39 protein-coding genes and 3 pseudogenes are annotated in these 82650 nt (G+C 74.8%); 5 read left to right on the top strand and 37 right to left on the bottom strand.

What is annotated here, in order from left to right:
* Together ACWGH1_RS24095 and ACWGH1_RS24090 are read left to right on the top strand one after the other, a co-directional pair.
* Nucleotides 1-197, top strand: a 197-nt coding sequence (locus ACWGH1_RS24095; protein ID WP_453408992.1) for an FG-GAP repeat domain-containing protein, incomplete at its 5' end; no start/stop codon positions are given.
* A 147-nt stretch (nucleotides 198-344) separates the two neighbouring features.
* Entirely contained in the window at nucleotides 345-698 is a 354-nt protein-coding gene (locus tag ACWGH1_RS24090) for a hypothetical protein (protein WP_453351755.1), read from the top strand.
* A 71-nt stretch (nucleotides 699-769) separates the two neighbouring features.
* On the opposite strand, the gene ACWGH1_RS24085 is transcribed toward ACWGH1_RS24090, so the two are convergent.
* From ACWGH1_RS24085 to ACWGH1_RS24065, 5 genes are all read right to left on the bottom strand, one after another.
* Nucleotides 770-1381: a phosphatase PAP2 family protein gene (locus ACWGH1_RS24085; protein WP_453351754.1), complete on the bottom strand. Its 612-nt coding sequence runs from the start codon at nucleotides 1379-1381 to the stop codon at nucleotides 770-772.
* Nucleotides 1378-2547 (bottom strand): MAB_1171c family putative transporter, encoded by a 1170-nt coding sequence (locus tag ACWGH1_RS24080; protein WP_453351753.1) that lies wholly within the window; start codon nucleotides 2545-2547, stop codon nucleotides 1378-1380. Before ACWGH1_RS24080 ends, ACWGH1_RS24085 begins: the two co-directional genes overlap by 4 nt.
* On the bottom strand, nucleotides 2544-3236 hold the full coding sequence (locus ACWGH1_RS24075; protein ID WP_453351752.1) for a hypothetical protein: 693 nt from the start codon (nucleotides 3234-3236) through the stop codon (nucleotides 2544-2546). The genes ACWGH1_RS24080 and ACWGH1_RS24075 overlap by 4 nt, the downstream gene beginning before the upstream one ends.
* 128 nt (nucleotides 3237-3364) lie before the next feature.
* Nucleotides 3365-3904: an XRE family transcriptional regulator gene (locus ACWGH1_RS24070; protein WP_453351751.1), complete on the bottom strand. Its 540-nt coding sequence runs from the start codon at nucleotides 3902-3904 to the stop codon at nucleotides 3365-3367.
* A gap of 371 nt (nucleotides 3905-4275) precedes the next feature.
* Entirely contained in the window at nucleotides 4276-5466 is a 1191-nt protein-coding gene (locus tag ACWGH1_RS24065; protein ID WP_453351759.1) for an MFS transporter, read from the bottom strand.
* Nucleotides 5467-5575: 109 nt separating this feature from the next.
* Between ACWGH1_RS24065 and ACWGH1_RS24060 the strand changes: the two genes are divergently transcribed.
* Entirely contained in the window at nucleotides 5576-6562 is a 987-nt protein-coding gene (locus ACWGH1_RS24060) for an ArsR/SmtB family transcription factor (protein WP_453351750.1), read from the top strand.
* Nucleotides 6563-6616: 54 nt separating this feature from the next.
* On the opposite strand, the gene ACWGH1_RS24055 is transcribed toward ACWGH1_RS24060, so the two are convergent.
* The 20 genes from ACWGH1_RS24055 to ACWGH1_RS23960 form a co-directional block, all read right to left on the bottom strand.
* Nucleotides 6617-7336 carry a 4'-phosphopantetheinyl transferase family protein gene (locus ACWGH1_RS24055; RefSeq protein ID WP_453351749.1) on the bottom strand — a complete coding sequence of 240 codons (720 nt, stop codon included), beginning with the start codon at nucleotides 7334-7336 and terminating at the stop codon, nucleotides 6617-6619.
* Between the two features lie 18 nt (nucleotides 7337-7354).
* Nucleotides 7355-8368, bottom strand: a complete 1014-nt coding sequence (locus ACWGH1_RS24050; RefSeq protein WP_453351748.1) for a C45 family autoproteolytic acyltransferase/hydolase — start codon at nucleotides 8366-8368, stop codon at nucleotides 7355-7357.
* The gene (locus ACWGH1_RS24045) at nucleotides 8365-8976 is read right to left on the bottom strand and encodes a GNAT family N-acetyltransferase (RefSeq protein WP_453351747.1); all 612 of its coding nucleotides are present in this window, start codon (nucleotides 8974-8976) and stop codon (nucleotides 8365-8367) included. The genes ACWGH1_RS24050 and ACWGH1_RS24045 overlap by 4 nt, the downstream gene beginning before the upstream one ends.
* Before the next feature lie 3 nt (nucleotides 8977-8979).
* On the bottom strand, nucleotides 8980-9258 hold the full coding sequence (locus ACWGH1_RS24040; protein ID WP_453351746.1) for an acyl carrier protein: 279 nt from the start codon (nucleotides 9256-9258) through the stop codon (nucleotides 8980-8982).
* Nucleotides 9251-10840: an AMP-binding protein gene (locus ACWGH1_RS24035; protein WP_453351745.1), complete on the bottom strand. Its 1590-nt coding sequence runs from the start codon at nucleotides 10838-10840 to the stop codon at nucleotides 9251-9253. Before ACWGH1_RS24035 ends, ACWGH1_RS24040 begins: the two co-directional genes overlap by 8 nt.
* Nucleotides 10837-14175 carry a non-ribosomal peptide synthetase gene (locus ACWGH1_RS24030; protein WP_453351744.1) on the bottom strand — a complete coding sequence of 1113 codons (3339 nt, stop codon included), beginning with the start codon at nucleotides 14173-14175 and terminating at the stop codon, nucleotides 10837-10839. The genes ACWGH1_RS24035 and ACWGH1_RS24030 overlap by 4 nt, the downstream gene beginning before the upstream one ends.
* Nucleotides 14172-16436: a class I tRNA ligase family protein gene (locus tag ACWGH1_RS24025; RefSeq protein ID WP_453351743.1), complete on the bottom strand. Its 2265-nt coding sequence runs from the start codon at nucleotides 16434-16436 to the stop codon at nucleotides 14172-14174. The genes ACWGH1_RS24030 and ACWGH1_RS24025 overlap by 4 nt, the downstream gene beginning before the upstream one ends.
* A complete protein-coding gene (locus ACWGH1_RS24020; protein ID WP_453351742.1) occupies nucleotides 16433-17521 on the bottom strand; it encodes an NAD(P)/FAD-dependent oxidoreductase in 1089 nt (362 codons plus the stop codon). Before ACWGH1_RS24020 ends, ACWGH1_RS24025 begins: the two co-directional genes overlap by 4 nt.
* Nucleotides 17521-18849, bottom strand: a complete 1329-nt coding sequence (locus ACWGH1_RS24015) for a lysine N(6)-hydroxylase/L-ornithine N(5)-oxygenase family protein (protein ID WP_453351741.1) — start codon at nucleotides 18847-18849, stop codon at nucleotides 17521-17523. Before ACWGH1_RS24015 ends, ACWGH1_RS24020 begins: the two co-directional genes overlap by 1 nt.
* Before the next feature lie 95 nt (nucleotides 18850-18944).
* Nucleotides 18945-20219, bottom strand: a complete 1275-nt coding sequence (locus ACWGH1_RS24010; RefSeq protein ID WP_453351740.1) for an MFS transporter — start codon at nucleotides 20217-20219, stop codon at nucleotides 18945-18947.
* On the bottom strand, nucleotides 20209-21540 hold the full coding sequence (locus ACWGH1_RS24005; RefSeq protein WP_453351739.1) for an ATP-grasp domain-containing protein: 1332 nt from the start codon (nucleotides 21538-21540) through the stop codon (nucleotides 20209-20211). The genes ACWGH1_RS24010 and ACWGH1_RS24005 overlap by 11 nt, the downstream gene beginning before the upstream one ends.
* On the bottom strand, nucleotides 21537-22757 hold the full coding sequence (locus ACWGH1_RS24000) for a saccharopine dehydrogenase C-terminal domain-containing protein (RefSeq protein WP_453351738.1): 1221 nt from the start codon (nucleotides 22755-22757) through the stop codon (nucleotides 21537-21539). The genes ACWGH1_RS24005 and ACWGH1_RS24000 overlap by 4 nt, the downstream gene beginning before the upstream one ends.
* Nucleotides 22747-23808 carry a saccharopine dehydrogenase gene (locus ACWGH1_RS23995; protein ID WP_453351737.1) on the bottom strand — a complete coding sequence of 354 codons (1062 nt, stop codon included), beginning with the start codon at nucleotides 23806-23808 and terminating at the stop codon, nucleotides 22747-22749. Before ACWGH1_RS23995 ends, ACWGH1_RS24000 begins: the two co-directional genes overlap by 11 nt.
* Nucleotides 23809-23898: 90 nt before the next feature.
* The gene (locus tag ACWGH1_RS23990) at nucleotides 23899-25035 is read right to left on the bottom strand and encodes a cytochrome P450 (protein WP_453351736.1); all 1137 of its coding nucleotides are present in this window, start codon (nucleotides 25033-25035) and stop codon (nucleotides 23899-23901) included.
* A 33-nt stretch (nucleotides 25036-25068) separates the two neighbouring features.
* Nucleotides 25069-26256, bottom strand: a complete 1188-nt coding sequence (locus ACWGH1_RS23985; RefSeq protein WP_453351758.1) for an acyl-CoA dehydrogenase family protein — start codon at nucleotides 26254-26256, stop codon at nucleotides 25069-25071.
* Between the two features lie 17 nt (nucleotides 26257-26273).
* Nucleotides 26274-28571, bottom strand: a complete 2298-nt coding sequence (locus ACWGH1_RS23980) for an iron-containing redox enzyme family protein (protein WP_453351735.1) — start codon at nucleotides 28569-28571, stop codon at nucleotides 26274-26276.
* 1 nt (nucleotide 28572) lies between these two features.
* Nucleotides 28573-29538, bottom strand: a complete 966-nt coding sequence (locus ACWGH1_RS23975; RefSeq protein ID WP_453351734.1) for a 3-oxoacyl-ACP synthase — start codon at nucleotides 29536-29538, stop codon at nucleotides 28573-28575.
* Nucleotides 29535-30479 (bottom strand): isocitrate lyase/PEP mutase family protein, encoded by a 945-nt coding sequence (locus ACWGH1_RS23970; RefSeq protein WP_453351733.1) that lies wholly within the window; start codon nucleotides 30477-30479, stop codon nucleotides 29535-29537. Before ACWGH1_RS23970 ends, ACWGH1_RS23975 begins: the two co-directional genes overlap by 4 nt.
* 29 nt (nucleotides 30480-30508) lie before the next feature.
* On the bottom strand, nucleotides 30509-31321 hold the full coding sequence (locus ACWGH1_RS23965; RefSeq protein ID WP_453351732.1) for a thioesterase II family protein: 813 nt from the start codon (nucleotides 31319-31321) through the stop codon (nucleotides 30509-30511).
* Between the two features lie 75 nt (nucleotides 31322-31396).
* The gene (locus tag ACWGH1_RS23960; RefSeq protein ID WP_453351731.1) at nucleotides 31397-31633 is read right to left on the bottom strand and encodes a hypothetical protein; all 237 of its coding nucleotides are present in this window, start codon (nucleotides 31631-31633) and stop codon (nucleotides 31397-31399) included.
* 365 nt (nucleotides 31634-31998) lie between these two features.
* Here ACWGH1_RS23960 and ACWGH1_RS23955 point away from each other — a divergent pair, with 365 nt between their 5' ends.
* Nucleotides 31999-32793, top strand: coding sequence for a LuxR C-terminal-related transcriptional regulator (locus ACWGH1_RS23955; RefSeq protein WP_453351730.1), 795 nt, complete (start codon nucleotides 31999-32001; stop codon nucleotides 32791-32793).
* Nucleotides 32794-33077: 284 nt separating this feature from the next.
* On the opposite strand, the gene ACWGH1_RS23950 is transcribed toward ACWGH1_RS23955, so the two are convergent.
* From ACWGH1_RS23950 to ACWGH1_RS23940, 3 genes and pseudogenes are all read right to left on the bottom strand, one after another.
* Nucleotides 33078-33260 carry a DUF5302 domain-containing protein gene (locus ACWGH1_RS23950; protein ID WP_453352892.1) on the bottom strand — a complete coding sequence of 61 codons (183 nt, stop codon included), beginning with the start codon at nucleotides 33258-33260 and terminating at the stop codon, nucleotides 33078-33080.
* A 204-nt stretch (nucleotides 33261-33464) separates the two neighbouring features.
* A pseudogene (hflX, locus tag ACWGH1_RS23945) lies at nucleotides 33465-34796 on the bottom strand (GTPase HflX); the annotation flags it as partial.
* 109 nt (nucleotides 34797-34905) lie between these two features.
* Entirely contained in the window at nucleotides 34906-37428 is a 2523-nt protein-coding gene (locus ACWGH1_RS23940; protein WP_453352891.1) for a glycoside hydrolase family 3 protein, read from the bottom strand.
* 416 nt (nucleotides 37429-37844) lie between these two features.
* Here ACWGH1_RS23940 and ACWGH1_RS23935 point away from each other — a divergent pair.
* Nucleotides 37845-38960: pseudogene (locus ACWGH1_RS23935) on the top strand (IS701 family transposase); the annotation flags it as partial.
* A gap of 67 nt (nucleotides 38961-39027) precedes the next feature.
* Here the strand turns inward: ACWGH1_RS23935 and ACWGH1_RS23930 are convergent.
* From ACWGH1_RS23930 to ACWGH1_RS23890, 9 genes and pseudogenes are all read right to left on the bottom strand, one after another.
* Entirely contained in the window at nucleotides 39028-40965 is a 1938-nt protein-coding gene (locus tag ACWGH1_RS23930; protein ID WP_453408991.1) for a helix-turn-helix domain-containing protein, read from the bottom strand.
* 406 nt (nucleotides 40966-41371) lie between these two features.
* Complete coding sequence (locus ACWGH1_RS23925) at nucleotides 41372-42118, bottom strand: class I SAM-dependent methyltransferase (protein WP_453352889.1); 747 nt, start codon at nucleotides 42116-42118, stop codon at nucleotides 41372-41374.
* Nucleotides 42115-43416: an activator-dependent family glycosyltransferase gene (locus ACWGH1_RS23920; protein ID WP_453352888.1), complete on the bottom strand. Its 1302-nt coding sequence runs from the start codon at nucleotides 43414-43416 to the stop codon at nucleotides 42115-42117. Before ACWGH1_RS23920 ends, ACWGH1_RS23925 begins: the two co-directional genes overlap by 4 nt.
* A 72-nt stretch (nucleotides 43417-43488) precedes the next feature.
* A complete protein-coding gene (locus ACWGH1_RS23915) occupies nucleotides 43489-44694 on the bottom strand; it encodes a cytochrome P450 family protein (RefSeq protein ID WP_453352887.1) in 1206 nt (401 codons plus the stop codon).
* Between the two features lie 11 nt (nucleotides 44695-44705).
* Nucleotides 44706-50162 carry an SDR family NAD(P)-dependent oxidoreductase gene (locus tag ACWGH1_RS23910; RefSeq protein WP_453408990.1) on the bottom strand — a complete coding sequence of 1819 codons (5457 nt, stop codon included), beginning with the start codon at nucleotides 50160-50162 and terminating at the stop codon, nucleotides 44706-44708.
* Nucleotides 50163-50229: 67 nt separating this feature from the next.
* Nucleotides 50230-54906: pseudogene (locus ACWGH1_RS23905) on the bottom strand (type I polyketide synthase); the annotation flags it as partial.
* A gap of 59 nt (nucleotides 54907-54965) precedes the next feature.
* A complete protein-coding gene (locus ACWGH1_RS23900) occupies nucleotides 54966-66107 on the bottom strand; it encodes an SDR family NAD(P)-dependent oxidoreductase (protein WP_453408989.1) in 11142 nt (3713 codons plus the stop codon).
* Nucleotides 66108-66139: 32 nt separating this feature from the next.
* Nucleotides 66140-71959, bottom strand: coding sequence for an SDR family NAD(P)-dependent oxidoreductase (locus ACWGH1_RS23895; protein ID WP_453408988.1), 5820 nt, complete (start codon nucleotides 71957-71959; stop codon nucleotides 66140-66142).
* Nucleotides 71956-82650: SDR family NAD(P)-dependent oxidoreductase (locus ACWGH1_RS23890; RefSeq protein WP_453408987.1), on the bottom strand; the 10695-nt coding region annotated here is incomplete at its 5' end. The genes ACWGH1_RS23895 and ACWGH1_RS23890, both read right to left, overlap by 4 nt.

The following is an 82650-nucleotide window of genomic DNA, read 5'->3' as shown; positions in this document are numbered from 1 at the left end:
CTTCGCTCCCCGGGCCGGGGGTTTCGCGTTCCCTGACTCCGCGCGAGCGTGTGGGTGACTTCAACGGTGACGGCAGGCAGGACATCGCCGGCATCGATGCGAACAACAACATGAAGCTCTACACCGGCAACGGCGCCGGCACCGTCAGCGGCGGAACCGACATGCTCGGCAGCACCGGCCTCTGGTCCGGCTTCTGATCGAGCCGGTCGAACCGCCCGGGGCGGGGTCGGTAGGCCTAACGGGTGGGGGAGAAACCTTTCGGGCCGGTGTCCGCAGGTGGGTGGGGGGGTGGGCGGGATAGGGGTGGGGAGATGTCAGCGTCCATCCACGAAGCGAGAACTTCCGTGCGTCTTCGACACACCCTTGTCGCCGCCTGCGGCGCCCTTGCCCTCACCACCGTCCTGGCCGCGCCCGCCCACGCGGCCACCGGGGACTTCGGCTACAAGTTCGCGGGCCTGAACGGCGAACCGCAGACGGCCACCCTCCACGACCCCGCGAGCGAGGTCTGCGTCACCATCCCGGAGGTGGCCGACCCGGCCTCGTCCGAGCCCGCTTTCGCCCCGTACAACGACACCGACGAGTCGGCGCTGGTGTTCACCGGGGCCGACTGCACGGGTGACTCCTTCCGGCTGCGCCCCCACGGCCGGCCGGCCTCGGACCGTCTGAAGCTGCGTTCGGTCGTCTTCACGAAGGCCTAGGACGCCGCCGGCGGACGCCGGAAGGCCCCGGTCTCCTTGGGGAGGCCGGGGCCTTGGGCGTGCCGGGGGGGTCAGCGGATGAGGGTGAAGACCGGGGCCGCGGTGGCGGCGCCGAGGAGGGTGCCGACGAGGACCTGGGCGAGGGTGTGGTCGCGCAGTTCCACGCGGGACCAGCCGACCAGGGCGACCAGGGGGTAGCCGGCGAGCGCCCAGGGGCCGTAGGCGAGGGCGAGCATGGCGAGGGCGCCGGAGGAGACCGCGGTGTGGACGGAGACCTTCCATATGGTGGTGACGGCCAGGATGGCGACCAGGGTGACGAGCATCGCGGCGATGAGGGCGATCATCTCGCGGGGTGCGCCGAGGGTGGCCATGAGGGTGATGCAGGCGGCGACGGACGCCATGATGCCGGGGATGACCAGCAGGCGGTCCTGGCGGCGGCGGACGTGGCGGTCGCCCCAGTGGCCGCGACGTTCGCCCCACTTGATGAAGAGGATCGGGACGACGCCGCAGAACAGGGCGGCGAGCAGGCCCCAGCCGATGCCGGCGAGGCGGTCGGCGTGCCAGCCCGTCAGGAGGGTGACGGCGATGATCCAGTTCTTCGGTTCGAGGCCGTCGGTGATCAGGCGGGCGGCGCGGGACTCGGCGGCCGCGCCCTGCGGCGGGGCGGGTGCGGTGTGGGTCATGCGGACTCCGGGGCGGGCGCGTCGACGAAGGCCGCTGCGGTCGGGGAGTGGTAGGCGGCGCTGATCAGCAGGAGCCGGTGGACTTCGGCGGGGAAGTCGACGTCCTCCAGTGCCGAGCCGTGGCCGCGGGCGGGGTCGGCTACCGGTGCGGCGCCGCGCAGTTTCGCGGCGCGGGCGGCGCGCAGCCATAGTGCTTCGGCCATGGCCTCGCGTTCCTCGCCGTGCAGGCCGGCTTCTCGGGCGGCGCGGTCGGCGCCGTCCCGGACGCCGGCGGAGACGTACGGCATGAGGCCCAGGCTGGCGTCGCGTATCTCGATGACGGTGCGGTGCAGGTGGACGCGGATGCCGTGGCGGTGCGGGGTGGGCAGGGTGATGTCGGGGACCGCCTCGGTCAGCGAGGTCCACAGGGGGCGCAGCCGGCGGCCGGCCCGCCAGTGTCCGGCCGTGCGGGCGAGGACGCCCGCCGCGGGGAGGGAGTTCCCGATGATGATCAGCCCGATGGCGAGGTATTCGACGAGGTCGGCGGTGCGCTGGATCGTTTCCTCGTCGGCGAGGGGACCGTCGCTGATCTGCCGGGCCAGCAGGGCGGCGATGCGGATGACGGCGTAGACGACGCCGACGGCGGTGCCGGTGCCGAGGATGCGCAGCCCGTTGCGCAGGGAACGGGCGCCGGCGTGCCGGGCGTAGGCGAGGAACAGCCAGGTGGACAGGCCCATGGCCAGGCCCAGGTAGGCGGTGAAGGTGAGCAGGTAGGCGGTGGCCGCGGGGGTTCCGGCGTAGGCCTCGTAGAAGTTCTCCACGCGGGTGGGCTGGTCGACCTGGGCGAAGAGGACGCCCATGAGGAGCATGACGGCGAGCGCGAGGATCACGTGGGGCAGCCGGGTGCGCCGGACCAGCTGGGGGCGGGCCATGGAGAAGACGAAGTCGAGGATGGCGCCGCAGGCGACGATGCCGACCGCGTGCTTGGCCGGTACGGAGATGTTGTTGATCCCGGTGGAGGTGTCCAGGAGGCCGGTGACGGGCGGCATGGCGAGGGTGGTCGCCAGCGCGAGGCCGGTGAAGGCCAGCCACAGCGAGCGCTGCCGCGGGACGCGGATCGCGGAGGGCAGGCGCCACAGCGCCACCGCCCACAGCATGACCATGATGGTGATCTTGAGGATGCTCATCGGTTCCGGTGGGTGCGTGCGGGATGGGCGAAGGCGTCGTGCAGACGGTGGATGACGTCGGCCGCTCCGTCGGAGGTCGAGCGGTCCTCGTCGCGGCTGATGCGTTCCAGGACGAGGGTGGCCAGGGTCTCGGCGTCCTTCTCCTGGTCGGAGTCGAATTTGGTGCGGCCGAGGAGGCTGAGGATGCGGCTGCCGGACAGTTCGAGTTCGTCGTCGCCGGGCCGGGGGGCGGCCGCGGTGGCCCTGAGCCGTTCGGCCTCGGCCCGCATGAGCCGGGCGACCATGGTGTGCTCGTCGAGGCCTTCGACCGCGGGGGCGGTCATGTCCAGGAGCCGTTCGAAATGGGCTGCCGCCGCGGCGAGTTCGTCGGCGGTGGCGTCGTGGGGGACGTCGAACTGCGGGGCGACGTGCCCGAGGAGCATGTGGGAGATCTCGTGCAGGATGATCTGTACGCGCAGCAGGTCGGAGGCACTCTGGTCGTAGAAGACCAGGTCGGCTGTGTCGAGTCCGATCCAGATGCCGCAGGGGAGGTCCGGCTGGGGCGGCCCTTCGAGGGGCAGCAGGAGCAGGGGGCGGCCGCGCTCTTCGGCGATGTGCGCGCAGAAGGACGGCAGGTCGAAGGGGTGCGGTATGTGCAGTCGGTCCGCTATCGCGACACAGGGATCGGCCGGTCGCCTGCGCCATCTCATATCGCGTTCCATTCCGGCCCGGTTGTCGTCCGGGCTGACTTCGTGCGGTGTGCGCCACCGGAGTGGCATCCGGTCACAACGGTCGTATGCATGGTCGGACTCTGCGCTGCTCACGGTGCGGCGGCCGGCTAGGGGCGGGAGGGCTGGTCGTGGCCGGCGGCGGGTGTCCGGTCCGGCGTCCGGTCGACCCGGGGCAGGCCCTCGGCCTGGCGGGCGCCGTCGACGATGGAGGTGATGCCGCGCAGGGCGGCGGCCGACAGGCCCTTCAGCCGGAAGGCGACGGCCTTGACCTGCTTGTCCTCCAGGGCGTCGGCGAGTTCGCGGCCGGCTTCGGCCCGGTCGGCGCCTTCGCGCAGTTGCCTGATGCGGGCGTCGGTGCGGGCGGCGACCTCGTCGTCGAGGAAGTACTTGGCACCGACGCCGAAGAACTTGCCGAGGGCGCGCAGGGTGTCCACGCTGGGGTTGGTGACCTTGCCCTTGTGGAGGCTGTGGATGGTGCCGTGGGAGACGGTCGGATCGTCGGGGCCGGCCTGCTCGCGGATGGAGTCGGCGATCTCCTGGTACGTGTAGGGGCCGCGGTCCTTGGGATGCAGGGTGCGGATCAGGTGATCGAGCCGGTGGGCGATGGGGCCCTGGCCCTGCTCGCCCGCGCTGTTGTTCTCACCCATCGCGGCACTCCTCGGTACTCACCGATTCAGCGGTCACTGTTGCGGTGTCGTGTGTCATCTCTACTCGGCTGGATGCCGGCTGGGGCCGGCCCGTCAACAATCTAACCGACTTGACAGGGGCGGTCGGCCGCCGCGTATGTTTCAACGGGGTCATCTAGTCAACTGGAGACGGGCCGTCGGGCGCGGGCATCTACTTGACTGGACAACACCATGGGGCCGGAGCGGCCGCAATGGGGCACGGGGGTGTCCGTTGCGGCCGGCTCCCCCTCAAGGCCGCGCCGGAGGCCGACGCGGCCACCGCCTTTTCGCCCCCGCCGTCTGCCGCCCCGTCAGCCGCCCCGTCAGCCGCCGCCCGTTCTATCGCCGCCCCGTCAGCCGCCGCTCCTTCTGCCGCCCGTTCCGCGGGGGGTGAGGTGGTGGATGAGGGCGGCTGCCGCGAGGAGGGCCGTGAGGGCGCTGACCGCCGGCCAGCCGAAGGCGGTGAAAATGCGGACGCCGAGCCAGGATCCCGCGGTGCCGCCCAGATAAGCGCAGGTCATGTAGGCGGTGTTGAGCCTGCTGCGGGCGTCGGGGCGCAGGGCGTACACCCGCGACACGTTGGCCAGCATGCCGGACTGCATGGCGATGTCCAGCAGCAGGGTGCCCGCGGTGAGCGCGGTCAGGCCGGCCGGACCGCCCAGGCCGCCGCCCGCGAGGACCCCGGCCGCGACGACCACCCCGAGCAGGGAGACCAGGTTGACGCGGCCGGGGCCGTGCCGGTCCACCAGACGCCCGGCGAACGGCGTGCACAGCATGGTGGCCGCGCCGACCAGCGCGAGCAGGCCGACGGCCTCGGCGCCGAAACCGTAGACCGGGCCGGTCAGCAGCAGCGCCAGGGAGGTCCAGACCGCGGAGAAGCCGCCGAAGACAGCGGCCTGGTAGCAGCAGGAGCGGCGCAGTTCCGGCTCGGCGCGCAGCAGGCGCGCCGGTTCGGCGAGGAGCGCGAGGTACGGGCGCCGGGCGGCGGGGGCGGCCGGGGTGGTGGACGGTACGGCGTACGCCAGCGCGGCCGCGAGGACCAGCGCCGTGGCGGCGGCCACCAGGTAGGGGGCCCGCCAGCCCAGCCGTTCGCCGAGCGTTCCGCTGAAGGTACGGGCGAGCAGCATGCCGGCGGTCGAGCCGCTGAGCAGGGTGCCGAGCACCTCGCCCTGCCGACCGGGTGCCACCAGGCCGGCCGCCAGCGGGCTGATGATCTGCGCGGCCACGGTGGTGAGCCCGACCAGGGCGCTCGCCGCGGCGAGCGGTGGCAGGCCGGGGGCGCAGCCGGCGGCCAGCAGGGCGAGGGCGCTGAGCGTGAGCACGGCGACGAGGAGCGGCCGGTGGCGGAACCGGTCGCCGAGCGGTACCAGGAGGACCATCCCGGCGGTGTAGCCGAGTTGGGTGGCGGTGACGACCAGTGCGGCCCGGTCGGCCGGGATGTCCAGTCCGGCGGCGATCAGCGGGCCGATGGCCTGCGGGAAGTAGAGGTTGCCCACGGCCACGGCGCAGGTCAGGGCCAGGAGGGCGACGAGTCGGCGGCTCATGCCGGCGCCGCCTTCGGCGGTGGCCGGGCGCGGCGCGGGGGTGGGGGAGGTCATGGGGGAAGTCCACGGCACGGACGGTGGGCCGCCAATCGATGTAGCGTACGGCTTAATGATCAGCTTCGAGCTCGGGGTCGAGGACCTCGCCGACACCCGGTTCGCCGTGTCGCCGCTCAGCGAGACGGTGCTGAGCCTGCGGGTGCTGCACGATCCGGGCCTGTCCGCCGTTCACCTGCCGTGGCGCCGGTCCGTGCTCGGCGCGCTCGGCGCCCTGGACACGGCCCTGTTGCTGTCCCTGGTGGCGGTGCGGCTCACGCTGCCCGACTTCCTGACCCCCCGGCCGACGGCCTTCGCCCCGTCCTTCGAGGAGGAGCTCGCGCTCGCCCGCCGGACCTCGCCCGCGCTGGTCCGCCGCGACCTGCTGGCCGCGCACGCGCCGGGCCGGCTGCCGCAGCCGCTGGCCGCGGCGGAAACCGGCGACGACGCGGCCGTGGCCGCCCTGCGCGATCGCGTCTGCGCGCTCCTCATGCGGTACTGGGAGATCGCCGTCGAGCCGCTGTGGCCGCAGGTGCGGCTCGTGGTGGAGGCCGACATGACCTACCGCGCGCGGCGGTTGGCGATGGGCGGGGCGCGGCTGCTGTTCGCCGACATGCATCCGGGCATGCGCTGGCGGGACGGTGTCCTGCACGTCGACACGGTGACGGGCGGTCACCGGGTCAGGGCCTGCGGCCGGGGGCTGCTCCTGGTGCCCTCGGTGTTCGCGCACAAGCCCGCGCCTCCGGTCAGCGCGCAGGAGGCACCGTCGCTGATCTACCCGAGCCGCGGGGTGGCGACGCTGTGGGGCCCCGCGCCGGACCGGGCCGAGGCCGCGGCGGCCCTCGTACCGCTGCTCGGTGCGCCGAGGGCGCGGCTGCTGTGTCTGCTGGGCGAGCCGCTGGCCACGGTGGAACTGGCCCGCCGGCTACGTGTGACCCCGAGCGCCGTGTCCCAGCACCTGCGGGTGCTGCACGCGGCCGGGCTGGTCACGCGGGCCCGGCAGGGGCGGCAGGTGCTGTACCGGCGCAGCGCGCTCGGGGACGGGCTCGCGGCGGCGGGGTGAGGCGGGATCAGCGGGCTGTCCCGCCCCCGCCTGCCGGGCGGCCGGGTGGGGGGCTCAGGCCGCCGGGTGGGCGTCGGGTTGCCCGGTGGGGGGTGCGGGGGGCCAGGGGTGGACGTGGAACGGGGGGAGGTCGTGGGAGACGAAGGCGGTCATGGCCGAAGGGGCGTCCGGGTGGGTGGGGTGCAGGGAGGTGTGGCCGTGCCAGGGGCGGTGGCCGTGGCCGGTGATGCCGCGCAGGGCGACCGTGCCGCCCGGGCCGAAGTCGAGGTCGACCTCCTTCGCGCCGCGCGCCAGGCCCCGGCCGGTGGCCTTGACCGCGGCTTCGAGCAGGGTCCAGGCGTGGAAGAACGTGCGGGGCGTGGCGGTCGCGGGAACCGCCGGATAGACGAACGACAGGACCTCCATGCTGGTGGCGGCCGGGCGGACGAGTTCCACGTCCACCCCGACCGGCCCGGTCTCCGTCGCGCCCAGCAGCAGCAGGCCGTCGGAGCGGGACCAGCTGACGTGGGTGCCGGGCCGGTCGGGGAGGTAGGGCTTGCCCGCCGGGTCGTAGTGGATGCGCAGGTCGCGCGGGTCGAGGCCGAGCCGGTCGGCCAGCAGCCTGCGGACGGTGAGCCGGGCGCGGAAGAAGCGGTGGGCGGCCCGGGCGTGGACGAACTCGGCTCCGCGCCGCAGTTCGTCCTGCGTGAGACCGGCCAACGCGCCCGACGGGCCGGCCGGGCCGCTGATGTCGGTGGGGACGACCTGGTCGAGGTCGACCAGCCATGCGTCCATCCTCCTCGTCCTTCCCGTTCAGAGGGTGAAGGTCTGGGTCGTACTGAGCGAGGGGTCGCCCGGCCGCAGGTGCAGCTCACCGGCGTCGGGGAAGAGCACCACCGCCGCGACGGTGCGTTCGGCGCGGATGTCCCCGCGGTCGGGGACGCAGAGCGGCGGGCGGGCCAGCAGGTCGAAGTGGTCCTCCGCCGAGGCGGTGGGGGCGAGATCCGCGAGGCCCTGCGTCGCCGCGCGCAGCCGGCGCACCGAGGAGTTGCGGGCGAAGACGTTCAGCTCGTCCGCCGGGGCGAAGTCGGGGTGCAGGAAGTGGTTGGTGTGCACCGCCTCGGGCCCCTCCCCCACCCGTAGCCGCCCGCCCAGGTGTTCCACGTACACCGCGCGCTCGCGGTCGCACAGCGTCAGGGAGCGGGAGCTGGCCAGCGGCAGGTCCGCGAGCAGCTTGAGGGCCTCCCCCACGCTGTCCGCGTGGTCCAGGAGATGACGGATCGCCAGGTACGGCGGCACCCCCGGGCCCCACGCACCGCCGAGCACCAGGTTCAGCCCGACGGCCAGGCCGGCGCGGTTGGTGCCGAGGTAGCCGAGCAGTCCCGCGAAGCTGAGGACCAGGGAGCGCGGGGTGCGCAGGACGGTGATGTGGGTGTCGAGGTTGCCGTTCAGGTCCACCGTCTGCGCCAGGACGGGGCGGGACCCGGTGCGGGCGTACGTGGTGCAGTCCCCGCCGGTCCGGACCTTGGAGTAGCCCATGAGCTCACGGCGCAGCTGGAGCAGCCAGGCCTCGTCCCCGGTGATCCGGGCGCCTTCCGCCAGCCCGGCCACCTCCTCGGCGAGGTCCGGCAGGGCGGCCGTGACCGCCGCCCGGTAGGCGGCGATCGACGGCCGGAGCCCGTCCAGCGACAGGGGGGCCGCGGTGAGGTGGCCGAGCCGGGCCAGGCCGTCGTCGAGGAAGGCCCGCAGCGGCGCGGCGAGGGCCGCGCCGTGCGTACGGCCCGTCTCGCGCGGGGGGCCCGGCGCGTCGACGTGGGTGACGCTCATGCGGGCACGGCCGTCTTCGGGCCCCGGGCGAGGGCGGCGCGCACCTCGGGCCATTCGGCCCGCAGGACGCTGTAGAAGACGGCGTCACGGCGCCGGCCCCCGGGCATGTAGTTGAAGCTGCGCAGGGTGCCTTCCTCGGTGGCGCCGATGTTGCGCAGTCCGCGCCGGGCCTGGACGTTGAGGACGTCGGTCTTGAACTCGACGCGCTCGGCCTCCAGCACGTCGAACGCGTGCGCCAGCAGCAGCGCCTTCGCCCAGTGGTTGATGCCCTTGCCGCGGAAGTCGCGGCCGAGCCAGGACCAGCCGATCTCCAGGCGCCGGTCGGCTTCGGCCATGTTGCCGAAGCTCATGCTGCCCGCGGTCCGGCCGGTGGCCTTGTCGGTGATGACGTAGACGGCGCGGCGGCCTGCGGCGTGGTCCGCGAGACTGGTGTCGAAGAAGGCCTCGAAGTCGGCGTCGTCCTCGACGGCGGAGACGAAGTAACGCCAGATGTCGGGGTCCATGGCGACGGCGCGGACGCCCTCGCGGTCGGCCTCGGTGACCGGGGTCAGCCGGACCCGGTCGTTCTCCAGGGTCGCGGCGGCGTGTTCGGCCCAGTTGGTGGTCATGGTTCAGGCTCCGGGGGTCGCGTCGTGGTGGCGGGCGAGGGCGGCGGTGACGTCGCGCAGGGTACGCATGGCGGCGAGGTCGTGCTCGGTGAAGTGGGCGAGGTCGACGCCGGTGTCCTCGCACAGTTCGGTGAGGAAGAGGACCTTGTTCAGGGAGGTCAGGCCGTAGGCGGCGGCCAGGTCGGCGTCCGGGTCGAGGGACTCGGCGGCGACCTCGGGGATCAGGACGAGGGAGAGCTGTTCGCGGGCCGCCGACTCGATGGGGGTGAGGGTGTCAGGCATGGATTCCGGCCTCCTGGGTGTGCAGCTGGTGCGCGTAAGCGCGCTGGATGGCGGGGCGTTTGGGCTTGTACTGGGAGGTCAGCAGGCCGTTGGCGATGCTGAACGGCTCGTCGGCGACGATGACCCGGCTGATCCGCTCGTCCGGGGTGCCGGCGGCGTTCGCGGCGGCGAGCCGGGCGGTGACGGCGTCGAGGTCGGCGGGCAGGGCGGCCGGGGAGACGACGGCGACCAGGTCGGTCTGGGCCGGGCTGAACAGCACGCATTCGGCTATCGCCGGGTCGGCCTTCATCAGCTCTTCGACGGGCCGCACCACGATCTTCTTGCCGTTGTCGAGGACGATGACGTCGTCGGCGCGGCCGTGGACGAAGAGGAAGCCGTCCTCGTCGAGGTGGCCGATGTCGCCGGTGCGGACGGTGCCGTCGGGCAGGAAGACCTTCTCGGAGTCACCGGGGGCGGCGTACGCGTAGTGGTCGTTGACCGGGTGCGCGCTGCGGACGCTGATCGCCCCGTCCGCGCCGATCAGCACCTCCTTGCCGCGCACCACCTGCCCGACGCTGCCCGCGCGGTGGGCGCCGGGGTGGTTCTTGGTGACGATGCAGGTCTCGTTGAGGCCGTAGCCCTCGAAGAGGGGCAGCCCGGCTTCCTCGGTGAAGAAGCGGACCGTCGCGGGCGCGGCGGGTGCGGAGCCGGTCCACAGGTAGCGGACGCGGTCGCCGAACAGGGCCTCGGCCACCTGCCGGGTGGTGCCCCCGCCGGGGCGTTCGCGTTTGGCCTCGATCCGGCGTCGGGCCGTCTCGTAGAAGGCGGGGACGCCCATGACCACGGTGGGGCGCACCCGGCGCAGGGTCGCGAAGGCGGCTTCGTAGGTGGTGAGGGTGATGTCGTGGCCGTGCAGCAGGGCCGAGTAGACCCAGTAGCGCTGCTGGAGCAGGGAGAGCGGCAGGAAGACGAACAGGTGGTCGTCCGGCTCGTGCCGGAACATCTCCTGGACGGCGTCCAGGGAGCTTTCGATGCTGCCCGCGGTGGCGCCGAGGCCCTTGGGGACGCCGGTGCTGCCGGAGGTGAACTTGATGGTGGTGACGTCCCGCGGCGCCCAGGTGACCGGCGGCAGGGGTGCGTCGGGCCCCTCACCCGGTTCGGTCAGCGCCCAGACGTCACCGGTCCGCACGGTGCCGGGCGGACCGGTCGGCTGGTCCGTGCACAGGAGGGTGATGCCGTAGCGGTCCATGAGTTCCCGGGACGGCGTGAACTTGCCGGGTTCCAGGCCGGCCGTCTGGGCCTTCAGCCGCAGCGCGGCCAGGTCGAGCAGCACCCACTCCAGGCTGTTGGCGGCGAGGATGCCGATGCGGTCGCCCGGGCCGATGCCGAGGCCGCGCAGGTGGTGGGCGAGCCGGCCGGCCCGCGCGTACAGCTCGGGCAGGGATACGGAGCGGGTGCCGTCGAGGCGGGCCGCGTGGAGGTGGCCGCCGGCGCTCGGGGCCGACCGGACGAGCCGGTTGAGCGGTGAGAGGCCGGGACGGGCGCCGGCGGCCGCGTCGGAAGGGGCGCCCGCGGCGGGCGGGGCCGCCGTGCGCGCGGTCATCGGGTCTCCTGCGGGGTGAGTACGGCGGCCATGGCGCGGACGGTGTCGATCTCGGCGAACTGGTCGAGGGTGAGGGTGACCCCGAAGCGTTTGCGGGCCGCGGTGAGGATGCGGGCGGCGGCGATGGAGTCGCCGCCGAGGGAGGCGAGGGTGTCCAGGGCACCGACGTCGGTGCGGCGCAGGACGGTGGCCCAGATGTCGGCCAGCAGCTTCTCCGTCTCGCCGGCCGGGGCGCTGTCGCCGAAGGCCGTCGCGGGCGCGGCCGGGCCGGGGTCCTCGGCGCCGATCGCCGCGAGCTTCGTACGGTCCACCTTGGCGTTCTTGGTCAGGGGCAGGCTCTCGTGCCAGACCAGCGCCGCGGGGAGCATGTAGTCGGGCAGGTCGGCGCGCAGCGCCCGGCGGACCTCGGCGAGTTCGGGGCGGTGTGCGCCCTCGGCGACCAGGTGGGCGACGAGGGAGCCGCCGCGGGCGGCGACGACGGCCTGGGCGACGGACTCCAGGGCGGCGAGGCGGGTCTCGACCTCGCCGGCCTCGATCCGGTAGCCGTTGACCTTGATCTGGAAGTCGGAGCGGCCGAGGATCTGGATGTCCCCGTCCGGCAGGTACCGGCCCAGGTCGCCGGTGCGGTAGAGGCGTTCGCCGCGCACCGGGTCGGCGTAGAACCGCTCGGCGGTGCGTTCCTCGTCGCCCCAGTAGCCGCGGGCCAGACCGGTGCCGGCGGCGACGATCTCGCCGGTGACCCAGTCGGGTGCGTCGAGGCCGTCGCGGTCCAGGACGTAGGCGCGGTTGTTGGCGTTGGGGCGGCCGTACGGGATGGACTCGGTGCCGTCCTCGTCCTCCCGGACGGGGTGCAGGATGTTCCAGATGGTGGTCTCGGTGGGGCCGCCGAGGGAGACCACCTCCAGACCGGGCTTGAGGGTGCGCAGCGCGGCGGGCAGGGCCGGCGGGAGCCGGTCTCCGCTCATCATGACCAGGCGCAGGGCGGGCGGTACGTCGCCGTCGGCGGCGGCCTGGTCGTGCATGAGGCCGACGATGGCGGGGACGGAGTTCCACACGCTGATCCGGTGCCTGCGGCACAGGTCGAGCCAGTGGGCGGGGTCGACGGCCTTGTCCCGGTCGGGCATGACCAGGGCGGCGCCGGCCGAGAGGGCGCCGAAGACGTCCCAGACGGAGAGGTCGAAGTTGAAGGCGCTGATGGCGAAGAAGCGGTCCCGGGGGCCGATCCGGAAGCGGGTGTGGCAGTCGGCGACGACGTTGGCGACGTTGCGGTGGGTGACCATGACGCCCTTGGGGGCGCCGGTGGTGCCGGAGGTGTAGAGGACGTACGCGAGGTCGTCGGGGTGGGAGCCGGGCAGCCGGGCGGGGACCTCGGCGGGCCCGTCGCTCTCGTCGGGCCCGGCGGGAGGCGCGCTCAGGTTGAGGACGGCGAACTCCCCGGCCGCGCAGGCCGCCACGGGTTCGCCGTCGGTCAGGACGCACCGCACCCGGCCGTCCCGCAGCATGTACCGCTGCCGGGCGGTGGGCAGCGCGGCGTCCACGGGCAGGTAGGCGGCGCCGGCCAGCACGGTGGCGAGGATGCCGATGATCTGCTCGGGTCCGCGCCGCATGACGAGGGCGACGAGCTCGCCCCGGCCCACGCCGTGTCCGCGCAGCCAGGCCGCGCCGGCGGCGGCCCGGCGCAGCAGCTCGCCGTAGCCGATCTCCCGGTCGGTGGTGAGGATCGCGGGGGCGTCCGGGGTGCGGGCGGCGACGGCGGCGACGGCGTCGCCGAGCATCTCGTCGGGCAGGGCGACGGCCGTGTCGTTGGCGGCGCGCCGGCGTTCGCGCTGGGCGGGCGGCAGCAGGTCGAAGCTGTGGCGCTGCCAGGCCGCCTCGTCGGCGAGTTCGCCGAGCAGCGTCCGGTAGCCGTGCGCGAGGTCGTCCAGCAGGCCTTCGGGGAAGAGTTCGTCGAGCCCGTCGAGCTGGATGACGGCGGCTCCGTGCTGCTCCATGGCGAAGGCGTTCAGCCACACCTGGGGGGTCTGGCTGACCGAGTACACCTCTGGTCCGAACAGTTCCAGCGCCGAGCCGTCGACCTCGCTGCTGACGTGTCCGATGGCGCTGTTGAAGGTGAACGGCATCCGCGCACCGGCCACCCCGCCGCGGCGGCGGGCCAGTTCCTGCATGACCTCGATGCCGGAGAAGTGGCGGTGGTCGATGTCGGCGTGCAGCCGGGCCTGCAGGGCCCGCGCCCGTTCGGCGAAGGGCCGGGACCGGTCGACCTCCGCCTCGACCAGGAGGGTGTCGGAGAACTGGCCGATGGCTTCGAAGACCCGGGGGTGGACGGGCGGCCGGTTGGCGATGGTGGTGGTGAGGGTGAACCGCTCCCCCGCGCCCCAGGTGGCGAGGGTCTCGGCGTAGGCGGCGAGCAGCAGCGCGGAGGGGGTCAGTCCGGCGGCTGCGGCCCGCTCCTTGACCGCCGTCCACCGCTCGCGCTCGACGCGGACCCGGCGCTGGGTGAAGCGGGAGCGGGTCAGGGCGCCGGGGCTGGTGCGCAGCGGCAGGTCCGGGTGGGGGGCGAGGTCGTCCACCCGGTCCATCCAGTACTCCCGGGAGCGGCGGGCGGGGGCCTTGTCGCGGGCGGCCTCCAGGGCGGCGAGGTAGTCGTCGTAGGCGAACTCCCCGGGGCCGTCCGCGCCTTCGGCCGGGCAGTTCTGGTAGGCCCGCCACCAGGCCCGGAAGAACAGGAACATGCTGATCCCGTCCATCACGAGCCCGTCGTGGCCGACGTGGAGCACCATCTTGTCGTCCGCGAGGACGAGCACGTCGACGCTCAGCAGCGGGGCCCGGTCGGCGGGCAGCACCTGGTGGGAGCGCGACTCGCGCAGTTGGGCGCGCAGGGCCTCCTGCTGCTGCGGGGTGCGGTCGCGCAGGTCGAGGCGGCCGATGGGCAGGTGGCGGTGGTGTCCGTACTCGGTGACCTGGCGGTCGTCGGCGAGGAAGCGGGAGCGCAGGGCGCTGTGCGCGCCGATGACGGTGTCCAGGGCGGCTTGCAGCCGGTCGAGGTCCCAGGCGCCCTCGATCTCGTGGAAGACGTGGCTGGCCACGTCGCCGATCTCGAAGACGCCGCCGCGGCCGATGTAGTAGCTGCGCTGGAGGGGGGTGAGGGGGAAGCCGGGGCCGTGCTGGGCTTCCCGGGTCAGGTGGGCGACGAGTTCGGCCTTGGCGGCCTTGACGCGGGTGATGAAGTCGGGGTCCATCCGGTCGCGGTTGCCCTGGAGGCGCAGGTCGCCGTCGGCGAGGGCGACGGACAGGCCGCGTTCGGCTATCTCGCGCAGGATCTGGCGGTGGTTCATCGGGGCTCTCCCGCGGTGAGGGCGGCGACGGCCGCGTCGTCGGCGCGTTCGGCGATGACGGCGGCGAGTTCGTCGAGGGTGCCGCCGTGCAGGAGTTCGTCCATGGAGAGGTCCACGTCGAGGGCGTCGAGGATCTGGTACTGGACGGTGACGGCCTGGAGGGAGCCGGCGGCGAGCTGGGTGAGGGTGCGGCCGGCGATCTGCTCGTCCTCCTCCAGGCGCAGTGCGGTGCGGACGATGCCGGTCAGCCAGGGGGTGAGGGCGCTGTGCGCGGGCGGGGCGCCGGCGGGCCGGAAGAACACCGCGTCGGCGAGGGTGACGGCGGTCCCGGGGGCCAGGAGTTCGACCGTACGGGGCCACGTGCGCGGGGCTTCGAGGCCGAGCGCGGCGGCCAGCTTGTCGGCGAAGCGGGGCATGACGGGGGCCGCGGCGTGGGCCAGGAGCCGGGCGGCGGCCAGTTCGAGGGCGATGGCGGTGCGGTTCTCGTTCGACCACGCCTCGGTGTCGGCGAGCAGGCCTTCGCCGCGGGCGAAGCGGACGGTGTCGCGGACGATGCCGTCGAGTTCGGCGGCGGCCTGGTTGAGGGAGAACGCGTCGTTGCCGAGGGCGCCGGTGACGGCGGCGAGGCGGGTGCCGAGCCGGGCCAGGAACGCGGAGTGCTCGGGGGTCCAGTTCCCGGCGTCGGGGGCGTGGCCGGCGTGGTGCTTTCGGACGCGGGCGCCGAGGTCGTTCAGCCACTGCTGCCAGGTGCCGATGAGGGTCTCGTCGAGGGTGGTCTCGTAGGCGGCGCGCCGGAAGTCGGTGCGCAGGCCCTCGGGGCGGGTGGCGGCGAGGAAGTAGCGCACGGAGTCGACGGTGTCGGGGGTGAGGATCTCCTTGCCCCAGATGGCGTGCCGGCGGCTGGTGGAGAACTTGCTGCCCTCCAGCAGGTAGAACTCGTTGACGTGGTAGTCGATGTCCGGGGTCCAGCCGGGGAAGGCCAGCTGGTAGAGCACGGGGTAGAGGACCGCGTGGTAGAAGCTGTTGTCGTAGCCGAAGAAGTGGACGATCTTCCAGTCCTCGCCGGGGTCGGCGGCGTGCCAGTCGCGGCCGAGGCGCGAGCCCAGTGACTGGATGCCGTGCAGGAAGCCGTAGCTCATCTCCGGCCAGACCCAGATGACCTGGCCCTCGGTGGCGTTCTCCTGCGGTTCGACGCCCCAGGCGGAGGGGTGGGTGACGGGGACGTCGAGGGCGGGGCGGCGGAAGAGCCGGTCGGCGAGTTCGCGCAGCCGGGCGGGGACCCGGCCGAGCCGGTGGTGCGCGCGCACGTCGTCGGCGAAGGCGTGCAGCGGGAGGGTCCAGCGGGCGGCGGGGGCGCGGCGGGGGGCGGCGGCGGAGACGGTGGAGACGGGGTCGGTGAGGTCGGCGACGGTGTTGGGTTCGCCGCACTCCTCGCAGATGTTGCCGGAGGTGGTGGTGCCGCAGCCGGGGCAGCCGCCCTTGACGTCGGCTTCGTAGAGGTACCGGCCGCTCTCGGCGTCGTAGAGGGCGTCGTGGGCGGTGACGGCGATCTGGCCGGAGTCCACGACGCGGCTGAAGAAGTCCTGGAGGCCTTCGCGGTAGCCGGGGTCCTGGTCGGTGACCGTGTACTGGTCGAGCGGGATGTCCATCAGCCGCAGGGTCTCGGCGATCTCGGCGCTGTAGTGGGCGGCGGTCTCGGCGGGGGTGCGGCCGTCCTTGCGGGCGGCGCCGACGACGTAGCTCTGGTAGTCGTCGCTTCCGGTGAGGTGGTAGGCCTCGGCGCCGGTCATGCGCTGGAAGCGGGTGAAGGCGTCGGCGCCGAGGTAGGGGCCGGAGAGGTGGCCCAGGTGCAGGTCGCCGTTGGGCGTGGGCGGGGTGGAGAAGACGAAGACGGGCCGCTCGCCGAAGCTCTTGCGGGCGGGGTTCGCGGCGGAGGCCGCGGCCCGTTCGCCGTCGCGCCAGTACTGGGTGAAGAAGACGAGGTCCGCTTCGCCGGTGTTGGCCAGGACGTGCGTCTCGAACGGTTCGAAGAGGACGACGGTGCCCGGTTCGGCCCGGTGGCGCGCGCCGCTGTCGAGGACGAACTCCCCGCGCCCGGCGACGATGACGAACAGCTCGGTCTCGTCGTGCTGGTGGCGGTCGGCGGAGCGGCCCGGAGCGACCCGGCCCCAGCCGGCTCCGGTGCCCAGGCCGTCGACCGCGCTCATGTCGATGCCGAAGGCCTGTTCCAGGACGTCGGCGTCGTAGCTGGCGATGATCATGTCGTGGCCTTCCGGGGTGAGGCGGGCAGGGAGAGCAGGTCTGCGGTGCGGGCGGCGAGGGCGGGGGCGAGGCGGTAGCCGGAGCCGCCGGCCGCGCCGGCGAAGACGACGCGGCCGTCTTCGGTGAGCGGCGTGGCCAGCGGGTGGCCGTCCGGCCCGTACGCGTCGCAGAAGACGCGGCCCGAGTGGCAGTGCCGGGCGAGCTCGGGGGCGTAGCGGGTGAGCAGGGCGCGGGCCTCGGCCAGGTGGCCGGCGGTGAGGGCGGGGTCGACGGCGGCGGGGTCGACGTCCCACTCCCGGCAGGTGTAGCTGAACAGCCAGTGGCCGCGGTGGTGGAAGGGCAGCAGGAAGGCGTCCTCGTCCTGGAAGACGACCGCCCCGTCCCCGGGCCGCGGGGGGACGTCGATGTGCAGGGCGACGATCTTCTTGACGCGGGCGCCGAGCGGGGCGACGAGTTCGCGCCAGGCCGGTTCGGCGAGCCAGGGTCCGGGGGCGAGGACCACCCGGCCGGCGGTCAGGGTGGTACCGCCGGTCAGGGTGAGGCGGACGCCGCCGGGGCCGGAGTCGAGGGCGGTGACGGCGACGCCCTCGTGGAAGCGGACCCGGGGGCGCAGCCCGGCGGCGAGCAGCTGGGTGAGGGTGTGGACGTCCGCGTACTGGCAGCCGTCGCCCTCCCAGGCCCCGAAGCCCTCGGGCACGGATGTCACGGCGGGCGGGAGTCCGGCGGCCGGGCGCAGTTTCGCCTCGGGCAGGTACACCTCGTACAGCCGCTCCTCGGCGGCCTCGGGGGCGAGGACGGTCATCGGCAGCGGGTGGAGGGGCAGGTCGGGGCGGGCGGCGTGCAGGTCGGCGTAGCAGCGCTGGCTCTCGGCGGCCAGGGTGCGCACGGTCTCGGTGGCGCCGCGCGGGAAGTGCAGTCCGGCGGAGCGGCGGGTGGCGCCGGAGCCGATCATGTCGCGGTCGAGGACGGTGACGGTGGCGGCCGGGTCGCGGGCGAGGACCTCGCGGGCGATGAGGACGCCGAGTATCCCGGCGCCGACGACGGCGACGTCGCTGCGGGCCCCGGCGGGGGCGGGGGTGCTCATCAGGCGCTCCACCGTTCCTGCGGCGCGGGCTTGGTGGACCACTCGATGAAGGAGGCCAGCTGCTCGTCGCCGCGTACGCCGCTCAGCCGGTCGGCGATGCGCCGGCTGCGCCAGGCGTTGAGGCTGAGATTGGGGTCGGCGAGGCCGCGCTGGCCGCGCACGCCGTTCTGGACGAAGATGCGGCGGTCCTCGGGTCCGTCCCAGCGGACGGCGTAGTCCTCGTCGACGCGCAGTTCGTCGCCCTCGCGCTCCAGCCGGTGGGCGACGGGGGCGAGGAAGTCCATGGCGGCGGGCCGGTAACCGGTGGCCCAGACGACGACGTCGGCGTCGAACTTCTCGACCGATTCGGGTTCGCCGGTGTGGCGGGCGCCGACCTCCCAGCCCGCGACGGGGGCGGGGCTGACCTCGAACACCTCGCGGCCGGGGTGGAGGGCCACCAGGTCCTCGTTGCCCTCCACGAAGCGGTGGACGTAGATGCGCTGGTAGATCTCGCGCAGGGTGGATTCGGAGATGCCGTCGCTGGTCAGGATGTTGCGGGAGTTCAGCGACTGGCGGCGCTCGCGGGGCAGTCCGTAGAAGTAGTCGGCGTGGCTGGGCATGTAGTAGTCGTTGGTGAACGGCGAGTCGTCGATCGGGAAGTAGTTCTGGCGGCGGGAGATCCAGGAGACCCGGCGGGGCAGTTGCCGGCCGGTGCGGGAGATCAGGTCGAGGAAGGCCTCCGCGCCGGACTGGCCACCGCCGATGACGACGACGCGCTTTCCGCCGAGGTCGCGGGCGGCGTTCAGGTAGTCGGCGACGTGGAACTGGGTGGGGCCGAGCCGGCCGGCGCCCTGCGGCGGGACCCAGGGGCGGCTGCCGACGCCGGCCACGACGTTGTCGGCGGTGACGGTGCGGCGGTCGGTGCGGACGGTGTAGGTGCCCAGCCGGTCGTCGAAGGCGACTTCCCGGACGTCCTCGCCGAAGGCGATGTTCTCGTTGCGGCGGCTGGCCCAGGCCAGGTAGTTGCGGAACTCCAGCCGGGGCACGTCGTCGAACTGGGCGTTGAGGAAGTGGTAGACCCGGCCCTTCTCGTGGAGGTAGGCGAGGAAGGAGAAGGGGCTCGCGGGGTCGGCGAGGCTGACCAGGTCCTTGAACTGGGAGACCTGGAGGGTGGTGCCGGGTATCTGCTGGCCGTCGTGCCAGCTGAAGGACCTCTTGCGGTCGAGGAAGAGGTTGGGTACGTCGGGCCGGGCGTGCAGGAGTGACGCCAGGCTGAGGTTGGCCGGGCCCACGCCCACTCCTACGCAGCGGAAGTGCGCGGCGCCGGGCCGGAAGCTCTCGTGCCCCATGATCGGAACCTTTCGTTCGAAATCGTCAAGGGTGGTAGGGGGGAAGGGGGTCAGGCGGTCGGGCGGTCGGGCGGTCGGGATCACGCGGGAGGGATTCAGGCGGCCGGGCCGCGGCGGCCGCGTACGGCGATGAGGGCGCAGCCGGTGGCGAGCAGGGAGCAGGCGCCGACCAGCGGCCATACGAGGGACCCGAACCGGAGGAAGAGCCAGGTGCCGGCCATCGGGCCGAGGGCGGAGCCCAGGCCGAACACGAACTGGAAGCTGCCGATGTAGCGCGAGCGCAGCGGCTCGGGGCCGGCGCCCGCCGGGTAGGCGAAGACGGCGGGGCCGCCGAGGATCTCGCCCAGCGACCAGACGAGCGTGCCGATGACGACGGCGGCCGGCCCGACGGGCAGTCCGTAGCAGGCGACTCCGGCGCCGACGAGGGCGAAGCCGAGACCGATCGTGAGCTTGAGCGGCCAGCGCTGGGAGACCTTGGTGACCAGCAGTTCGAAGGCGATGACGATGAGGCCGTTGAGCGCGACGGCGAACGTGTACCAGAAGAGCGCCATCCCGGCGTCCTTCATGTACAGCGGGAGGGTGGAGAGGTACTGGGTGTAGACGGCGGCGTGGCAGAAGGCGGCGGCCAGGTAGAGGAGGTAGCGGCGGTCGCGCAGGACGGCCGCGTAGCCGGTGCGGGCGCCGGCCGGGACGGGGGCGGCCGCGGGGTGCCGTGCGGCCCTGGCGGGCAGGGTGGCCCGGGCGACGAGGGCGTAGCCGAGCGCGATGACGGCCTCGCCCCAGAAGAGGAGGGTGTACGAGTGGCCGCCCGCGTTGTAGAGCGCGTAGCCGACCAGCGGGGCGGCGGTCGCGCCGACGTTGAGGCCGAAGCGGTACATCGCGAAGATCATGATCTGCCGGTCGCCGCCGGTCTGGTCGGCCAGCAGGGTGGCCGAGGCCGGCCGGAACAGCTGGGCGCCCAGACTGACCAGGGCGATCGCGCCCAGCAGCAGGGTGAAGTCGGGCAGGTAGAGCAGGGCGGCGGTCAGCACCGCCGTGCTGCTCATGGACAGCACGGTGGCGTGCCGGATGCCGAGCCGGTCGGCGAGCGTGCCGCCGACGAGGGAGCCGGCGACGGCGCCCGCGCCGTAGACGCCGAGCGCGATGACGGTGCGGCCCGCGGAGTGGCCGGCGTCGGTGAGGAAGAGGACGAGGAAGAGCTGGAGGAAGCCGCTGAGCCGGTTGACGAGCACCCCGGCCAGTACGGTTTTGACGGCGGGCGGGGCCTCCTTGAAGGTGGCCCACACGGTGGCCGGTGCGGCGCCCGCCGGGGCCGGCGGCTGCGTCGGCGTCTCCTCGGCCGGCCCGGCGGCCGTGGTGTCAGTGCTCATCGCCGGCCTCCGGGTCGGTGGTGACGGTGACGGCGCCGCGGACCCGCTGCTCCAGCTCGTCCAGCCCCTGCGGGGTCGGCGCGTCGATCAGGAAGGTCACCGCCCGGTCGTCGGAGCTGGCGAGCGGGCCGAGCCGCGCCCCGGCCTCCTTGAGGACGAACAGGGCGCGCAGCGCGGCCGGGTCGTCCGCCCCGCCGGGGGCGAGCTCGGGCCACATGCCGGACTCGCCGACCCACAGGGGCCGTACGCCCGGCCAGTCGAGGGTGACGTCGGCGAGGGGGCCGGTGCCGTGCTCCAGGTAGACCTGGCGGGCGAAGCGGGTCGGGGCCGGGTAGGAGGCGGGTTCGCCGAGGGCGATCCGGATGATCTCCGGCTCCAGCGGCTGCCCGGTGGCCAGGTGGTAGAGGGCCATCAGGCCGTCGCCGGGGGTGCGGGCGGCGACCTCCATCAGGTAGGGGCGCCCGTCCTCGCCGGTGCGCCACTCGGCGTGCGCGATGCCGTCGCGGAAGCCCAGCGCGTCGAGCATCCGGCGGTTGGCGTCCAGCAGGGCCGCGTCGGCCTCCGTGCGGGCGTTGGGGACGGAGTGGGCGAGTTCCACGAAGGTCTGCGCGCCGGACTCGGTGGTCTCCTTGCGGGTCACCGAGGTGAAGACGGGCCGGCCGTGCTGGACCAGGGACTCCACCGAGTACTCCTGGCCGGTGACCTTCTGCTCGACCAGCACCGTCTCGTGGGCCGGGTACGACCTCAGCAGCTCGCGCAGTGCTGCCGCGCCGTCGACCGCCACCACCCCCGAACTGGAGTGGCGGGTGGCCGGCTTGACGACGACCGGGTAGCCGAGGGCGGCCAGGTCGGCGTCCTCGCGGCCGCCGGGCGGCACGACCAGGGAGGCCGGGCTGAACTCCTCCAGGTACCAGCGCTGGAGGTACTTGCTGCGGCAGACCCGGGTGGCGCGCAGCCCGGGGCCCGGCAGGCCCAGCGCGTCGCACAGCAGCCCGGTCTGCTCGACGAGGGTCTCGCCGACCGCGTAGGCGCCGCGTACGGTGTAGCGGCCGCGCCAGCCGCGCGCCTGGGCGACGAACCCCGGGGTGAACGAGCCCTCCTGGTCCAGGGAGCCGTCGACGTAGGCGATGTCGTGGATGAGGAACGCCGGGTGGTCGGGGTCCTTGCGGGCCGTCTCGGCGCTCTCCCGGTAGGCCTCGGAGGTGATGAGCAGGATCTTCAGGCCGCGGGCGGCGAGCTCCTCCAGGTAGCGGGGGTTGCGGCAGACGACCCGGAAGGCGCCGGTGAGGACGAAGGCTTCGGGCGCGGTGGCGGTGGTCATGCCGTGGCTCCTGACGGGGCGGTGGAGGGGATCGCCGCGGGGGCCGGGGCGGAGGATTCGGTGTACGTGCCGCCGAGGCCCCGGGCGCCGAGGAAGGCGAGCCAGCGGTCGGTCTCGGCGGGCTCCTCGGCGGCCCGGCCCAGGCCGGCGGGCAGGGCGCCGGCCAGGATGCGGGTCACGCCGTGGGCCAGGGGCAGGGAGACGCAGCGGGCCATCGCGGACTCGGCCGGGTCCCCGGTGACGTCGAGGAGGTGGGAGCCGTGCCAGTGGGCGCCGTCGGCGGTGCGCACGTCCAGGGCGACGGAGAGGACCACGCGGTCGCGGTCGTCGGCGGTGGTGGGGTGACGGGCGGCGAGTTCGGCGGCCAGGGCGCGGACGGCGGCGGGGTCTTCGGCGGCGACGGTCTCGAAGACCTCCTTCCAGGCGGTGCGCCAGCCCGCGTTGCGCAGGGTGCCGCGGACGAAGGTGTCGAGCCTCCAGTGGCCCGGGACGCCGTACTGGGCGACGAAGGGGACGCTGTCGCGGTTGGGGTAGACCTCGAAGTCCTCCCCGGCCAGGGCCAGGGTCCGGGTGGCCTCCCAGGGGTGCGGGACGGTCACCTCGGCGCCGTCCTCGATGTGCCGGGCCGGGGAGCCGAGGGCGGCGAGCACCCCGTAGGGGGCCCAGCTGAAGCGGTAGCGGAAGGCGTTGGGTACCGCCGGGACACCGCCGCAGTAGGAGGTGAACGCGGCGGTCGCGGGTATCTCGCCGAGGGCCCGGCGGGCCCGCGCGACCAGGTGGTGGGCCATCAGGTGGTCGATGCCGGGGTCGAGTCCGGCCTCGGTGAGGACGACCGTACGGGCCGTGCTCCCGGCCTCGGCGGCAAGCGCGGCGAGCTCCGGCGAGACGTAGCTGGTGCACGCGAAGTGGGCGCCGCGGTCGATCGCCAGGCGCAGCAGCGGGGCGTGTTCGGCGGCCGGGAGCATGGAGACGATGACGTCGCCCGGGCCCGCCTCGGCCGCGAGGGCGGCCGGGGCGGAGGGGGTCAGGGCGCGGACTTCGGCGCGGCCGGTGAGGCCGAGCGCGGCCAGCCGGGCGGCGGCGCGCTCGGTGGTGCGGTCCCACAGGACGACGCGGGCGGCGCTTTCGCAGACGAGGGAGAGGCCGGAGCGGCCGGTGGACAGGCCGGTGCCTATCCAGTGGACGGTGCCGGAGGCGGCTGTCGCGTCAGTGGGCATGGTGGGTCTCCTGGGCCTGGACGGCCGTCTCGAAGGTGTGCAGGGCGCGGGACCAGACGCCGTCCCACTCGGCCAGGCGGGCCAGGTGCGGGGCGAGTTCGGCGGAGAAGGCGGTGCTGGCCTCGACGGGCAGGAGGGAGGGGAGGTTGTCGATGGCGATGAGGTCGAGGCGGGGGGCGTCCTCGCGCAGGGCGCGGACGGGCTCGTCCCAGGTGGTGGTCTCGTCGTAGACGGGCAGCACGTTGCACTCGGAGGTGACGTCGCAGGTCACGTCGGAGACCAGGGCCAGGCGCCGGGCGGGGTCGTCGAGGTCGGCCTTGGTGACGAACGGCGGGACGGGGTCGGTGGTGAGCACGGTGTTGACCAGGAGGTCGTGGCCGAGGAGGTCGGCGCGGTCGAGCTCGCGGGTCTCGGCCACATCCCAGCGGGTGGGGGCGAGGCCGGCCGTGGTGAGGGCGTCGCAGGCGCCGCGGCCGCTGCGGCCGAGGGCGCCGATGACCAGGGCGGCGGTCGCGTCCTCGGGCGCGGGGGCGGCGAGGAGGGCGTCCAGGGCGGGGCGGTCCGTGGGGCGCAGGGGGGTGGTGAGCCGTCCCCGGCGGTGCAGGACGGCGAGCGCGGCGCCGACGTATCCGGCCCAGTAGCCGAAGGCGGCGACGCGGCGGCCGGAGCCGTCGGTGAGGTACTCCATGTCCAGGAGGGCGCCGCCGCCGGCGGTGAAGCGGGAGAGCAGGCCGGCCGCGCCGGCCTGGCCCTTGTAGGCGTGGCCGAAGTAAACGTGGCGGTGGCGCAGCGGGGTGCGGGCGTCGGGGAGTTCCTTGAGGCCGAGGACGTAGGCGTCGTCGGGGGCCTGTTCGTGCCAGGACGCGGTCGGGGCGCTCGCGCAGCCCGCGGCGGTGTAGTCGGCGAGGGGGAACACGCGCTGGTCGCTGGCTTCGACGGTGATGCGCAGGCCTTGGGCGACGAGGTGGGCGGCGTCGGCGGGGGTGAGGGGCGCGCGGCGTTCGGTGGGGCGGGCCTCGTGCCGCATCCAGAGGTGAATGGTGTCCGACATCGTACGATTTGTCCTATCAGGAGGCATGGGGGTGGCGGGCCCCCGGCCAGCTCGGTGTGACGGGGGTGCGGTGTGAGGGGGTACTGGTGCTCAGACCAGCGGGATGCGGGCGTTCGCCAGGGGGCGGTAGGCCGGGGTCGAGGGGAAGGTGGACGGGGGCCAGCCTGCCGCGAGGAGTTCGGTGACGACGGCGGTGGCGAGGGCCACGGCGAGCGCTTCGCCCGGGCAGCGGTGGGCCGATGCGCCGAAGGTGAAGACCGCGGGATTCACCCGGCCGGGGTGCAGCGCGTGCGGGTCCGGGTTGACGGCGGGGTCGCGGTTGGCGGCAGCGAGCAGGACCAGCACCTGCTGACCGGGCTGCACCTTGGAGTCGGCGTGGACGAAGGGCCCGGCGGCGAAGCGGCGGGTGTTCTGGATCGGGGCGTCGTACCGGACCACCTCGCGGACCAGTGCCTCGGTACCGGCCGGGTCCGCCGGGGCCGCCCCCCGGGCGAGGGCGACCAGGGTGTTGCCGATCAGGCCGGCGGTGGCGTCGTAGGTCTGGGACAGGAACCCGACGGCGTTGGAGAGCAGCGGCCCGTGATGCGGCCACGACGCCCGGTCGGCGGCGCGGACCAGCTCGGCGAGGAGCCCGCCGCCCCGCGCCGTGAGTCGGGGCGCCAGCAGTTCGCGCAGCCGGGCCGCCGCCGTGGCCGCGGCCTCCTGCTGGGCGGGGGTCGCGGTGGCGGGGATGCACTGGACGAAGTCGCCGATGGCGCGGGCGGCCTCCCGGCCGGCCCCGTCCGTCAGGCCGCTGAGCGCGGCGACGACCCGGGCGGGGACGGCGAACATCAGTTCCTCGTAGGGGACGTCGCCGCCCGCCGCGAGGACCCCCCGGGTGAACTCCCGGGCCAAGCGGGCCGCGTGGCCGGTGTCGGCGCGGGCCAGGGCGTCAACCACCACGGCCTTGAGCCGGCCCTGCGTCGTACCGTCGGTCATGCGCACCAGGTCACCGAAGACCTCGCCCGCCGGGGTCCCGTCGATCCCGGCCGGGACCGGCTCGGCCGGCGGCCGCACCCGTAGCGCGTCGCTGCCCAGCACCGCCCGCACGGCGGCCGCGTCGGCGGCCACCCAGGCCCCGAGCGCCTCGTCGTAGCCGAAGGGGCGCTCGGCCACCAGGCTCGCGTAGAAGGGGTAGGGGTCCGGGAGGCGGACCGCCTCGATCGGTGTGGTGGTGGTGCTGGTCACGTCCTGCTCCTTGCCGGGGTGAACACGTACGGGTCAGGCTGCCGCTCGGTGTGCGCGGCGCATGTCGAGCGAGCCCGCGATGGCCAACCGCAGCACCTCCGAGGTGCCCTCGTAGATGCGCAGCGACCGGATCTGCCGGTACAGCCGCTCGGTGACGCCGCCGTGGACGATGCCCGCCGCGCCGAGCAGCTGCACGGCGGAGTCCACCACGCCCTGGGCGGCCTCGGTGGCGTGCACCTTGGCGATGTTGGAGTGCCGGGCGAACCGGCGGCTGCCCCGGTCGGTCTCCCAGGCGGCGCGCGCCACCAGCAGGGCGGAGGCGTTCAGTTGCACCTCCATGTCGGCCAGGGCGGCCTTGACGAGCTGGAGGTCGAACAGGGTCTGCCCGTAGGCCGCCCGCTCCCGGGTGTGCGCGAGGGCGGTGTCGAAGGCGCGGCGGGCGAAGCCGAGGGCGGCCGCGCCGACGGTGGTGCGGAAGCGCTCCAGCAGGTCCACGGCGACCACGAACCCCCGGCCGGGCCGCCCGAGTACGGCGTCGGCGGGCAGCCGGCAGTCCTCGAAGGCCAGGTGGGCGAAGGAGCGCGGGGCGATCGCGTCGATCGTCTCGGCCCGCAGGCCCGGGGTGCCGGCCGGGACGAGGAACGCGGTGAGCCCGAGCGCTCCGGGGCCCTGGCCGGTGCGGGCGATGACGACGAACAGGTCGGCGATGGTGCCGTTGGCGATCCAGGCCTTGCGCCCGTTCAGGACGTACGAACCGTCCGCCGCGTCCCGGACGGCCTCGAGGCCCACGGAGGCCACGTCGGAGCCGGCCTCCCGCTCGGAAACGGCGAACGCGCCGATCGTCGTGCCGGCGGCCATCCCCGGCAGGTGGCGGCGCTGTTGTGCCTCGCTGCCGAACCGCAGCAGCGGCGTCGCGGCCAGCGCCTGGATGGAGTACGCGAAGTCGGCCAGGTCCTCGGCGTAGGCGAGGGCCTCGCGGCGCAGGCACACGGCGCGCAGGTCCTCCGCGGGGCCGGCGACGGGGTCGAGCGCGGCCAGCCAGCCCGCGTCGCCGAGGGTGCGCACCAGCCGGCGGCCGGCGGCGGCGGGGTCGGTGCCCCGCACCTCCTCCCACAGGACGCGGTTGCTGTCGCACCAGGTCCCGGCGGTCTCGGCGAGGCGGCGGTGGCCGTCGTCGTAGAAGGGGAGGTCGAGGACCTCGGGGTCGAAACTCGTCGTCAGTTCCACGGCGGGGCTCCTCAGATGACCAGGTCGGCGGCGGTGGCCTGCGCGGTGACGGGACCGGCCTGCGCCGAGCGCACCCGCTTGACCAGGGCGTGTTCGACGAAGTAGGCGAAGGAGGCGTAGCCGCGCCAGACCCGGCGCCAGGCGCGCTGGACGGCTTCGCCGCCGGAGGCCCGGCGGACGTCGTCGAGGTGGGCGACGACGATCTCGGCCGACTGGCGGGCGTGGCCCGCCGAGAAGTTGTCGATCGACAGGTGCGCTTCCTCGTAGGAGACGTCGAGGCCGTGGCGGCGCAGTTTCTGGATCTCGTGCAGGCGCATGGCGCCGAGGCCGAACATCTCGATGCCCAGGTTGTAGCCGAGGATCTCGTCGTAGAGGGTGTCCGGGAAGAGCGACAGGCAGACCTGGTGGACGGAGAAGCCGTACAGGTGGTCGGGCAGGTCGCCCTGGTCGAGGAAGGCGTCCTGCCGGATGTGGGGCAGGTCCATGTCCATGCTGGCGAGGACCTTGTGGATGATCGTGATGTGGTTCTTCGCCATGTCGCCGCGGCCCATCTCGTCGGCGTAGATGGAGAAGAGCAGGTCGTCGCTGCGCCGGCCGCGGCGGCCGAGGTTGGCGACCCGGTGGGCCCAGGTGCCGTCGATGAGGCTGCCGAGCGCGTACGTCGACTGCTCGAAGACGACCTCGTCGCGGTCGGGGATCTCGGTGAGCGGCTCGTAGGGGTCCACGAGCTTGTCCCAGTAGATCCGCTCGACGCGTTCCAGCAGGGCCTCGGGCGTGTAGTCGAAGTACTCGGCGTTGGTCAGCAGGCCCCCGGCGCCGTGCGTGAAGAGCAGCTCGGCGTCGGCGAGGCCGGCCTCGGCGCGGGCCCGGGCGAGCGGCAGGACGTTCGGGTAGCGCTCGAAGTTGACGAGCCGGTGGAAGAAGGCCCGCTCGTCCGGGGCCGGGCCGCCTTCGCTTGCCACCAGTGCCGCGGGGCGCGCGGCGGCGAGGCGGGCGCTCCAGTGGCGGGCGGCGTCGTCCCCGGCCGTGGCGGGGCCGGAGAAGGGTCCGGCGGGCTCCCCGGCGGCGATGGAGCGGGTCCAGGCGGTGAAGACGGCCGCCTCGCGTTCGTCGAAGATGCCGAACATGGGGCCGCCGAACTTGATGGACCTCAGGAAGCGGCAGGGGCCGCCGTCGCGGGCGGGCCTGACCTGGCGGGCGGTGCGGAACTCCGCGGTGAAGGCGGCCGCGTCGAGGTGTTCGTCGTCCAGCCAGTCGGTGAGCTTGCGGGTGCCGAGGCGGACGGCGCGGTGCTGGCGGCCGGCGTGCGGGGCGTGCCGGGCGACGATCGCGGCGACCTTGTCGTCCAGCGAGAGCCCCTCCTGCCAGCGGGCCAGCCCGGTCAGGGCGGCGGTGTGTTCGCGCTCCAGGCGGACGAGGAGGCGTACGGCCGCCAGGGCGCGGCGGCGGTCCTCGGGCCCGGTCGGGGACTGCGCGGTGAAGGCGAGGTACTCGGCCAGCAGGGGCCGTACGTCGCTCTCCGCGAGCATCGGCTCGCCGCCGAGCAGGAGTTCGTCGATGCCCAGGGCGTGGGCGGCGTAGTGGACGCCGACCACCTCGGGCAGGAAGGACGCGGGCAGCCGGGAGAGGGCCACGCGGAAGGCGGCGTGCAGGGCGGTGAGCGGGCGGGCGCCGGCGTCGGTCAGGAAGCCGGCGGCCTCCACCTCGGGCAGGTACACGTCCTGCGCGGCCAGGGCCCGGCGGCGGCGGGCGGGCTGGCCGGCCTCGGCGGTGCCCTGGCCCTGGAGCAGCCAGTGCTGGCCGAAGAGGCGGCCGACGATCTCGGCGGGCTGGGTGGCGGCCTGCGAGACGGTGTCCAGCCAGCAGCCGCCGGTCAGCGCGAGGGGGGCGCGCTGGCGCAGCACGGCGGCGCGGATCTCGGGGTCGGCGTGGTCGCGCAGCGGGGTGAGGGCGGCGGCGAGTTCGGCGCGGGCGGCCAGGACGTGGGCGGCGACGGCGTCGGCATCGGCATCGGCATCGGCATCGGCATCGGCATCGGCATCGGCCGAGTCGTCTTCGCCGTCCGGGGCCGGGGTCAGGAAGGCGGTGAGGACCCGGCGGGCGGCGAGGAGAGCGCTCTCACTCTCCTGGTCGGCGAGCAGCCGGCGGAAGAGCTCGGCGGGTGCGGCGGCGGTGATCCGCTCGGCCTCGGCGAGGGCGGCCGGGCTCGCCTCGACGGGCCCCGCGGGCAGCGAGGTGGTCAGGTCGGGCAGCGGGAAGGCGGGCGCGGGGCGGGCGCGGGCGCTGTCGAACGAGGGCGCGGTGGTCATCTCAGCTCTCCCCCCGGTCCGGGGTGACGGGTGCGGTCTTGCGCAGCAGGACGCCGACGCGGGAGCCGGGGACGCTGGAGGCCAGCAGGTAGTTGCCGCCAGGGCGCAGCTGTCCGGCGGTGGCCCGGTCCACGAGGTTGATCAGCGGGTCGGCGGCGAAGCAGTGGCCGAAGCGGGTGATGTTGTCGAGGTGGAGCTGCTGCCGGCTGAAGCCGGCCTGGCGTTCCTTGAGGGCGATGAGGGGCTTGAAGAGGTTGGGGTGGAGCAGGCCGTCGATCTCGTCGATCTTCATCCCGGCGGCGTCGAGGATGCGCCGGTTGACGGTGCGGGCGAGCTCGGAGCTGATCTCGTTGGACCAGTCGAGTGAGGCGGGGTCCTGGGCGGCGGCGCCGGCGATGAACTCGTAGGCGTCCGGGCCGAGGGGTTCGGCGGAGACCAGGCAGGCGGCGGACCCGTCGCTGAACAGGGCGAAGTTCTCCATGCGGACGGATTCGTCGGTGACCCGGTCGGTGGTGACGACCAGGACCCGTCGGTGCGTTCCGGCGGCGACGAGGGCGTGCGCGGTGCGGATGCCCGTCAGGAGGTTGGTGCAGCGGTTCAGCGTGAGGCCGGTGACGGCGGCGTCGACCAGGCCGATGCCGCTCATCACCTTCTCTACGAAACCGCCGTGGGTGCGCGGGCCGCCGGGGAAGCGGGTGGAGCACAGGATCAGGCCGTCGATGCCGGCCGGGTCGGCGCCCGCGGCCGCCACGGTCGCGCGGGCGCTCTCGACGGCGAGGGCCTCCAGGCTCTTGGCGGTCCTGCGGATGCTGCCCCAGCCCCACAGTTCGGCGCGTGGCGCCATCTTGAACCGGCGGGCGCGTTCGGTGAGGTTGGCGATGCTCGTGTGGTCGGCCACCTGTTCGCCGAGCACGTAGCGCGGCGCGGACAGGTGGACCGCGGGTAAGGCTGCGGAAGGAAGGCTCACGGTGCCGGATCGCTCTCTCGGTCGTCGGTCGGGGCGGTCGGGGCGGGGGCGGCCAGCAGGGCGTTGGCCTCGGCGTAGGGGAGGGCGTCGGCGCCGAAGCCGAAGGTGCCGTACTCGACGATCTCGCGGGCGGCCCGGGTGAGGGCGCCGAGCGCGGCGCGGGACAGTGCGGAGCCGGTGCTGATCCGGCGTACGCCGAGGGCTCCGAGGTCGGCGACGGACAGCTTCAGCGCTCCGCCCATCAGGACGTTGACGGGGCGGGAGACGGCGGAGCAGACGGCGCGGATCGCCTCGGCGTCGGGCAGGGCGGGTGCGTAGAGCACGTCGGCGCCGGCGGCCTCGTAGGCCTGGAGGCGGCGGATGGTGTCGTCGAGGTCGGGCCGGCCCTGGAAGAAGTTCTCGGCGCGGGCGGTGACGGTGAAGGGGAAGTCGAGCCCCTTTGCCGCCTCGACGGCCGCTTCGACGCGCTCCACCGCTTCGCCGAGGGGGCGTACGGGGTCCTCGTCGCGGCCGGTGGAGTCCTCGATGGAGCCGCCGACCAGTCCGGCGGCGGCTGCCAGCCTGATGGTCTCGGCGATGTCCTCGGGGCGCTCGCCGAAGCCGCTCTCCAGGTCGGCGGTGACGGGCAGGCCGGTGGCGTCGACGATCGCGGCGGCGTTGGCGAGGAGTTCGGCGCGGCCGACCTGGTTGGCCCCGTCGGGGCGGCCGAGGCTGTGGGCGAGGCCGGCGCCGGTGGTGGCGAGGGCGGCGAAGCCGAAGGAGGCGAGGATGCGGGCGGTTCCGGCGTCCCAGGGGTTGGGGACGACGAAGGGGGCGGGTCCGGTGTGCAGGTCGCGGAAGGCGACGCCGCGGCCGTACTGGGATTCCGGGGTCCGGGACGCCGGGGTCTGGGACCGCGGCTGCCGGGCGTCGGGCTGCTGGGCGTCGGTGCTGTGGTTCACGGTGTCCTCGCTGGTGCGTCGGCCTGCGGTCAGATCAGCTCAACGTACTCATCGCGGGCGGGCGTTGCGGCCTCCCGGCGGGCGGCGCGGGCCAGCGGGCGCAGTACGTCGGTGACGGTGTGGGGCCGGCCCTCGAAGTAGAAGTGGCCTCCGTCGGCCCAGTGGCGGGCCGGCTCTCCCGGGCATTCGCGGGCCCAGGGGGCGAGTGAGGCGGTGGTGACGTGCGGGTCGTCGATGCCGTTGAGCAGCGTGATCGGCACGCCCAGCGGCCGGGCGGGGCGGTACTCGTACCCGGCGACCATCGCGAAGTCCGCCTTGAGGTGCGGCAGGAGCAGTTCCTGCACGGCCTCGTCGTGCAGGACCTCGGGCGGCAGTCCGCCGAAGAAGCCGACGGCCTCGGTGAACCGCCGGCCCTCCAGCCGGGCCGCCTCGACCACGCGGGGGGTGGGCAGCAGGGAGGGTGCGGAGCAGCCTGAGGCGACGAGGGCCGCGAGGCCGGGGACGCCGTCGAGGCGCCGGGCGACCTCGAAGGCGAGGGCCGCGCCCAGGCTGTGGCCGAAGAGGACGAAGGGCCGGTCGGGGGCCGCGTCGAGGGCGATGGCCAGGGCCGCGCCGTCGGCGAGTTCCGCGACGGTGGCGGGGGCGGGTTCGCGGAAGCGGTGGCCCCTGCCGGGCGGGCACACGGCGAGGATCCGGGCGTCGTCGCCCAGGCCGTCCTGCCAGTCCAGGAAGGTGCGGGGGTTGCCGCCGGCGTGCGGGAAACAGTAGACGCGGGTGCGGTCGTCGGCGCGGGGATCGGCGGGGGCGGTCTCGGAGGTCAGGAACCAGGGGGACGCAGCCACGAAGATCAGCCATTCCTTTGCCGGTCGGACGGTGGCGGGAGGGGAAGAAGTGCAGGACGGGTTGGTGGCGAGGGGTCAGTTCCAGCCAACGTCGCTCGGGTTGGCGGGCTGGGGGGCGGGGGTGGTGCCGGGTTGCGGGTTGTTCCAGCCGACGTCACCGGCGCCATCTGCGAGGACGTGGGGGTTCGTGTGGTTCCAGCCGACGTCGCCGAGGCGCAGGTGGGTGGCGGATCCGTCGGACAGGGCGCCCTGGGCGATGCCGGTGGCCGCCGTTCCGAGGGCCAGGGCGAGTCCGGCGGCGGCCAGAACCACTCGTCCGCGGATTCCGGTAACGCGGCCGGCCTCACGAGTAACCGTCTGGTTCTCCGTCATTTTCCCCAGTCCCCTCAGTCGTTTTCATCTTTGGCCATTCGAGAAACGGAAGTCCGAATCCGGTGTGCCGCTGCGGTGATCCGCCCGGCGCCTTCTCGGTGTTCGTTCCTGCGGCGAGACCAAATCTCCTCTGCCGGGAGATCCCGAGGTAGACCTACGATGGCTCCGGTTTCCGCATTGCGGGAACCCACGGGGTCTCAACAGCCTGAAACACCGACATACCGGACAGACAGGGGTGGCGTGTGGACGTAGTCAAATACGTAAAATCCGCACAAAGCGGGGCACCTGAGGAGCCGCGTGCGCCCGTGGAGGGGGAACCGCAGGCATTCTTGCGGGAACTCGCAGCGCACCTCGGCCTGCTGGCCCAGGAAGCCGCCCAGCAGGCCACGCGCACGGCCGCCCTCCCGGAGCTCGGGGCCGGCCCGGACGAGCAGGTGGTCGGCCCGGGAGTGCGCTACCTGCATGGCCTGAGCAGCATCTCCACCGCGATCAACGAGGCGCTGGGCGCGGTGCGCAGGGAAATCCTGACCGCCCAGCCGGACGGGGCCCGGCCGAGCGCGGTACTGAAGGAAGCGCTGGAATCCGTGCGCCGGCACATCGCGGCGGGCATTTCGATGCGCACGCTCTATCAGCACACCACACGTTTTGACGAGGCGACGAAGGACTACGTGCGCACGGTCACCGAATACGGGGCCCAGGTGCGGACCCTGGAGGAATTCTTCGACCGGCTCATCATCGTCGACGATGTCGCCTTCATTTCGGCGAACGAGGAACGCACGACGGCCATATCCATTACCGAACCCACCATCATCCGCTTCCTGCGCGACACGTTCGACAAGGCCTGGGACCGGGCCAAGCCCTTTCCCTTCGTTCCGCTGCACGCGGCCAAGGCGGCCGACGAGGTGGTCCCCGCCATCCGGGAGTCCATCAGCAGACTGCTCGTGGAGGGCTACTCGGACAAGGCGATCGCGCGCCGGATCGGTATCAGTGAGCGCTCTCTCCAGGCGCACATCGCGGCCATCAAGCAGGAACTGGGCGCGCTCAACCGATTACAGCTCGGCTATCTGCTCGGCCGTAACGAGGCCACTTACGTTCTGTGACGCGGGCCGGGGGCGACGCGTACCCGCCGGCCTGCCCGAAGGGGGTCCTGGCCAGAGGAAACCGAGGGAACGGTTTTGTTCGCGGCGCTTTACCGGGGACCGGCGAAAGGCGGGAAAGTCCGGATGACGCCCACCGGCCGGGCGCCCCGGCGATCCGCTCAAGCGGTACTCCGGCGATGCTCCGGTGATGCGCGAGCGGGCTTATGGCGCACACGAAGCAGGGGCTGCCGCGATCCGAACGGGAATCGGATCGCGGCAGCCCCTTCGGGTGTGCCGGGCGGCCCTCAGCCCGCCTTGCGGCGGAAGCTGCGGTTCTGCCCGTTGGGTCCGTTGTACCCCTTGAGCTTCAGCCGGCCCTCGTGATTGGCCTGCTGCGACCTGGCGGTGCGTGCCTTGCGCTCCAGAGCCTCACGGAACTTGCGCTTGCCATCGGTCTCGGCGGCGTTGTTTTCCGGCGTATCAGTCATGCGTTACCTCCTGAGCACTTTCCAGAGCTGCTTTAGTCTGACACCCGAGCGAGGTTGTGGTGAACCTCTTTTCCGGCTGGGGAACGAATCCCGCCACCGGCCCGGGCCCTTGCTCCGGCCATTTCGGCCGGCGCCCCGCCGCCTTTCGGGAAAACCGGCCTCCGGGCCGTTTTTCCCGGCGAATACGGGGAGTCATGGGGGCGCTCAGGCCACGTAGTCCGCGAGCTCCGCGGCCAGGGCCGCATCCACGTTGGCGCGCAGGTGGGTGCCGGTCTCGCCGTGGCTCTCGGCGAGGATCTCGCCGTCCGCGTGGATCCGGGCGACCAGGTGGCCCTCGGTGTACGGGATGACCACCTCCACCTGCGTCTCGGGGTGCGGGAGTTCCGCCTCGATGCGGGCCAGCAGCTCGGGGATGCCCTGCCCGGTGCGGGCGGAGACGGCCACCGCGCCCGGTTCGGCCGCCAGCAGCCGCTCCAGGGCTTCGGGGCTCGCGGTGTCGGCCTTGTTGACCACGATGACCTCGGGCACGCCCGCGCCGCCGACTTCGCCGACGACCGCGCGCACGGCCTCGATCTGGGACTCGGGGTCCGGGTGGGAGCCGTCGACCACGTGCAGGATGAGGTCCGCCTCGGCGACCTCTTCCAGGGTGGAGCGGAACGCGTCGACGAGCTGGTGCGGAAGGTGCCGCACGAACCCCACGGTGTCGGCGAGGGTGTAGGTGCGCCCGGCCGGGGTCTCGGAGCGGCGCACCGTGGGGTCGAGCGTGGCGAACAGGGCGTTCTGCACGTGGACTTCGGCGCCGGTGAGGCGGTTGAGCAGCGAGGACTTGCCGGCGTTGGTGTATCCGGCGATGGCCACCGACGGGACCTTGTTGCGCCTGCGCTCCTGGCGCTTGAGGTCGCGGGCGGTCTTCATCTCGTCGATCTCGCGCCGCATCCTGGCCATCTTGTCGCGCAGCCGGCGCCGGTCCGTCTCGATCTTGGTCTCGCCGGGGCCGCGGGTGGCCATGCCGCCCCCGCCGGCGCCGCCGCCGCCCATCTGCCGGGACAACGAGGCGCCCCAGCCGCGCAGCCGCGGCAGCATGTACTGCATCTGCGCGAGCGCGACCTGGGCCTTGCCCTCGCGGGAGGTGGCGCGCTGGGCGAAGATGTCGAGGATCAGGGCGGTCCGGTCGACCACCTTGACCTTGACGAACTCCTCCAGCCGCACGAGCTGGGCCGGGCTCAGCTCGCCGTCGCACACGACCGTGTCGGCACCGCTCGCGGCGACGATGTCGCGCAGCTCCCTCGCCTTGCCCGAGCCGATGTAGGTGGCCGGGTCGGGCTTGTCGCGGCGCTGGATCACTCCGTCGAGCACCAGGGCGCCCGCGGTCTCGGCGAGGGCGGCGAGCTCGGCGAGCGAGCTCTCGGCCTCCGCGACCGTGCCAGAGGTCCACACGCCGACCAGCACCACGCGCTCCAGCCGGACCTGGCGCTGCTCGACCTCGACGACGTCCCGCAGTTCGGTGGACAGGGCGGCGACGTGGCGCAGCCCGGTGTCCTCCCCGGCGTTGATCGCGGCGGCGGTCCCGACCGGGTTGCCGGTGGTCCTGGGCTGCTCTGTTGCGGTCATGCGCTTCCTCTCAGAAGGGGTGGGTGGGTACGGGTCACTGGGTGAGGCGGCCCGTGAGGCGGATGTCCGCCGAGGAGGAGCCGACGGAGACCGTGCGGGGGCCGGGCGCGTTCTGCCAGGCGTGCCGCTGGGTGTTCCAGTACTGGAGCTGCCGTGCGTCGACGGGGACGGTGACGCGCTTCTCCTCGCCGGGTTCCAGGGCCACCTTCGTGTAGCCGGCCAGCTTCTTGACCGCCTGCGGGGCGCTGACGGGGCCGCTGGGGCCGAGGTAGACCTGGACGGCTTCCTTGCCCGCGACCGGACCGGTGTTGCGCACCGTCACGTGGACCGCGGCGCCGGTGGCGGTGCGTTCCACGGCGAGGTCGCGGTAGTCGAAGGCGGTGTAGGACAGGCCGTGGCCGAACGGGAACAGCGGGGTGACGCCCTGCTGGTCGTACCAGCGGTAGCCCACGTGGATGCCTTCGCCGTACTGCTGCTTGCCGTCGACTCCGGGGAACCGCTCGGGGTGGCCGGCCATCGGGTGGGCGTCCTCGGCGGCGGGGAAGGTCTGGGTGAGCTTGCCGCTGGGGTTGGCGTCCCCGTACAGCAGGGCGGCGGTGGCCTGGGCGCCTTCCTGGCCGGGGTACCACATGTCGAGGACGGCGGCGGTGCGCGGGAGCCACGGCATCAGCACCGAGGAGCCGGTGTTGAGGACGACGACGGTGTTCGGGTTGGCCTCGGCCACGGCGGCGATCAGCGCGTCCTGCCCGTCCGGCAGGGACAGGGAGGGCCGGTCGTACCCCTCGGATCCCTCGTCCTGGGCGAAGACGACGGCGGTCTTCGCGGCGGACGCGGCGGCGACGGCGCGCTGGATGTCGCGGGCGGCCTGCTCGGGGGTGACCCAGGTGAGGTCCACGGACAGCGGGCGGTCGGGCCAGGCCCAGCCGCTCATGGAGAGCTTGTGGGCGCCCCGGGTGAGCCGCAGCACGACGCTGGTGGTCTCGCTGAACGAGTCGGCGGCGTAGACGGGGTCCTGGCCCTCGATCTGCAGGACGGCCAGGCCGCCGTCGACGCGCAGGCCGAGGCGGTAGTCGCCGTCGGCGGGAACGGTCAGGGTGCCGTCGTAGAAGGCGCGGTCGCCGCCGGCGTCGAGCTGCTTGCCGTTGGTGAAGGCGGGGCTGAGCTGCTCGGCGGGCAGCGGGCTGCCCAGCCGGTCGACGCCCGGTTCGTACCGTACGGAGGCTCCGGAGCCGGCGCGTTCGCGCAGGGCCTCCAGGGGTGCCCGGGCCGCGTCGGGTACGACGTGGGCGCTGCCGAGGCCGGAGACCTTGGGGCGCAGGGCGCTGTCCCCGATGACGGCGAGGTCGGTGCCGGCGGCCCCGGTGAGCGGCAGGGCGGGGCGGCCGCCGACGGCGGTGTTGCGCAGCAGGACGGCGCCGTTCTCGGCGATCCGGCGGGCGGTGTCCCGGCCGGCCTGCGCGTCGCGCACGGGCCGCTGGGGAGCGGGGGCGTCGAGGAGGCCGAACCGTTCCATCTGGGTGACGACGCGGGTGACGGAGCGGTCGAGGGCGGCCTCGGGGACGGTGCCGTTGCGCAGTGCGGTGCGCAGGGAGGCGCCGAAGTACTTGGAGTCGGGTACGGGGTCGGTGGGCTTGCCCATCTCCAGGCCGAGTTCCTGGTCGAGGCCCTTGGTGAGGTCGGTGGTGGCGTGGGTGGCCAGCCAGTCGGACATCACCCAGCCCCGGAAGCCCCACTGTTCGCGCAGGACCTTCTGGAGCAGCTGGTCGTTGCTGCAGGAGTGGGCGCCGTTGACGCCGTTGTAGGAGCACATGACGGCGGCGGCGCCGGCGTCGACGGCGCTCTGGAAGCCGGGGAGCTCGATCTCCTGGAGGGTCTGTTCGTCGATGGAGGCGTCGACGGTGAAGCGGTCGCTCTCCTGGTTGTTTCCCGCGAAGTGCTTGACCGTGGACATCAGGCCCTGGCTCTGGGTGCCCTTGATCTCGGCCGCGGCGGTGCGGGCGGTGACGAGCGGATCCTCGCTGAAGGTCTCGAAGTTGCGGCCGCCGTACGGCACCCGGATGGTGTTGACCATCGGGCCGAGTACGACGTCCTGGCCGAGCGCGCGGCCCTCGTGGCCCAGGACCTTGCCGTAGGCGGTGGCGAGGGAGTCGTCGAAGGTGGCGGCGAGCGCCGTGGGGGTGGGCAGCGCGGTGGAGCGGGCGCCGTTGATGCGCACGCCGGTCGGGCCGTCGGAGACCTGGAGCGGGGGGACGCCCAGGCGCGGCACGCCGGGGAGGTAGCCGACGCCCTTGGCGAGGGGGCCGCCTTCGGGGCCTGCCGTCCAGTGGACGAAGGACAGTTTCTCGTCCAGGGTCATCCGCGCGACCAGGGACCGGACCCGGGCGGTGCCTTCGGGCGCGGGCGTCGCGGCCTCGGCGGTGCCCGCGGTGAGCAGGCCGCCGGTGCACAGCAGTACGACGCCGACGGCGAGCAGGCGCGAGGTGCGGACGGGGCGCCCGCCGGTCCGGAATCTGGTGCGGAGGCGGGGTATTCGCCTCCCTGGCCTGCGGGACAGCATGCGTCTCTCCTGGGGTTCGTGCGACAAAACGGGCGCCACCTGCGCGCCTCTCCACGCTTCCCGAGATCCGGCCCGGGGACGAGGTCCGCCCGTCACACTCTTCGCGGCGGGCCCGCGCGGGGGCCGGATGCCCTGCGGGGAGCGGGATCCACCGGTCGCGGCGGCGTGCCGGGCGGCCCGCGGAGCGCCGGGAACGGGTCCGCAGCGGCCCGCCGGGGGCGGCGGGTGGTGGCGCGGTCACCACCCGCGGGCGCTCCCGGGACGGCGGCGGGGCGGTCCGGTGCGGGAGCGGCGAGCGGGCGGGAAGTGTGTTTCCGGCCGACCTGGCCGGTGGCTGCCGGTGCCGGGACGGTGGAGGGGATCCAGTGAACCGCCCCCGGCCAGCGCGTTTCGGGGCGCCGACCCCGAGGAGCGTCATGAGGGCCATCCGCCCGGCGGAGGAAGCCGAAGCCCTGCCGCGTGATCCAGCCGCCGAGGCCCGGGCGCTCCGTGCGTCCGTACTGGGTTCGCTGCGCCGCCGGGACCAGCGGCACAAGGGCGAGCTGTACGTCGACGGGCTGCTGACCGCGCCCGGCCGCAAGACGATGCGCAACCTGGCCGCCAGCACGGACGAGCGGGCCGCGGAGCAGAGTCTGCACCACTTCATCAGCTGTTCGACCTGGGACTGGTCGCCGCTGCGCGCACGCCTCGCCTGCGGGCTGGACCGGCTGCTGGCGCCCCGGGCGTGGGTGGTGCGGCCGCTGGTGATCCCGAAGACGGGACGGCATTCGGTGGGTGTGGGCCGCAGGTTCGTTCCACAGCTGGGCCAGGTCGTCAACAGCCAGCACGGGTACGGGCTGTGGCTGGCTTCGGGCGCGGCGGCGGTGCCGGTGAACTGGCGGCTGTCGCTGAGCGGCGACTGGCTCGACGACGCGGAGATGCGCCGGCGCGCGGCGATACCCGACTCGGTGGACGAGGGTGTGGCGCGGACGCCGGCCGTGGACATGGCACTGGAGACGGCCGGGTGGGGCGTGTCGGCGGCGCCCGTGGTGGCCGACGCCCGGGAGGAAGCGGTGCCGGCGCTGCTGGAGGCCCTCTCGGGGGCCGGGCTGTCGTTCCTGCTGCGGATCGGCGGCGGTACGGGGCTGCTCGCCCCGAACCTGTCGGCGGGGCGGAGCCGGGTCGCGGCCGGTTCGGCGGCCCTGCTCGCGGAGCTGGCCCGCTCCCAGCGGCGGCCGGTGGAGTGGTTCGAGCCGGCCGGGCCGGCGCTGCCGCAGACCTCGATGGTGGCGCTGCTGCCGGTGCGGCTGCCGGGCGGGCCGGTGGCCCCGGCGCCGCTGACGCTGGTCGGGGTGTGGTCGCCGGACAGCCGGGAGGTGTCGGAGCTGTGGCTGACGAACATGGCGGGGGCCGGCCGCGGGACGCTGCTGGGACTGGGCAGGCTGGTCGGGCGCGCGGACGCCGACTTCCGCCGCACCGCGCTGGCGGTGGGGGCGCTGGACTTCGAGGGGCGTTCGTACCACGGCTGGCACCGGCACGCCACGCTGGTGTCGCTGGCGCACGCCGAGCGGATGCTGGCCTCGGGGGCCCACCGCGGCGCCGCCGCGCCGGAGGCGGTCCCTATGGTGACGGGGGGCCGGCGGGCTCGGGGCCGAGGGAGGTTCGGGCCCGTCGCAGTCGCAGGGCGAGCTGGAGTTCCAGTGCCCGGTCGGGGTGTTGCCAGTCCCGGCCGAGCAGCTGGGTGATGCGCTCCAGGCGGCGCGAGACCGTGTTGGGGTGGACGTAGAGCAGCTCGGCGGCGCGGGTGGGGCTGCCGGCGGCCATGAACCAGCCCTGGAGGGTCTCCACGAGGTTGCCGAACCGTTCGGCGTCGTGGTCGAGCAGGGGTCCCAGGGTCCGCTCGACGAATCCGGTGACATCGTTTTCCTCGGCGAGCAGCATGCCGAGGAAGCCGAGTTCGGCGGCGTCGGCGGAGCGGCCGGAGCCGCCGAGGGCGGTGAGGGCCTCCAGGCAGCGCACCGCTTCCCGGTAGGCGGGGTGGACGCCGTCGGCGCCCCGGGTGGGCCCGCAGGAACCGGCGGTGACCTGGGCGCCGGTGGCGCGGGCGAGTTCGGTGCGCACTTCGCGGGCGCGGGCGGCGGCGTCCTCGCCGGGCAGCAGCAGGACCAGCCGGTCGCCCTGCACGGTCTTCATGCCGCGGTGGCGGCGGGCGTAGCCGGTGGCCCAGCTCTCGACGAGTTCGGCGGCGCCGGTCCGGGCGTGGGCGACGACCACCACGTGCGGGCGGTGCAGTTCGGCGGCGAACCGGCCGGCCCGTTCCACGACCCGGTCGGCGGGACCGTCCCAGGTGGTCAGGTCGGCCAGCAGGTCGTCGCGGACCTGGCCCTCCAGGGCGGTGGAGCGCTGCGTGACCAGGAGCAGGGAGACCGTGCGGGCGTAGGACAGCAGGATCTGTTCGCCCGGTACGGCGGTGGCGTCCTCGGGATGGAAGAGCAGGCAGCCGACGTCTTCGGAGCGGACGGACAGCGGCAGTACCCAGGTGCCGTCGGCCAGGGGGCAGGCGATGCCGGTGGCGGCGGCGTCCAGCCGTACGCGGGCCAGTTCCGCGGGGTCGGGGCGGGGGGTGCGGCCGTGTTCGGCGAGGCGCTCGCCGCCCTGGCCCTGCACGGCGAGGCCGCCGCCGAGTTCGGTGGCGGCGCGGGCGAGCAGCTCGTCGAGTCCGGCGCCGTCGAGGACGAGCCGGACCAGCTCGTCCTGGACCCTGTTGGCGTGCAGGGCGGCGCCGAGCGAGGCGCGGACGCGGGCTGCGGACTCCGCCAGTTCGGTGTTGGCGGTGTGGACGTCCGCCAGGTGCCGGGCGGTGCCGATGGCGACGGCGGCGAGGTCGGCGAGGGAGCACATGAGCGCGACCTCGTCGGGGGTGAAGTGGCGGATGCCGCGGGCGGCGACGTACAGGTGGCCCAGGTGGCGGTCGTCGGCGCGCAGCGGCACCCCGAGCACGGCGTGCAGGGACTCGGCGTGCAGCACCTCCTCGAGCGCGCCGGCGGGGGTGGGCGGGCCGTCGCCGAGGTGGTCGGCGGTCCAGAACGGGGCGGGCTGTTCGCCGGGGGCGGCGGCCGGCCCGGCGTCGGCGGGGACGCGGTAGCCGACGGTGAGGGCGCTGACCGCGCCGTCGGCGGTGCTGACGACGCCGTCTCCGCTGTCCTCGTCCAGCAGGACGGTGCAGGCGAGGTCGGTGTTCAGCATGAGCCGGGCCCGGCGGGTGATCAGGCGCAGGGTCGCGTCCGGGCTGTCGGGCCGGGTGAGGTCGCGGGCGGCGTCCACGAGGGAGGCCAGTTCGGCCTCGCGGCGGCTGCGGCGTTCGAAGAGCCCGCTGACCTCCAGGGCCAGGCTCCTGGCGCGTTCCAGCCGTTCGGCCCGGGGGGCGTCGCCCGATCTGCGGGCACGGGCGACGAGTTCGTCGTAGGAGCGGGCGGGTGCCTCGCTCGCGAGGAGTTCCAGGACGCGCAGGACGTCCTCTTCTGTGTGGCTCAGGAGGGTCGCAGACTCCCCCGTCATTGCTGCCCCCAACGGTCAAATAGGACGGAACCTCAGGTGCCGGGGAACGTAACTTCCGTGCTGAACGTGCGTCAACCGGACACGGGGGCGCCCGGACGGCGTCCGGAGGGGGTGGTGAGCTGGCCACCGCGGGCGGTGCGGAGCAGGGCTCCGGGCAGTGGCCGCGCCACCTTGGACCGGACCTGCCCCCGGTTCCAGCCGGGCTCGTGTGCCCCCCGAGGCGGTGGTGCGGGGCCCGTCCCACGGGCCGCCGGGTCCCCGTGGGGTGCTCCCGGCGGCCCGGATCCTCCGGCGGCACCCGAGCGGTCCTGGACCGGGGCCCAGGCGTTCCAGGACCGGGTTCCCGCCGGTCCGCGACCCGGGCGCCGGTCGCAGCCCGGTGCGGGCGGTGCGGGCGCGGGCGGGGTCAGCCGCGGAGCCCGATGAACAGGCCGCGGCCGGACGGGCCGCCCTCCCGGAACTCCACGTCCAGGCCGGCCCGCTCGAAGGCCCGCTCGTAGGCGGAGCGCTCGAAGAGCGTGATCAGGTGGGTTTCGGACAGGTGCGTGATGTCCCGGCCCGGTTCGGCGACGAGGTAGTGGACGTCGATGCGGGTGGCGTCGCCCTCCAGGCGCGAGTGCGAGACCCGCGAGATGGTCTTGCCCTCCGCCTCGACGATGGACGCGCCGACGAATCCGGGGGTGAACGTCCGGGGGAACCACCACGGCTCGACCACGACGACCCCGCCCGCGGGGTCGAGGTGGGCGGCGAAGCGGGAGAGCGCCGCGTCGAGTTCGCCCTGGTCGCGCATGTGACCGATGGAGCTGAACATGCAGGTGACGGCGGAGTAGGTGCGGTCGAGCGCGAAGTCGCGCATGTCGCCGGGGTGGACGGTCGCGGCCGGGTTGCGGCGCCGGGCGATCTCCCGCATGTCGGGGGAGAGCTCCAGGCCTTCGGCGGTGTCGAAGGCTCCGCCGAGGTGCTCCAGGTGGAGTCCGGTGCCGCAGGCCACGTCGAGCAGGCTGCGGGCGCCGGGCACCTTGGCGGTGACCAGGGCCGCGAGGTCGGCGGCCTCTCGGGCGTAGTCCTTGCCCTTGCCCTGGTGCACGAGGTCGTAGAGGCGGGCGGCGCCGCCCGTGTAGCCCTGGTCGGGGCGCAGGTCGGTGGTGGTCACTTCGGGTCTCCTTGGCTGGGGTGGGGGGCGTGGCCGTGGCGCGCCGCCAGGCGTTCCAGGGCGGGGACGAGGGCCGCGGGGGACGGGGCCGCGAGCATCTCCTCGCGCAGGCGGCGGGCGCCCGCGGCGAGCGAGGGGTCCGTGAGGGCCCGGACGACCGCGGCGCGCAGCGAGGCCGCGTCGAGCTTCTCGGGCGGCAGGTCGATGCCGGCGCCCTGCTCGGCGTGGAGTTCGGCCTTGAGCGGGGCGTCCCACAGCGAGCCGACGATGACCTGCGGCACGCCGTGCAGGGTCGCGGTGTAGCCGGTGCCCGCGCCGCCGTGGTGGACGATCGCGTCGCAGGTCGGCAGCAGCACGTCCATGGGTACGAAGTCGACGGCCCGGATGTTGGCGGGCAGGCCCTCGCGGTCCCGCAGCTGGCCGGCGTCGAGGGTGGCGACGATCTCGGCGTCCACGTCGCCGAGGGCGTGCAGCAGTTCCTCGAAGGGGACGGCGTCGCGGCCGTACGTCTCGCGCGCGGAGACGCCGAGGGTGATGCAGACCCGGCGCCGGGCGGGCGGCGCGTGCAGCCAGTCGGGCACGACCGAGGGGCCGTTGTAGGGGACGTAGCGCATCGGCAGCACCTCGCCCGGTACGGGCACGCGCAGGCCCGCGGGCGCCGGGTCGATGCTCGCGTGAGCGGCGATGACCTCCTCGACCGCGGCGGCGCCGGGGGTGGCCCCGTACCGCTCCAGGGTCCAGGTCAGCCATTCGGCCATCGGGTCCTCGCGCCGCTCCTCGGGCTGGAGGCCGCGCAGTGCGAGGAACTGGCGGCGGGCGGCGAGGATGACGTCCGGGCCCCACAGGACGCGGGCGTGGGCGGCGCCCACGACGTGCGCGGCGATCGGTCCCGCGTAGGTGAACGGCTCCCACAGCACCAGGTCGGGCCGCCAGGCGCGGGCGAAGTCCACCAGGTCGTCGATGGTCGTGTCGCCGTTGAGCGGCGCGAACGACATGGCCGTCATCATCGTCTGCTGCCCCAGGGCGTGTTCCCAGCCGAGCGGGCCGCCGCGGGTCTGCGCGAAGTCCAGGCCCTGCTGGTAGGGGGTGGGGTCGCCGCCGATCCGGGTCATCAGCTCGGCGATGGAGTCCAGGTCGCCGACGGGTACGGCGGTCAGCCCGGAGCCGTTGATCACCTCGGTGAGCGCGGGCTGGCTGGCGACCCGGACCTCGTGTCCCGCGGCGCGCAGCGCCCAGGCGAGCGGCACCAGGTTGTAGTAGTGGGTGTTGTGCGCGAAGCACGTGATCAGGACGCGCATGACGTCGTCTCCCCCTCGGGGCCCTCGTGACGGTGGGCGGGCGGGCGGTCGGACCGGTTCGGCCGGGCCGGTTCAGCCGGTCGTGGCGACCGGGAAGCGGGCGGGGGCGCGCAGCACCGGTGAGCGCGGGCGGGTCACTTCGTCGCCGGCGGTGCGCAGGTCGGGCAGGGTCTCGGCGAGGACCCGCAGCGCGCCGCGGGCGTTCGCCCTGACGAGGTGGGCGGACAGCCCGAAGTGCAGGTCGCGGGGCAGGGCGAGGGGTCCGGCGTCCCCGGGTGCCCGCGGGTCGCGGCCCGCGGCGGCGACGAGGACGGTCACCCGGGCCCCGGCCGGTAGCGGGGTGCCGGCGAGGGTGACGCCGGTGCGGGCCTCCCGGGTCTCCAGCCGTACGGGCGGTGCGACGCGCAGGGCGTGCTCGACGGCCGCCCGGGCCGCGGCCGGGGCGTGCGCGGCCCGCTGCCAGCCGCCCGGCTCCACGAGCAGGGCGCGGACGGCGTTGACGAGGAGGACGGTGGCGGCTTCGGCGGCGCCGACGGCCACCACCTGGCAGGCCCGCGCCGCATCGGCGTCCGTCCCGCCGAGGGCGCGAACGAGCAGGGCGTGCACGGCCTGTTCGGCGGCTTCGGCGGCCCGTGCGGTGGCGTGGGTCTGCGGGCAGAGCAGGCCGTCGAGGGCGGACCGGCAGCCGGGCAGGAGGCGGGCGAACTCCGCGTGCTCGGACTCGGGCAGGCCGAGCTGTCCGGCGAGTACGGGGCCCATCAGGGGGCGCGCGAAGTCCTCGGCGAGGTCGAAGCGTCCGCCGAGTCCGGCCAGGAGCGCCCGGGCGTGCGCCGCGGCCCGCTCCTCGGCGCCCCGGGCGTCCGGGACGCGCAGCAGCGGGCCGCCGAAGGCGGTGAGCGGGGCCAGCCGGGCGGCGGTCGCCCGGTCGAGGGCCAAGGCGGTGCTGCGGTACGGGAGCGGGTCGTCGCCGGGGCTGCCGGCGGCGGGTGCGGGCCCGTCGAAGGCCGGGTTCCGCAGGACCTCCCGGGCGACGGCGTGGTCGGCCGTCACCCAGGTGTCCAGCGGGAGGCTGTGGTGCAGCGGGCCCAGGGCCCGCACGCGCTCTTCGAAGGCGCGCGGGTCGTCGGTTCCGGCGCGCAGGATCAGCCCGTACGGGTCGCCCGTGATGCCCGCGAACCATTGGGCGGCGCGGGCGAACTGGTTGGCACGGGCCCGGCGGGCCGTGTCCCGGCCGGACTCGGCGGCCACCGGCGGTGAGGTCGGCACGGGTGGGGTCATGGGGCTCCTCGTCATCGGTCGCCGCCGGGCAGCGCGTCCAGCCAGGCGTCGACGGCGCGGGCGGTGGCCGGGGCGTGCTCGGTCATCATGGTGAAGTGGTTGCCGGGGACGTCCGCGACGGTGTGCGCGAAGTCCCAGACGGAGCGCCAGTCCTGGTGCGGGTCGCTCCAGGCGGCCATCGGGTCGGTGGCCCGCAGGTGCAGGACGGGGGCGCGGGTGGGCCGCGGGGTCCAGTCGAGCAGCAGCCGGTGGTAGGCGCCCATCGCGGTCAGCCGGGTGTCGTCGAGCGGTACGGGCGTACGGTCCATCGCCCAGCGGAGCATGACGTCCCGCCAGACGCCCATGGCTCCGGGCGCGCTCGGGGTGTAGACGTCGGCCAGCACGAGGGCGGCGGGTCCGGGGCCGGTGTGCTCCAGGTGCCGGGCGAGCGCGTGGGCGGCGTTGGCGCCGGCGGAGTGGCCGATCAGCGCGTACGGGCGGCCCGCGGCGAGCCGGGTGACGGCCGCGGCGTGGGCCGCGCACAGGGCGTCGAGGGAGTCGGGGAGCGGTTCCCCGGGCCGGAACCCGGGCTGGGGAAGGGCGACGACGGGGCGGTGTCCGGCCAGGGCGGCGGCGAAGGCGGCGAACTCCATGGGGCCGGAGACCGCGGCGGTGCCGCTGACCGCGATGAGCAGCGGCCGGCCGGGGGCCCCGGCGTCGGGTGCGGGGGCGAGCGGGACCGGTGTGAGCGGGTGGGGCCGGTCCCGGGTGAAGACGGGGCGCAGCGCGGCGACGGCGCCGAGCGCGTCGACCGCCTCGGCCACCCTGCCGCCGGCGAGGGCGTCCCGGTACAGCGTGACGAGCGTGCCCGCGCCGGTACCGCTCCGTTCCCCGGCCTCCCGTCCGTCGCCGCCCGGGCCTTCGCCGTCTTGCAGGAGTTCCAGCAGGCGGGCGGCGAGCTTGGCAGGGGTGTCGTGGGTGAAGAGGGTCTCGGCGTCCAGGTCGAGTCCGGTGACGGAGTTCAGGGCGCGCCGGAAGTGGGTGACGGCCAGCGAGTCGAAGCCGAGGAGCAGGAACGGCGTATCGGTCTCGACCTCTTCGGGGGTGTCGTGGCCGAGGACGGTGGCGGCCTCGGTGCGCACCAGGGCCAGGACGGCGCCGGGGCGCTCCGCCGGGGGCAGGGCGGCCACTTCGCGGCGCGGGTCGCGGGCGGCGGGGGCAGGGGCGGCGGACGGCGTGTGGTCCCCGACGGGGCGCGCCGCGGGCACGAGGTCCGAGATCAGCGGGCTGGGCCGGTAGGCGGTGAAGCCGTCCGCGAAGGCTTCCCAGTCGGTGTCGGTGACCGTCAGGTTGGCCTCGCCCGCCGCGACGGCGTGCAGCAGCCCGGTCAGCGCGTCCTGCGGGTCCATGGGCCGTACGCCCCTGCGCCGCAGGTAGCCGCCCCCTGCGCCGTCGCCCATGCCGCCGCCGCCCCACAGGCCCCAGGCGACGGAGGTCGCGGGCAGGCCCTCGGCGCGGCGGCGCAGGGCGAGCGCGTCGAGGTCGGCGTTGGCCGCGGCGTACGCGCACTGTCCGGCGCTGCCCCAGACGCCCGCCCCCGAGGAGTACAGGACGAAGGCGTCCAGGGCGAGGGGCCGGGTCAGCTCGTCGAGGTGGCGGGCGCCCGCCACCTTGCCCGCGTAGACGTCGGCGAAGACCTCGGCGCCGGCTTCGGTCAGGGGGCTGACCTGCGGGACGCCCGCGGCGTGGAAGACGGCCGTCAGCGGGGCGTCGGCGGGTACCTGCTCCAGCAGGGCGGCGAGCGCGTCCCGGTCCGCGAGGTCGGCGGCCGCGAAGGTCACCTTGGCGCCGAGGGCGAGGAGTTCGGCTTCCAGTTCGGCGGCGCCCGGGGCCCGGCGGCCGCGCCGGCCGACGAGGAGCAGGTGGGCGGCGCCCTCGGCGGCGAGCCGGCGGGCCAGGTGTCCGCCGAGCGCCCCGGTGCCGCCGGTCACCAGGACGGTGCCGTGCGGGCGGTACGGGCCCTGCCCGGCGCGGGGTGCGGGGGCGGGGGTGAGCCGGCGGCCGTGGGCGCGGCCGGAGCGGACGGCCACCTGGTCCTCGGGGCCGCCGAGCGCGTCTACGAGCAGCCGCCAGTCGGCTTCGTCCGCGGGGTCCGCCCCGGGCAGGTCGACCAGGCCGCCCCAGTGCGCGGGGAGTTCGAGGGCCGCCACCCGGCCGAGGCCCCACAGCTGGGCGCCGGCGGCCCGGGGCCGGTCGCCGTCGGCCACGGCGACGGCGCCCCGGGTCGCGCACCAGAGGCGGGCGGTGGGGGCCTTGTCCGCCATGGCCTGCACCAGGTGCAGGGTGGCCCGGACTGCGGCCGGGACCAGCTCGGACCCCTCGTCCTCGGTGGTTCCCAGCAGGGACAGGACGCCGGCCGGGCCGTCGCCGTACGCGTCGGGGAAGGCGGCCGCGTCGAACAGCGCGGCCACGGCGGCCCGGTCGGCCCGGTCGGCGTCCAGGGGCAGCCGGCGGACGGAGGCGCCGCGGGCGGTCAGGGCCCGCTCGGCGGCCTCGGCGGCCGGCGCGGCGCCCCCGGCGGGTTCCACGATCAGCCACGTCCCGTCGAGGCGGGCGGGCGGCGCGGCCGGCGCGGGCAGCGGCCGCCAGGTGACCCCGTAGCGGCGGGCGCCGGTGCGGGCCCTGCCGCGCCCGGCGGGGGCGATCCAGTACCGGCGGTGCTGCCAGGCGTACACCGGCAGCGGGGCCGGGCGGGCGCCGGTGCCCTCGAAGAGGCGGGCGCGGTCGAGGGCGGCGCCCCGGGCCGAGGCGACGGCCACGGCGCGCAGCAGGGTCTCGCCCTCGGGGCGGCCGCGGCGCAGTACGGGCACCAGAACGGGTGCCCCGTCGGCGCCGGCCGCGGAGGCGGCCGGCTCGGCGAGCACGTCCTCGGCCATGGCGCACAGCACGCCGTCGGGCCCGAGTTCGACGAAGGTCTCGGCGCCCAGGCCGCGGGCGGCGCGCACCCCGTCGGCGAAGCGGACGGCCGCGCGGACGTGCCGGGCCCAGTAGGCGCCGGTGCGCAGGTCCTGCCCGGCGGCGCGGCGGCCGGTGACGTTGGAGATCACGGGGATGCGGGGGGCGTGGTAGGCCAGCCGGTCCGCGATGTCGCGGAACTCCGCCAGGACCGGTTCCATGAGCGGCGAGTGGAAGGCGTGGCTGACGGTGAGCCGCTTGGTCTTCCTCCCCCGCTCCTCCAGCCGGGCCCGGACGGACTCGACGGCCTGCTCGGCGCCCGAGACGACCACCGACCGGGGGCCGTTGACGGCGGCGACGTCCACAGCGCCCGGGTGCGCGGCCAGCAGTTCCCGTACCTCTTCCTCGGCGGCCCGCACGGACAGCATGGCGCCGCCCGGCGGCAGTGCGTCCATCAGCCGGCCGCGGGCGGCGACGAGGGCGCAGGCGTCGTCGAGTCCGAGTACGCCGGCGACGTGCGCGGCGGCGATCTCGCCGACGGAGTGCCCGAGCAGGACGTCGGGCCGCATGCCCCAGTGTTCCAGCAGCCGGAACAGGGCCACCTCGACGGCGAACAGCGCGGCCTGCGCGTACTTCGTGCGGTGCAGCAGCGCCGCGTCGGGGGTGCCGGGTCCGGCGTCGAGCACGGCGGCGAGCGGGCGTTCCAGGTGGGCGTCGAGGCGTTCGGCGACGGCGTCCCAGGCGGCGGCGAACACCGGGTGCGCGGAGTGCAGTTCGCGGGTCATGCCGGGGCGCTGGCTGCCCTGCCCGGTGAACAGGAAGGCGGTCTTCGCCTCGCGGTGGCGTACGCCGTGCACGACGGAGGGGGAGGCAGTGCCGTCGGCGAGGGCGTCCAGGCCGCGGGCGAGGTCGCTGTAGGAGGCGCCGAGGACGACGGCGCGGTGGGCGAAGGCGGTACGGGTGGCGGCGAGGGAGAGGCCGGTGTCGAGGGCACTGGGGCGGGCGTCGGCGAGGTGCTCGCGCAGCCGGGCCGCCTGGGCGCGCAGCGCGGGTTCGGAGTGGCCGGAGACGAACCACGGCACGAGCGGCAGGGCCACGGCCGGTGCCGCTTCGGGGCCGGCGGGGGCCGGGGCGGGGGCCGGCGCGGGGGGTGCCTCCTCCAGGATGACGTGCGCGTTGGTGCCGCCCACTCCGAAGGCCGAGACGCCGGCCCGGCGCGGCCGGGCGCCGGCCGGCCAGGGGACGGGCTCCGTCAGCAGCCGTACGCCGCCCGCCGTCCAGTCGACGTGCGGGGTGGGTTCGTCGGCGTGCAGGGTCCGGGGCAGCAGCCCGTGGCGCAGGGCCTGGACGGTCTTGATGACGCCGCCCACCCCGGCGGCTGCCTGCGCGTGACCGATGTTCGACTTGAGCGAGCCGAGCCGCAGCGGCCTGCCCTCGGGCCGGCCCTGCCCGTACACCGCCAGCAGTGCCTGCGCCTCGATGGGGTCGCCGAGGCGGGTGCCGGTGCCGTGCGCCTCGACGGCGTCCACGTCCTGCGGTTCCAGGCCCGCGTCGGCGAGGGCCTGGCGGATGACCCGCTGCTGGGAAGGGCCGTTGGGGGCGGTCAGGCCGTTGCTGGCGCCGTCCTGGTTGACGGCGGAGCCGCGGATGACGGCGAGGACGGTGCGGCCCGCCCTGCGGGCGTCGGAGAGCCGCTCCAGGACGAGGACGCCGACGCCCTCCGCCCACCCGGTGCCGTCGGCGTCGGCCGAGAAGGCCTTGCAGCGGCCGTCGGCGGCCAGGCCCCGCTGCCGGGAGAACTCCACGAACGCGGCGGCGTCCGGCATGACCGCGACGCCCCCGGCCAGCGCCAGGCGGCATTCGCCGCGCCGCAGCGCCGTCACCGCGAGGTGCAGGGCGACCAGCGAGGACGAACAGGCCGTCTCCACCGTCATGGCGGGCCCTTCGAGACCGAGGGCGTACGAGATCCGGCCGGACAGCACGGCGTCCGCACTGCCCGTGAGCAGGTAGCCGTGCGACCCCTCCGGCACCCGGTCCGGGTCGCTCGCGTAGGAGGCGTGGGCGGCGCCGACGTACACGCCCGTGCCGGTGCCGGCCAGGGAGCGCGGATCCAGGCCGGTACGCTCCAGCGCCTCCCACGAGGTCTCCAGCAGCAGCCGCTGCTGGGGGTCCATGACGACGGCCTCGCGGGGCGGGATCCCGAAGAACGCGGCGTCGAAGTCGGCGGCGCCGGAGAGGAACCCGCCCCGGTCGCAGTAGGTGGTGCCGGGGTTTTCGGGGTCCGGGTCGTAGAGCCCCTCCAGGTCCCAGCCCCGGTCCCGCGGGAAGGGCGCCACGGCGTCCCGCCCGGCGGCGACCAGGTCCCAGAGCCCCTCCGGCGAGTCCACCCCGCCGGGGTAGCGGCAGGCCATCCCGACGACGGCGACGGGTTCGTGCGCGGCCGCGGCGAGCTCCCGGTTGCGCCTGCGCAGGCGTTCGGTCTCCTTGAGCGAGGTGCGCAGCGCCTCCATGAGCTTCTCGGAGGACATGGCCATCGGTGGGGTCCCTCTCTGGACGGGGGCGGGGCCGGGGGCGGCGGGGCGGGGGACGCGGGCCCGTGCGTCAGGCGGCCGCGTCGCGCAGGGCGAGCTCGATGAGTGCGTCACCGTCGAGGTCGTCGATGTGCGCGATCCCGTCCGAGTCGTCGGCGCCGGCGTTGCCGTCATCGAACGCGTCGGCGCCGGAGTGCTGCTGGAGCGTGGGCCTGGGCCCGCCGTACGCCGGCGCATCTCCGGGGACGAGCTCGAGGAGGGCCGGCAGCAGGCCGGACTCGCGCAGCGCGGACAGCGGCAGCGCCGCCAGGGCGGCTCGGATCCGGGTCTCCTCCGGGTCTCCCCCGGCGCCCGCCGGCACGAGCAGTTCGACCAGGTGGGCGGCGACGGCGGAGGCCGTCGGGTAGTCGAAGACCAGGGTGGGGGGCAGCTTGCGCCCGGTGGCGGCGGTGAGCCGCCCGGCGAACTCCCCGGCGGTGAGGGAACTGAACCCGATGTCCTTGAAGGAGCCTTCGGGGTCGACGTCCTCGGGTCCGGCGTGGCCCAGTACGGCCGCGACGGCGCGGCGCACCGCGTCGAGCGCGATCTCGTACCGTTCGGCGGGTCCGGCGGCCGCGAGGCGCGCGGTCAGGCCGTCGTCGGCCGGTCCGGCCGGCTCGTCGGCGCCCGTCGCCCCGCGCACGCCGGGCAGTTCGCCGATGAGCGGGCTGGGCCGGAAGGCGGTGAAGCCCTTCGCGAAGAGCGGCCAGTCCATGTCGGCGAGGGCCACGCAGACGTCGTCGCGGTCGAGGGCCCGGCCGAGTGCCCGGACCGCGAGGGCCGGGTCCATGGCGCGCAGACCCCGGCTGCTGAGGAACTCCTCGCCGGCGCCTTCGCCCATGCCGCCGCCGCCCCACAGGCCCCAGGCGACGGAGGTCGCGGCGAGGCCCTCGGCACGGCGCCGCTCGGCGAGCGCGTCCAGGGCGGCGTTGGCGGCGCCGTAGGCGCTCTGGCCGCCGCTGCCCCATACGCCGGCGCCGGAGGAGTACAGCACGAACGCGTCGAGTACGAGCCCCCGCGCGCGGGTCAGTTCGTCCAGGTGGCGGGCGCCCGCGACCTTGCCCGCGTACACCTCGGCGAACGACGCGGCGCCGGTGTCCAGGAAGGCCGCGGAGTGCGGGACGCCGGCGGTGTGGAAGACGGCGGTCGGCGGGTGGGCCTCCAGGAGGGCGTCGAGCGCGTCCCGGTCGGAGACGTCACAGGCGGCGACGGTCACCTCGGCCGCGCCCAGGGCGCGCAGCTCGGCGGCGAGTTCGCCCGCTCCCGGCGCGTCGGGGCCGCGCCGGCCGGTCAGCACCAGGTGGGTGGCCCCGGCTGCGGCGAGCCAGCGCGCGACGTGGCCGCCGAGGGCGCCGGTGCCGCCCGTGACCAGGACGGTGCCGCGCGGCGCGTACGTCCGGCGGGCGGGCGTGGTACCGGTGGGGACGAGCCGGCGCCCGTACGTTCCGGAGGCCCGGACGGCGACTTGGTCCTCGCCGTCGGTACGGGCGAGGGCCGCGGCCAGCCGGTCCCAGTCCCGGTGCCCGGGGTCCACGGGCAGGTCCACGAGGCCGCCCCACAGCCGGGGCTGCTCCAGCGCGATGCCCCGCCCCAGGCCCCAGGCCTGGGCGCCGGCGGGCCGGGGCGGCTCGCCGGGCGACACGGCGACCGCTCCCCGGGTGACGGTCCACGACCGGGCGGTGAGGTCCGCGTCGGCCGCCGCCTGGGCGAGCAGGGTGGTGCCGACGACGGCGAGGGGCAGGTCGGGGTGGCCGGGGTGCGGCCGCTCGTCGGCGCCGAGGAGGGAGAGGATTCCGGTGAGGGTGTTCCCGTACGCGGCCAGTTGCGCGGACAGTCCGGCGCGGGTGGCGGTGGCCGGGTCGGTGGTGAGCCGCTCGGCGTGGGCGCCGTGCCGGGTCAGGGCGGCCTCGGCCGCGTCGGCGAGCACGGGATCCAGACCGGCGGGCAGCACCACGAGCCAGCGGCCGTCCAACCGGGGGACGGAACCAGCCACGAGGCCCTTCCAGGAGGACCGGTAGCGCCAGGCATCGACACCGGAGACCGCAGCCGGAGCGGAAGCAGCGGCGGAGGGCGCGGAGGGCTCCAGCCAGTAGTGCGAACGCTGGAACGGATACGTCGGCAGGTCCACCCGGCGGGCGCCGGTGCCCTCGAAGAGGGCGGCCCAGTCGATGTCCACACCACGCACGAAGAGTTCGGCGGCCGAGACCAGGAAGCGCTCCAGGCCGCCCTCGTCGCGGCGCAGCGAACCGCCCGCCAGGACATCGGCGGTCTCCTGGATCCCCATGGTCAGGACCGGGTGCGCACTGGACTCCACGAAGGTGCCGAACCCCTTGGCGACCAGTGCCCGAACAGTCTCCTCGAAGCGCACGGGCTGACGCAGGTTGCGGTACCAGTAGGTGGCGTCCAGCACCGGCTCAGACAGCAGCCCACCGGTGACGGTCGAGTAGAAGGGGACCGCCGGCCGCTGCGGCATGATCGGGCCCAGTACGTCCAGCAGCTCGGCTTCAATCCGTTCCACGTGCGCGGAATGCGAGGCGTAGTCCACGGGCACCTGGCGGGCCCGGATGTCCTGCGCCTGCGCCGCGGCAACGAACTCCGCGATGGCATCGGCGTCACCGGCCACCACCGTGCTCGACGGACCATTCACCGCCGCCACACCCAGCCGGCCCGCCCAGCCATCCAGCCGGGCCTCGACCTCCGCCAACGGCAACGGAACCGACGCCATACCCCCCAGCCCCGCCAGCTCACGCCCGATCACCGCAGCACGGAGCGCCACCACCCGCGCCGCATCGTCCAGAGAGAGCGCGCCGCAGACGGCGGCTGCGGCGATCTCGCCCTGGGAGTGGCCGACGACCGCATCCGGCACCACACCCAGCGACCGCCACAGCTCCGCGAGGGACACCATCACCGCCCACGTCACCGGCTGGACCACATCCACCCGGTCCATCGAACGCCCCTCCCGCACCACCTCCACCACATCGAAATCCACGAACGGCGCCAACGCCTGCGCACACTCCCGCAACCGATCCGCAAACACCGGCGAAGCCTCCAGCAGCCCCGCACCCATCCCCACCCACTGCGTCCCCTGCCCCGGGAAGACCAGTACGCGACGGCCGGTGGGGGCTGCTACGCCCTCCACGACCGTCGAGCCGACCGTGACCTCGCGGTGTTCGAACACGGCGCGCGCGCAGGCCAGGGCATAGCCGACGTCCAGCGGCCGCAGCCCGGGGGCGCGGTCCGGCAGGGCCGCCAGCTGGTCCTGCCGGGCGCGCAGCGCCGTCTTGGTGCGGGCGGTGACGACCTGCGGTACGACCGGCAGCTCGCGCGCCGCCGCTGCGGCCACCGGTTCGGCGGCCGGCGCCTGCTCCAGGATCACGTGCGCGTTCGTCCCGCTCACCCCGAACGAGGAGACGCCCGCGCGCCGGGGCCGCCCCGTCTCGGGCCACGCCCGGTCCTCCGTCAGGAGGGAGACGGCTCCGCCGTCCCAGAGGATCTGGGAGGACGGTGCGTCGATGTGCAGGGTCCTCGGCAGGGTCCCGTGTTCCAGCGCCATCACCATCTTGATGACGCCGGCCACCCCGGCCGCCGCCTGCGTGTGGCCGATGTTCGACTTCAACGAGCCCAGCCACAGCGGCCGTTCCGGGCCGTGCGCGCTGCCGTAGGTGTCCATGAGGGCGTGGACCTCGATCGGGTCGCCCAGCTTGGTGCCGGTGCCGTGCGCCTCGACGGCGTCGACGTCGGCGGCGGTGACCTGCGCGTCGGCGAGGGCCTGGCGGATGACGCGCTGCTGCGCCGCGCCGCTGGGGGCGGTCAGGCCGTTGCTGGCGCCGTCCTGGTTCACCGCCGAGCCGCGCAGGACGGCGAGCACGCGGTGCCCCTTGCGTACGGCGTCGGAGAGGCGTTCCACGAGGACGATGCCCGCGCCCTCCCCGGGGCCGAAGCCGTCGGCGGCGTCCGCGAAGGCCTTGCAGCGTCCGTCGGCGGCCACGCCCCGCTGGCGGGAGAACTGGACGAAGACGGCGGGGGTGGACATGACGGTGACACCGCCGGCCAGCGCGAGGTCGCATTCGCCCCGGCGCAGCGACTGGGCCGCCTGGTGGAGGGCGACGAGGGAGGAGGAGCAGGCGGTGTCGACGGTCACCGCCGGGCCTTCGAGGCCCAGGGTGTAGGCGATGCGGCCGGAGGTGAAGCTGACGACGCTGCCGGTGAGCAGGTCTCCTTCGAGCTGCGCGGACGGTTCGTGGACGTGGGCGGTGTAGCCGCCGTCCCAGGCGCCGACGAAGACGCCGGTGCGGCTGCCGTGCAGGGAGCGGGGGTCGATCCCGGCGCGTTCGAGGGCTTCCCAGGAGGTTTCCAGCAGCAGCCGCTGCTGGGGGTCCATCGCCACCGCCTCGCGCGGGGAGATGCCGAAGAAGGCGGGGTCGAAGGCTCCGGCGGCGTCCAGGAAGCCGCCTTCGCGGCAGTAGGAGCGGCCGGCGGCGTCGGGGTCGGGGTCGTAGAGGCCGTCGACGTCCCAGCCCCGGTCGCCCGGGAAGGGGCCCACGGCGTCGGTGCCGGAGGACACCAGCTCCCAGAGGGCTTCGGGGGTGTCGACGCCGCCGGGGAACCGGCAGGCCATGCCGACGATCGCGACGGGCTCGTGGGCCCGCGCCTCCAGTTCCTTGAGGCGTTCGCTGGTGCGGTGCAGTTCGGTCGTCGTCCGCTTGAGGTACTCGCGGAGCTTGTCTTCGTTCGCCATGTCTCGTCACCCCGTACGTGCTGTGCGGTTCAGAACCGCTCGTCGATGAATGCGAAGATCTCGTCGTCGTCGGCGTCTTCGATGGAGTGGGCCACGCTGGACGCTCCGGCGTCCGCGGAGTCCGTGCCGGTCTTGCCTTCCTTGCCGGTCTGGCCGCCGATGCCGTGCCACAGGCCGGTGAGGGCCGCCAGCCGGTTGGCGATCTCCCGGTGCGCCGTCTCGTCGGGACCGGCCGTGCCGTCGGCCCGGCCGGACATGGTCCCGAAGAGGGCTTCCAGCCGGTCGAGTTCGGCCATGACGGTGTCGGCCCGGGGAGCGGAGGCCGGCTCGCCGGACGGGGTCTCGTCCGGGGCGAGTGCGCGGCGCAGGTGTCCGGCGAGGGCGGCGGGCGTCGGGTGGTCGAAGACGAGCGTGGCGGCGAGCCGCAGTCCGGTGGCGGCGGCGAGCCGGTTGCGCATCTCGACGGCGGTGAGGGAGTCGAAGCCGAGTTCCTTGAAGGCGCGGTCGACGACGATCCCCTCGGGGCCGCCGTGGCCGAGTACGGCCGCCGCGTGTGTGCGTACGGCGTCGAGGACCAGTTCCTCCTGCTCTTCGGCGGGCAGGCCGGTGATCCGGTCCGCGAGGGTTTCCGCGGGGGCGGCCGGCCGGTGGGCCGCGCCGCGGGACTGGCTGTCGTCGCCGATCAGGCCGCGCAGGAAGGCGGGTACGGGTGCGCTGGCCCGCAGGGCCGCGTGGTTGAGCCTGATGGGCACTTGGAGCGGGGTCCCGGCGGCTTGCGCGGCGTCGAAGAGCGCGAGCCCTTCGGCGTCGGTGAGCGGCATGACGCCACCGCGGGCGAGGCGCCGGTGCATGCCGCTCTGGTCGAGATGACCGGCCATCCGGCTGTTGCTGGACCACAGGCCCCAGGCGAGGGACACGCCGGGCAGGCCGAGCGAGCGCCGGTAGCCGGCGAACGCGTCGAGGAAGGCGTTGGCCGCCGCGTATCCGCCCTGGCCGGGGCTGCCGAACAGGGCGGAGGAGGACGAGTAGAGGACGAAGGCGGACAGGTCGAGGTCGCGGGTCAGTTCGTGCAGGTTGAGGACGGCGTCGACCTTGGGGTGCAGGACGGTGTCCAGGGCGTCCGGGGTGAGGGTGGGCAGGGTGCCGTCCGAGAGGACGCCGGCGGTGTGGACGACGCCGGTCAGCGGGTGGGCTGCCGGGATGCCTGCGAGCAGTGCGGCGAGCTGCTCGCGGTCGCCCGCGTCGCAGGCCCGTACGGTGACCTGCGCGCCGAGGCCGGTCAGTTCGGCGGCGAGGGCGGGTGCGCCGTCCGCGCCGAGGCCCTGGCGGCCGGCGAGCACGAGGTGGCGTACGCCGTGTTCGGTGACGAGGTGGCGGGCGACGGCGCTGCCCAGGGAGCCGGTGCCGCCGGTGACGAGGACCGTGCCGTGCGGCCCGAAGGCGGGCGGCATGCTCAGGACGAGCTTTCCGGTGTGGCGGGCCTGGCTGAGGGTGCGGAACGCCTCGCGGGCGTGCCGGATCTCGTGGACGGTCAGCGGCAGCGGGGTGAGGACGCCCGTGTCGAAGAGGGCGAGGAGTTCGCGCAGCATCTCGCCGACGGTGTCGGGGCCGGCCTGGACGAGGTCGAACGCCTGGTAGCGGGTGCCGGGGTGGTCGGCGGCGACGGTGTCGGGGTCGCGGACGTCGGCCTTGCCGAGTTCGAGGAAGTGGCCGCCGCGGGGCAGCAGCCGGAGGGACGCGTCGACGTACTCCCCGGCGAGGGAGTTGAGGACGATGTCGACGCCGCGGCCGCCGGTGGCGGCGAGGAACTCGTCGGCGAAGGCGGTGGTGCGGGAGTTGGCGATGGCCGGTTCGGTGAGGCCGAGGCCGCGCAGGGTGTCCCACTTGCCCGGGGAGGCGGTGGCGTAGACGGTGAGGCCGAGGTGGCGGGCCAGTTGCAGGGCGGCCATGCCGACGCCGCCGGCGGCCGCGTGCACGAGCAGGGACTGGCCGGGGGTGGCCCGGGCGAGGCGGGTCAGCGCGTACTGGGCGGTGAGGAACACGGCGGGGACGGAGGCCGCTTCGGCGTAGGTCCAGCCGGCCGGTATCGGGGCGACCATGCGGTGGTCGGCGACGGCGTACGGGCCGAAGCCGCCGGTCCACATGCCCAGGACCCGGTCGCCGGGGGCGAGTGAGGTCACGCCGGGGCCGGTCTCGGTGACGACGCCCGCGCCCTCGGCGCCCATGACGGCTTCGCCGGGGTACATGCCGAGCGCGATGAGGGTGTCGCGGAAGTTGACGCCGGCCGCGCGGACGGCGATGCGGACCTGGCCTTCCTCCAGGGGGGCCCGGGTGTCGGGGGCGGGGGCCAGGCGCAGGCCTTCCAGGGTGCCGGTGCCGCTGGTGGCGAGGCGCCAGGCGGGGGTGCCGGCGGGCGGTTCGAGGAGGTCGGCGCGCCGGCCGGGGTCGGTGGCGCGGGCCAGGCGGGGGACGCGGACGGCGCCGCCCCGGACGGCGAGCTGCGGTTCGCCGGAGGCGAGGGCGGCGGTGAGGGCGGCGGCGTCCCAGGTGCCGGGGTCGAGGTCGAGGAGGGTGAAGCGGCCGGGCTCCTCCGACTGGGCGGAGCGGATCAGGCCCCAGACGGTCGCGGCGGCCGGGTCGGTGGTGTCCTCGTCGGGGCTGGTGGAGACGGCGCCCCGGGTGAGGAGGGTGAGGGTGGTGCCGGCGAGCCGGTCCCCGGCGGCGAGCCAGGCCTGGGCGAGGTCCAGGGCCCGGTGGGCGACGGTGTGGGCGGTGTGCGCGTCGGGGCGGGGGTGGTGCGGGAAGGACACGGCGACGGTGTCGGGAGCCTGCCCGGCGGTGGTCGCGTCGAGCAGTGCGCCCAGGTCGGGGTACCAGTCGCAGGCACCGCCGGCGGCTTCGAGGGCGGCGACGACCTTGGCGTGGTCCTCGCCGACCACGGCGGTGCGGCGTACGGGCAGGGTGTCGGCGGCGGGCAGCTGCGGCCAGCCGACCTCGTACAGGGCGCCGTGGCGGCGGGCGCCGTCGCCGGTGGCGGCGAGCTGCTCGGGGGAGACGGTGCGCACGAGGAGTTCGGCGATGTCGAGGACGGGCCGGCCGGCCTCGTCGGTGCAGCTGAGCCGGACGGCTTCGGCGCTGACGGGGTGGATGGCGACGCGCAGCCGGCCGGCGCCTTCGGCGTGCAGGCGGACGCCGCGCACGGCGAACGGCATGCGGGCCAGGCCGTCGTCGGGGAAGAACGCGCCGAGGCTCATGGCCTGGAGGGCGGCGTCGAGGAGCGCGGGGTGGATGCCGTAGCCGGCGGACGTGTCGGCGGTCCGTTCGGGGAGGGCGACTTCGGCGTGGACGGCGGCCCCGTCGAGCCAGCCGTCGCGGTAGCCCCGGAAGTGCGGCCCGTAGTCGTAGCCCCGGGCGGTGAACTCCGCGTAGAAGGCGTCGGGTGTGCGGCGTTCGGCGGGCCGGGCACCGGCAGGGGGCCAGGGTGCGGCGGGTGCGGCGGGCGGGTCTTCTCCGGCGGGGGCGAGTACCGCTTCGGCGTGGCGGTGCCAGGGCGCGCCGGGGGCGGCGTCCGCTTGGCGGGAGTGGACGGTGAGGGTGCGCCGGCCGTCCTCGGCGGCGGCGCCGACGAGCAGCCGCAGTTCGACGGCGCCCTCGTCGGGCAGGACGACGGGTGCCTGGAGGATCAGCTCGTCCAGGCGGCCGCAGCCGGACTGCCGGCCCGCCCACAGGGCGAGGTCGACGAGGGCCGCGCCCGGCAGCAGGACCGTGCCGAGCAGGGCGTGGTCGGCGAGCCAGGGCTGGGTGTCGGCGCCGATCCGGGCGGTGTAGACGACGGAGCCGGATTCGGGCAGTTCCACTCCCCCGCCGAGCAGCGGGTGGCCGGCTTCGCGCAGGCCGATGGAGGCGGCGTCGCCGCGGCGGGCGGGCGCGTTGTACCAGTAGCGCTCGCGCTGGAAGGGGTAGGTGGGCAGCTCGACGCGGCGGGAGCCGGCGCCGAACAGGGCGTCGGCGTCGATCGCGACGCCGTTGACGTGGGCGGCGGCGAGGGCCGCGCCGAACCAGCGGGCACCGCCCTTGTCGCGGCGCAGGGTGCCGAGGACGGCGGCGCGGGCGCCGGTGTCGGCGATGGTTTCCTGGAGGGAGGTGGCGAGCATGGGGTGCGGGCTGGGTTCGAGGAAGACCTCGTGGCCGTCGGCGAGGAGCGCCCGGGTGGCCTGCTCGAACTCGACGGGTTCGCGCATGTTGCGGTACCAGTACGCGCGGTCGAGGGCGGCGGTGTCGAGGAGGCCGCCGGTGACGGTGGAGTAGAAGGGGATGTCGCCGGTGCGCGGGGAGACCGGCGCCAGGACCTCCAGCAGGTGTTCCTTGAGGGCGTCGACCTGCGCGGAGTGCCCGGCGGTGTCGACGCCGGGGATGGCCCGGGCGTGGACGCCTTCGGCGGTCAGCTCCGCCAGGAGCTCGCGCAGGGCCTCGGGTTCGCCGGCGACGGCGGCGGTGCCGGGGCTGTTGACGGCGGCGACGGACAGCCGGTCGCCGAACCGCTCCAGGCGGGGGCGCAGGGCGTCGGGGCCCTGGGAGACGGCGATCATGCCGCCCTTGCCGGCCAGCGTGAGCCAGGCCTGGCTGCGCAGGGCCACGATGCGCGCGGCGTCGTCGAGGGTCAGTCCTCCGGCGACGTGGGCGGCGGCGATCTCGCCCTGGGAGTGGCCGACGACGGCCGACGGGTGGACGCCGATGGCCCGCCAGGCGGCGGCCAGCGACACCATCATGGTGAACAGGACGGGCTGGACGACGTCGACCCGGCTGAGCGAGGGCGCGCCGGGGACCTGGCGCAGGACGTCCAGGACGGACCAGTCGAGGTGGGCGGAGAGCGCCGCGTCGCAGGCGAGCGCGGTCTCGCGGAACGCCGGCGACCGGTCGAGGAGTCCTTCGGCCATGGCGGGCCACTGGGAACCCTGGCCGGGGAAGACGAACACGATGCGGTCGCCGGGTCCGGCGGTGCCGCGCAGCACGTCGAGGTGCGGCCGGTCCTGGGCGAGGGAGCCCAGGGCGTCGAGGAGTTCCTCGCGGCTCTCCCCGATGACGGCGGCCCGGTGGTCGAACCGGGAGCGGGCGGTCATCAGGGTGTATCCGGCGTCGGCCGGGTGCATCGCGGGGTTGTCGACGAGTCCCGCGCGCAGGCGGGCCGCCTGGGCGCGCAGCGCGGGTTCGGAGCGGGCGGACAGCAGCAGGGGGACGGTGACCTCGGCCCAGGGGTCGGCGTCCGCGTCGGGGGCCGGCGCGGCGGGCGCGGCCGGTCGGGGGGCCTCCTCCAGGATGACGTGGGCGTTGGTGCCGCTGATGCCGAACGCGGACACGGCGGCGCGGCGGGGGGTTTCGCGCTGCGGCCAGTCGAGGTCGTCGGTGAGCAGGGCCACCGCGCCGGAGGACCAGTCGACGCGGGGGGTGGGCGCGTCGACGTGCAGGGTGCGGGGCAGGGTGTTGCCGCGCAGGGCGAGCACCATCTTGATGACGCCCGCGACCCCGGCCGCGGCCTGGGTGTGGCCGATGTTGGACTTCACGGAGCCGAGCCACAGCGGGGCGTCGGCGGGGCGCCCTTCGCCGTAGGTGGCGAGGACGGCCTGGGCTTCGATGGGGTCGCCGAGTTCGGTGCCGGTGCCGTGCGCCTCGACGGCGTCCACGTCCTGCGGTTCCAGGCCCGCGTCGGCGAGGGCCTGGCGGATGACCCGCTGCTGGGAAGGGCCGTTGGGGGCGGTCAGGCCGTTGCTGGCGCCGTCCTGGTTGACGGCGGAGCCGCGGATGACGGCGAGGACGGGGTGTCCGTTGGCCTCGGCGTCGGCGAGCCGCTCGACGACCAGCATGCCGGCGCCTTCGCCGAGGGCCACACCGTCGGCGGACGCCGCGAAGGCGCGGGAGCGGCCGGTGGGCGACATGACGCGCTGGCGGGAGAACTCGACCAGCATCTCGGGGGTGGACATGACGGTGGCGCCGCCGACGAGGGCCATCGCGCACTCGCCGCGCCGCAGCGACTGGACGGCCAGGTGCAGGGCGACCAGGGACGCCGAGCAGGCGGTGTCGACGGTCACGGCGGGGCCTTCGAGGCCGAAGACGTACGAGAGCCGGCCGGACATGACGCTGGCCGAGTTGCCGGTGCCGAGGTAGCCGTCGAAGTCCTCGTCGCCGTTCTGCAGCAGCGGCATGTAGTGCTGGCCGTTGGTGCCGACGAACACGCCGGTGCGGCTGCCGCGCAGCACGTCCGGGTCGAGTCCGGCCCGTTCCAGCGCCTCCCAGGAGGTTTCCAGGAGCAGCCGCTGCTGCGGGTCCATGGCGAGGGCCTCGCGCGGGGAGATCCCGAAGAACTCCGGGTCGAAGTCGGGTGCGTCGTGGAGGAATCCGCCTTCGCGGACGTACGTACGTCCCTTCGCTTCCGGGTCGGGGTCGTAGAGGCCGTCGAGGTCCCAGCCGCGGTTGGCGGGGAAGGGGGTGATGGCGTCGCCGCCGTCCCGCACCAGCCGCCACAGCTCGTCGGGAGAGTTGATGCCGCCGGGGAAACGGCAGGCCATGGCGACGATCGCGACGGGTTCGCCGTCCCCGCCGGAGGGGGCGGCGGGGAACGGGCCGGCCGGGTCGGGGTCCGTTCCGGAAGCCAGCTCGTGGAGGTGGCGGGCGAGCGCGGCGCTGGTCGGGTGGTCGAAGACGAGGGACGCCGGCAGGCTCAGCCCGGTGGCCTCGCGGAGCCGGTTGCGCAGCTCCACGGCGGTCACCGAGTTCAGGCCGAGGTCCTTGAACGCCCGGTCGGGGGCGATGTCCCCGGGCGAGGAGTGGCCCAGCGCGGCGGCCACCTGCGAGCGCACCAGCCGCAGCAGTTCCCGCCGCTGTTCCTCGGCGGTCCTGCCGCGCAGGCTCGCGGCGATCCCGGTGTCGTCGGCGGCCCGGGCCGCGGCGGCCTCCCGCTCGGCCGCGCGCAGCGCCCGTACGGCGGGCAGTTCGTCCAGGAGCGCGGAGGGCCGGGCGGCGGTGTAGGCGGGGGCGAACCGCTCCCAGTCGACGTCGGCGACTGCGAGGCCGCTCTCGCCGCGTGCGACGAGCGTGTCCAGGACGTCCAGGGCCCGCTCGGGGTCGAGGAACGACAGCCCGGCGCCGCGGATCCGGTCGGCGGCGGGACCGTCGACGGCGCCCTGCCAGGGGGTCCAGGCGATGGAAGTGGCGGGCAGGCCGCGGTCGCGGAGCACCTCGGCGAGGGCGTCGAGGTGGGCGGTGCCGGCCGCGTAGCCGCCCTGGCCCGCGCCGCCCCACACCCCGGCGACGGAGGAGAAGAGGACGAAGGCGTCCAGTGCGGTGCCGGCGTCGGTGCCGGCTCCGCTTTCGGCTCCGGCTCCGGCTCCGGCGAGCAGCGCGTCGAGCCGGGTGGCCAGGTCGGTCTTGGCGGCGACGGCGGCCGCGAAGCCCTCCGTCGTGGTCGCGGAGAGCGTGGTGGGCACGGCCGGGGGCGGGACGACGTACAGGGCCGACGGCGCGTGCCGGACGAGCAGTTCGCGCAGGTCCCGGTCCGAGCCGAGGTCACAGGGCGCGAGGGTGACGCGCTCGGCGGGAGCGCCGTCGACCTGCGGCAGACCGTCGGCCGGTCCGGCCAGGACGACCCGCCCGGCGCCGGCGTCGAGCAGCCGGCGGGCCAGGGGTGCGGCGACGGCCGTGAGGTCACCGATGACGAGGACGGTGCCGCGCGCGGTGGCGGGAGCGGAGGGGCCGCCCGCGGCGGCCTGGACGAGGCGGCGGCCGTACGTGCCGGAGGGCCGGACGGCGACCTGGTCGTCGGCGCGCGGGTCGTCGGCTCCCCGGGCGTGCGCTCCCGGGGCGGCGGCGAGGACGGCGGCGAGCCGCTGCCAGGCGCGCGCGTCGGGCCGGGCGGGCAGGTCGACCAGACCGCCCCAGAGGGCGGGCAGTTCGAGGGCGGCGACCCGTCCGAAGCCCCAGAGCTGGGCCTGCTCGGGGGCCGGGGTCTCGGCGGGCGACACGGCGACCGCACCGGAGGTGGCGGCCCAGAGCCGGGCCCCGGTGCCCGCGTCGGCGGCGGCCTGGGTGAGGGCGAGGGTGGCGGCGAGGCCGAGGGACAGGACCGGGTGCTCGGGGTGCGGGCCGTCGGTGAGGGCGAGCAGCGAGAGGATCCCGGCGAGCGGTGTGCCGTCCGGGCGGTCGGCGGCCTCGGCGATGCGGGTGCGCAGGAGGGACCGGTCGGCGTGGGCCGGGTCGACCGTGAGCGTCTCCACGGTGGCGCCGAGCGCGGCGAGGGCCTGGCGGGCGGCTTCGGCGGGGCCGGCGGCGGCCGAGGAACCGGGGGCCACGAGCAGCCAGCGCCCGGACAGGCGGGCAGCGGGGTCGTCGGTGCGCAGGCTCTTCCACTGGACGCGGTATGCGAGGGAGTCCCGCGGGGCGAGGGCCGCCGCCTCGGTGGCGGGGGCCGCGGGCAGCCAGTAGTGGGCGCGCTGGAAGGCGTACGTGGGCAGGTCGACCCGGCGGGCACCGGTGTCTTCGAAGAGGGCGGCCCAGTCGATGTCGACACCGCGTACGAACAGTTCGGCGGCGGAGACCAGGAAGCGCTCCAGGCCGCCCTCGTCGCGGCGCAGGGACCCGGCGACGAGGACCTCGGCTCCGGCGGCCTCGGCGGTTTCCTGGATGCCCATGGTCAGGACGGGGTGGGCGCTGGACTCGACGAAGGTGGTGAAGCCCTTGGCGACGAGGGAGCGGATCGTCTCCTCGAAGCGGACGGGGTTGCGCAGGTTGCGGTACCAGTAGGTGGCGTCCAGCACCGGCTCCGACAGCAGGCCGCCCGTCACCGTTGAGTAGAAGGGGACCGCCGGCCGCTGCGGCGTGATCGGGCCCAGTACGTCCAGCAGCTCGGCTTCGATCCGCTCCACGTGCGCGGAGTGCGAGGCGTAGTCCACCGGCACCTGGCGGGCCCGGATGTCCTCCGCTTGCGCTGCGGCGACGAACTCCGCGATGGCATCGGCGTCACCGGCCACCACCGTGCTCGACGGACCATTCACCGCCGCCACACCCAGCCGGCCCGCCCAGCCATCCAGCCGGGCCTCGACCTCCGCCAACGGCAGCGGAATCGACGCCATACCGCCGAGCCCGGCCAGCTCCCGGCCGATCACCGCGGCACGAAGAGCCACCACCCGGGCCGCATCCTCCAACGAGAGTGCCCCGGAGACAGCAGCGGCGGCTATCTCGCCCTGCGAGTGACCGACGACCGCATCCGGCACCACACCCAGCGACCGCCACAGCTCCGCCAGGGACACCATCACCGCCCACGTCACCGGCTGGACCACATCCACCCGATCCAGCGAACGCCCCTCCCGCACCACCTCCACCACATCGAAGTCCACGAACGGCGCCAACGCCTGCGCACACTCACGCAACCGATCCGCAAACACCGGGGACGACTCCAGCAACCCCGCACCCATCCCCACCCACTGCGTCCCCTGCCCGGGGAAGACCAGTACGCGACGGCCCGGAGTGCCGGCGACGCCCTCCACGACTGCCGAGCCCAGCGTTACCGAGCGGTGCTCCAGCACCGAGCGGCCGGTCGCGAGGCTCAGCGCCACATCGAGCGGGCGCAGGCCGGGGTTCCGGTCCAGGTGCGCGCTCAGCCGGGCGTGCTGGGCGCGCAGTGCGGTCTGCGACTTGGCGGTGAGGACGAGGGGAACGACCGGCAGCTCCCGCTCCACTGCCCCGGTCACCGCAGCCGTCTCAGGAGCCTGCTCCAGGATCACGTGCGCGTTCGTCCCGCTCACCCCGAACGACGACACACCCGCACGACGCGCCCGACCCACCTCCGGCCAGACCCGCTCCTGCGTCAACAACTCAACGGCACCCGACTCCCAGTCCACCTGAGACGACGGCCGACCCACATGCAAAGACCTCGGCAGCACACCATGCCCGAGCGCCATCACCATCTTGATGACACCACCCACACCCGCAGCCGCCTGCGCATGCCCGATGTTCGACTTCAACGACCCCAGCCACAACGGCTCACCACCCTTGGGCCGCTGCCCATACGTCGCAAGCAACGCCTGCGCCTCGATCGGATCCCCCAACCGGGTCCCCGTCCCATGCGCCTCCACCACATCCACATCAGACACACCCAGACCAGCACTCTCCAACGCCGCCCGGATCACCCGCTGCTGCGACGGACCGTTCGGCGCCGTCAACCCATTGCTCGCACCGTCCTGGTTCACCGCCGAACCCCGCACCACCGCCAGCACCCGATGACCCCGAGCCACCGCATCCGACAGCCGCTCCACCAGCAGCATCCCCACACCCTCGGCCCAGCCCGTACCATCCGCCGCGTCCGAGAACGCCTTCACCCGGCCATCACCCGCCAGCCCCCGCTGCTGCGAGAACTCCACGAAGGTGGAGGGCGTCGCCATGACGGTGACGCCACCGGCGAGCGCGAGGTCGCACTCCCCCGCCCGCAGCGACTGGGCGGCGAGGTGCAGGGCGACCAGGGAGGACGAGCAGGCGGTGTCGACCGTCACCGCCGGACCCTCCAGCCCCAGGGCGAAGGAGATGCGGCCGGAGATCACGCTGCCGGAGGTGCCGGTGCCGCCGTAGCCGCCGGCGTCGTCGAGAACGCTCGGGCGGTCGGCCCCGTAGTCGTGGTACATGGCTCCGACGAAGACGCCGGTGCGGGACCCGCGCAGCGAGGAAGCCGGGACGCCCGCCCGCTCCAACGCCTCCCACGACGTCTCCAACAGCAACCGCTGCTGCGGATCCATCGCCACCGCCTCACGCGGCGAGATACCGAAGAAGTCCGCATCGAACTCCCCCGCCTCATGCAGGAACCCGCCCTCACGCACATACGTACGCCCCGGAACACCAGGCTCCGCATCAAACAAGGACTCCACGTCCCACCCACGGTCACCCGGGAACGGCGACACCGCATCCACCCCCGACGACACCAACTCCCACAAACCCTCCGGCGAACTCACCCCACCCGGAAAACGGCACGCCATCCCCACGATCGCCAGGGGTTCGGTGTTCCGCTCCTGCACCTCGCGGAGGCGTGCTTGCGTCTCGTGCAGCTCGGTCATGGCCCGGCGGAGGTACTCGCGGAGCCTGGTCTCGTTGCCCGTGCTGGAGTCCTGGTTGGTGGCGTCGTGAGCGGACACGGCTCTCCCCTGGAGGTGTTCGGTGCAGGGCTTCAGATGGCGCGGAAGCCGCTGTCGAGCAGCTGGAACAGTTCGTCGTCGGAGGCGGAATGGAGCAGTTCGGTGACGGTGCCGGTACCGGTGCCGGTGCCGTTGTCGTTGTCGTCGGAAGCGCCGGAGGGAACGGCCTCCGCCGGGGCGGGGGCCGTGCCGAGTCCGGCCAGGAGGGCGGACAACCGGTCGGCGACCTTCCTGCGGGCGCCTTCGTCCAGGTCGGCCAGGGCCGTCGCTTCGCCGAGCCGGCCGATGAGGTCGAGGACGGCGGCTTCCGCGCCGGGGAGTTCGCCGTCGATGTGTTCGGCGAGGGCCAGCGGGGTCGGGTGGTCGAAGACGAGGGTCGCCGTCAGCCGCAGGCCGGTCCCGGCGCTGAGCCGGTTGCGCAGTTCGACGGCGGTGAGCGAGTCGAAGCCGGCTTCCCGGAAGCTGCGGTTCACGCCGACCTCGGCCGGGCCCGCGTAGCCCAGTACGGCCGCGACCTCGGTCCGTACGAGGTCCAGGACGAGCGCGGAGCGTTCGGCCCGGGGCAGACCGGCGACCCGGTCGGCGAGCGTGGGCCGGGGCTCCCCGGCACCGCCGTCCCCGCCCGGGGACCCGGCTCGGGCCGCCCCTGCCGCGCGCCGGGTTTCCGGGCGGTCGGCGAGCGGGCGCAGCACGGGCGGCAGGGCCTCGCGGGCAGCGGCGGGATCGATGCGCAGGGGCAGCAGGACGGCGTCCGCACGGGCGCAGGCGGCGTCGAAGAGGTCGAGCGCCTCCGCTCGGGGGAGCGCGACGATGCCGCTGCGGCGCAGCCGGGCCGCATCCGCGTCGCCGAGGGCGCCGGCCATGCCGGCGCCGGCCCAGGGTCCCCAGGCGAGGGAGACGGCGGGCAGGCCCTGGCCGTGGCGCCAGGAGGCGAAGGCGTCGAGGTAGGCGTTGGCGGCGGCGTAACCGGACTGTCCGGCGCTGCCGAGGAGTCCGGCGGCGGAGGAGAACAGGACGAACGCGTCGAGTTCCAGGTCCCGGGTCAGGTCGTGGAGGGCGCGGACCGCGTCGGCCTTGGGCCGCAGGACGGCTTCGAGGCGCGCCGGGTCCTGCGCGGTGAGCAGGCCGTCGTCGAGGACGCCGGCCGTGTGGACGACCGCGCTGAGGGGCCGGTCGGCGGGTATCCGTTCGAGGAGCGCCGCGAGGGCGGTGCGGTCGGCGGTGTCGCAGGCGGCGAGCTCGACGGTCTCGGCGCCGGCTTCGGTGAGTGCGGCGGCGAGTGCGGGCGCGCCGACGGCGTCCGGGCCGCGCCGGCTCGTCAGCACCAGGTGGCGCACGCCGTGTTCGGTGATGAGCCGGTGGGCCACGGCCGAGCCGAGGCCGCCGGTGCCGCCGGTGACGAGGACCGTGCCGCCGGTGTCCCAGGCGGGTGCCCCGGGAGCCGCGGGGGCGCGGACGACGCCCGGCGTGTGCGCGGTGCCGGCCCGGACGGCGAGCTGGTCGGCGCCGTCCGCCCGGGTCAGGGCGGCGGGCAGGGCCGCGTACGAGGCGGCCTGCTCATCGGTGTCGACGAGGGCGAACCGGCCGGGGTGTTCGGTCTGGGCGGAGCGGATCAGGCCCCAGGCGACGGCGGCCGCCGGGTCGGTGACGGGCTGCCCGGGGCCGGTGGTGACCGCCCGGTGGGTGAGGACGGTCAGCCGGGACCCGGCCGGGCGGTCGGCGGCGAGCCACTGCTGGGCCAGGGCGAGGGCGCGGCGGCCCACGGTCTGCGGGCCGTCTTCGCCGCGCAGGTCGGCCACGGCCTGGACGGGCCCGGCCGGTACGTCGGCGAACGGCGCCCCGGCGTCGGGCCGGATCCGGACGGACGCTCCGGCGGCGGCGAGGGCGCGGACCAGCTCCGGGGCGGCGTCGCCGAGCAGCAGCCACTCGGTCCCGGCGGGCTGTCCCGCGTCGGCGGGCAGCGGGGTCCAGACGGGCCGCAGCAGCGGCGCGGGGCCGGTGGTGGCGGCGGCGATCCGGTCGGTCCGGACCGGGCGCAGGGCCAGCGAGGCCGCGGCGAAGACGGGCCGGCCCTCGGTGTCCGCGGCGCTCACGGCGTAGGCGTCGGGCCCGGCCGGGGTGATCCGTACCCGCAGGGCGTCGGCGCCGGGCGCGTACAGGGCGGCTGCGGTCCAGGAGAACGGCACGAGCCCGTGGGCGTCGGGCCGGGTGGCGGTGACTGCGTGCAGGGCGGCGTCCAGGAGGGCGGGGTGCACGCCGTAGCCGGCGGCGTCGGCGCTCTCCTCGGGGCGCAGGGCGGCGTACGCGAAGACTTCGTCGCCCCTGCGCCAGGCGGCCCGCAGGCCCTGGAACGCGGGCCCGTACCCGATTCCGGCGGTGGCGAACCGCTCGTACTCGGCCTCGACGGCGACGGGTTCGGCGCCCTCGGGCGGCCAGACGCCGGTGAGCCCGGCGAAGGCGTCCTGCGGTGCGGCCGGGGCGGGCGCGGTGCGGCCGGTGGCGTGCGGGGTCCAGTCGTCGGAGCCGGGCCGGGCGCCGGCCGCGGCGGAGTGGATCCGCAGCGGGCGGGCGCCGTCGGCGTCGGCGGCGCCGAGGTGGACGCGCAGCCGTACGGGTGCCTCGTCGGGCAGCACGAGCGGGCTCTCGAAGGTGAGTTCCGCGACCCGGTCCCCGGTGGCGGAGGCGGCCGTGAGGGCGAGTTCGAGGAGGGCCGTGCCGGGGACGACGACGCGCCCGGCGACGGTGTGCCCGGCGAGCCAGGGGTGGGTGCGGGTGGACAGGGTCGCCGTCCACACCGTGCCCTGGGCTTCGGGGAGTTCGACGCGGGCGGCGAGCAGCGGGTGTCCGGCGGTGTCGACCCCGGCGGCGGCCAGGCCGCCGTCCTGGTGCGCGGGGGCCGGGGCGTCGAGCCAGTACCGGGAGCGCTGGAAGGCGTAGGTCGGCAGTTGCGCGGCGAGGGCCGCGCCGACGGCGGGCCGGGGGGCGGGGGCGGTCTCGGCGCCGAGCCCGTGGACGTGGGCGGCGGCCATGGCCTCGGCGAAGGCCCGCGCCTCGGGCTTGCGGCGGCGCTGCACGGCGATCGTGACCACGGGGGCGGCGGCCGCACCGGAGTGCCCGGCGTCGTGGCTCCCGGTGCGGTTCTGGTCGTGGTTCTCGTCGTGGTCGGTGATCGTGCGGGTCATCGCGGTGAGGACCGCGTCGGGGCCCAGTTCCAGGAAGCTGTCGATGCCTTCGGCGCGCAGGGCGCGGACGCCGTCCAGGAAGCGCACCGGACGGCGCGCGTGGCGGACCCAGTGGTCCGCGGTGCGCAGGGCGTCGCCGGTGGCGAGCCGTCCGGTCAGGTTCGACATGACAGGAATCTTGGGCGGGTGGTATTCGAGACCGCGAGCGATCGTTTCGAACTGTGTCAACATGCCGTCCATGTGCGGCGAGTGGAAGGCGTGGCTGACGGTCAGCCGCTTGGCGGCGCGGCCGCGGCTCTTCCAGTGCTCGACCAGTTCCGCCACGTCCGGCTCGTCGCCCGCGACCACGACGGCGGCCGGCCCGTTCACCGCGGCGAGGTCGATCCGCGCCTCCCGGCCCGCGAGCTGCGGACGTACCTCCTCCTCGCTCGCCGCCAGCGCGGCCATCGCGCCGCCCCCGGGCAGTGCGCCCATCAGCCGGCCCCGGGCCGCGACGAGCCGGGCGGCGTCCGGGAGCGGGAAGACACCGGCCACGTAGGCGGCGGTGATCTCGCCGACCGAGTGGCCCGCGACGGCGTCGGGGCGGGCGCCGCGTGAGGTGACGAGCGCGTGGAGGGCGGCTTCCAGGGCGAACAGGGCGGGCTGGGTGTACTCCGTGCGGTCGAGCAGCGCGGCGTCCGGCGACCCGGCAGCGGCGAACATGACCGTGCGCAGGGGGCGTTCCAGGTGGCTGTCGAAGGCGGCGCACAGTTCGTCCAGGGCGGCCGCGAAGACCGGCTCGGCGGCGTACAGCTCGCGCCCCATGCCGGGGCGCTGGCTGCCCTGGCCGGTGAAGAGGAAGGCGGTACGGCGGCTGCCGGCGGCGGCCCGGCCGGTCAGCACCAGACCGGCGTCCGGCCGGTCGTCGCGGGCGAGGGACTCCAGGCCGCGCTGCAGGGTGTCGCGGTCCTCGCCGAGGACGACGGCACGCTCGGGAAAGGCGGTGCGCCGGTGGGCGAGTACGGCCGCCACGGCGGCGGGGTCCACGGGCCGGGCCGCCAGGTGGTCGGCGAGCCGGCGGGCCTGGGCGCGCAGGGCGGCCACGTCGCGCCCGGAGAGCGCCCAGGCCGTGACGGCGGGCAGGGGCGGGCGGCCGGCCGGTCCGTCGGCACCGGCACCCGCACCGGAATCGGCACCGGCACCGGCACCCGCACCCGCACCCGCACCGGCGGGCTGCTCGTCGGCTTCGAGGATGACGTGGGCGTTGGTGCCGCTGGCGCCGAACGCGGAGACCCCGGCACGGCGGGGACCGTCGGCGCGCCGGGGCCACGGGGTGCGCTCGGTGAGGAGGCTGACCGCGCCCGCGGTCCAGTCGATCTGTCGGGACGGCGCCTCGGCGTGCAGCGTCTTGGGCAGGACACCGTGGCCCAGGGCCAGGACCGTCTTGATGACGCCGGCCACGCCGGCGGCGGCCTGCGCGTGCCCGATGTTGGACTTGAGCGAGCCGAGCAGCAGGGGCTGTCCGGCCGGGCGGGCCTGACCGTACGTGGCGAGCAGGGCGTGCGCCTCGATGGGGTCGCCGAGGCTGGTGCCGGTGCCGTGCGCCTCGACGGCGTCGACCTGGTCGGCGGTGAGCCCGGCGTTCTTCAGGGCGGCGCGGATGACGCGCTGCTGGGCGGGCCCGTTGGGGGCGGTGAGGCCGGCGCCGGTCCCGTCCTGGTTGACGGCCGAGCCACGCAGGACGGCCAGTACGGTACGGCCTTCGCGGCGGGCGTCGGACAGCCGCTGGAGCAGCAGCATGCCGGCGCCCTCGCCGAAGCCGGTGCCGTCGGCGGAGTCGGAGAAGGCCTTGCAACGGCCGTCGGCGGCGAGCCCGCGCTGGCGGGAGAAGTCGATGAACATGGTGGGCGTGGACAGCACGGTCGCTCCGCCCGCGAGCGCCAGGTCGCATTCCCCGGCCCGCAGGGCCTGCGCGGCGAGGTGCAGGGCGACGAGCGAGGAGGAGCAGGCGGTGTCGACGGTGACGGCCGGTCCGCGCAGGCCGAAGGTGTAGGAGACGCGGCCCGAGGCGACGCTCCCCGCGCTGCCGTTGACGAGGTAGCCCTCCAGGCCTTCGGGGATGCGGGCGCCGGGGGTGTGCGGGACGCGTGCTCCGTAGTCGTCGTACATGACGCCCGCGTAGACGCCGGTGCGGCTGTCGCGGACGTCGTCCCGGGTCAGGCCGGCGCGTTCGAAGGCCTCCCAGGCGGTCTCCAGCAGCAGGCGCTGCTGCGGGTCCATGGCGAGGGCCTCGCGGGGGGAGATGCCGAAGAAGTCCGGGTCGAAGTCGGCGCAGTCGTGGAGGAAGCCGCCTTCCCGGGCGTAACTGGTGCCCGGGGCCCCGGGGTCGGGGTCGTAGAGCGCGTCGAGGTCCCAGCCGCGGTCCCCGGGCAGGCCGGAGATCGCGTCGGTACCCGACTCCAGGAGCTGCCAGAGGGCCTCGGGGGTGTGCACCCCGCCGGGGAGGCGGCAGCTCATCGAGACGATCGCGATGGGCTCGCGGGCGGCTTCCTCGGCGGTGCGCAGCCGTTCGCGGGTGCTGACGAGTTCGGCGGTGACCCGCTTGAGGTAGTCCCTGATCTTCGCCGAGTTGTCGGGGCCGCCGTCACCGGAGGCGGGGGTGGGGGTGTCGGAGGTGGGGGTGCCCGTCACAGCTGCTCCTCGATGAAGGCGAAAAGTTCGTCGTCGTCGGCCGAGTCCAGCCGTGCTCCGGCGACGGCCTGGTTCGGGTCCGTGCCGGCGGCGGGGGCCGCCGGGGAGCCGCCGGCGGCGGCGACGAGTGCGCCGAGCCGCCGCTGGAGCGTCTCGCGGCGGATGTCGTCGGCGGCCATGGCGGCGACGGCCGCCTCCAGGGCTGCCAGCCCGGCGAGGGCCGCTTCGCCCGCCTCCTTGCCGCCTTCGGAGGCGGCGCGGAGTTCCGCGTCGATGTGCTCGGCGGTGGCCTGTGCGGTGGGGTGGTCGAAGACGACCGCGGCGGCCAGCCGCAGGCCGGTGGCGGCGTTCAGCCGGTTGCGCAGTTCGACGGCGGTGAGCGAGTCGAAGCCGATCTCGCGGAAGGCCCGGGCGGGTTCGACCGCGTCGGGGCCGGTGAAGCCGAGTACGGCGGCGACCTCCGTCCGGACCAGGGCCAGCAGTTCCCGGCCGCGGGCGGCGGCGTCGAGCCCGGCGAGGCGCAGGGCCAGGGCCTGCGCCGCGCCGCCCGCACCGTCCTGGCCGGCGGCACCGGCGGGGGGTGCGGTCGCGGCGGCGCGCGGCGTCCCGGCGGGGGCCGGGACCAGGGCCCGTAGCAGGGCCGGTACCGCGTCGGGCCCGTGGGCGGCCCGCTCCCGGCGCAGGGCCGGGACGTCCAGGCGCAGCGGTACGAGAAGGGCGTCGTCGTCGCGGGCGGCGAGGGCCCGGTCGAAGAGCGCGAGGCCCTGCTCGTTGTCCATCGGGGCGATGCCGGAGCGTCGCATGCGGCGCAGGTCGGTGTCGGAGAGGTGTCCGGTCATTCCGCTGGCCTCGCCCCACAGGCCCCAGGCGAGGGATACGGCGGGCAGCCCGGCGGCCCGGCGGTGCTGGGCCAGGGCGTCCACGAAGGTGTTCGCGGCGGCGTAGTTGGCCTGGCCGGGGCGGCCGAGGAGGCCGGCGGCGCCGGAGAACAGCACGAACGCGGACAGCGGCAGGTGGGCGGTGAGCTCGTGCAGGTGCAGGACGGCCTCCGCCTTGGGCCGCAGGACGGTGTCCAGCCGCTGCGGGGTGAGCGCGGTGACGGCGCCGTCGTCCAGGACGCCCGCGGCGTGGATCACTGCGGTCAGCGGATGTGCGGCGGGGATGCCCGAGAGCAGTGCTTCCGTGGCGGAGCGGTCGCCCGTGTCGAGGGCACTGATCTCCACCCGGGCGCCGAGGGCCGTCAGTTCCGCTTCGAGCGCGGCGGCGCCCTCGGCGGCGGCTCCGCTGCGGCTGACGAGCAGCAGGTGCCGGGCGCCGTGGGCGGTGACGAGGTGGCGGGCGACGAGCCGGCCGAGCGTGCCGGTGGCACCGGTGACGAGCACGGTCCCCTCGGGATCGACCCCCCGCGCGGGCCCGGCGGGGACCGCCGCCCGGCTCAGGGACGGCGCGTACACCTGGCCGTCGCGCAACGCGAGCTGCGGTTCCCCGGCGGCGAGTGCCCCGGGCAGCGCCGCGGCGGATGCCGGGGTGCCGTCCGTGTCGACGAGGGTGAACCGGGCCGGGTGCTCGCTCTGCGCGGAGCGTACGAGGCCCCACAGCGCGGCGGCCGCCAGTCCGGCCGGGGATTCCCCGGCCGCGGTGGCGACGGCCCGTTCGGTCAGCACGACCAGCCGGGTCGCGGCGAGCCGCTCGTCCTGCCCCAGCCACTCCTGGACCAGGGCCAGGCCGCGCGCGGTGAGTTCGCGTACCGCACCGGGTGCGGGCACGACGGCGGCGGTCCCGGCCGGGGCCGGGAAGGTGACGACGACGGCGTCCGGCGCGGGGCTGCCCGCGTCCAGGGACGCCACCAGCGCGCCCAGGTCCGGGTGGTGGGCGGCGGCGGGTTCCGCGATGCCCAGCGGGTCCGGTCCCACCACTGCGGTGCGCACGGCCGGCTCCCGCACGGGGGCGGCGCGCCGCCAGTCGACCCGGTACAGGGGCAGGTCCGCGTCTGCCGCACCGAGCAGCGCGTCCAGCCGCTCCCGGGGGACGGGCCGCATCACGAGCGCGTCGAGCGTGAGCACGGGTGCGCCGGTCAGGTCGACGGCCTCCAGCGAGACGGCGCCCTCGCCGGTCCGCGCCAGGCGCACGCGCAGCGCGTCGGCGCCCGCCGCGTGCAGGGTGGCGCCCTGCCAGGCGAACGGGAGCAGAACGGAACCGGCGGGCACGTCAAGGAGTTCACCGGCCAGCCAGGGCTGGAGCGCGGCGTCCAGCAGGGCCGGGTGCACGCCGTAGTGGGCTGCGTCGGCGCGGGCCCGGGCGGGGAGGCGGACTTCGGCGAAGACCTCGCCTGGGCGCCGCCACAGCGAGTCGATCCCGGCGAAGACTTCCCCGTACTCGTAGCCGAGGTCGGCGAACCGCGTGTAGACCTCGTCCGGTTCCACGCGCTCGGCGCCGGCCGGCGGCCAGGCCGCCGCCACGGCCCATCCGGCCGCGGCCGGGACGGCGGGGGCGGCGTCGGCCGGGCGGAGGACGCCGTCGGCGTGCCGCGTCCACTCGGCGTCGTCGTCTTCGGGGCGGGAGTGCAGGGTCACCCGGCGGCGCCCGCTCTCGTCGGGGGCCGCGACCCGTACCTGGATCCGGACGCCGCCCCGGCCGGGAAGGACGAGGGGTGCTTCGAGGCCGAGTTCCTCCAGCCCGGGCGAACCGGTCGCGGCGGCCGCGTGCAGGGCCAGCTCGGCGAAGGCCGTGCCGGGCAGCAGGGTCCGGCCGGAGACGGCGTGGTCGGCGGTCCACGGCTGCTCGGCCCGCGAGATCCGCCCGGCGAACAGCACCTCCCCGCTCGCGGCGAGCGGCAGGGCGCCGCCGAGCAGCGGGTGGCTCTCCCAGTCCATGCCGAACCGTGCGGCGGCGGCGTCGCCGACACCGGCGGGGGAGGTCGGCGCCCAGTAGTGGGAGCGCTGGAAGGCGTACGTGGGCAGGTCGGTCAGCCGGGCGCCGGTGTCTTCGAAGAGGGCGGCCCAGTCGATGTCGACACCGCGCACGAAGAGTTCAGCGGCGGAGACCAAGAAGCGCTCCAGGCCGCCCTCGTCGCGGCGCAGCGAACCACCCGCAAGGACATCGGCGGTCTCCTGGATCCCCATGGTCAGGACCGGGTGCGCACTGGACTCCACGAACGTGCCGAACCCGTCGGCAACCAGTGCGCGAACGGTCTCCTCGAAACGGACGGGGTTGCGCAGGTTGCGGTACCAGTAGGTGGCGTCCAGCACCGGCTCAGACAGCAGCCCACCGGTGACGGTCGAGTAGAAGGGGACCACCGGCCGCTGCGGCGTGACCGGGCCCAGTACGTCCAGCAGCTCGGCTTCGATCCGTTCCACATGTGCGGAATGCGAGGCGTAGTCCACCGGCACCTGGCGGGCCCGGATGTCCTCCGCTTGCGCCGCGGCAACGAACTCCGCGATGGCATCGGCGTCACCGGCCACCACCGTGCTCGACGGACCATTCACCGCCGCCACACCCAGCCGGCCCGCCCAGCCATCCAGCCGGGCCTCGACCTCCGCCAACGGCAACGGAACCGACGCCATACCCCCCAGCCCCGCCAGCTCACGCCCGATCACGGCAGCACGGAGCGCCACCACCCGCGCCGCATCCTCCAACGACAGCGCGCCGCAGACGGCGGCTGCGGCGATCTCGCCCTGCGAGTGACCGACGACCGCATCCGGCACCACACCCAGCGACCGCCACAGCTCCGCCAGGGACACCATCACCGCCCACGTCACCGGCTGGACCACATCCACCCGGTCCAGCGAACGCCCCTCCCGCACCACCTCCACCACATCGAAATCCACGAACGGCGCCAACGCCTGCGCACACTCCCGCAACCGATCCGCGAACACCGGCGAGGACTCCAACAGCCCCGCACCCATCCCCACCCACTGCGTCCCCTGCCCCGGGAAGACCAGTACGCGACGGCCGGTCTCACCCGCCACCCCGTCGACCGTCGTGTCACCCAGAACCACCCGCCGGTGCTCGAACACCGACCGGCCCGAAGCGAGCGTGAACCCGGCATCCAGCAGCCGGACGTCCTCGCGCTCCAGGCGTTCGCGCAGCCGTTCGGTCTGCTCGCGCAGACCGGCGGCCGTCCTGGCCGACACCACCAGCGGTACGACCGGCAGTTCGCGCGCCGCCGCTGCGGCCACCGGTTCGGCGGCCGGCGCCTGCTCCAGGATCACGTGCGCGTTCGTCCCGCTCACCCCGAACGCCGAGACGCCCGCGCGCCGGGGCCGGTCGCGCTCGGGCCACTTCCGGGTTTCGGTCAGGAGCGAGACGGCGCCCGCGCTCCAGTCCACCTTCGAGGACGGCGCGTCGACGTGCAGGGTCCTGGGCAGCATGCCGTGCCTGAGCGCCATCACCATCTTGATGACGCCGCCCACCCCGGCCGCCGCCTGCGGGTGGCCGATGTTGGACTTGAGCGAGCCGAGCCACAGCGGCCGCTCGGCGGGGCGCCGGCCGTACGTGGCGAGCAGCGCCTGCGCCTCGATCGGGTCGCCCAGCCGGGTGCCCGTACCGTGCGCCTCCACGACGTCGACGTCCTCCGCGCCGAGGCGGGCGTTGGCCAGCGCCTGGGCGATGACGCGTTCCTGGGAGGGGCCGTTGGGGGCGGTCAGGCCGTTGCTGGCGCCGTCCTGGTTGACGGCGTCGCCGCGGACGACGGCGAGTACCGGGTGTCCGTTGCGCCGGGCGTCCGACAGCCGCTCGACGAGGACCATGCCGGCGCCCTCCGCCCAGCTGGTGCCGTCGGCGGCGTCGGCGAAGGCCTTGCTGCGGCCGTCGGGGGCGAGGCCGCGCTGGCGGGAGAACTCGACGAAGAGACCGGGTGCGGCCATGACCGTGACACCGCCCGCGAGCGCGAGGTCGCATTCACCGGCCCTGACGGCCTGCGCGGCCAGGTGCAGGGCGACCAGGGAGGACGAGCAGGCCGTGTCGACGGAGAGGGAGGGGCCTTCCAGGCCGAGTACGTAGGAGATACGGCCGGAGACGACGCTCGCGGACTTTCCGGTGAGCAGGTGTCCCTCGTGCTCCTCCGAGGCCTCGTGGAGCCTGGAGGCGTACTCCTGGTGGGTGAGGCCCGCGTAGACGCCGGTGCGGGTTCCGCGCAGCGACCGGGGGTCGATGCCGGCCCGTTCGAGCGCCTCCCAGGAGGTCTCCAGGAGGAGCCGCTGCTGCGGGTCCATGACCAGTGCCTCGCGCGGCGAGATCCCGAAGAAGTCGGAGTCGAACTCGGCGGCCTCGTGCAGGAAGCCGCCTTCGCGGACGTACGTCGTACCGCGGCGGCCGGCCTCGGGGTCGGGCTCGTACACGTCGTCCAGGTTCCAGCCGCGGTCGACGGGCGCGGCCCCGATGACGTCCCGCTCGTCCATGACCAGGTCCCACAGCGCTTCGGGGCTGTCGGCGCCGCCCGGGAAGCGGCACGCCATGCCGACGATGACGACGGGGTCGTCCTCGTCGGCGGCAGCGGTGGCGGGAGCCGCGGCCGGCGCGGCGACGGGGTCCGCGCCCAGGAGCGTGCCGAGCAGGTGGGCGGCGAGCACGGACGGGCTGGGGCGGTCGAAGACGACGGTGGCGGGCAGGTTCAGCCCGGTGGCCCGGTTGAGGCGGTTGCGCAGTTCGAGGGCGGTGAGGGAGTCGAACCCGGCGTCCTTGAAGGCCCGGTCGGGCCGGACGGCGTCGGTGCCGGGGTGCCGCAGGACGGTGGCGGCCTCAGCGCGGACCAGTTCCACGAGGACCCGGCTGCGTTCGGCTTCCGGGAGTCCGGCCAGCCGCCGGGCCAGTCCGTCGGCGGGTCCGGCGGCGGAGTCCGCGGCGGCCCGTCGGCGCTCCTCCTCCAAGGCGCGCCGGGCCTCCGGCACCGTGTCGAACAGGCGGCCGGGGCGGAGGGCGGCGGTGCGGGGGGCGAACTCCGCCCAGTCGACGTCCACGACGGTGACGCAGACGTCCCCTTGGTCGAGCGCCCGGTGCAGGGCTTCGATGCCCTCCTCGGGATCCATCGCCTTGATGCCGCGGCGGCCCAGGCTCTCCTCGCCCGCGCCTTCGGCCATGCCGGGACCGCCCCACAGCCCCCAGGCGACGGAGGTCGCGGGCAGGCCCTCGGCCCGCCGCAGCTCGGCGAGGACGTCGAGCGAGGCGTTGGCGGCGGCGTAGGCGGCCTGGCCGCCGTTGCCCCAGGTGCCGGTGACGGAGGAGAAGAGGACGAACGCGTCGGGTACGAGCCCCCGCGCGCGGGTCAGTTCGTGCAGGTGGCGGGCCGCATCGGCCTTGGGGGCGCCGATCTCGCGGAAGCTGTCGCCGGAGATCGTGTCGATCACGCCGTCGTTGAGGACGCCGGCGGTGTGGAAGACGGCGGTCGGCGGGTGGGCGTCCAGGAGCGCGTCGAGCGCGCTGCGGTCGGAGACGTCACAGGCCGCGAGGGTGACGTCGGCGCCCGAGGCGCGCAGTTCGGCGGCCAGTTCCTGGGCCCCGGGCGCTTCGGCGCCGCGCCGGCTGGTGAGGACGAGGTGCTCGGCCCCGTTGCGTACGAGCCAGCGCGCCACGTGGGCGCCGAGGGCGCCGGTACCGCCGGTGACCAGGACGGTGCCACGGGCGCGCCAGCGGCTTTCGTCCGCCGCGACAGCGGCGGTGGCGGCAGCGCGGCTGATGCGGCGCCCGTACGTCCCGGAGGCTCGGACGGCCACCTGGTCCTCGGCGTCGGTACGGCCGAGGACCGCGGCCAGCCGGTCCCAGTCGCGGGTGTCGGGCCGGGCGGGGAGGTCGATGACGCCGCCCCAGAGGGTGGCCAGTTCCAGGGCGGCGACCCGGGCGAAGGCCCACACCTGGGCGCCGATGTCGGCCGGGAGCTCACGGGGGGATACGGCGACCGCCTGGCGCGTCAGGGCCCAGACGCGGGCGGAGGCGGGGGCGGCGTCCTGAGCGGCCTGGACGAGCGCGAGGGTCGCGGGGAGCGCCTCGGGCGAAAGGAGGAGGGAGAAGAGGGAGAGGATTCCGGTGAGGGGGTCGTCGCCGAAACCGGTCAGGTGTCCGGCGAGTTCGCTGCGGGTGGCGGTGGCCGGGTCGACGGCCAGCCGCTCGGTGCGGGCACCATGACGGGCCAGCGCCGCCTCGGCGGCCTCGACCATGTCCGGGTCGAGACCCTGCGGGACGACCAGGAGCCACCGGCCGTCGAGCCGGGACGAAGAACCACCGGCCAGACCCTTCCAGGCCGGCCGGTAACGCCAGGAATCGACACCGGCAAGAGAAGCAGGGGCAGAGGTGGCGGGAGCGGAAGGCTCCATCCAGTAATGGGCACGCTGGAACGGATACGTCGGCAGATCCACCCGCCGGGCACCCGTCCCCTCGAACACAGCCGCCCAGTCGACATCCACACCGCGCACGAACAGCTCCGCGGCAGAGATGAGGAAACGCTCCAAGCCGCCCTCATCACGACGCAGGGAACCACCCGCCAGGACATCGGCGGTCTCCTGAACGCCCATCGTCAAAACCGAGTGCGCACTCGACTCGATGAACGTGCCAAAGCCCTTGGCCACCAGAGAACGGATCGTCTCCTCGAACCGCACGGGCTGACGCAGGTTCCGGTACCAATAGGCGGCATCCAGCACCGGCTCCGACAGCAGTCCGCCCGTAACAGTGGAGTAGAACGGAATAGACGGCCGCTGCGGGGTGATCGGCCCCAACACCTCCAGCAGCTCGGCTTCGATCCGCTCCACGTGCGCGGAGTGCGAGGCGTAGTCCACCGGCACCTGACGGGCCCGGATGTCCTCGGCCTGCGCCGCAGCGACGAACTCCACGATGGCATCCGCGTCACCGGCGACCACCGTGCTGGACGGCCCGTTGACGGCGGCAATACCCAGCCGCCCAGCCCATCCCGCGAGCCGGACCTCTACCTCAGCCTGAGGCAGCGGAATCGACGCCATACCGCCGAGCCCGGCCAGCTCCCGGCCGATCACCGCGGCACGAAGAGCCACCACCCGGGCCGCATCCTCCAACGAGAGTGCCCCGGAGACAGCAGCGGCGGCTATCTCGCCCTGCGAGTGACCGACGACCGCATCCGGCACCACACCCAGCGACCGCCACAGCTCCGCGAGGGACACCATCACCGCCCACGTCACCGGCTGGACCACATCCACCCGGTCCAGCGAACGCCCCTCCCGCACCACCTCCACCACATCGAAGTCCACGAACGGCGCCAACGCCTGCGCACACTCACGCAACCGATCCGCAAACACCGGGGACGACTCCAGCAACCCCGCACCCATCCCCACCCACTGCGTCCCCTGCCCCGGGAAGACCAGCACCCGACGACCACCCGGCACGGCCACCCCGTCGACCGTCGTGTCACCCAGCACCACCCGCCGGTGCTCGAACACCGACCGGCCCGTGGCGAGGCTGAACCCGACGTCCAACAGGCCGGCGTCCCCGCGCTCCAGTGCGCTCGACACACGAGACGACTGCTCGTCGAGCGCGGTCTCGGACTTGGCGGTGAGGACGAGGGGAACGACCGGCAGTTCCCGCCCAGCGGACTCCACCACCGGCTCGGCCACCACCGGGGCCTGCTCCAGGATCACGTGCGCGTTCGTCCCGCTCACCCCGAACGACGACACACCCGCCCTACGCGGACGCCCCACCTCCGGCCACGCCCGCTCCTCCACCAACAGAGAAACAGCACCCGACTCCCAGTCCACCTGGGACGACGGCGCATCCACATGCAAAGTCTTCGGCAGCTTCCCCGACTCCAGCGCCATCACCATCTTGATGACACCACCCACACCCGCAGCCGCCTGCGCATGCCCGATGTTCGACTTCAACGACCCCAACCACAACGGCTCACCACCCTTGGGCCGCTGCCCATACGTCGCCAACAACGCCTGCGCCTCGATCGGATCCCCCAACCGGGTCCCCGTCCCATGCGCCTCCACCACATCCACATCAGCCACACCCAGACCAGCACTCTCCAACGCCGCCCGGATCACCCGCTGCTGCGACGGACCGTTCGGCGCCGTCAACCCATTGCTCGCACCGTCCTGGTTCACCGCCGAACCCCGCACCACCGCCAGCACCCGATGACCCCGAGCCACCGCATCCGACAGCCGCTCCACCAGCAGCATCCCCACACCCTCGGCCCAGCCCGTGCCGTCCGCCGCGTCCGAGAACGCCTTCACCCGGCCATCACCCGCCAGCCCCCGCTGCTGCGAGAACTCCACGAACAGACCGGGTGCGGCCAGCACCGAAACGCCGCCCGCGAAGGCGAGGTCGCATTCGCCGGAGCGCAGGGACTGGGCGGCCAGGTGCAGGGCGACCAGGGAGGACGAGCAGGCGGTGTCGACCGTCACCGCCGGACCCTCCAGACCCAGGGCGTACGCGATGCGGCCGGACATGACGCTGGCCGTGTTACCGGTGAGCAGGTAGCCCTCGTAACCCTGTGCGGGCTCGTAGAGCCGGGGTCCGTACTCCTGTGACATGGCTCCGACGAAGACGCCGGTGCGGGACCCGCGCAGCGAGGAAGCCGGGACGCCCGCCCGCTCCAACGCCTCCCACGACGTCTCCAACAGCAACCGCTGCTGCGGATCCATCGCCACCGCCTCACGCGGCGAAATACCGAAGAAGTCCGCATCGAACTCCCCCGCCTCATGCAGGAACCCGCCCTCACGCACATACGTACGCCCCGGAACACCAGGCTCCGCATCAAACAAGGACTCCACGTCCCACCCACGGTCACCCGGGAACGGCGACACTGCATCCACACCCGACGACACCAACTCCCACAAGGCCTCCGGCGAACCCACCCCACCCGGGAACCGGCACGCCATCCCCACGATCGCCAGGGCGTCCCCGTCCTCCACCGGCTGCGTTTCGCGACGCTGCCCGGGAGCGGCGGCGGGCGCGCCGCCCGCCTCGGCGGCGGCCGCGTCCCGGATCATGCGGGCCACGGCGAGCGGGGTCGGGGCGTCGTAGATGAGGGTGGTGGGCAGGCGCAGTCCTGTCGCGGCCCGGAGCCTGTTACGCAGCTCGATGCCCTGGACGGACTCGAAGCCCTGCTCCTTGAAGGTGTGCTCGGCGGTGACGGATTCGGTTGTGGGGTAGCCGAGCACCCCGGCCGCGTGGACGCGCACCAGTTCCAGGACGTGGTCGAGCTGCTCGCTCTCGGAGCGGCCGCGGAGCTCGCGGCTGAGCAGGGTCTCGGCGGTGTCGGCGGGGGGCGCGTCCGGCTGTTCGTCGGCGGCGCCGGAGGTGAGCCAATGGTGCGTGCGCTGGAAGGCGTACGTGGGCAGGTCGGTCAGCCGGGCGCCGGTTCCTTCGAAGAGGGCGGCCCAGTCGATGTCGACACCGCGTACGAAGAGTTCGGCGGCCGACGTCAGCAAGCGCTCCAGGCCGCCCTCGTCGCGGCGCAGAGACCCGGCGGCGAGGACGTCGACGCCCGCCGCCTCCGCGGTCTCCTGGGTGCCGATCGTCAGGACCGGATGGGCGCTGGACTCCACGAAGGTGCCGAAGCCGTCGGTGACCAGTGCGCGAACGGTCTCCTCGAAACGGACGGGGTTTCGCAGGTTGCGGTACCAGTACCCGGCGTCCAGCACCGGCTCCGACAGCAGTCCGCCCGTAACAGTGGAGTAGAACGGAATAGACGGCCGCTGCGGGGTGATCGGCCCCAACACCTCCAGCAG

The organism is Streptomyces sp. NPDC054883 (assembly GCF_053610645.1).
Note: the sequence above shows the minus strand (reverse complement) of the source record. Positions and strands in the feature narration are given on the sequence as shown.

Coding starts and splice junctions, on each gene's coding strand:
- ACWGH1_RS24085 (WP_453351754.1), bottom strand. CDS start 1,381: ATGACCCACACCGCACCCGCCCCGCCGCAGGGCGCGGCCGCCGAGTCC.
- ACWGH1_RS24080 (WP_453351753.1), bottom strand. CDS start 2,547: ATGAGCATCCTCAAGATCACCATCATGGTCATGCTGTGGGCGGTGGCG.
- ACWGH1_RS24075 (WP_453351752.1), bottom strand. CDS start 3,236: ATGAGATGGCGCAGGCGACCGGCCGATCCCTGTGTCGCGATAGCGGAC.
- ACWGH1_RS24070 (WP_453351751.1), bottom strand. CDS start 3,904: ATGGGTGAGAACAACAGCGCGGGCGAGCAGGGCCAGGGCCCCATCGCC.
- ACWGH1_RS24065 (WP_453351759.1), bottom strand. CDS start 5,466: ATGAGCCGCCGACTCGTCGCCCTCCTGGCCCTGACCTGCGCCGTGGCC.
- ACWGH1_RS24060 (WP_453351750.1), top strand. CDS start 5,576: ATGATCAGCTTCGAGCTCGGGGTCGAGGACCTCGCCGACACCCGGTTC.
- ACWGH1_RS24055 (WP_453351749.1), bottom strand. CDS start 7,336: ATGGACGCATGGCTGGTCGACCTCGACCAGGTCGTCCCCACCGACATC.
- ACWGH1_RS24050 (WP_453351748.1), bottom strand. CDS start 8,368: ATGAGCGTCACCCACGTCGACGCGCCGGGCCCCCCGCGCGAGACGGGC.
- ACWGH1_RS24045 (WP_453351747.1), bottom strand. CDS start 8,976: ATGACCACCAACTGGGCCGAACACGCCGCCGCGACCCTGGAGAACGAC.
- ACWGH1_RS24040 (WP_453351746.1), bottom strand. CDS start 9,258: ATGCCTGACACCCTCACCCCCATCGAGTCGGCGGCCCGCGAACAGCTC.
- ACWGH1_RS24035 (WP_453351745.1), bottom strand. CDS start 10,840: ATGACCGCGCGCACGGCGGCCCCGCCCGCCGCGGGCGCCCCTTCCGAC.
- ACWGH1_RS24030 (WP_453351744.1), bottom strand. CDS start 14,175: ATGAACCACCGCCAGATCCTGCGCGAGATAGCCGAACGCGGCCTGTCC.
- ACWGH1_RS24025 (WP_453351743.1), bottom strand. CDS start 16,436: ATGATCATCGCCAGCTACGACGCCGACGTCCTGGAACAGGCCTTCGGC.
- ACWGH1_RS24020 (WP_453351742.1), bottom strand. CDS start 17,521: ATGAGCACCCCCGCCCCCGCCGGGGCCCGCAGCGACGTCGCCGTCGTC.
- ACWGH1_RS24015 (WP_453351741.1), bottom strand. CDS start 18,849: ATGGGGCACGAGAGCTTCCGGCCCGGCGCCGCGCACTTCCGCTGCGTA.
- ACWGH1_RS24010 (WP_453351740.1), bottom strand. CDS start 20,219: ATGAGCACTGACACCACGGCCGCCGGGCCGGCCGAGGAGACGCCGACG.
- ACWGH1_RS24005 (WP_453351739.1), bottom strand. CDS start 21,540: ATGACCACCGCCACCGCGCCCGAAGCCTTCGTCCTCACCGGCGCCTTC.
- ACWGH1_RS24000 (WP_453351738.1), bottom strand. CDS start 22,757: ATGCCCACTGACGCGACAGCCGCCTCCGGCACCGTCCACTGGATAGGC.
- ACWGH1_RS23995 (WP_453351737.1), bottom strand. CDS start 23,808: ATGTCGGACACCATTCACCTCTGGATGCGGCACGAGGCCCGCCCCACC.
- ACWGH1_RS23980 (WP_453351735.1), bottom strand. CDS start 28,571: ATGACCACCGCGCCCTCGTTCGACAGCGCCCGCGCCCGCCCCGCGCCC.
- ACWGH1_RS23950 (WP_453352892.1), bottom strand. CDS start 33,260: ATGACTGATACGCCGGAAAACAACGCCGCCGAGACCGATGGCAAGCGC.
- ACWGH1_RS23940 (WP_453352891.1), bottom strand. CDS start 37,428: ATGCTGTCCCGCAGGCCAGGGAGGCGAATACCCCGCCTCCGCACCAGA.
- ACWGH1_RS23930 (WP_453408991.1), bottom strand. CDS start 40,965: ATGACGGGGGAGTCTGCGACCCTCCTGAGCCACACAGAAGAGGACGTC.
- ACWGH1_RS23920 (WP_453352888.1), bottom strand. CDS start 43,416: ATGCGCGTCCTGATCACGTGCTTCGCGCACAACACCCACTACTACAAC.
- ACWGH1_RS23915 (WP_453352887.1), bottom strand. CDS start 44,694: ATGACCCCACCCGTGCCGACCTCACCGCCGGTGGCCGCCGAGTCCGGC.
- ACWGH1_RS23910 (WP_453408990.1), bottom strand. CDS start 50,162: ATGGCCATGTCCTCCGAGAAGCTCATGGAGGCGCTGCGCACCTCGCTC.